This is a genomic window from Afifella sp. JA880, from assembly GCF_025379905.1.
GTDB classification, from domain to species: Bacteria; Pseudomonadota; Alphaproteobacteria; order Rhizobiales; family Afifellaceae; genus Afifella; species Afifella aestuarii.
In genome coordinates this window covers 280755-393160 of record NZ_JAOANH010000002.1, presented here as the reverse complement: position 1 = coordinate 393160, position 112406 = coordinate 280755, and the positions used below count along the sequence as shown (strand labels likewise).

Sequence of the window (112406 nt, the reverse complement as noted above, 5' to 3'; positions counted from 1 at the left end):
AGACGAGCGGCATCGCCTGGCGCAGCTCGCGGATGAGGCCTGCATCGGATTCGTAGCCGAGCGGCGCGACGACGGCGCCCGAGAGCTTCAGAGATTGCAGCATCTGGATGGCCTTGGCCTCCAGATCCGGCTCGCCGTGCGAGCTCAACACGATCGCCCAATAGCCCTGGCGAAGGCTCGAAATCTCGATCTGCCTGACGATCTCTGCATAGAACGGGTCGGAGATGTGGGGGACGATGACGCCGATGTTGCGCGGATTGCGGCGGTTGAGGTTCACCGCGAAAATGTTCGGCTGATAATTGTGGCGCGCCAGCGCCTCCTCGATGCGCTGCCGGGTGGAGGCGCGCACGGAACTCGGGTCCTGAAAGTACTTGGAGATGGTCGGACGGGAGATGCCGGCGGCGGCCGCGAAATCCTCCATGTTCCTGATTTTCTTGCCGCTCATCGGGAGGTTCCGCAGCTGTCTCTGTCGAGGTTGGCGTTGCTTTGGGCCGGCCAGGAGATTCGGACGGCGAAGGAATTCGGCATGATTGAACCGATTTCCGGCTCAATCCAAAACGAAGACAATCGGCCAGGCTCCTTTTTGCCGTGACGAGAGGAGGGCGGTCACGGACAAGTTATCTGGCACGCGACATTTCAATTCTTTACGCGCGACAAATTTAAATTGACATTTTGTCCCATGAAGTGTCATCTGGCGTCAATAACAATTTGATGAAAGGAGGCGCGGCCCGTGCCCGCGCATGTGCCGGTTCAGATTTCTCGTGGTCCCGTTTTCGCCTCTCTCAGGCACGGCTTTCGCCGCTGCCGGTGACGCGCGCTGAGATGACCCGAAGATCGGAAGCTGGCGCCTCGGCGCGACGAGAAAAGCCGTTCGCGACAAAGCCAGTGATCGGGCGCCGTTCATGCTCGCCATCAGGAAAGGCGGAGCGCACCGCCCGATAATCAGGAGGAAGCCTATGTTCAAAAGTTTCGTTTCGAAGTCCCTGCTCGCCGCCGGGATCGCGCTCGCCGGGTTCACCGGCCCGGCATCTGCCGAGGGGATCGGGGCTTCGCTCCTGACCCAGCAGCATCCGTTCTATATCGCGCTCGCCGATGCCATGCGCGCCGAGGCGCAGGCCGAAGGCGTGCCGCTCGAGATCAAGATCGCCAACCAGGATCTCAACAAGCAGTTCGCCGACGTCGAGGATTTCATCACCAAGGGCGTCGACGTCCTCGTCATCTCGCCGGTCGATTCCACCGGCGTGCGCACCGTCATCGGGCGGGCCCAGAAGGCCGGCATCAAGGTCATCACCGTCGACGTGCCGGCGAAGAACGTTGATGTCACCTCCTATGTCGGCACCGACAATTATGCCGGCGGCGTGAAGGCCGGCGAGCTCATGGCGAAGATGATCGGCGACAAGGGCAAGGTCGCCATCATCGACTATCCGATGGTCGCCTCGGTCGTCGCCCGCACCGATGGCTTCAGGAAGGCGATGGAGTCGCATCCCGACATCGAGATCGTGGCCCAGCAGGCCGGCATCACGCGTTCTGAAGCGCTGACGACGGCGCAGAATATTCTGCAGGCGCATCCCGATCTCGACGGCATTTTCGGCTTTGGCGATGACGCGGCTCTGGCTGCGGCTTCGGCTGTCGCTTCGGCCGGGCTTGAGGACCAGGTGAAGGTCGTCGGCTTCGATGGCATGAAGGAAGCCCGCGACGCGGTCGCCAGCAATCCCGTCATGGTCGGCGTCATCGCGCAGTATCCCGAGGAAATGGGCAAGGTCGCGGTCGAGACGGCCGTCAAGGTCATGAACGGCGAAGAGGTTGCGGCCGAGCAGCCGATCGAGCCGGGCGTCGTCACCAAGGACGGCGAGACCAAGTAGCGAGAAGAGGTCAGGAGAGAGCCGCCCCCCACTCTCTCCTCCTGTGCCCCGCGCCCACCCCCTCATCTGGTGGGCGCGGGCACTTCCTCGCCACCTGACAGCCTTCCTGCCAGTCTTCCTGCCAGCTTCGGCGGAGCTTTCGCCATGACCGCCCCCCAAGACGAGACGGTTCTCGACATCCGCAACGTGACCAAGACATTCGGGCCGGTCACGGCGCTCAAAGACATGACGCTCTCGGTGAAGAAGGGACGCGTCCACACGCTCATCGGCGAAAACGGTGCCGGCAAGAGCACCTTGATGAAGATCCTCGCCGGGGTGCATCCGCAGACCTCGGGCGAGATTACCTTCAAGGGTGAGCCTTATCGACCGAAGAGCCCGCGCGAGGCGCGGCTTTCGGGCCTGACGATCGTCTTCCAGGAGCTGAGCCTGTGCCGCCACATGACCGTGGCAGAGAACATTTTCGCGACGCACGAGCCGAACCGCTTCGGCTTCATCGATGACGCGGAACTGGTGCGCAAGGCCGAAGAGCTGATCGAAGAGCTCGGCCTGCCGATCAAGGCTCGCGCCAAGGTCAGCCAGCTTTCGATCGCCCGCCGGCAGCTCGTCGAGATCGCCAAGGGGCTGAGCTACCCGGCCGATCTCGTCATCCTCGACGAGCCGACCTCGTCGCTGTCGGAAAGCGAAGCGGAAATCCTGTTCTCGCTGATCGGGCGCCTCAAGGAGAAGGGCGTCACGGTCATCTATATCTCGCACCGCATGGAAGAGATCATGCGGCTCTCCGACGACATCACCGTCATCCGCGACGGCGAGCTCGTCGGCACGATGGCGCGCGAAGAGACGAGCATCGACAAGCTGATCGCCATGATGGTGGGACGCGAGATGCACGACATCTACCCGCCGCGCGTGGCGCCGAAGCCGGGACCAGAGGTCGAGCCGGTCCTGCGCGTCGATGGGCTGAACGGCGGGCATCTCTTCCACGACGTGACGTTCGATGCCCGCCCCGGCGAGGTGCTCGGCTTCTTCGGGCTGGTCGGATCGGGTCGCTCCGACGTCATGAATGCGCTTTTCGGCGTGAAGCGGCCGGAAGGCGGCGAGATCTTTCTCGATGGCAGGAAGGTCGCGCCGCGGTCGCCCGACGATGCCATTCGACATGGCATCGCCTTCCTCACCGAAAACCGCAAGGAAGAGGGGCTCGTTCTCGCCCATACGGTTGAGCGCAACATCAACATGGTGTCGCTCGGCGATATCTCGAACGCCTTCGGGTTTGCGAGGCGCTCCGCCGAGCGCCGTGCAGCCGAAGACGAGGTCACGCGGCTGACGATCAAGACCGATACGATCGACACGCCGGCCGCGAACCTTTCCGGCGGCAACCAGCAAAAAATCGTGCTCGCCAAATGGCTGCGCATCAAGCCGCGCATCCTGATCCTCGACGAGCCGACGCGCGGCGTCGATGTCGGAGCGAAATACGAGATTTACCGCATCATCCGGCAATTGGCCGCCGACGGAGCCGCCATCCTGATGGTGTCATCCGATCTGCCGGAAGTGCTCGGCCTCTCCGACCGGCTCGTCATCATGCACGACAAGAAGGTCGCCAACATCCTCGACGGGGAGGGGCTCACGCCTGAGACCGTCATGACCTACGCCGCAGGAATGCAATCATGAAGAGCTTCGTCTCGAAATTCACCTCGGCGCCGGCCGTTCGCGAATATGGCGGCATCGTCGCTTCGCTGATCGTGCTCTGTGTCGTCTTTTCGGTGCTGAGCCCGCGCTTTCTCGTCTTCTACAATCTGCTCAACATCGTGCAGCAGGTCTCGGTGGTGGCGGTGCTCGCCTTCGGCATGACCTATGTCATCCTGCTCGGCGAGATCGATTTGTCCGTCGGCTCGATCCTGGCGGTCGCCGGCATGGTGGCGGCACAGTGTTTTGCGATCGGTTTGGGCTTCTGGCCGACGCTTGGACTGACGCTTTTGTCCGGCGCGATCATGGGTGCCTTCAACGGCGTGCTCGCGGCCTATCTGTTGCTGCCGTCCTTCATCGTGACGGTGGCGACGATGGGGATTTTTCGGGGGCTCGTGTCGCTGCCGACGGGCGGCCTGCCGGCGCCGATCAACAACGATGCCTGGCTTGCGATCGGGGCTGAGAACTGGCTCGGCCTGCCGATCATCATCTGGATCGTGCTCGCGCTCTTCGCCTTCAATTTCGTGCTTCTCGCCAAGACGGTGTTCGGCCGGCGCGCCTATCTCGCGGGTGGCAACAAGGAAGCGGCGGTCTATTCCGGCATCCGCGTGAAGCGCATCAAGGTGATCATCTTCACCATTTCCGGCGTGATGGCGGCCGTCGGCGGCATCCTTCTGTCGTCGCGTCTCGGCTCGGCGCAGACCAACGCCGGTCTCGGTTACGAGCTCGATGCGATCGCGGCTGCCGTGCTCGGCGGGACCAGCCTTGCCGGCGGCGTCGGCACCATGGTCGGCACGCTTCTCGGCGCGCTCATCATCGGCATCATCAACAATGGCATGAGCCTTCTGTCGGTGCCGTATTTCTACCAGCTCATCGTCAAGGGCCTCGTCATTCTGCTGGCGGTGTGGATCGACGTGCGCTCCAAAACCAACCGCGGCTGAAGTCCGCTCGTCTCATGAAAAAGATCATTACCATCGGCGAGGTGCTCGTCGAGATCATGGCCGAGGAGCGCGGCAACGGCTTTCTCGAGCCGATCACGCTCGTTGGTCCGTTTCCCTCCGGCGCGCCCGCCATCTTCATCGATCAGGTCGCAAAACTCGGCCAGCCTTGCGGCCTCATCAGCGCGGTCGGTCCGGACGATTTCGGCACCGTCAATCTGGAGCGGCTGAAGGCCGACGGGGTCGATGTCTCCGCCATCGCCGTCATCCCCGATGCCGTCACCGGCTCCGCCTTCGTGCGCTACCGTGAGGACGGCAACCGCAATTTCATCTTCAATATCCGGCACTCGGCCTGCGGGCAGGTGAGCCTCGATCACGGCGCCGAGAAGATGCTGGGCGAGGCGGACCATCTGCATGTGATGGGCTCGTCGCTCTTCTCTGACGAGATCATTTCCTTGATCCGCACCGCGGTCGAGCGGGTGAAGGCGAAAGGCGGCAGCGTCTCCTTCGATCCCAATATCCGCAAGGAGATGCTGGATTTTCCGGGCATGCGGGAGGCGCTCGTCCATATCTTCGAGAATGCCGACATCTTTCTTCCGAGCGGCGACGAGCTCTTCCTCTTTACCGAGGCGAAGGAGGAGGAAGCGGCGATCGCCGAAATCCTGACCCGCGGCACCAAGGCCGTCGTCATCAAACGCGGCGCCGAGGGGGCGAGCTATTTCGATGCCTCCGGCGAGACGCGGGTGCCGGCCTTTGCCGTCGAGGAGATCGATCCGACGGGTGCCGGCGACAGCTTTGGCGCCACCTTCGTGACTTTCTGGCTGCGCGGCGTCTCGCCCGAAGACGCGCTGTTGATGGCGAATGCCAGTGGGGCGCGTGCCGTCGGCGTCAAAGGGCCGATGTCGGGCACGTCGACGGGCGCCGAGCTTGAAGACTTCATCGAACGACACAAAGGCACAAGGGCATGAGCACGGCCTATCTGGCGGGCCTGCCAAGGCGGCATCAGGCACATGAGAATGTCGGCATTTCCTCCATCTGCTCGGCGCATCCGATGGTCATCGAGGCGACGCTTCGCCATGGCCTCAAGGCCGGCGGGCCGGTTCTCATCGAGGCGACCTGCAACCAGGTCAATCACGAGGGCGGCTATACCGGCATGACGCCGGCGGATTTCCGCCGCTTCGTCGAAGAGATCGCCGCAAAGGTCGGCTTCGACACGAGCCGGCTGATCCTTGGCGGCGATCATCTCGGTCCCAATCCCTGGAAGAGCCTTCCGGCCGAAGAGGCGCTGGGCAAGGCTGAGGCCATGGTGGAGGCCTTCGTGAAGGCCGGCTTCACCAAGATCCATCTCGACACGTCGATGGGATGTGCCGGCGAAAGCGTGGCGCTCGCCGATGAGGTGACGGCGGAACGGGCGGCGCGGCTTGCTGCCGTCTCGGAAAGGGCGGCGAAGGAAACCGGCTTCGATCTTCCCGTCTATGTCATCGGCACGGAAGTGCCGATCCCGGGCGGGGCGATGGAAGAGATCGAAGAGCTGGCCGTCACCGATCCGGAAGCGGCACTCGCCACCGTCGAGGTGCATCGTGCGGCTTTTGCCAGCCGAGGGCTCGAAGATGCGTTCGCGCGCGCCATCGGCGTCGTCGTGCAGCCGGGCGTCGAATACGGCAACGAGAACATCGTTTTCTACGACCGGGCGAAGGCGGCCTCGTTGAGTGCGGTCCTGTCGAAGATGCCGCAATTCGTCTTCGAGGCGCATTCGACCGATTATCAGCCGGTGGAGCTCCTGGCGGGCCTGGTCGACGATGGCTTTCCGATCCTGAAGGTCGGGCCGGCGCTCACCTTCGCCTATCGCGAGGCGCTTTACGGGCTCGATCAGATTGCGGTCGAGCTCGACGGGCTTTCGCCTGAAGAGACGCTGAAGCACGCGATGGAAGAGGTGCTCGTCGGCGATCCGCGCGAATGGGCGAAATATTACCACGGCAGCGACGCGGAGAAGCGCATCAACCGGCATTTCAGCTATTCCGACCGCATCCGCTATTACTGGCCGCAGCCGAAGGCCGTTGCCGCGGTGACGACGCTTCTGACGCGTCTCAAGGGCCGGCAATTGCCGCTGCCGCTCATCAGCCAGTATCTCGGCGCGCTCTACCCGGCGGCGGCGGACGGACGGCTTGCGGCGACGCCCGAGGCCTTGATCCTCGCCAATATCGACCGCGTCGTGTCCACCTATGCCGCGGCGGCGCGTACGCCCGCCGTGTGATTTTTTCAGGCGTTGCGGTCTCGGCCGTCACGTCTTTCCCTGATGATTGAGCCCCCGCCGCGGCGGGGGCTTTTTTCGTAATGGCGTGTGTTCGTCGGCTCAGGCGACTTTGACGATCAGCTTGCCGAAATTCTTGCCTTCCAGAAGGCCGATGAAGGCGTCGGGCGCCTTGTCCAGACCTTCGACGATATCTTCCTTGTAACGGATGCGTCCGTCCGCGACCCAGCTGCCCATCTCCTTGACGAAGTCCGGCATCTGATCCTTGAATTCCGTCTGGATGAAGCCGCGGATGGTGAGGCTCTTCGTCAGGATATCGCGCATCAAGCCCGGCAGCTTGTCCGGGCCCTCGAACGGGCCGGTGGCGTTGTATTGCGAGACGAGGCCGCAGACGGGCATGCGCGCATAAAAGTTGAGAAGCGGGCGCACAGCCTCGAAGACGGGGCCGCCGACATTTTCGAAATAGACGTCGATGCCGTCCGGGCAGGCGGCCTTCAGATCCTCCGCGAATGTTTCGGAGCGATGGTCGATCGCCGCATCGAAGCCGAAGTCTTCCGTGAGCGCCCGGCATTTTTCCGGTCCGCCGGCGATGCCGACGGCGCGCGCACCTTTGATCTTGGCGATCTGGCCGACGGCGGAGCCGACGGGCCCGGTCGCCGCGGCAACGACGACCGTCTCGCCTTCTTTCGGCTTTCCGAGCGTCAGAAGCCCCGCATAGGCGGTGAAGCCCGGCATGCCGAGCACGCCGACGGCGGTCGTGACGGGCACTTTTTCGGGATCGAGTTTGCGCAGATGAGCGGCCTTTGCGACCGCATGCGTCTGCCAGCCGGAATAGGAGAGGACCATATCGCCGGAGGCAAAGTTAGGGTCGCGGCTTTCCACGACCTCCGCCACGGTGCCGCCTTCCATCACGGCGCCGACCTCGACCGGGGCGGCGTAGGATTTCGCCGCGCTCATGCGCCCGCGCATATAGGGATCGAGCGAGAGGTAGCGGATCTTGAGGAGGACTTCGCCCTCCTTCGGCGCCGGCACCGACGCGGTCTCCGTGCGGAAATTCTCTGGCGTCGGCCGCCCCTCGGGGCGTGACGCGAGGAGGATCTGCGTGCTTTCTGTCATGGAATGAACCTGATTGAGATGTGAGTGGATGTGTTGGTGCATCTATGCCGCATGCGTGCCTTGGCGAGGCCTCACCGGGTCTCAGACGGCATTCGACGGTGGGATGGAGCCATGCCATTTCGGAGAGGCAGAAGATGACGGCGGTGAGGAAAATCGATTTCGACGTGTCGGATGTGCGGCGCTATCTGGAGCCTGGGCCGGTCGTGCTCGTCTCATCCGCGCATCAAGGCGAGCACGACATCATGACGATGGGCTGGCACACGATCATGGAATTCTCGCCCTCGCTCGTCGGCTGCATGATCTCCGCCGGCAACCATTCCTTCGAGCTCATCCGTGCAAGCGGCGAATGCGTCATCAATCTGCCGACGACGGCGCTCACCGATACCGTCGTCAAGATCGGCAATACCTCCGGAGAACGGATCGACAAGTTTGAGGAGTTCGGTCTGACGGCCGAGGCGGCCGAGATGGTGGGCGCGCCGATGATCGGCGAATGCCACGCCAATTTCGAATGCCGGCTGTTCGAGGATGCGCTCGTCGGGCGCTACAATTTCTTCGTCTTCGAGGTGGTGAAAGCGCATGTGGCGCCGGAGCCGGAACATCCTGAAACGCTGCATTACAAGGGCGGCGGCATCTTCATGGTCTCCGGCGAAATCATCGACAAGAGCGCGCTCTTCCGTCCGGGCATGCTGTGAGGGGATGATGAGGCAGGAGGACCTTTCCGGCGCCCTCGATTTTCTGCGTGCTGCCGAGCGGCTCAAGGACACGTTCCGCTCCGGCTTTACGGCGGAGGGGCGGCCGGAGAGCACTGCCGCGCATACCTGGCGGCTCGCCCTGATGGCGATCGTTTTCGAAAAGGATTTTGGGACGATCGACTTTTCGCGTCTTCTCAAGATCCTGATCGTGCACGATCTCGGCGAAACCCTGTCGGGCGACGTGCCGGCGGTTGTGCAGATGCCAGGCGAAGAGAAGGCGGCGCAGGAGCGCGCCGATCTTCTGCAACTGACCGCACCGCTCGACCCAGCGCGGCGGCAGGCGATCCTCGATCTCTGGGAGGAGTACGAGGTGGGGGCGACGGCGGAGGCGCGGCTCGCCAAGGGGCTCGATAAGCTCGAGACGATCCTGCAGCACAATCAGGGGCTTAACCCGCCCGACTTCGATTATCGATTCAATCTCGATTATGGGAGGCGCGCGACCGACGCTCATCCTTTGCTTCAAGAGATCCGCGCGGTGCTGGATGCGGAGACGGAGGCGCGGGCCGAAAATTCCCGAGTCGATTGAAGCGGATGGGCTGAACTTCGGAGGTTGTGATTCAGACCGGCTGATTCAGACCGGGCGCCAATTAAGCCTGTTGCGAACAAAAGTAGAACATGGCATCATCCCGGCATGGATGAGAAGCTCGCAACCAAGCTCGGCATTCTGGCGGACGCGGCCAAATATGACGTGTCCTGCGCCTCGTCGGGCGCGCCGAAGCGCAAGGCTGGCAAGAACGGGCTCGGCGCGACGGCGCCGTCCGGCATCTGCCACGCCTTCACGCCGGACGGGCGCTGCGTCTCGCTTCTGAAAATCCTTCTGACGAATTACTGCCTGTTCGACTGCGCCTATTGCATCAACCGGCGCTCCTCGAACGTGCCGCGGGCGCGTTTCTCGGTCGAGGAGGTGGTGCGGCTCACGCTCGAATTCTACAAACGCAACTATATCGAAGGCCTGTTTTTATCCTCCGGCATCGCGCGCTCGCCCGACCGGACGATGGAGGAGATGATGCGGGTGGCGAAGACGCTCCGGCGCGTCCACGGCTTTCAGGGCTATATCCATCTCAAGGCGATCCCTGAGGCGAGCCCGTGGCTGATCGAGGAGGCGGGGCGGTACGCTGACCGGTTGTCGATCAATCTGGAGCTTGCGAGCGGGGCGAGCCTGAAAGCGCTCGCGCCGGAAAAGAACGACCGGACGATCACGCACGCGATGGGACAGATGCATGAGCGCATCCTGGAGGCGCGCGACGAGCGACGGCGTTTCTCGCCCGCCGGGCAGAGCACGCAGGTGATCGTCGGGGCAGACGATGTGAAGGATGCCGCGATCATTCGCGCGAGCGCCAGGCTTTATGACGATTACGCGTTGAAGCGGGTGTATTATTCCGCCTTCAGCCCGATCCCCGAGGCGAGCGTGCTTCTGCCGGCGAAGGCGCCGCCGCTTCGCCGGGAAAACCGGCTTTATCAGGCGGACTGGCTGATGCGGTTTTATGGGTTTTCGGCCGACGAGGTCGCGGAAAGCGGCGAGGACGGCATGCTGGCGCTCGATGTCGATCCGAAGCTTGCCTGGGCGCTGAAGCATCGCGAGCGCTTTCCCGTCGACGTCAATCGGGCGGAGCGGGAGATGCTTTTGCGGGTGCCGGGGCTCGGGCAGAGGGCCGTGGAGCGTATTCTCACCTCGCGCCGGCACCAGAAGCTGCGACTTCCAGATCTCGCGCGGCTGACGGCGGGCCTGAAACGGGCGCTGCCGTTTCTCGTCACGCCGGACCACCGGCCCGTCTCCCTCATCGACCGGCTCGATCTGCGGCAAAGGCTCGCCGAGCCGGCCCAGCAAATGAGCCTGTTCTGATGACCCGCGTGCGCATCGATATGAAGGCGGGGGCGGATCTCGACGGTTTTCGCCGGGCGCTGCGCATCCTCGTGCGCGACCGGGTCGCGCCGGACGATGTCGTCTTCGCGGCGGAGCGTGCGCAGGATCTCTTTGGCGCGCCGCTTGCCGGAGAGGCGCCGCCGGTCGTCTTGCCGCGCGCCGTGACAGGGCTCATCGCCGACGTCGTCTGTCACCGGGAGAATGAGCGCTATGGGCGTCTCTACCGGCTCGTGTGGAGAATTCTGAAGGGCGAGCGCGGGCTCCTCGAGGTGGCGAGCGATCCTCTCGTCTACCGTCTTGCGCGCATGCAGCAGGAGGTGCGGCGCGACATCCACCACATGCATGGCTTTCTGCGCTTTCGCCGTGTGGTGACGGAGGGGGGTGTCGCGGCGGGCGAGACTGAGAGCTCTGGCATCGAGGAAAAAGAACGCTTCGTCGCCTATTTCGAGCCGGCGCATTTCACCTTGGCTGCGGCCGCGCCTTTTTTCGCCGAGCGCTTCGCCAATATGGCCTGGTCGATCCTGACGCCCGACGGCTCGCTCCACTGGGACGGCAAAAAGCTCGTCGAAGGGCCGCCGGCGCGCCGCGACCCGGCCGCTGCCGGCGACGGTTTCGAAGAGGGGTGGCGGACCTATTATGCGGCGACGTTCAACCCGGCGCGGGCCAATCCCAAATTGATGGCGCAGCATATGCCGCGGCGCTACTGGGCCGACATGCCGGAGGTGGCGGCGATCCCGGAACTCGTCAGCTTCGCGCCGGCGCGGGTGCGCGAGATGATCGCGCGCGAGGCGGCCGCGTCGCCCAAGCGCGCGCCGGAGAAGGCGCTCCAGAAAATGCGTGAGGGTCGTCCGAAGAGCCTGCAAGACCTCAACGCGCTGATCGCTGCCTCGGAACCGCTGGTGTCAGGGGCGGTGCCGGGAGCGACGCGTGCGGTGCTCGGCGAGGGCCCTCTAGATGCCGACATCGTCTTTGTCGGCGAGCAGCCGGGCGATCAGGAGGATCGTCAGGGAAGGCCATTTGTCGGGCCGGCCGGCCAGCTTCTTGATCGGGCGATGGCGGAGGCCGGCATCGAGCGCGGCTCGGTTTATCTCACCAATGCCGTGAAGCATTTCAAGTTCGAGATGCGCGGCAAGCGGCGCATCCACCAGAAGCCCACCGTGTCGGAGGTGAAGCATTATCGCTGGTGGCTGATGGCGGAGCTCGAATTTCTGTCGCCGCGCCTCGTCGTGGCGCTCGGAGGGACGGCGGCGCTGGCGCTTTCGGGACGACAGGTTTCCGTGACGAAGATGCGCGGCCGGCAGGAGTTTCCGCCTTTTGCCGGCTTCCTCACCGTGCATCCGTCCTATCTTCTGCGACTGCCGGATGCGGAGGCCAAGGCGAGTGCTTACCGTGCCTTCGTCGATGACCTTCGGCAGGTGCGCGAGATCGTGGACGAAAGACGGGAGGCAGCTTGAGGTGGCTGAACTGAGGAGCCGGCCTGGGGCGGCTGTCTGCTGCGGCTGCCCGTGGAAGGGGCTCAGAGATAGGGCAGGCCGTGGGCGATCAGCGGTGCGACGAGGACGTTCAAAAGGCCGACGAGCACCATGACGAGGCCGGCAACCGAGCCTTCCTCGTGGCCGATTTCGTGGGCCTTGGCGGTGCCGCTCGCATGGGCTGCGACGCCGAAGAGGGCTCCGCGGGCAAGTGCCGATTTGACCGGCAGGATCGTCAGCATCAACTCGCCGAGGATGGCGCCGAAGACTCCGGTCAGGACGACGAAGACGGCGGTGAGGTCGGGGGCGCCGCCGATGTCGGAGGAGACGACCATGGCGAAGGGCGTGGAAACGGAGCGCGGCAGAAGGCTGAGGCGCAGGGCGTCGTCGAGACCGACGAGGCTCGCAAAGGTCCAGCCGGAGAGAATGGCCGTGGTCGTGCCTGCCAGCATGCCGACGACGAGGACCGGCCAGTGGCGCGCGATCAGGGCACGCTGCTCGTAGATCGGCACGGCGAAGGCGACCATGGCCGGGCCGAGCAGGCTGACGAGCCAGCCGGTGGAGCGGATATAATCGCGGTAGGTCTCGTCGGCGGTGACGACGATCAGGATGAGAAGCGCCGGGGTGATCGCGAGCGGCATCAAAAAAGGCTGCCGCCAGCGCAGATAGATGCGCTTCGCCAGAAAATAGGTGCCGATCGTCAGAGCCGACCAGAAAAGGCCGTGGAGGAGGATTTCACTCGAAGAGAGCATTGCGGTCCTCCGCGGCAAGGCGACGACGATAATAGAGGTCCGCCGTCAGCGCCGTGACCGCCATGACGGAGGCGGTTCCGGCCAGGATGACGAACAGGATCTTGAGGCCGAGCAGGCCGACGAACTCGCGGTGATCGACGACGGCGAGGACGGCCGGCACGAAGAACAGGATCATCTCCGCCAGAAACCATTGGGCGCCGCGGCGCATGCTGAAAAGGCTGAGACGGCCGGATATCAAAAGGGCGAGGACGAGCGCCATGCCGATGATGCCGCCGGGCACCGGAAGCCCCGAAAGGCGCACGATCGTCTCCCCGATGCCCCAGAACACGAAGATCGCCGCGATCTGGGCGAGGCGGCTGTTGTGAAGGCTGCGGCGGAAGCGAAGCGCGAGGCTGCGGGGGGTCATCGATCTCTCCTGGAAGGAGCGGCATATAGTTGCACCTGATCAATCGACAAAATGAATTGACTGAATAGGCTTCATTCCGTATCGGAATAATATGGAATTTCGCAATCTGCGGGCTTTCGTCGAAGTGGTCCGCCGAGGCGGTTTCACGCCCGCCGCGAAGGCGCTTTTCGCCACGCAATCGACGATCTCAAAGGCCGTGCGGCAGCTCGAAGACGAGATCGGCCTGCCGCTTCTCGACCGCATCGGCCATCGCAGCCACCTGACCGCGCCGGGCGAGGTGGTCTATCGAAGAGCCGTGAAGCTTCTGGCGGAACGTGCAGATCTCGCGCGCGAGCTCGACGAGATCCGCGGCCTGAAGCAGGGGTCTTTGTCTCTCGGCCTGCCGCCGGTGGCGAGCAGCGCGTTGTTTGCGCCGCTGTTTGCGATCTATCGCCAGCGCTTCCCGGGCATCGATGTGCGCCTCGTCGAGCATGGCAGCGACCGGCTGGAGGAGATGCTGCGGACGGGCGAAATCGAAATGGCCGCCTCGCTTCTTCCTTTCGGGGAGGATTTCGAATGGCAGGGCGTGCGGCGCGAGCCGCTGATGGCGGTCATGCCCCGAGCCCATGCGCTTGCCGCGCGCCAGACGATAAAGATCGAGGATGTGCGCGAGGAGCCGTTCATCCTTTTCGAGGCCGGTTTCGGCTTGAACCGGATCATCGGGGACGCCTGCCGCCGGCATGGGTTTTCGCCCGCGGTCGCCGCACGAAGCAGCCAGATCGAGTTCATCGTCGGCCTTGCGGCGGCGGGCCTCGGCATCGCCTTCCTGCCGCAGATCATTGCACCGCGCTCGGAGGCGGGCCATGCTGCCTCGGTGCTTCTCGACGAGCCGGAGACTGCCTGGCATATCGCCATGATCTGGCGGCGCGGCGCCTATCTGTCCCATGCGGCGCGGGCCTGGCTTGCCCTCGTCGAGGAAATGCACCCCGATGAGGGGTGCGCCGAGCCGCTGCAGAGCTGACTGGAACGACCGTGCCGATGCCTCCCGCAAGCTTGCCGCAACCGCTTCAATATACTACCCAATTAATAGGAAATGGCCCAGCCAAGAGGTGCCCGCTCGGATGATTTCCCAGAAGGCCAAATACGCCCTGCGGGCGCTGCTTGCGCTCGCAGAGATGGAGAGCGATTCCATTTCCGCCGGCGAGCTTGCCAAGGGGGAACGCATCCCGCGCAAGTTCCTGGAGCAGATTCTGATGGAATTGAAGCGCGAGGGCCTGATCCAGAGCCGGCGCGGGGTGAACGGCGGCTATTTCCTGCAGCAGCCGGCCGATACGATCACCTTTGGGCAGGTTCTGCGCCTTTTCGACGGGCCGATTGCGCCGCTTCCGTGCCTCAGTCGGGTGGCCTACCGCCGTTGCGCCGATTGCAAAGACGAAGGCGCATGCCGTGTGCGCCGGGTTTTCGCTCATGTCGCCAATTCCGCGCGCGCCGTGCTCGACCAGACCACGCTCGCCGATGCGATCGCCGATCCGGACAGTGTGGATCGGATTTCCGGGGTTTCGCTCGGCGCTTCCTGAGCCTTTCTGCGGTGCCCTTGTCGCGGCCGTTTCGTCTCCGTTGACATAGCCTACCAAACAGGTAGGCTATTAATCTCTACCAGATCGGTAGGTGATGGAGGTTGGCATGCGAAGGATGCAACGATCTCTTGCGGCGGGTCTTGCCGCGCTCTTGGCGATGGCGGCACCGGCCGTCGCCGACACCACGCTTCTCAACGTTTCCTATGATCCGACGCGCGAGCTCTACGAGGCGTTCAACGCCGCCTTTGCCGCGAATTTCAAAGCCGAAACCGGTGAAACCGTCTCCGTGCGGATGTCGCATGGCGGCTCCGGCAAGCAGGCGCGGGCGGTGATCGACGGGCTCAAAGCCGATGTCGTCACGCTGGCGCTCGAAGCCGATATCGACGCGATCGCCAAGACGACCGGAAAGATCCCCGCGAACTGGCGCGATCGGCTTCCCAATCACAGCGCGCCCTACACCTCGACCATCGTTTTCCTCGTCCGCAAGGGCAATCCGAAGGGGATCCACGACTGGCCGGACCTCGTGAAGGAGGGCGTGGAGGTCATCACGCCCAATCCGAAAACTTCTGGCGGCGCACGCTGGAGCTATCTCGCGGCCTGGGCCTACGCCAATGAGGCCTTCCATGGCGACGAGAAGGCGATGCGCGGCTTCATGGGCGAGCTTTTCCGGCATGTGCCGGTGCTTGACACGGGCGCGCGCGGCGCCACCACCACCTTCGTGCAGCGGGGCATCGGCGACGTCCTGATCACCTGGGAGAACGAGGCCTTTCTGGCGCTCAAGGAGCTCGGTCCCGACAAATTCGAGATCGTGGCGCCGTCGATTTCCATCAAGGCCGAGCCGCCGGTCGCGCTGGTCGACGGCAATGTCGACAAGGACGGAACACGTCAGGCGGCTGAAGCCTATCTCGCCTATCTCTATTCGCCGGAGGGGCAGAGATTGGTGGCGAAGAATTTCTATCGCCCGGCGGAGCCGGCCTTCGCCGATACTGCGGATATGGCGCGGTTTCCCGATCTCAAGCTCGTCACCATCGATGATCCGCTCTTCGGCGGATGGGAGAAGGCGCAGCCGGCACACTTCGGCAATGGCGGCGTCTTCGACCAGATCTATCAGCCCGCGCGATAGGGACGGCGGCAGATGCGCGGGCGCGCTCGGACCTGGCGGAAGCGAAGCGTTCTGCCGGCTTTCGGTCTCTCACTCGGCTTCACGATCGCCTATCTGGGGCTCGTCGTTCTGGTGCCGCTTGCGGCGCTCGTTATCAAAAGCGCGGGTCTGGGCGCGGCCGAATTCTGGCGTCTCGCCACCGATCCACGCACGCTCGCGGCGTTGCGCTTGAGTTTTGGCGCAGCGCTTGTCGCCGCTTCAATTAATGCCGTCTTCGGCGCCCTCATTGCCTGGGTCCTGGTGCGCTATCGCTTTTTCGGACGCCGGTTTCTCGATGCCGTCATCGACCTGCCTTTTGCCCTGCCGACGGCGGTGGCGGGCATCGCGCTCACCTCGCTTTATGCGCCGAACGGTTGGGTCGGGCAGTTTCTACAACCGCTCGGATTGAAGGTCGCCTATGCGCCGGCGGGCATCGTCGTCGCACTCACCTTCGTCAGCCTGCCCTTCGTCGTACGCACCGTCGAACCGGTGCTCGCAGAGATCGACCGCGAGCTCGAAGAGGCGGCGGCGACGCTCGGCGCGACGCGGGCGCAGACGATTTTCAAGGTGATCGTTCCGGCCCTGGTGCCGGCGCTCCTGACCGGGTTCGCGCTGGCGCTCGCCCGGGCCGTCGGCGAATACGGCTCCGTCATCTTCATCGCCGGAAATATTCCCTATGTCTCGGAAATCGCGCCGCTTCTGATCGTCATCCGGTTGGAGGAATTCGATTACGCCGGGGCGACGGCGGTCGCCGCGGTGATGCTTGCGATCGCGTTTGTCATGCTCTTCGTCATCAATCTGCTTCAGGCGTGGAGCCGCAGGAGGTTCGGCTATGGCAGCTGAATTGTCGGGCGCGTCGTTGAGGGTCTCGAGGCCGGTGCAGCGGGGCCGACCGGCCACGACGGAGGCGCCCGCCGTGCGCGCGGCACTGGTCGGCCTCGTCTTCGTCTTTCTCGGCTTCTTTCTCGTGATGCCGCTTGTCGCCGTCTTCGTGGAAGCGCTGCGCGGGGGGATCTCCACCTATCTTGCGGCGATCGTCGAGCCGGATGCGCTCGCGGCCATCCGGCTGACGCTGATCGTGGCGGCGATCGCGGTGCCCGCCAACATGGTCTTCGGGGTGGCGGCCGCCTGGGCCGTCGCCAAGTTCGACTTCAAGGGCAAGAGCCTGCTCGTCACGCTGATCGATCTGCCGTTTTCCGTCTCGCCGGTGATTTCCGGCCTTGTCTACGTGCTTCTCTTCGGGGCGCAGGGGCTTTTGGGTCCCTTTCTCGACGCGCATGGCGTGGAGATCATCTTCGCGGTGCCGGGGATCGTTCTCGCGACGATCTTCGTCACCTTTCCCTTCGTGGCGCGCGAGCTCATCCCGCTCATGCAGGAGCAGGGGAGCGGCGACGAAGAAGCCGCGCTGTCCCTCGGCGCTTCAGGCTTTACGACCTTTCTGCTCGTCACGCTGCCGAACGTGAAATGGGCGCTTCTCTACGGCGTGCTCCTCTGCAACGCCCGCGCCATGGGCGAGTTCGGGGCCGTTTCCGTCGTCTCCGGGCATATCCGCGGCCTCACCAATACGATGCCGCTGCATGTGGAGATCCTCTACAACGAGTACAGTTTCGCGGCCGCATTCGCCGTCGCCTCGCTGCTCGCTCTCCTGGCGCTTTTCACCCTTGCCCTGAAGACCTTCCTGGAATGGCGTTTCGCCGGTGCGATCGCCGCAGAACGCGCGCATTGAGGCCCAGATGGACATCGTTCTTCAAAACATCTCCAAGGCGTTCGACGATTATCCGGCGGTGCACGATATTTCGCTCGCCATTCGGTCGGGCGAGCTCATCGCGTTGCTTGGGCCTTCGGGCTCCGGCAAGACGACGCTTCTGCGCCTCATCGCCGGGCTCGAATTTCTCGATCGCGGCCGCATCCTCTTCGGCGACGAAGATGCCTCGGCCAAGAGCGTGCAGGAGCGCAATGTTGGCTTCGTCTTTCAGCATTACGCGCTCTTCAAACAGATGAATGTCGCCGACAATGTCGGCTTCGGGCTTCGGGTGCGCCCGCGTGGAAGCCGGCCCGGCCGGACCGAAATCCGGCGTCGCGCTTTGGAGCTTCTCGATCTCGTGCAGCTGTCGGGGCTCGAAAAGCGCTTTCCGATGCAGCTGTCCGGCGGGCAGCGGCAGAGAGTGGCGCTGGCGCGGGCGCTTGCGATCGAGCCGGCCGTTCTCCTGCTGGATGAACCTTTCGGCGCGCTCGATGCCAAGGTGCGCAAGGAGCTGCGCCGCTGGCTGCGCGATCTGCATGAGCAGACCGGCCATACCACGGTCTTCGTCACGCATGATCAGGAAGAGGCGCTGGAGCTTGCCGACCGCGTCGTGGTGATGAATGCCGGTCATGTCGAGCAGGTCGGCACGGCCGACGAAATCTACGACGCGCCGGCTTCGCCCTTCGTGCACGGCTTCATCGGCGAATCCTCAAGCCTCCCGGTGACTCTGTCGGGCGGGGCCATCCTCGTTGCAGGTCGCCCGAGCGGGCTTGTCGGCGCAGGGGCGGGCGCGGCACGGCTCTTCTTCCGGCCTGGCCATGTGGAGATGCTCCGGCCGGGCGAGCGCGGCATTGCGGGCGCGGTGACGGGAAGCCGACGCCTCACCGATCGCAGGCGGCTCGAGATTGCGGTCGGCGGCAACCATCCCGTCGAGATCGACGTGCCTTCGCTCGCGGAGACGAGCCATGGCGTGGAGACGGGAAGCGAGGTGATCTTCCGCCCGCGCGAATTCCGGCTTTACGGGGAAAGCGAGACCGCCTCTCGGCGCGCGGCCTGACGAAACCCGTTTGCGGTTGCTTTTTGGGCGAGGCGCATAGGACCAAAAATGAGATCGGCCGGCCCATGGCGAGCCGGCCGATCCAGGCCTCGACGCGAAGGGAGGTCCGCTCCAGGTCGAGGCCGGGCACGCTGAGGGCTGCGGCGGGCCTTCAGCGTACCGAGCTCAATTGGTTTCCAGGCGCGCTCCTCCGGCTCTGGATTCCGTGCGGCCGAGCCTGACCGGCTTTTTGGCGGAGGCTTTCTCCGAGGTTGGTCGATTTCCTTCGTCGGCGATTTCGGGTGCGCTCTTGGCCGCGGTGTCGACCGTCGCCACCACCGACATTCCGGGCGCAAGGCGTTCGGACAGAGGCTGGTCCGGGTCGATGGCAATGCGCACGGGCAGGCGCTGCGCCACCTTGGTGAAGTTTCCGGAGGCGTTGTCGGATTTGATGACGCTGAATTCCGACCCCGTGGCCGGCGAAAAGCGCTCGATATGGCCTGAAAGACTGGCGCCTTCGAGCGCGTCGACGGTGAAGGTCACCGGCTGGCCGACGCGCATTTTGGCGACCTGGGTCTCTTTGAAGTTCGCCACGACCCAGATGCTCTCCGGCACGAGGGCGACGAGCTGGGTGCCGGTGGAGACATATTGGCCGATGCGCGTGCCGACCTGGCCGAGACGACCACTTGCCGGGGCGGTGATGTGGGTGTTGTCGAGGTCGATCTCTGCAAGATGCACGGCGGCTTCCGCGCCTTCGACGGCGGCCTTCAGAGAGGCGCGGTTGACGATGGTCGATTGCAGTTCCTGTCTCGCCACTTCGATCTCGGCCGTGACCTGATCGTAGGCGGCCTGCGCCTGATCGCGCTTCGAGCGGGTTTCATCGCCCGTCGCCTTCTTGACGACGCCGCGATCAACGAGGGGTCCGACCCGCTGCCAATCCGCCTTCGCCTGTTCGAGAGCCGCCTTCTTGCCGGCGAGCTGCGCCTGTGTGGAGCGGAGCTTCGCTTCCGCCGAATGCCGGCTCTGCTCGGAATTGGCGAGCGCCGCCGTCTGCGCATCGAGCTCCGCGCGCGCCTGCTCGAGCTTCTGCCGGTAGATGCGATCGTCGAGTTGGACGAGGAGATCGCCTTTTTCGACGGTCTCGAAATCCTGCACCGGGACCTCGGTGACGTAGCCGGCCACTTGCGGGGCGATCATCGTCACCGGTCCCCGCACATAGGCGTTCTCGGTCACCTCCACGGCGCTGGTGAAGGGCGGCAGCCGCCAGGCATAGAGCACGACGCAGATGCCGAGGAGGCCGATCGTGACGGCGAGGATTGTCGAAAAGGAGCGCAGAAAATTGAACATCGGGATTACGCAGGCTGGGTTTGAGGCGCCGAGGCGGGCTGTCGCTGTTTCATCAGCCAGACCACGGCGACGTGGATCGTGAGTGCGAGAAGAGCCGTCGCGGCGAGCGCGGACACGGCCAAAAAGGTGTCGTTGTAGGCGAGGATGTAGGCCTCGCGGGACGTCGCTCTGGAGAGAAGGGCGGCGCCTTCCGCCTTGAGAAGTGCGTGATCGCCGAGCACGCCGGCATAGCTTCCGGCAAGCTGCGAGATGCGTTCGGCAACGATCGGATCGGTCGATTTCAGCCCTTCGATCAGCGCTTCGGAGTGAAACTTCTCGCGGATCTGCACGAAGGTTCCGAAGAGCGCGGATCCGAAGAGGCTTCCGAGGCTCTGCGTCGACAGGAAAACGACGACGAAGCTCAAGATATAGTTCGGGCCCTTCTTGAAGGCGGCGACAAAGCCGCGGGCCATGGCCGCCGGCAGGAAAAGGGCGCCGCCGAAGGCGACGAGACCCTGACTGACCATCAATTGCTCGGGCCGGGTGAGATTGGTCGATTGACCGTCGAGATAGGCGCCGGCAGCAAGCGCTGCGAGGGCGACGGCGTGAATGGCGGGCTCGCGCCCCGGTTTCAGGACCATGGCCGAAAGCGCGCCGCCGGCGAGCACGCAGGCGAAGACCACCCAGTAAAGCGGCATGGCCTGCGCGTTGGTGACGTCGAGCTGGCTGAAAAGGCCGCGAATGCCGGCCGATTGTTCGGCGAGCACGGTGCGGAAAATGATGAGTGCGCCGGCGAAATGCAGGATCGGCGGGCTGCAGATCCAGCGGATATCGACGAGCGGATATTTCCGGTTGAGCTCGATGACGGCGGCGAGCGTGAGCGAGGCGATCGAGATGACCAGGAGCCATCCGAGCCAGTCGCGCTCGAACCACCAATAGACGCGACCGAGCGTCAGGAAGACAGCCATGCAGCCGGAGCCGACGGCGATGAGCGGATAGCTGACGAAATCGAGCGGATCGACGACCTTCGCCTGGGGCGGCGAGGTGAGAGGCAGCATGTAGACGCCGCAAAAGCAGATCATAGACAGGCCGAGCTCGAACGTCGTCAGGCCGTGCCATTGGTCGATGTCGAAGAGCGTCGGCGAAATGAGCCGGGCGATCGGCATCGCCAGCGTGAGGTTCGTCATCGCGAAGGAGACACCGATCGTCAGCTTCTTTTCGCGCGGCAGGACCTCCATCATGTAGAGGATGCTCAAGGCGGAGAGGGGCGCGGCCGAGATGCCGGCGATGAAACGCAGGATGACGGCGCTCTGAAGGTCGCGCGCAAAAGAATTGAGAAGCGCCACGACGACGAAGACGAAGATGGAAAGCTCGGCGAAGCGGCGCAGGCCGAACTGGCGGCGCAGCTTCACGAGCGCGAGGGCCAGCGAGGCGTAAGGCGCCATATAGGCGGCCATCAGCCACATCGTCTCCGATTGGGTCGCGCCGATCGAGCCCTGGATCTGGAAAAGATTGGCCCCGACCATTTGCGTGCCGAGGCCCTGGGTGATGCCGAGAAGTGCGGAGGTCGCGATATAAGCGGCCGCCCGTGCCGGATGTTTCGGCACATAGGGCATGGGCTGTATGACGGGCGGACGCTCGGGCTCTGCCGGCGGGGGCGGCGCGGCCGTGGTCTTGGTCTTGGTGGGTGCCGCGGCGTCTGCTTCATCGATTGCTGCGGCCTTCGGCGCTTCGTCGGCATCTGCCTGAGGCGGTGTCGCCTGCGGCTCACTGCGCGCACCATCCGCCACGCTACCTTTACCGAGAAGCCGCCGGCGGTCGAGCTTTGCGGCCCGAGGTGCCGGCGTGCGGGCCGCGCCTCTTACGAGGGGGTCCGGGCCTTGGTCGCTCGTACGTCTTTCAGGCATGGAGCTCACGACTGCGCCGCGATATTGGCGGCGACCTTTTGCAGCGTGAGCGTCGCCTGCCGCAGCTCTTCGGCCTCGATGCCTTCCAGCACCGTGGCTTTCAATTCTCTCGCGAAGGAGAGGATTTCACCGGCTTTTTCGCGGCCGGCATCCGTCAGATAGATGTGCTTGGAGCGACGATCCTCTTCGGCCGCCTGTCGTTCGATGAGGCCGCATTTTTCCAGACCGTCGACGAGGCGGACCATGCTCGGCTGTTCGACTTCAAGAAGGTCGGCAAGCTCAGCCTGGCTCGCCCCTTCGTGACGGGAGAGAAGCACGAAGAGCCGCGCGCGAGAAAAGGTGAGGCCGCGGCTCTTGGCCATGGCGTCGAAGCGGGTGCGCAGCTTGCGCGTGACGTTGGTGACGGCCTCAATGAACGCGTCATGTGTGGGAGAGTTCTGGGACGGCGGCATAATACATAGCAAGCTAATTGTGTTACCGCTATCTAATGCGTCACCAATGCGGCGACAAGACGCCTTGTCCGAAAGTTGATATGCTGAATGAGGCGGTCAGGGTTGCGCGATAGGCTCGCGACTTTGCCCCTGGCGGAGGTGAGCCAGATCAGGCTTTTGGCGCGTCGTTTTCGTCGAGCGCTGCGTTGAGCTGTCTCAGAGCCGCGCGCAGCGACATCATGGTCTCGCGCGGAAGGCCGACGCGGCAGACGATTTCTTTCGGCACTTTCGAGGCCGGCACGCGCAGAGCCCGTCCGGCTTCGGTAAGGTCGACGATGACGCGGCGTTCGTCTTCCGGATCGCGGCGGCGGTCGACGAGCCCCTGCGCTTCCAGCCGCTTCAGGAGGGGGCTCAGGGTGCCGAAATCGAGACCGAGCGTCTCCTTGAGGCTGCCTACGGAGCGGGGCGCCTTTTCCCACAATGCGAGCATGGCGATGTATTGCGGGTAGGTGAGGCCGAGAGGCTCCAGGAGCGGCCGGTATAGCTTCGTCATCCGGCTCGACGCGGAATAGAGCGCAAAGCATATCTGCGCATCGAGGGTCGTCGCCCGAAGCGCGTCGGGCGACAATCCGTTCTCAGAGGTCTCGTCTTTGCCGCTCACTTCGCCTCGACGGTGATCGCCACGTTCACATTGCCTTTGATGGCTCGCGAATAAGGGCATCCCTCATGCGCCGACGCGACGAGATCCTCGGCCGCTTTTCGGTCGAGGCCTTCCGTCTCGGCGATGAGATCGACATCGAGCCCGAAAGCGGTCTCTGACACCGCACCCAGGCGCACTTTGACGGTGACCGATGCGCCTTTCAAGGGAAGCTTCTTTTTGCCTGCGAGGAAGCGCATGGCGCTTTCGAAACAGGCGGCATAACCGGCAGCAAAAAGCTGCTCCGGATTCGTCGCCCCGCCTTGTCCGCCCATCTCTTTCGGTGTTGCGAGATCGACGCTGAGGAGGCCATCCGGCGTCTCCGCGTGGCCCTGGCGGCCGCCAACGGCACGGGCTTCGGTTTCGTACATGACTTTCATGGTATTGCTCGTGTTAGATTAAATCGTGCACGATGTATATAGGCCATGAACCCTATGATGCAAGTGGCGCGAGAGGGGCAATCGCATATTGACAGCATGCTGCTATAATGTATGTATGCTGTCATGATTGAAAAAGCTCCTTATCCCTTCGAACATCCGCTCAATGCCCTGGTGCTCGAAGTCTTCCGGCTGAACGGGGCGCTGATCGCCTCAGGCGATGCGCTCGTCCGGCCGCTTGGGCTGACGAGTGCCCGCTGGCAGGTGATGGGCTCAGTCGCTCAGGGGAGGGGCGGGTTTTCCGTGGCGCAGCTTGCCCGAAACATGGGTCTCACACGTCAATCGGTGCAGCGCATCGTCGATGAGCTGGTCGGCGACGGCGTCTTCGAGCTTGCCGACAACCCGCATCACAAACGGGCGAAGCTCGTGCGGCTGACCGAAAAGGGGGAAGCGCTCTTTGCTGACGCGACGGCCCGCTGGCTGCCGCATGCCGACGATCTCGCCGCCGTTCTCGCCCCCGGCGAACTCGCGCGGCTGACGGAACTCCTGGCGCAACTCAGGGCCCGCCTGGAACAGGGACCTATTTCTGGAGGTGGAAGATGATCCGCAAACTGCACCCGATGGCGGGAGGGGCCGCCTTTCTCATCATTTTGACGTTCTGGACGTCGACGGTCATCGCCGAGCTCTTCGGCAGCGAGGCTGCGATCCTCGCCGTCAAGACGGCCATCCTTTGGGGCATGCTTGCGCTGATCCCGGCGATGGCCGCGGTCGGTATGTCGGGTTTTCGGCTCGGAGCAAGGTCGCGCCATCCAAGGATCGCGGCCAAACGCCGGCGCATGCCGGTGATCGCCGCGAACGGTCTTTTCGTGCTCGTGCCGTGCGCCTTCTTTCTGCAGGCAAAGGCGGCGGCCGGCGACTTTTCAGGCTCGTTCTTCGCTGTCCAGGGGATCGAGCTTTTGGCGGGCGGGCTCAACCTCGCTCTGATCGGGCTCAGCCTTCGTGACGGTCTTCTCGTTGCGCGCGAACGCCTGCCGCGTCCGGCATGAAATCTGCGCTGCGATCAGAAGCGACCATGAAACGATTCATGCCGGCACGGCTTGTCCCTTCAAATAAGGGAGATTGACATGCTGAACCGCAAGATCCTCATGGCCGGACTTTTTGTGGCGCCGCTGTTCATAGCCGGTGCCGCTGGCGCGCAGACGAGCGGCAAGACGCCGGCGTCTGAGGGCTCCGCCACCGGCAACACAACACAGAATGCCGCTGCAGGCCTCGACATTTATGTGGAGGTCGATGACGACAACGCCACCGTGCCGCGCCTCAACGTGCGCGTCGGCGAGCTTGAGGACATGAAGATCTATGGGGCCGACGGCAATGTGATCGGCGAGATCGACGATGCGCTCGGCACGCCGGATGGTGCGGTCAAGGCCGTGTCTGTGGAAGTTGGCGGCTTTCTCGGTATCGGCGACAAGGAAGCGATCGTGCCGCTCGACGAGCTTCAGCTCGACGGCCTTCGTCTGACCCTGCCGTTGAGCAAGAACCAGATCGAAGATCTGCCCGAATGGAACGAGGGGTAAGGTCGCGCCTACGGTGAAACGCGAAAGCCGCCTCCTGAAGAGGCGGCTTTTGATTCTTTATCGGCTTGCGGAGGTCAGGCCGCGATCGACTGCGAGACTTCCTTGACCTGGCGGGTGGCCTGGTCGATCTGTGCGGCGCTCGATGCGATCTGCGACATGGACTGCGTGATCTCTGAGACGCCCTGAGCTGCGGTGTGCATGTTGGAGGAGATCTCGCGCGTCACGGAGGCCTGCTGTTCGACGGCGGCCGAGATGCCGGACGAGATTTCCTTCACCTGATTGATGATCTGGGAGATCGCTTCGATGGCGCTGACGGCGCTCGAGGTCGATCCCTGCACTTCGCTGATCTGCGTGCTGATCTCGCCCGTCGCCTTGGCCGTTTGACCGGCGAGATCCTTCACCTCGGCGGCGACAACAGCAAAGCCCTTGCCGGCTTCGCCGGCACGTGCCGCTTCGATCGTGGCGTTGAGGGCGAGAAGGTTTGTCTGGCCAGCAATGTTGTTGATGAGGTCGACGATGTGGTCGATCTTCTGCGCGGAGGTGGCAAGTCCGGACACGATCCGGTTGGTCTCGTCCGCCTGCTTGACCGCTTCGATCGAAATGGCGAGCGCGTCGGTGACACGGCGGCTGATCTCAGCGACAGAGGCGGCCATCTCTTCGGCGCCGGAGGCAACGGCCTGAACGGTCGTCGAGGTTTCTTCCGAGGCGGACGCCGCCGTCGACGCCTGACGATTGGCGTGCTCGACCGCCTTCAGGATTTCACTGAGGTCGACGTCGATGACTTCCTGCGCCTTGGCTCGGCGCATGCGGTCTTTGACCTGTACCGTGCGGTCGGTGGCAAATTTCACCACTTTGATGACACGGCATTCGCTGTCGAAAATCGGATTGTACGAAGCCTGGATCCAGACTTCCTTTCCGCCCTTGCCGATGCGCTTGAATTCGCCGGCCTGGAACTCGCCGCGGCGCAGCGCTTCCCAGAAGGCCTGGTAGCTCGGAGAGGCGAGCGCGGAGGCCTCCATGAAAATCTTGTGGTGCTTTCCCTCGATCTCCGAGAGCTCGTAGCCGAGAGCTTTGAGAAAATTCTGATTGGCTGTGATGATGGTGCCATCGGTTTCGAACTCGATGACCGCCTGAGCTTTGTGAATGGCGGCGAGCTGGCCTTCGTGGTCGAAGCTCTTGAGCTTCGATTCGGTAATATCGCTCGCAAGCTTCATCACGCGGTAGGGCTTCCCATCGCGTCCCAGGATCGGATTGTAGGAGGCCTGGATCCAAACGTCTTTGCCGCTTTTGGTTATGCGCTTGAACTCAGCGGAGAAGAATTCTCCGCTCCGCAGACGATCCCAGAATTCCCGATAGGCTTTGCTGTCGCGCTCTTTTTCCTCGACGAAGATCGCGTGCTTGCGGCCCTTAATTTCCTCCAGGGTATAACCCATCGTCTTCAAGAAATTTTCGTTGGCCGTAACGATCGTGCCATCGAGCTCGAACTCGATGATCGCCTGCGAGCGGCTGAGGGCGGCGAACTGGTCGTTCAAAGCGTTCATGTTGCGAAGGAAAGCCATGGGGTGCCAATCGGTTGATCTACCCGTCCCCTTTGCCTGCGAAAGCTGGTGCGGGGCTTGACGCTGCGGCAAGGGTCCGCGGGAATGTCTTGAACGACGCCCGAAGTTCTATTCACCGGCAAGAACCGCAACGGCCATCTTCTTGCCCTCACCATCGGCTGCGATGACCAGTCCAATCCCCGTCAAATCACCATTGAGAAGCATGGCTCGGTAGTCGTCGTTCTTGAGCCATTGCTCGAGGAAGAAGCGGACATCGGCGTCGGTCGCCTCTGTCCCGCACCCGCTGCAGCTCCCGGCCACCACGCGGAAACGCCGAAAGCTCGTCTCTTCCGGCAAGGCGGTCTGGAGGTTGCGAAGATCGTCGAGCGATGCGCCCTTCAGTGTCTCGGGCATCATCTCGGAGGCGGTCGCCACCAGAGATTTGTCGGCGGAGACGCTCTTGCCGCCTGAACGGGCCTCGTTGACGAGCTTCGCGGCCAGCTCCGTTTGAGCCTCTGGCGTGAGCGGCTCGGTTGTTCCTGCGTTAGCATCTGATGCAATCGTCTGCGGTGTGCCGGGACCGGCGAAATCCTGCACCGCGTAGCGGCGGCCATCGGCGTTTTCCGCCAGGCCGAAGCCGTATTCCGTGAGGCCTTTGCGCAGAATGTTGGCCCGGTGTTCGGGGCTTTGCATCCAGCCTTCATGGAGCTTCTCAACCGCGGCCCGGCCAGCAGGAACTGCGCAGCCGCGACAGCGCGCGATGTTTTCGGCAACGAGCCGGCCGGGATTGCCGCCGGCCGCCTGATAGCGATCCATGACGGTGCGCCCCTCGGGTGTGTCGTGGCTGTAGTAATTGCGCTCCAGCATGTCGCGGGCATGCGCCTGTGCCGCCTGGTTCAGCGTCTCGCTCAGCGTGAGCGGAGGAAGCTCGGCCTCGCTGCGGGCCTCGTTCACGAGACGCAGGCTCTCCTGCCGCAGAGCATCCATCTGGTTCGGTCTCGCGGCCGGTGTCCTGACCGCTGTCTGGGCCGGTGTCTGGGCCGCAGCGGTATCGAAGACGCCGGCGAAGGCGAGGAGAAGCGCGAGCGAAACGGCGCGTGCGGTTAAGAGGGCGGAATGAAACATGGGATGCCTTGGACGCAGTGTTGACCCGGGGTCAACACTTCAGATGGCGCCATGCTCCGCGGGGAGGGCGATGAAATGTCCGTCGAGACTTGGATCCTGCCGCGTGGGCGGCAGGATCGGCGTCAGATGGAGCAGTTTCGACGCTCAGAAATTGCGTGATGCCGCAAACTCTGCCGGCGTCACGCGGCCGTCTTTGTTGTAGTCCGCGGCGGCAAAACGGCTATTGCCCGAGGCCATGAACTCGTCCCGCGACAGGCGACCATCCTTGTTGGTGTCGGCCTGGGTGAAGCGCGCTTCCTTGCGCTGCGTCATCTGGGCCGCACGCGGGCCCTGGCCGCCGCCCGGACCGAAGGCGAAGCGGACGGACATGTATTCGTCTTTCGTCAGCTGGCCATCGCCGTTGCTGTCCATCGTATCGAAGACGGACTGGTGCCAGGCGGTCGCTTCGTCCAGCGAAATCACGCCGTCGCCATTGGTATCCATGGCGTCGACGCGGGCGGCCATGCCCTGGCCCATCCCTTGACCCATGCCGCGGCCCATACCTTGACCCATACCCTGGCCCATGCCGCGACCCTGGCCCATCCCTTGGCCCATGCCTTGTCCCTGGCCCATGCCTGCGCCGGGACCCTGCTGCGCCCATGCGGGCGACAATGCCATTGCAGCAGCCAGCACAGCGGGTGCTGCAATCTGCACAAATGCCCGTCTCGGTGTGGTGCGATCGTTTCTCATTTTCGCTCTCCTTCCGACACGTGCCCCCTCAGGCCTACATATACCTTCTGCGTGGCATTGCCTTGACGGAAGGCAAAGCGTTCTGCGTCTTATTCACGCGTTCGAATGGAATAATATCAAAAAAGAAAGCCGGATGACGGTCGGTCATCCGGCTCAAGTTGGTCCAATGAAAAGGGATATCGGAAAGAGGGGCGCCCTCAGCGGCCGGGCGCCACCATGCGCAAAAGAGATGGGCGCGTGACCCAGAGCTTCAGGGCCCCCAGGACATGCACCAGGAAGAGAACGAGGATCACCTTGCTCGTGACGACGTGCACCGTCTCGAACACCTCGTGCAGGGAGTGGTTTTCGGTAAGCGGGCTCGAGATTGCGAACAGGCCGAAGACCGGCAGCGGCCGGCCCGCGGTCCAGATGGTCATCGGGCCGGAGATGATGAGGATGGTCAGGCAGAGGAGAAGGCCGACCTGAACGGCGCGTGAGAAAATGCGCAAGGCGGGCGGTCCGTCCGGACTGTCGGGCAGGGTGCTGAAGAGCCGCCAGAGAACCCGCGCCGCCAGAATGACGAAGAGGACGACGCCGACCGACACGTGCAGATCGAGCGCCGCGGTCCTTGCCGGTCCGCGGGCCAGATCTTCCATCTGATTTCCAAGGAGCCAGAGGGCGATGATGCCCGCGGCTGCAAGCCAATGGATGGCGAGCGAGAGCGCGCCATAACCGCTTCGAGTATCTTCAACCTGCATACGCGTGCTTCCCCTAAGGAATGGCGATGCGGCTGTCATATATCCGAACGCGAATGTAAGCCAATGAAGCTTTGGTAAGGAAGAAAGCTGCGGCATAAGCAGCGATCGCGGAACATGCCGCAAATCGGGCCGTTTTTCCTGGGACCCACCGCTTTTTGCGACATCCTGCCCCGGAGAACAGAATGCCCACTCAAGCCGAGCCGCTTTATTCCGCCCATCCCTCGATGTTCAAGTCGAGCCCGCTTCTCTTCATCATTTGCGTCGTCACGATTCCGGTTCTCGTCGGCCTGATCGTGATCATCGGCTGGTACATCAAGACACGCTCGGAGCTGTTCACGATCACCGCCGACGAAGTGCAATACGAGGTCGGACTGTTCTCCAAGCAGATCAAGGAGATGAAGCGCAGCTCCGTGCGCTCGGTGAACGTCGACCAGTCATTCATCGACCGGATCGTCGGCGCCGCCAAGGTGACGATCTATTCCGCCGGCGATGAGCCGGAGATTGTCGTCAGCGGCCTGCCGGAGCCGGGACGTCTGCGCGAGCTTCTCTAGATTAGGATTGCGGCGCGGAACCGCGAGGCCGGCGGCGCGACCCGCGCCTGCTGGCCAAACTCTTCTCGAACGAGGTCGAGAGAGGTTATGGCTGGACCATTCAAAGCCAGTCATTCGCCCGGCTGATCCGGGCGTCCAGCTTACCCTGCTTTGTGCCGCAGTGGCCCAGGAGCAGGAGCGTTGGGCCGGAAAGGCTCAGAGGCCCGGCTTGCCGCTCGTCAGGCCTTGCGCAGCCTTCGCGGATCCGACCGGGGCCCGACCTTTTGCCCGTGACACGACCGGCGGGATGCTAGCTGCCAGCTGCCGGTCGGCGTTGTTGCCGTCAAAACGGGTGGATCGCTCCGTAAGAAATGTCTGCGTCGTCTTCATGCTGTTCCCTTTCCAACACTGATCGTGAGGCTTCTTGCGAGGAAAATTTTTCCTCGTTTCAGCCTTCTCCTGCCATGCCCGGAAAGAGCGGTTCCTCCTGACCCGTCTGTCCGTTGATCTGGTCGAGCCAGGCGCGGACATGTTCTTGGGTGTAGGCCTCACGGCTGAGCTCGTTCTCGTCGATGCGTTCCGTGATGTCGTCGAAGAGAAGCTCGTGCGTCGTGCCGGAAAAGGCCGCCGCATCGACGCCGTCGGTCGTGCCGATCTGATAATTCGGATCGAGCCCGTGTTCGGTCTTCACCAGGCGAAGCTGCAACGTGTCCGTCGCCGCACCGAGCGCCTGAGAGGCGAAGTCGAAATTGCGCAAGATGCCGGTGACGAAGGCTTCCGGGTGGTGCAGACGACCGACTTGCGGAATTTGAAAATCACTCATGATGGTCCTGTGGTTGCAGGGTTTCATGGGCAATGGCGGCGGGCCCGCTCCGGTTCCAGAGGAGACCCGCGCCTCGTCGCAGGTTTTGCGGACTTGGCGCCGAGCCCCGTTCATGCCACAGCGGGCTTGCGCCGAACTGAAGCACGCCGAACTGAAGGACAAAGTCGATGAGCCGCCTGGAAAGCACCATCAACCGCCTGATCGCGCAAAAGGTACTGCTCGATCATGTCGCCACGTTGATCGGTACGCGTGAAGGACCGGTCTTCGAACTCGGTCTCGGCAATGGCCGCACCTTCGATCATCTGCGCCAGATTTTTCCGGGGCGGGATATTTTTGCCTTCGATCGCGCGATCCGCGCCCATGCGGGCTGCATCCCCGATGCGGAGCATATGGTGGTGGGCGATATGCGCGACACGTTGCGGCTCGTGCATCCGCGCGTGCCGGCCAAGCCCGTGCTCATCCATGCGGATATGGGGGCGGGGGATCCGACGGCCGATCTTGCGACCCGGGAGTGGCTGTCCCCGCTGGTCGCCGCCTGGGCGGCGGATGGCGGCTATGTGCTGAGCGACAGGCCTCTCGAATTGCCAGGCTTCGCCGAACTCGAGCGTCCGGCCGAAGCGCCCGTCTCGCCGCATTTTCTTTATCAGAAGGCCGCCTAAGGCTCAGACGGCAGATCCGAAAGGCAGACAAGGCAGACGCAGAAAGCCCCGGCTGAGCCGGGGCTTTGCAGGGTCCGACAGATGCCGGACGAAGGCTCGGCAGATTACGCCGCCTTCTTGTTGAGTTCGCTCTCGCCAACCTTGCTGAGTTTGGCGTCGGCGCTCTTTTCTTCCGCAAGGGTTTCGCCGAGACGCTTCGCGGCTTCCTTGTGGCCGAGACGATTGGCCCAGGCCTCCAGAGTGCCATAGCGCGCGATCTCGTAATGCTCGACGGCCTGCGCCGCCGCAGCCATCGCCGCGTCACGCGTTTCACCGTCTGAGATTTCGCTCATCAGCTCTTCGGCCTCGGTGATGATGCCCTGGATCGCCTGACAGGTCTCGCCTTCCGGCTTGACGCTGACGAGGCCGAAGACAGCCTCGAGGCGATCAACGTGACCCTTGGTTTCTTCGAGATGCGTCTCGAAGAGATTCTTCAAGTCCTCGTTCGTCGCCTTTTCCGCCATTTTCGGCAGCGCCTCGAGAATTTGCTTCTCGGCGAAATAGATGTCTTTCAGCGTGTGAACGAAGAGTTCTTGCAGATTCTGCATAGCCATTGGTGTCTCCCTGTTTTCGTTTTGGAGAAGTCAACAGGAAAACCTTGTGGCACGGCCGCTCGTTCCGGCCGCAGAGGCGTTTTTCGTTTAGCCGTCGTGAGAGGCCGGAATTCCGCCAGGGAATGTGTCAAATGATTGGCATGGCGGGATTTTTGGGCTCCGCCGCGGGATCGGGAAAGACGATTTCGAGAGCGACAGATGTGGGAACGGACGCGTCGACGGGGTTCGCTTCGGCAAGTAGTCTTGGGCCACGCGAGCCTTTTCTCGTGCGCGGGTGGGCGCATGCGTGAGGGAGACACCCCGCCTCATTGTTTGCCGCGGCCAAAGAAGCTAGCCCTTTCTTGAACCGTTCCATGCGGGCCCCCTCTCTGCGCGTCATGCCGGCGGTCCGTTTCCTTGGGCGTTGGGGAGCCTCGTCACATGTTTGTCCTTATCCTGGGCCTCATCCTCTTTCTCGGCGCCCATTCGGTGCGCCTTTGGGGCGAGGATTTTCGTGATCGTTTGATCGCCGAGCGCGGCGAGGGGATGTGGAAGGGCGTCTACTCTCTCGCCTCTATCGTCGGGCTCGTGCTCATCGTCTGGGGATACGGCCTGACGCGTCTCAACCCGATCGATGTCTGGTCTCCGCCGATCTGGACGCGGCACCTCGCCATTCTGCTCAACGCGGTCGCCTTTGCCCTGGTGGCGCTCAACGGCTCCAAGGGACCGATCCGCGCGGCGGTCGGGCATCCAATGGTGGTCGGCGTCAAGGTCTGGGCTTTCGCTCATCTCATCGCCAACGGGCGTCTCGGCGACATCCTTTTGTTTGGCGCCTTCATGGTCTGGGCGATCGTCGATTATGCCGGTTCGCGTCGTCGCGATAAGCGCGAAGGCGTCGTGCGCATGGCTGGTCCGTGGAAGCCGGAGCTCATTCGTATGGCGATCGGGCTTGCGCTTTGGCTTGTGTTCCTGCTCTTCCTGCATCAATGGCTGATCGGCGTCTCTCCGCTCGGATGAGCACGGGCTATGCCGGTGATCCCATAGGGCGCCGGAAGAGACAGTGACGGATTGAGGAGGCAGCTTGTCCACACATACGGTTTCGCGCCGTCTGACGGCGGTCGACATCGCGCGCCGCAAAGGCGGTGAAAAGGTCGTCTCGCTTACGGCCTATCACGCTCATACGGCCGGGATCGTCGATCCTTTGGTCGATTTCATCCTCGTCGGTGATTCGCTCGGCAACGTCATGCACGGGCTGGAGACGACGGTTCCCGTCACTCTCGATATGATGATCTTGCAGGGGCTCGCCGTGATGCGCGGCTCGAAGCGGGCGCTGGTCGTCGTCGACATGCCTTTCGGCTCTTATGAGGAAAGCCCGCAGCAGGCGTTTCACAACGCCGCGCGCATCCTGAAAGAAACCGGCGCCGGGGCCGTGAAGCTCGAAGGCGGCGTCCATATGGCCGAAACGGTCGCCTTCATGACCAAGCGCGGCGTGCCGGTGATGGGCCATGTCGGGCTGACGCCGCAATCGGTCAACACGATGGGTGGCTTCCGCGTGCAGGGGCGTTCCGAAGAGGGCCAGAAGGCGCTCGAGGACGACGCGATGGCGATCTCCGATGCCGGTGCTTTCGCCATCGTCATGGAAGGCATCGTGGAGCCGGTGGCGCGCCGCATCACCGAAAAGGTGCCGGCGGTGACGATCGGCATCGGCGCTTCGCCCGCCTGCGACGGGCAGGTGCTCGTGCTCGAAGACATGCTGGGCCTTAACGAATGGGTGCCGAAATTCGTGCAGAAATTCGGCTCGCTCAGGACGCATATCGAGGAAGCGGTGACGGCCTATGCCGAGGCCGTGCGTGAAGAGCGCTTCCCGGGGCCGGAGCACGTCTACCAAGAGACCAAGAAAGAGGCCTGAGGGCGATCCGGGACGGGCGTTGCGCGGTGTGCGCAAAGTGGCTAGGTTCCGGCGCGCTTCGCAAGGCTCAACGTCAATCCACTGAACAATAATCGGCAGGCCGGGACGATTCCCCGAAGAGGTAGATGACCCACGACGACCGTACATCTGACCACTTCATCCGTGAAGTGGACGAGGAGCTGCGCCGCGAGCAGCTGAAGACGCTTTGGGAGCGTTTTGGCTTCGTCATCATTGGCGTCTGCATTCTGATCGTCGCCATCACCGCGGGCTATCGCGGCTATGTGTGGTGGCAGTCGAAGAAGGCGGCCGAGGAAGGCGACCGGTATCTGACGGCGCTCGAAGCCATCGACGCCGGCAATGAGGCGGAAGGGCGCGAGACGCTTGCGGCCCTGGCCAAGGACGGCGGCGGCTACGGCATGCTCGCCCGTCTGCGCAACGCCGAGATTGTGGCCAAGACGGATGAGACGGCCGCGATCGCAGCCTATGACGAGGTGGCGAACGACGGCGGCGTCGCGCCGGTGATGCGCGATCTGGCGCGGGTGCGGGCCGGGCTCCTCGCCCTCGATGCAGGCGACCTCGACGGTGCGGAAAGCCGCGTCTCGTCTCTCGACGAAGCCGGCAATGCCTGGCGCCACACGGCGCGGGAAATCCTCGGCATGGTCGCCTATCAGCGGGACGCGCTCGAAAAGGCCCGCGATTATTTCGTGGCGATCGACCAGGATGTGCAGGCTCCGCAGGGCGTGCGCAATCGCGCCGGCCTGATGATCAGCGTGATCGACGGGCAGCTTGCGCCTTCTCCTTCGGCGGACGGAGCGTCCGGCGACGACGCGCCCGAGGCGGAGGCTCCTGTCTCCGGAGACGCAACCGGTGAGGCAACGGGTAACGCAAGCGCGCCCGCATCGGCGGAAGAGGGCGCGCAAAACACCGAAAATGGGTCTGCCGACGCGAACAGCGGCGCATCCGACACACAATCGACGCAATAGAGCCGTTTTGAGCGAGCGAGAAAGCGGGCGGGAATCATGACCACGCAGACGAAATTCGCGGTCCGACTTGCGGGCATCGCTTTGACGGCGGCTCTGCTTGCAGGCTGCAGCAGCTTCACGAACCCCTTCAGCAGCAAGGAAGAGATTCTGCCGGGCGAACGCCGCGCAATCGCCGGCGTCGACGACGCAGACCGAGCCGCCGGCTCGCCAGCGGTCGGCGGGGCGAGCGCGATGCAGGACTGGACGCAGCCCGGCGGCAACGCCGCCAATGCGCCCGGCAATGTCGCTCTTTCAGGCAACGCCTCACAGACGGTCTTCCGTGCGCGGGTCTTCGGCAGCGGCAAGCGCGCGGCGCGCGCCTCGGCCGCTCCGCTCATCGTCGGCGGAAACATCTACGTCTACGACGCGGCGGGCACCGTGACGGCCCTTTCGACCGGCGGCGGCAAAGCCTGGTCCGTCTCGCTTGCGCCTGAGAAGGAAAAGAGCCGTTCGCCGGGCGGCGGTATCGCCTATTCCAATGGCATGGTGATTGCTGCGACCGGCTATGGCGAAATGGTCGCTCTCGATCCGGCAACCGGCGGGCGCGCCTGGTCTTATGACCTCAAGGCGCCGGCACGCTCGGCCCCGACCGCGGCGGGCGGCAAGGCCTATGTGGTCACCTCCACCAACGTTCTTCACGCCGTCAATCTGGCCGACGGTTCCGAAGCCTGGACCTATCCGGGCATTCCGGAAAACGCCGGCGTGCTTTCGGGGGCGAGCCCGGCCGTGGTCGGCAACACGGTTATCGTGCCTTATTCTTCGGGCGAGGTGATCGCGTTCGATGCCAATAAGGGCGACCTCAAATGGGCCGATGCGGTCATTCGCTCGACGCGCACGCTCGCCGTCTCCGGCCTGACGGATGTCGCCGCGAGCCCTGTCGTTTCCGACGGTGTCGTCTACGCCACCGGCGTGTCCGGGCGAACGATCGCCGTCAAGCTCTCCAACGGCGAACGGCTCTGGGAACAGAATCTCGGCGGTTCGTCGACGCCTGTCGTCTCCGGCAACGCGCTCTTCCTGATCGATCTGCAGGATCACATGGTGGCGCTCGACCGGCGCACCGGCAAATTGTTCTGGGAGACCGAGCTGCCGGTGGTGCGCAAGAAGCGCTTCTTCTCCACCTGGGTCGGGCCGATGCTCGCGGGCGGGACGCTGTGGGCGGTTTCAAACGACGAGAAGCTGATCGCGGTCGATCCGGCGAGCGGCAAGATCGTCGGCGAGCGCTCCATCCCGGCAAAGGGTCTCCAGCGCCCGATCGCGGCCGGTGGCAGGCTCTATATCGTGACCAGCGACGGATCCCTGTCGGCGCTGCAATAAGAGAGACGGGGCGGCTTCTGCGATGTCTTTGACCGTCGCCCTCGTCGGGCGCCCGAACGTCGGCAAATCGACGCTCTTCAACCGCCTCGTCGGGCAGAAGATCGCGCTTGTCGACGATCGGCCCGGCGTCACGCGCGATCGCCGCGAGGCTCCGGCCAAGCTCGGCGATCTCGACTTCATCCTGATCGATACGGCCGGCCTCGAAGACGCCGCCGACGAGACGCTCCAGGGGCGCATGCGTGCGCAGACGGAGCGGGCGATCATCGATGCCGATATCTCCGTTTTCATGATCGATGCGCGCGTCGGCATCACGCCCGACGACGAGCATTTCGCCCGGCTGATCCGCCAGGGCGGCAAACCCGTCGTCCTCGTCGCCAACAAGGCTGAGGGGCGCGCAGCGGAATCCGGGCTCCTCGAAGCCTATTCGCTCGGCTTCGGCGAGGCTGTCGCGGTCTCTGCCGAGCATGGCGTCGGGCTTCCGGACCTCTACGAGGCCGTCGTTGCGACGCTCGGTGAGAAGGCCGCCCTTTATCTTCCCAAGGAAGAGACGGACGAGGACGGAGAGGACGAGGTAGCCGAGGGCGCGGGCGAGGAAACCCGCACGCTCAAACCCATCCGCGTTGCGATCGTCGGACAGCCGAATGCCGGCAAGTCGACCCTGATCAACCGGATGATCGGCGAAGAGAGACTTCTGACCGGACCGGAAGCCGGGATCACGCGCGATTCGATCGCCGTCGACTGGACCTGGCGCGGGCGGCCGTTCCGGCTCATCGATACGGCCGGTATGCGGCGCAAGGCGAAGGTCATCGACAAGCTCGAAAGGCTCTCTGTCGGGGACGCGCTGCGCGCGATCCGCTTTGCCGAGGTCGTCATCATCGTCATCGACGCGACGATGCCGTTCGAAAAGCAGGATCTGCAGATTGCCGATCTCGTGGCGCGTGAGGGGCGGGCCCTGGTTCTCGCGCTCAACAAATGGGACGAGGTGCGCGATCCCGACGCGTTGCGCCGCGAATTGCAGGCCGATCTCGCCGAGACGCTCGTCCAGGTGCGCGGCGTGCCGCTCATCCCGATCTCGGCGCTCACCGGTTCCGGCATCGATCAGCTTCTGGAAGGTGTCAGCCGGATCTACGAGACGTGGAACCGGCGTGTGGCGACGGCCGCGCTCAATCGCTGGCTCGATCATCTGATCGCGCGCCATCCGCCTCCTGCCGTGGCCGGCCGCCGTCTAAAGATCAAATATCTGACGCAGTCGAAGACCCGGCCGCCGACGTTCTTTCTTGCCTGTTCGCGGCCCGAGGCTCTGCCCGAGGCGTATAAGCGCTACGTCGTGAACGGCCTCAGAGAGGATTTCGACCTCAAGGGCGTGCCGATCCGGCTGATGACGCGCGGTGCCAAAAATCCGTATGAGGGAAGGGGCCGGAAAGGCTGAACGCCTCCGGCCGTTTTTCAAGCTCCGGTGTCGATCTCAGGCGCGCGCCTCAGGCCGGGGCGTGGAAGTCCTGAAACGCTTTGGAGCGGAAGTCGAAGAGGACATCGGTCCGCTCGAAATCGGGCGCTGCGAGCTTCACGAGATGCGGTGCGATCTCGGAGGGATGCGGCAGCGTCTCGGGATCTTCACCCGGCATCGCCTGTGCCCGCATCGCCGTGCGCATGGCGCCCGGATCGACCATCACCACCTTGATCGGGGAATTCTGCGTCTCGTGCGCATAGGTGCGCGCCAGGGCTTCGAGCGCTGCCTTGGAGACCGCGTAGGGGCCCCAGAACGGCTTCAGGCTATGGGCGACGCCCGACGAGATGAAGATCGCCCGTCCGGCCTCCGAGCGCTTCAGAAGCGGATCGAGCGAGCGGATGAGGCGCCAATTGGCGGTGACGTTGATCGCCATCACCTTGTCCCAGTCCTTCGCCTGCACGTGACCGAGCGGCGACAGGGTGCCGAGGATACCGGCATTGGCGAGGAGAATGTCGAGGCGTCCCCAGCGCTCGTTGATGGCGCCGCCGAGACGGTCGATGCCCGGCCCGTCGGTCAGGTCGAGCGGCACGAGCGTAGCAGCGCCACCGGCGGAGCGAATCTCGTCGTCGAGCTCTTCAAGCGCGCCTTGCGTGCGGGCGACGGCGACGACATGGGCGCCGGCCTCGGCCATGGCTTTGGCGGCGAAATAGCCGATGCCACGCGTCGCGCCGGTGACGACGGCGATGCGGCCGGCGAGCGGTTTTTGGTCAGTCATGATTATCCGGCTTCAGACAACAGGTTGAGCTGGCGGACGGTGCCGACCGATTCGCGGTCGGTGAGGCGCGTCGGGTATTCGCCCGTGAAGCAGGCGTCGCAATATTGCGGCTGCGCCGCGTTGCGGGCCTCTTCGCCGACGGCCCGGTAAAGCCCGTCGATGGTCAGGAAGGCGAGGCTGTCGACGCGGATGAAATCGGCCATTTCCTCGATCGACATGCGCGAGGCGAGGAGCTTCGCCTTTTCCGGCGTATCGACACCGTAGAAGCAGGGATTGGTCGTGGGCGGGCTCGCGATGCGCATATGCACTTCGGCGGCGCCGGCATCGCGTACCATTTCCACGATCTTGAGCGAGGTCGTGCCGCGGACGATGGAATCGTCGACGAGCACCACGCGCTTGCCCTTGAGGATCGCCGAATTGGCGTTGTGCTTCAGCTTCACGCCCATATGCCGGATCGAATCGGAGGGCTCGATGAAGGTCCGGCCGACGTAATGGTTGCGGATGATGCCGAGCTCGAAGGGGATGCCGCTCTCTTTTGCAAAGCCGATGGCGGCCGGATTGCCGGAATCCGGGACCGGAACGATGAGGTCGGCCTCGGCCGGCGCTTCGCGGGCAAGCTCCATGCCGATCTTCTTGCGCGATTCGTAAATCGACGCCCCAGCGATGACGGAATCGGGCCTGGCGAAATAGACGTGCTCGAAAATGCAGAAGCGCGGGCGCTCCCGCTTAAAGGGCCGCAGCGAATCGATCGAATGGTCGGTGATGACGATCATCTCGCCCGGCTCGATCTCGCGCACGAACCGCGCACCGATGATGTCGAGCGCGCAGGTCTCCGAAGCGAGCACATGGGCGCCGTCGAGATCTCCGAGAACCAGCGGGCGCACGCCGAGCGGATCGCGGCAACCGATCATCTTCTTTTCCGACAGGGCGACCAGCGAATAGGCGCCCTCGATCTGGGTGAGCGCATCGATGAGGCGGTCGATCAGCGGTGCCTTCTGGCTCGTGGCGATCAGATGGATGATCGTCTCGGTGTCGGAGGTCGACTGGAAAATCGAGCCGCGGTTTTGCAGGTCGCGCTGCAAGGTGCGGGCATTGGTGATGTTGCCGTTGTGGGCGACCGCGAAACCGCCGCCGGCGAATTCGGCAAACATCGGCTGGACGTTGCGCAGAACCGGGGCACCGGTCGTGGAATAGCGGTTGTGGCCGATCGCCTTGTCGCCCTGCAGGCGTGCGATCACCTCCGGCGCGGTGAAGTTGTCGCCGACATGGCCGATGTGGCGCTCCACATGGAACTGGCGCCCGTCATAGGAGATGATGCCCGCCGCCTCCTGGCCGCGATGCTGGAGCGCATGCAGGCCGAGCGCCGTCAGCGCTGCAGCCTCGGGATGACCGAAAATGCCGAAGACGCCGCATTCCTCGTGGAACTTGTCGTCGCCGGTGGCCTGGAAGGGATGTGCGGGAAGGATCTGCATGGCCTATTGCGAGAGCTGGCGGTTGAGGGCGTTCTGATCGTCGGCATCATAGGAGCCGGCGGAGCCGGTGGCGTCGCTGGCGTTGCCTGCCGGTTGGGCACGGCGCTCGGCGTCTTCCTGACGGAAGCGTTCGATGATCTCCGCTTCCGGATCTTCCGGCAGCGCGTTCATCAGATCCTGACCCATGGAATCGAGCCAGGGTTTGGAGCGCGCATCGGCGATCCAGGTCGGCTGATGCTCGGGCGAGATGAAGAAGTTGAGAAAAAGCACCGCGATCACGACGAGAAGGAGGCCGCGCGCCGCTCCGAAAACGAAGCCGAAGGTGCGGTCGAGAGGACCAGCCTTGGAATCGAGAATGAAGTCGGAGATGCGCATCGTCACCAGCGAGACGACGATCAAGGTGATGAAGAAGATGCCGGCCACCGTCAGGCCGAGCGCCACCGTGCGGTCATCCACATATTGCTGAGTGTAGGGCAGCAGATCCTGCCAGAACATATAGGTGACGATCGCTGCCACCACCCAAGAGGCGATGGAGAAGACCTCACGGGTGAAGCCGCGGATCATGGCAAGAACCGCAGAAATGAACATGATCAGCAGGAGAACGCCGTCGAGTAGCGTTATCGGCATTGCAGGTGGTTCCCTCGTCCGCGATAGATGACGGCGCGTCGTGGCATCGCCGAGCTCACTGATGGTTGCGGTCCCGGCCGCTTTGTTCCTGGGCGCGTGCCGCAAAGGCGGCCACCATATCGGCCAAGGTCGCGATCTTGTCCAGAGCCAGCCCGGTCACTGTGTCCTCGCTGCCCGCTTCGGGCAGAAATGCTGTGCGAAAGCCAAGTTTTTCCGCTTCCTTCAGCCGCTGTTGGCTTTGTGCGACGGCACGGATGGTGCCTGAAAGGCTGACCTCGCCGAAATAGATACTGTCGGGCGGCGTCGCAACCCCGGTGCGCGAGGAGATGAGCGCCGCCGCAATCGCCAGATCGGCGGCCGGCTCGGCTATGCGAAGCCCGCCGGCGACGTTGAGATAGACGTCGAACTGGCCGAAACGAAGGCCGCAGCGCGCTTCGAGCACAGCCAGAAGCATGGCAAGGCGGTTGGGGTCCCAGCCGACGACGGCGCGCCGCGGCGTGGCGAGGCTCGATTGCGAGACGAGCGCCTGTACCTCGACGAGAAGCGGCCGCGTGCCTTCCATGCCGGCGAAGATCGCCGTGCCCGGGCTTCTCGCATCGCGCTCGCCGATGAAGAGATCGGACGGGTTGGCGACCTCGCGCAAACCGTCGCCGGCCATCTCGAAGACGCCGATTTCCGAGGCCGGGCCGAAGCGATTCTTGACGGCCCGCAAAAGACGAAAGCGGTGTCCGGCATCGCCCTCGAAATAAAGCACCGCGTCGACCATGTGCTCGACGACGCGCGGTCCCGCGATCTGGCCATCCTTGGTGACGTGTCCGACGAGAATGACGACAGCGCCCGTCGATTTGGCGAGGCGGATGAGATTTTGCGAGGCAAGCCGCACCTGCGTGACGGTGCCGGGCGCGCTTTCGGCGAGATCCGTCCACATCGTCTGGATGGAATCGACGATGACGACATCGACCTTCGGCCCGGTCTTCAGCGTCGCCAGAATATCTTCGATATGGGTTTCGGCGGCGAGCTGCACGGGCGCATCGACGACGCCGAGACGTTCGGCACGCAGACGCACCTGGTCGATCGCCTCCTCGCCGGAGATATAGACGACATGCCTTCCGTCGCGGGCGAGCGAGGCCGCCGCCTGGAGGAGGAGGGTCGACTTGCCGATGCCCGGATCGCCGCCGACGAGAAGGGCCGAGGCCGGCACGAAGCCGCCGCCGGTGACGCGGTCGAGTTCGGCGATGCCGCTCGTGAGGCGCGGCGGGCTCTCCGTCTTGCCCGAGAGCGGACGCAGCGCGACGACATTGCCGCGCCCTGCGGCCGTCGAGGCGGGGGCGGCCGGGCCTTCCTCCTGCAGCGTGTTCCATTCTCCGCAGGCGTCGCAACGCCCCTGCCAGCGCGGCCAGACGGCCCCGCAATTCACGCAGACATATTGCGTCTTCGGGCGCGCCATCAGGAGGGGCCGCCGCTTTCGACGCCGCCGATGTAGCGGCGATGGGCGCGGCGGGAGAGATTGGTCAAAAGCTCGTAGGAAATCGTGCCGGCATGGCGCGCGACGGCATCGATATCGACGTTCGGGCCAAAAAGCTCGGCCGTCTTGCCGGGAAGCGCGAGGCCTTCCGGAATGTCGGTGACGTCGACCGAAATGAGATCCATGGAGATGCGCCCGAGCAAGGGCGCAAGATGCCCAGCGATGGAAACGAGGGCACCCGATGCCATGTCCGAGGAGCCGGCGGCGCGCAGATAGCCGTCGGCGTAACCGGCGGAGAGGATGGCGATGCGCGTCGTCCGCCGCAGGGTTTCGAGGGCGCCGTAGCCCACCGTCTCGCCGGGATGGCCGGTGCGCACCTGAAGGATGCGCGCTTCTGCCGTGACCACCGGGTCGGAGATCGCCTCCGGATGCGAGGCACCGCCGTAAAGGGCGATGCCCGGCCGGCAGAGCTCGTGGTGATAGGCGCGCCCCATATGGATGCCGGCCGAATTGGCGAGCGAGGCGCGCGGCAGCCCGAGCAGCGCCTTGGCATGTGCGAAGCGCTCGCGCTGCCTCTCGTTCAAGGGCTTTTCCGGCTCGTCGGCACAGGCGAGATGGCTGATCATCAGATCGATTCCGGGTCCCGGGCCGCCAGCCTCGGCCAGGGCTTCGGTGTCCGCAAGCGACAGGCCGAGGCGGTTCATGCCGGTATCGACGTGAAGCGCGGCCTTGTCGCGGCCCGGCCATTTGCGCCAGCTCTGAAGCTCGCCGAAATGGCCGAGGACCGGAGAAAGGCGGGCCTCGCGGTAGAGCTCCGCCGCTTCCGCGAAGAAGCCGGCGAGCACATAGATCGCGGCAGTTTCGGAGGGATCGTGGGCTGTCAAAGCGGCACGCAGGGCAGCCCCTTCTTCCGGGACAGCGACGAAAAACGTCCGGCAGCCCGCGGCAAACAGGGCCGGCCCGGTCATCGCGATGCCCGTTCCATAAGCGTCCGCCTTGACGACGCCTGCGCATTCGGCCGGCGCGACGAGATCTCTCAGCCGGCGCCAATTGCCGACGAGGGCGTTCAAATCAATGGTCAGGCAAAGACCGGCGGCCGCCTCTTGGCTCACGTCTCCAACCTCGCGCACACGGGAATCATCAAGGCTCAATCGTAACGTACCGGAAGCCGCTCTTCGTGGGCCAGGGACGAGAAGCGCGTCACGTCGGCCTCGAAGGCGAGATCGATCGTGCCGGTCGGGCCGTGGCGCTGCTTGCCGACGATGACTTCGGCGCGGCCGGCGACCCCCTCCATCTCCGCCTGCCATTTGAAGAACTCCTCGGTGCCTTCCTTCGGCTTCTTGTTCTTCAGGTAATATTCCTCGCGGAAGACGAAGATGACGACGTCGGCGTCCTGCTCGATCGAACCCGATTCGCGCAGATCCGAGAGCTGCGGGCGCTTGTCGTCGCGCGCCTCGACCTGACGCGAGAGCTGGGAGAGGGCGAGCACCGGAACGTTCAGCTCCTTGGCGAGAGCCTTCAGGTTGGTGGTGATCTCGGTGATTTCCTGCACGCGGCTGTCGGAGGAGCGTTTCGAGGACCCCTGGATGAGCTGCAGATAGTCGATGACGAGAAAATCGAGGCCGCGCTGGCGTTTGAGACGCCGCGCGCGGGCCATGAGCTGGCCGATGGAGATGCCGCCGGTCTGGTCGATGTAGAGCGGCATTTTCTGCATTTCCTGCGCCGCGACGACGATCTTGTCGAACTCTTCCTCGTGGATGTCGCCGCGCCGGATCTTCGATGAGGGGACGGCGGCCTGCTCGGCGATGATACGGGTGGCGAGCTGTTCCGACGACATTTCCAGCGAGAAGAAGCCGACGATGCCGCCATCGATGGTCTTCATCGTGCCGTCGCCCTGCTGCTCGCCGCGCCAGGCGCGCGCAACATTGTAGGCGATGTTGGTGGCGAGCGCCGTCTTGCCCATGCCCGGGCGACCGGCGAGAATGATCAAGTCCGACGATTGCAGACCGCCCATGAGGCGGTCCATGTCGTCGAGGCCTGTTGCGATGCCCGACAGGTGACCGTTTCGCTCGTAGGCGGCGGCCGCCATGTCGATCGCGGTCTTCAGCGCGTCGCCGAAACCCTGAAAGCCGGTTGCGCCGCGGCCCTTCTCGGCCAGTTCGAAGAGCGATCTTTCGGCTTCCTCGATCTGGTGGCGGGGCGTCATGTCGACTGGCGCGTCATAAGCGACGTTCACCATGTCCTCGCCGATGGTGATGAGCGAGCGGCGGAGCGCCAGATCGTAGATGGTGCGGCCGTAATCCTGGGCGTTGATGATCGTCGCCGCCTCATAGGCGAGGCGGGCGAGATATTCCGCAATGGTGATCTCGCCGACGCGCTGCTCCTCGTTGAGGAAGCTCTTGAGGGTTCGCGGATCTGCGATCTTGCCGACACGGATCAGCTGGCGCGCGACCTCGTAGATCCGCTGGTGCAGGGGATCGTAGAAATGGGCGGGTTCGAGGAAATCGGAAACCCTGTCGAGCGCGTCGTTGTTGATCAGGATGGCGCCGAGAAGCGCCTGCTCGACTTCGATATTATGAGGCACCTGGCGAGGCGAAATGGGCTCGGCTTCGCGTAAACGGGCTGCGGCTGTCATGGGACCGTCGTTGGTTAATCGCCCCTTACTAGCAAGCCTGCCGGGCGCCGGGGCGAGACGGTGCAGGGTATGAGTCTTTTCCTAGTTGTTCCTGATGAGGAACGACAAAAAAGCATTCCGAGCTTGACCGCGATCTCGTTGTCGCACGCCGACTCATACCGAACAAAAGAGCAACAAAAAAGGGGCGCCCGCAAGCGCCCCTTTCGATAATCCTCAGGAGAAGGCGATTACTCGCGCTCCTCGTCCTCCGCGTCGACCTCGGTCGGCTCGAGCTGCAGATCCTCGGGATTCTCGAAGACCTCTTCGAGAGCCGCGGCCTCTGCATCCTCGGGCTCTTCGTCATCGAAGCGATCGCGGCCGGAGAGGTTCTCGCCACGTTCCTGACGCTCGGCCTCATCGGCGTTGCGCGCGACGTTGAGCGTGATCGGGGCCTCGACCTCAGGATGCAGCGAAATCAGAATCGGATGCAGACCGAGCGTCTTGATCGGACGATCGAGCCAGACCTGGCTGCGCACGACCGTGAAGCCTTCCTCGCCCAGAATCTCGGCGATGTCGCGGGTCGAGACGGAGCCGTAAAGCTGGCCCGTTTCGCCGGCGGAGCGGATCACGCTGAAGGTCTTGCCGGCGAGCTTTTCGGCCACCGCATCGGCTTCCTTCTTGGCTTCCAGGTTGCGCGCTTCGAGCTGCGTCTTCTCACGCTCGAAACGGGCCTTGTTGGCCTCGGTGGCGCGCAGAGCCTTGCCTTTGGGCAGGAGGAAGTTGCGGGCGTAACCGTCACGCACGCGCACTTCGTCGCCCATCTGGCCGAGCTTGGCGACGCGCTCCAGAAGAATGACTTGCATTTCTATCTCCTTGCTGTCCCGCCTGGCCGTGGCCGGCGGTTAGAGGCGTCAGACAGGCCGACGCCCCAACGGGTTGGATCTTACTTCAGGACGTAAGGCAGCAGGCCCAGGAAGCGGGCGCGCTTGATGGCCTTGGCGAGCTCGCGCTGCTTCTTGGCGGAAACCGCCGTGATGCGCGAGGGAACGATCTTGCCACGCTCGGAGACATAGCGCTCCAGAAGCTTGACGTCCTTGTAGTCGATCCGCGGCGCATCCTCTCCGGAGAACGGGCAGGACTTGCGACGACGGTGAAAGGGCCGACGGGTCGGCAGCTGTGCGATATCGACCATGTGCTTATTCTCCATCCTCGCGGCGGCGTTCGCGTTCGCGACGGCGACGCTCATCGCGCTCACGCTTCTGCATCTGCACGGAGGGCTCTTCCTCGTGCTCGTCGACGCGGATCGTCATGAAGCGGATGATGTCTTCATTGTAGCGCATCTGACGCTCCATCTCCGCCACCACCGGGGAGGGGGCATCGATGTTCATCAGTGCGAAATACGCCTTGCGGTTCTTTTCGATACGGTAGGTGAGGGACTTCATGCCCCAGTTCTCGGTCTTACCGACAGAGCCACCACCCTGCTCGACGACACCCTTATAGTGTTCGACGAGCTCATCGACCCGCTGGCCCGACACATCCTGTCGGACCAGGAATACGTGCTCATAAAGTGACATAACTGGCCTTTCCATTCAGCAACCTGCCTGGCGCGGAGCCTCACCGAAGCCTCAGCCGGATCTTTCGAAAACCGGAGAAAGGCTCAAGAGTGCGTCTTCAGGAGCGGAGACACCGGGAACCGACCGGTCTTGCCGGTCTCGGCCACCTTTTGGGCAGCCGTCCCCATTCAGCCCCCGGCCGAAGCTGGTCGCATCGCTGCGTTATAGGGATTTTTCGTTTCCGTGCAAGCCTGTGGGGACGGGCCGCCGAGGAATGGCGGAAAAAGCGCACGATCTCTTGCGTCCATGCTCTTGCCCTTGCGTCGGGTTGCCTCATTCTAGTCCCATCCAACGCCCATGAGGCGGCGTTCCGCCACCCGCTGATGCTCTTTCCGACCGGACACCGATGCTTTTGACCGATCTTTTTCCTGCGCGTCTTTTGCGCCTTTCCGCCGTTCTGCTGGTGCTGTTCACGCTTGCGGGTCTGGCGCCGAGCGGTGCCGGCGCGCAATCCCTGCCGATGCCGACCGTGCCCGGCACCTCTGACACGTCCGGCTCTTCGGATACGGCGAATGAAGGGGAGGGCGAGACGAGCGGCGACAGCGCGCTCCGGGCCAAGCTGCTCGCCGACATCTTGAAGGACGAGAGAGCGCGTCAGGCGCTCATCGACCAGCTCGAGCAGCTTGCGAACCCGCAATCGCCGGCGGCAGAGGCCGCGGCGCCGCAGGAAGAGGAAGACCAGTCGCTTGCCCGGCAGCTTGCCGATGCCACCAAGGGCGCGGCCGAGGCAAGCTATGGCGTGGTCGAGCGTCTCTTCCGCGACCTGAAAGGTCTTGGCGCGCTCGCCAAGCAGGCGGGCGATCTCGATTGGGGCGCGTTGCAGGTCGCCATTTTGCGGCTCTTCGGAACGATCGCGGTCACCGGAGTGGGCCTCGTCGTCTTCAGTTACCTTCTACAAAAGCTCACGCATCTCGTGACGCGGCGCATATCGGGGCCGCATGCGGTCGTGAGGAGCATTGCCTTCGTCGTCGAAACGCTCGCCGACATCCTGGCCCTGGCGATCGCCTATGCCGTCGGCAGCGGGCTTGCCGTCGGCGTCTTCGGCGATGGCGGGCAGATGCAGATCGAGCAGTCGCTTTATCTCAACGCCTTCCTCATCGTCGGTGGCGTGCGCGTCTTCCTGCGGGCGATCGTCGCGTCGACGACGGAGACGACCTCTCTCATTCCCTACCGGGAAGGCATCACCGATTATGCCTATGCCCGGCTGATGGTGGTGGCGGCGCTCTTGATCACCGGCATCGCCTTCCTGGTGCCTGTCGTCAACACCAGCCTCTCCTTCGTGGCCGGGCGCGGGCTGCGCGTCACCGTCATGCTGGTGGCGGCCTTTGTGGCTCTCACCTCGATGCGGACGCTCGCCGCGCGCATCAAGGAGCGGCGTGACCCGGATACGCAGGGCATGGGCGGCCAGGTCGTGACCATGTTCGTGCAGCTCTGGCCCTGGATCGGCACGCTCTACGTGCTCGCCGTCCTCTCCATCGGCATCACGCGGCCTTACCTGCTCGTCTCGTTCGTGGTCGGCGCCTCCGTGCGCACGGCGGTGGCGATCGGGATCGGCGTGGCGCTCGTGGCGCTGGTGAAGCTCGCGCTGCAGCGCGGCGTGCGTCTGCCGCAATGGATGGCGCGCGAAGTGCCGGTTCTGGAACGGCGGATGAACACGCTCATCCCGGCAATTCTGAAGATCGTGCGCACGCTCGTGATCGTTGCCGTGATCCTCGCCATCATCGACGCCTGGCAGGTGCTCGACATTTCCGGGTGGATTTCGACCGAGCGGGGAGCCGATCTCGTCGCGCGGGTGATCAGCGCCCTCATCATCGTCGTCGTCACCTATCTTCTGTGGATCGGCATCTCGTCGTGGATCGAGCACAGGCTCAACTACGGCAAGCAGGGGGCGATGCCGAGCGCGCGTGCGCGCACGATCCTCTCCCTCATGCGCAACGGTCTTTCCATCACGCTCTTCGTGATCGCCGGCATGCTCGCTTTGTCGCAACTGGGTGTGAATATCGGGCCACTTCTCGCTGGTGCCGGTGTCCTTGGTCTTGCCGTCGGTTTCGGATCCCAGAAGCTCGTCCAGGACGTCATCACGGGCGCTTTCATCCAGTTCGAGAATGCCATCAACGAGGGCGATGTCGTCACGGTCGCCGGTATCTCCGGCGTGGTGGAGAAGCTGACGGTGCGCTCCGTCGGCATTCGCGATCTGGCGGGCGTCTATCACATCGTGCCGTTCTCGTCGGTCGATGCCGTCTCCAACTCGATGCGCAAATTCGCCTATCATCTGGCCGAGGTCGGCGTCGCCTACCGCGAGAATATCCGCGAGGTGAAGGAGGCGATGCGCGAGGCCTTCGATCGTCTCAAGGCGAGCGAATACGGCACCGACATCATCGACGATTTCGAGATGCACGGGGTGACTGCATTGGCCGATTCGGCGGTCATGGTGCGCGGGCGCATCAAGACGCTGCCGGGCAGCCAATGGGCGGTCGGCCGTGCCTATACGGAGATCATGAAAGAGGTCTTCGACGAGCGCGATATCGAGATCCCGTTCCCGCATCGCACGCTCTATCTCGGCGTCCACAAGGATGGGCATATCGACACCTTGCCAATCGCGATCGAAGAGCAGGCCCGTCGCAAAGCGCTGGAAGAGGCGGCCAAACCTCAGATCGAAGAAAAGGTGGTCTCTGCGGGCGGCGAGAAAAAGGACGGCGGGAAGAAGGACGAAAAATCCGAACCGGCTCAAGGCTCGAGCGCTTCGGAGCCTTACACGGCACCGACCCAGGACCTGCCCGCGGAAGAGGGGCAGGCGAAGGCCGCAGCGCTCAAGGCCGCCGCGCTCTCCGGCGGAAAGGTCACGGAAGGTGAGCCGTTTGCGGACCAGTTCACCGAGGATCAGCTGCCCGATACGGAGGATTCGCGCAAAGCCGCCGCTTCCGTCGATCAGCCGGCCGAGGATGAGGCGGCCAAGAACAAGCCGTCTGGGGAGAAGCCGGCCGGGGCGGGAGGCAACGCGAAGGCGTCCGACAAGACCCCGGCGAGCCGTCGCACGAGCGGGCAGGGCGCGAAGGGGTCGCGTTCGCAAAATCGCAGCCGCAGACCGCGTCGCCGGCGCAAGGACGAACCGAAGCTGCCGGAACCGACACAGGATTCTGACGACGAATAGAGGCGCGCAGGATGTTCTTGTGGGGTGCCGCGACGGGCGTCATGGCGCCTTGACAGTCCACGCGCAGCGTGATCACACCCGCTCAACTGACGTCGCGGCCCTTTGGGCCACAAGATCAAACGCGGCAAGAACAAAAAGGAGAAGCCATGGCCACCGTGTTCGCTTTCCCGGGGCAGGGCAGCCAGGCCGTCGGCATGGGAGCTGCGCTCGCAGACGCTTTTCCGGAAGCGCGCGCGGTTTTTCAGGAAGTGGACGACGCGCTCGGCGAGGCTCTTTCGAAGACGATTTTCGAGGGGCCGGATGATGCGCTCACTTTGACGCGCAACGCCCAGCCGGCCCTGATGGCGGTTTCCATGGCGGCTCTGAAGGCGCTCGAAGCGCAGGGGATTTCGGTTTCGGCACATGCCGATTTCGTCGCCGGGCATTCGCTTGGCGAATATTCCGCGCTGGCGGCGGCCGGAAGCCTTTCGATCGCCGATGCGGCGAGGCTCCTGCGCATTCGCGGCGATGCCATGCAGGCGGCGGTGCCGGTCGGCGAGGGCGCCATGGCGGCGATCCTCGGTCTCGATATCGAGGCGGTGCGCGAGATCGCCAACGAGGCCGCGCAGGGCGATGTCTGCGAGGCGGCGAACGACAATGCGCCGGGACAGGTGGTCGTCTCCGGAAGCAAGGCGGCCGTCGAACGGGCGGCGGAGATCGCCAAGGCCAAGGGCGCCAAGCGCGCCATGCTTCTGCCGGTGTCCGCACCCTTCCATTGCGCCTTGATGCAGCCGGCGGCCGAACGCATGGCCGATGCGCTCGCGCAGACCGAGATTGCGCCGCCGTCGGTGCCGGTCGTGGCGAATGTCACGGCGCGGCCGTTGACGGAGGTTTCGGAAATTCGTCAACGGCTCGTCGAGCAGGTGACGGGGGCCGTCCGCTGGCGCGAATCAGTCGCCTGGATGGGTGAGAACGGTGTGACGCTCCTGGCCGAGATTGGCGCCGGGCGTGTCCTCTCCGGTCTCGTCCGTCGTATTGCGCCTGGAATGAGCGCGCTGACCGTCGGCAAGCCCGAGGAGATAGAGGCTGCCGTGGCGGCGCTGAAAGCGGCGAAAGAATAGTCAGAAAGAAGAGGGGAGAGGGCATGTTCAGCCTCGAGGGAAAACGCGCGCTCGTCACCGGTGCGAGCGGGGGAATCGGCGGTGCGATCGCGCGGGGGCTTCATGCCCAGGGCGCGACGGTTGCGCTGTCGGGCACCCGTGAAGAGCCTCTGAACGCGCTTGCCGCCGAACTTGGCGACCGCGCGCATGTGCTTCTTGCCAATCTCTCCGATACGGCGGCCGTCGACGGGCTCATCGGTGAGGCCGAGAAGGCGATGGGCGGGCTCGACATTCTCGTCAACAATGCCGGCCTGACGCGCGACGGCCTCGCCATGCGCATGAAGGACGCCGATTGGGAGATCGTTCTCAAGGTCAATCTGGAGGCGGCCTTCCGCCTGTCGCGTGCCGCGCTCAAAGGCATGATGCGCCAGAGGGCCGGGCGGATCATCAACATCACCTCGGTCGTCGGGGTGACCGGCAATGCCGGTCAGGCGAATTACGCGGCCTCGAAAGCCGGTCTCATCGGCATGTCGAAGGCGCTGGCCCAGGAGGTGGCGAGCCGCGGCATTACCGTGAACTGCATCGCCCCCGGATTCATCTCCAGCGCCATGACCGACCAGCTCAACGAGAAGCAACGCGAAGGAATCATGTCGAGCATTCCGGCCGGCCGGCTTGGAAGCGGCGAAGACATTGCTGCGGCTGCGGTTTTCCTGGCGAGCCAGGAAGCCGGCTACGTCACGGGGCAGACGCTGCACGTCAATGGCGGCATGGCGATGATCTGACGCCAAAGAACCGCACGACCAGCGTCTTCCGACTGCTGGTCAAGGCCATAGAAACATGATAACGGACCGCGCGACCATCCCCGTTCGACCCCTCGACCGCGCGGCAATCCGGGTTTTTCAGGGGATAAGGACTGTTTTTCACGGTCATACCAGACCAGGCAATCGAGGAAGCTGAGGCTATGAGTGAGAGCAATATCGAGGAGCGCGTCAAAAAGATCGTCGTGGAGCACCTTGGCGTTGAAGAAGAAAAGGTCACCAAGGAAGCCAGCTTCATTGATGACCTCGGCGCCGACAGCCTGGACACGGTCGAGCTTGTGATGGCGTTCGAAGAAGAGTTCGGCGTGGAAATTCCGGACGATGCCGCTGAGACCATCCTGACGGTGGGCGATGCTGTGTCGTTCCTCGAGAAGAACGCCGGCTGACCTTCTCTCGTGATTTGCGGTACAGTGGAATGAGACGCGTCGTCGTCACGGGTCTCGGCATGGTTTCGCCCCTCGGTTGCGGGGTGGAGGAAACCTGGTCGAGACTGCTTGCTGGTGAGAGTGGTGCAGCACGCATCGAGGCCTTCAAGGTCGACGATCTTGCGTGTCAGATCGCTTGCCAGATCCCGCGTGGCGACGGCTCCAACGGCACCTACAATCCGAATGATTGGATGGAGGTGAAGGAGCAGCGCAAGGTCGATGAATTCATCACCTTTTCCATGGCCGCTGCTGCCCAGGCGCTGAAAGATGCCGAGTGGGAGCCCGACGAATACGAAGACCAGATCCGCACGGGCGTGCTGATCGGGTCCGGTATCGGCGGGATCCGCGGCATCGTCGAAGGCGGGCTTTTGTTGGAGGAGAAGGGGCCGCGTCGCGTGTCTCCCTTCTTCATCCCAGGCCGGCTCATCAACCTTGCGGCAGGGTATGTCTCCATCCAGCACAATCTGAAGGGCCCGAATCATGCCGTCGTGACGGCGTGCTCCACGGGCGCTCATGCCATCGGCGACGCGTCGCGCCTCATCGCGCTGGGCGATGCCGAAGTGATGGTGGCGGGCGGTACCGAATCACCCCTCAATCGCGTCTCGGTGGCGGGCTTTGCCGCCTGCCGGGCGCTATCAACGAATTTCAACGGTTCTCCGACGAAGGCGTCGAGACCCTATGACCGCGACCGTGACGGCTTCGTCATGGGCGAGGGAGCGGGTGTCGTCGTTCTGGAAGAGCTCGAACACGCCAAGGCGCGTGGCGCGCGCATCTATGGCGAGATCGTCGGCTACGGCATGTCGGGCGACGCCTATCACATTACGGCTCCGGCCGAGGATGGCGATGGCGCCTATCGATGCATGACCGCCGCTTTGAAGCGGGCGGGCGTCAGCCCCGAGGAGATCGACTATATCAACGCGCATGGCACCTCGACGCCGCTCGGCGACGAGATCGAGCTGCGCGCCGTGGAACGCCTGACCGGTCAGCATGCCTCCGAGATGACGATGTCGTCGACGAAGTCGGCGGTCGGTCATCTTCTGGGAGCCGCCGGCGCGGTCGAAGCGATCTTCTCGATCCTCGCCATTCGTGACAATGTCGCGCCGCCGACGATCAATCTCGACAATCCGTCGGTCAACACGCCGATCGATCTCGTGCCGCATCAGCCGAAGGAAAAGCCGATCAATGTCGCGCTTTCCAACTCCTTCGGATTCGGCGGTACGAACGCCTCGCTCGTCTTCCGGCGTTTCAATTAGCTGATCGGCCGGCAGCGGCCCTCTTTCGCCATATTCGAGCTTAGTTGTCGGATCGACGGCGACGTGGGAAAAGCGGGCAATGAACGAAAAAGTGCCGAGCGAGCAAACAGGGATTCCTGAGGCTGACGCTGCCAACGGCGAAGCGCGGCCTGCGGAGCACAACGGTGCGCGCTCCGGCCGCCGAATCAATCCGAAGAGCCCGCGCCAGGCGATCCAGCCTGAGCCGGCGCCGCCACCTCCGCCGCGCTCCAAGCAGGCGAAGCACCCGGTCGTGGTGACCCTCAATTTCTTTCTGATGACGGCGGTGCTCGCTGTCCTCTTTGCGGGCGGTGCCCTTTATTTCGGCAAGCAGCGCTTCATCGCGGACGGGCCTCTGGAAGAGCCGCGGACGGTGTTGGTCACCCGCGGCTCGGGCGTCGATGCGATCGCCGCGCAGCTGAAGCGCAACAACGTCATCGACAGCCCGCTCATCTTCAACGTCGGGGTGCGCCTCAACGAGGCCGCGAGTCGCCTGCAATACGGCGAATATCTCTTCCAGCCGCATGTCTCGATGCGTGAGGTGATGGAGATCCTCACCTCGGGCAAATCGATCCTGCATGCCGTGACGATTCCGGAAGGGCTCACCAGCCAGCAGATCGTCGACAAGCTTCGGGCCGACGATGTGCTCGTTGGCGAGATCGAGACGGTGCCGCCCGAGGGTTCGCTGCTGCCGGAAACCTACAAGTTCACGCGCGGGGCGACGCGCCAGCAGATCCTTGAGCAAATGGAGCGGGCGCAGGACCGGCTTCTGGACGAGGTCTGGGGACGCCGCTCGCCGGATCTGCCCATCGAAACGCCGGGAGAGCTCGTGACGCTGGCCTCGATCGTCGAGAAGGAGACCGGCAAGGCTGACGAACGGCCGCGCGTTGCCGCGGTCTTCATCAACCGCCTGAAGCGCGGCATGCGCCTGCAGTCCGACCCGACGATCATCTACGGGCTCTTCGGCGGTGCGGGAAAACCGTCCGACCGGCCGATCCTTGCCTCCGATCTGGAGAAGGAAACCGAGTACAACACCTACCAGATCAGCGGTCTGCCGCCCGGGCCGATCGCCAATCCGGGGCGCGCGGCACTCGAAGCCGTCGCCAATCCGTCGCGTACGGACGATCTCTATTTCGTCGCCGACGGAACAGGCGGCCATGTCTTCTCCACGACGCTTGCGGATCATAATCGCAACGTGGCGCGCTGGCGGCGTATCGAGCGCACGCAGCGGGCGGCCGAGGAGGCGGAGGCCGAGGCTGAGGTTCTTCAAGAGGAGCCGATGCCGGGGGCGGAAAACCTCATCCCGCGTCCGCGACCAGAGCCGGAATGAGGGGCAAGGCTTGTCCGGGCGGCGCGCCCGCGCTACGCCCCTTCCACACTTACAGCTGATTACGGCACATGCGCATTCAAAGCATGACGGGCTTTGCCCGTCAGGTCTTCACCGTCGGCTCGTCGAGCTATGTCTGGGAACTGAAGAGCGTCAACGGGCGCGGTCTGGAGCTGCGCTTCCGTCTGCCGCCCGGCTTTGACGGTCTCGAACCGTCCGCGCGCGAAGCCGTGCGCAGCCATCTTTCCCGCGGCTCATGCTATCTGAACCTGCAGGAAGACGGCGGCGGCGCCGAAGCCGGGGTCACGATCAACGAGGCGGCTTTGCGTCTCGTGCTGGAGCGGGCAAAGCGCCTGGCGGAGGAAGACGAAGTGCAACCGGCGCGCGCCGACGGACTTCTGTCGCTGCGCGGCGTGATCGTCCAGGGCAGCAACAGCGAGGGCGCTGCCGAGGGCCCGGTCGCCGAGGCGGCGGTTGCGGCTTTGCACGAGGCGCTCGACGCGCTTGTGACGACGCGGCTTGAAGAAGGCGAACGACTGCGGGCGCATCTCACGGAGATCATCGACCGCATCGAAGGCCTGGTGGAAGCCGCGGAGGCCCGCCTCGGCGGGATGGTGGAGCGTCTGCGTGCCCGCATTCGCGAGCAGGTGGAGTTCATTTCCTCCGAGACGCAGCTCGACGAAGGGCGCCTCTATCAGGAAGCGCTGATGGTCGCGACGAAAGCCGATATCCGCGAGGAGATCGACCGTCTCAAGGCGCATATCGCGGAGGCGCGCACGCGGCTTTCCGAAGGCGGCGTCATCGGGCGCAGGCTCGATTTCCTGTCGCAGGAGTTCAACCGCGAAGCCAATACGTTGTGCTCCAAATCGAGCGACCACGAAACGACGGCGATCGGCCTCGATCTCAAATCCGCGATCGATCAGTTCCGCGAGCAGGTGCAAAATCTCGAATGACTGCCGACCCGATCAAGCTTGTCCGTCGCGGCCTCATGTTCGTTCTGTCCTCGCCCTCGGGGGCAGGCAAGTCGACGCTCGCGCGGCAGCTCCTGGAAGCCGACAGCGGCCTGGAATTGTCGGTTTCGGTGACCACACGCCCCCGCCGGCGCAGCGAGCGCGAAGGCGTCCACTACCATTTCATCGACGACGTGCATTTCAACCGCATGGTGGAGCGCGGCGATCTTCTAGAATGGGCGACGGTCCACGGCAACCATTACGGCACGCCGATCGAGCCCGTCGAGGATGCCTTGTCTGCGGGTCGGGACGTGCTTTTCGACATCGACTGGCAGGGGACCGCACAGATCGCCGAGAAGCTTCCTGACGACCTCGTGCGCGTCTTCGTGCTGCCGCCGTCCATGCGCGAATTGAAGGCACGGCTGGAGCGGCGAGCCGAGGATTCCCACGAAACGATCGGCCGTCGGCTGGTCGGATCGCTGGAGGAAATCGAGCAGTGGAGCCGCTACGACTACGTCATCGTCAATGACGACCTGCAGCGAGCTTTCGAGGCGGTGAAGGGGATTCTGACGGCCGAAAGGTTGAAGCGGGACCGCGTCCTGGGTCTGCGTTCCTTCGTCAGTCAGCTTCTGTCTGAGGGGCGCGACCTCGTCGATCACCTTCAGGCTCAGGACGAAGAGCGCCCGAGCTCCTCATAAATCCGGGCAAGATCGAGAAAGCCCGCGACCGGGATTTCTTCGGCACGCCGCGTCGGTGCGATGCCGCATGCTTCCAGAACCGCTTCCGGCTGTTGAAAGGCCTGTTTCAGGCTTTGGCGCAGCATCTTGCGTCGCTGGCCGAAGGCCGAGGCGGTGACGGCCTCAACGGCCTTGGGCGCGACGTCGACGGCATCGGGCCGCGGTTCCAGCCGGACGACCGCAGAGGTGACCTTCGGGGGCGGCAGAAAGGCCCGCGGCGGCACTTCGAAGAGAATATGGGCGTGGCAGCGCCACTGAGCGAGCACGGCGAGGCGTCCGTAGGCCTTGGAGCCTGGTTCCGCGACGATCCTCTCCGCCACCTCCTTCTGGAACATGAGCGTCAGGCTGCGCCACCAGGCGGGCCAGGTGGGCGGCGTCAGCCAGCCGGTGAGAAGCGGCGTCGCCACATTGTATGGAAGGTTGGCGACGATGCGGCCGCCATCCGGCCCGACGAGGTCCGGATAATCGGTTGCAAGCGCATCGCCCTCGATCACCTCGAGGTAACCCTGCGCAGCGATCGCGATTTCCTCAAGTGCCGGTAGCGCCCTGTGGTCGCGTTCAATGGCGATCACGCGGGTGGCGCCTTCGAGAAACAGTGCCCTCGTGAGGCCGCCGGGTCCCGGGCCGACCTCGACGATCGTCTCGCCCCTGGCGCTGCCTTCGCGGGCGATGCGGCGCGTCAGATTGAGATCGAGCAGAAAATTCTGGCCGAGAGACTTCTGCGCCCAGAGCTCGTGTCTTGCGAGAACGTCGCGCAGCGGCGGCAGGGCCGCGACGCGTTCGATGACGTCGCTCACGCCTGGACGGTGGAACGGCTCATCTCGGCGGCCATATGCAGCGCCGCCATCAGGCTCGAGGGACGCGCACGGCCTGTGCCGGCGATCTCCATCGCCGTGCCGTGATCCGGCGACGTGCGCACGAAAGGCAGACCGAGCGTCACGTTGACCGCATGATCGAAGGCGAGGGCCTTGACCGGGATGAGCGCCTGGTCGTGATACATGCACAGCGCCAGGTCGTAGCGGCGGCGGGCCGCGGGATGGAACATGGTGTCGGCGGGCAGCGGCCCCTCCGCCTCGATGCCGGCCTGACAGAGCTGGTCGACGGCCGGACGGATGATTTCGATGTCTTCCTTGCCGATGACGCCCTTCTCACCGGCATGCGGGTTCAGGCCCGACACGGCGATGCGGGGGGAGGGAATAGCAAAGCGACGCTTCAGCTCCTCCGCGGCGATCTTGCCGGTTTCCACGATGAGTTCGGTGGTCAGAAGACGCGGCACCTCGCAAAGAGGCACGTGAATGGTGACGGGAACGGCGCGGAGATCGGGTCCGGCCAGCATCATGACCGGCCGGCGCTTCTCTCCGAAGAGCTGCTCGCCGAGGTCGGCGAGGTATTCGGTGTGACCCGGATAGGCGAAGCCCGCTTCGTTGAGTGCGTGCTTGGCGATCGGATTGGTCACCATCGAGGTGCAGCGACCGTCGGCTACGAACTCCGCGGCCTGACGGATCGACTGGATCGTCAGCGCGGCGTCTTCGCGCGCGATGAGCCCTGGCTCCGCCTTCGCCTCCGGGAAACCCGGCAGGCATGGCAGAGCCATCGGGAAGACGAGAGCTGCCTCTTCGGGCTCCACTTCGCGCGTCGGGCAGTCGATGCCGAGGAGAATGGCTCGCTCGGCAATGTTCGCGGCTGAGCCGAGGAAAATAAACGGCGGCAGGCGTTCGCGCTCGCGCCGCGCCCAGGCTGCAATGGTGATGTCGAGGGCGACGCCGGCCGCCTCTCCGAGGGTCAGTGCAATTGGAAGCATCGGTTCCTAACGGTACTCGATTATCGCGTCGGATTTCAGATCGCGCAGATAGCGTCGGGCAAGAAGCTGACCCCGTTCATTGGTCAGTTCATCACGGACTTCGTCGGCCGCCTGTGATTTGCCGGCGACAGCCTTCTTGTTGCAGATGCCGAGCACCTGGAACCCCTCATCTACCTGCGTCGGAGGAAGAGCCGTACCAACCCTGGCTTTGCCGAGGCTGTCACGCAGGGAATCGGGAAAATCGCTGCTCTCCCGGCGCACCGTCGGCTTTACGACGACGCCCGACATGCCGCGGGTCTGTTCCAGTGTCGCTTCGCAGTTCCGGAAGCGGCTGCGGAAGGCTTCGGCTTCCCGCTTGCGCTGGCCAGCGATGCCGGCCTTGCCCTTCTTGGGGACGATGAAAAGAACCGGCTGAACGTCGTATTCGGTCACGGTTCCGGACGCTTCGGCGTCGTCATCACGGCCGAGCATGGCCTGGGCGACGTCCGACTCGGTGATGCGCACCGTGGCGCGGAAGCGGGCACGCACCACGTCCCGCCAGGCGAGCTCGGCACGAATGCGGTCCTTGAGGGTGTCGGGATTGACGCCGTTCTGCCGCAATGCCGCTTCGAGCTTCGACGGGGGCAGCTTGGCGCGGCTCGCAATGCTGGCGAAGGCGCGCTCGACTTCGTTTTGCGAAACGCTGACATTGCGGCGCTTGGCTTCCTGCATTTTCAGCGCTTCTTCGATCAACTCGTCCGTTGCCTGTTTCGCACCCGCCTGACCGCGGGAGGTCAGGCGAAGGAATTTGGCGCGGTTGTTGATGTCGTAGGTCGTGATCGGCTGGTCGTTGACCAGAATTTTGATGGAGCTCTGAGCCTGTGCGCTGTCGGCGACGGGCAATGTGGCCATGGCCATCAAGGCGCTTGCCGCAACAAGCCAAGCGGTTTGCGTGAGGGTTTTAAACATCGATGTTCGCATCGTTCCGTTGCAGCTTTTCATGGCGGCTCTTAAGCGCGAATTATGGCGCTAATTTTTAAAAGAGCCCAGAGTAGAGGTCGTCGTCGTCATCGTCGTCGTAATCGTCGCCCGATGCCGCGAAGCTCACCTCGCTGTCGCCCAGGGTGCGCAGATTGAAGCGTACAAACACCTCGCGGCCGGAGACGATGTCCGTGTAGCGGTCGCGTGTCTCGCTGTAGACCACCGATAGATTGAAGCATTCGTCGTCATAGGCAAGGCCCACCGCGTGCTTGACGCGGCTCATCTGGTCGATGTCGAAGGTGATGCCACCCTTCACCGACCAGAAATCGCTGACGGCGACCTGGCCTGTCGTCGAGATCTCCGATTGCTCATCGTCGATGCCAAGCTCGGGAACCTCGCGACGATAGAAGTAGGTGAGGGCCGCGCTGTTGCGCCGGCCCTTTGAGACGCGCGCCGTCGCTTCTGCGCGGTTGACGTCGAAAGTGTCGTTGTCGAAGCGGCCGCGGGCCGTCAGCGTCAATCCTTCGCCGGAATCCAGGGTGACGCGTCCGACATAGTCGGAATCGTCGGTCGATAGCCCCGAGCCGATGCCCGTGAGGGTGACGTTGCTCTTGGAGAAGGAGTTCGCTCCGGCGAGCTGGAAGGATTGGCCGAAGAGGGCGTCGATGCTCGCCTTGCCCAGCATCGCATGATAGGTGAAGCCCACATTGGCTCTGGTGCCCCCCTCCTGGCGGTCATAGCCGGAGAATTTATCCCATTCGAACAGGTTCGTGTCGTCGAAGACGAGGCTTTGCGCGTCTTCGTTCGGCAGGTCGTTGATGTGCTGTTCGTCGGGACGAACGATGATCTGGGCGACCGGGCTGAACGTCTGTGAGATCGGCCCCATCTGCGCCAGGAACGGATAGCGGTAGTCCAAGCCGACGGCGGGCATGGCGCGCAGATAGGTTTCGTCTCCGGCGAGACCCGTCTCGGTGTCGTCGGCCTGGACGTTGTAGACGTCGCCCTTGAGATACGCGAAGGGCGTGAAGACCTGACCGAGCGGGCCGACGATCCTGCTCTTCCAGGTTACGTCGGTGCTCGCCCGGGTGAAGGTGCCCGCGACGCCGGCGTAATATTCTTTCTGCGTCCGATTGCCCGCCTCGTCATACTGGAAGTAGGCGCGCTCATCCGTGTCGCCGCGGGTGAGGCTCGTCAGATTCGAGGTCAGGCTGAGTTCGCCGCCCAATATCGGCTGGTCGAAGATGTAATTGTGGTCGAGCACGGGGTGCACGACAGCCTGCTCGTCCTGATAATTGCGGGTGGAATTCACCGGGTCGTTGCGTTGGATGCGGAAGGCATAGCCGCGCAGGTCGAAGAAGTTGCGATCGCTGAGGCCGGTCAGGAAGATGGTGTTGACCACTTCCGTGTCGGTCAGGCCGCGGATGTCGTAATCGCGCCCGAAGGTACGATCCGTGGTCGTGGCGAGATCCCAGCCCCAGTTCCAGCGCGAATTGATATTGAAGCGTCCCTTCGTGGCGACGCTGCCGCGGAAGTCCCTGACGCCCGAGGAGACAAAATTGCCGAGCTGGAACTCGTCCTTGTTCTGCTGCAAAATCCCGGCGACGCGGATGCTGTAGGAGCCGTTCATCAGCCGGTGGCGCCATTCCGTCTCCGCAAGCACACCCTGCTTGGAATAGACGGTCGGGGCGAAGGTGATGTCGTAGTTGGGAGCAAGGTTCCAGAAATATGGCGTCCCAACACCGTAGCCGAGGGCCGAGCTTTGATGGAAGTGCGGCGGCAGGAAGCCGCTCTTGCGCTTCACCGTCGGGTCCGGATGGTAGAAATAGGGAATGTAGACCATCGGAATGCCAAAGAATTCCAGGCGGGCATTGCGATAGTAGACGGTCTTTTCTTCCTTGTTGTGGACAATGCGCGAGGCTTTGATCTGCCACAGCGGCGGCCGGTCCGGATTTTCTCGGCACTGCTCGCAGGCGGTGTAGACGCCCTGGCGGAAGATCAACAGGTTGTTGCCCCGCCGCTCGGCGCTGTTGGCGGCGAAACGCGCGCGGTCCACCGTGAGGACGTTCAGGCTCTCGATGAAGCCGTCGCTGAACGTGTCGGTGATGTCCATTTCGCGGGCGGTGATGACGTTGCCGCCCGGCTCCGTCATGCTGACGCCGCCCGAGGCGATGAGCCGGCTGTCGCTTTCACGATAGGTCACCTGCGGCGCACGCAGCGTATAGCCTTCGTAATAGATCTCGACGCCGCCGCGGGCGGTCACGATGTGCCGGTCGAAATCGTAGACGAGCTCGTCCGCCTCCAAGAGCATCTTGGCGTTCGGATTTTGCGTGACCTGCTCTTCGAAATTCAAATCCTGAGCAAGGGCGGCGGGTGTCCACGGATTTGCCGCAAACGCGACCAAAGCCAAAGCGGAGACGGCCGCCAGCCGCCGCGCAAGCCCCCAGCCTGCGCGCCCGCGCGTCACTCTTTCTCGTGTGTGGACGGGAATCATCCGTCCTCCTGATAAAGCAGCGCCGTGGCTCCGAACAACAGGGCGAGAACCGCAGGACTCCAGGCCGCGAGGACAGGATCCAGGATCCCGTTGCTGCCCATATCGCTGACGATCTCGGTCGCGACATAAAGCAGAAAGCCGATGATGATGCCAGTCAGGGCGAGCTTTCCTGCGCCACCGTAGCGCGAAAGCCTCAGGCTGACGGTGGCGGCGACGGTGACCATGGCCATCAGGAAGAGAGGCCGGGCGAGAAGGCTATGGAATGCCAGGGTGAAGCGTGCGGTGTTCAATCCGGTCTGTGCGGCCGTGTCGATGAAGCGGCGCAAAGTCCAAACGGAGAGCCGGTCGGGTCGCAGAAGCGTCAAATTGACCTGATCGGGCGTCAGCGACGTCGGCAGGATGTAGCGGTCGAATCGATCCGAGGCGCCTTCGCCGGAAATGTAGCGGGTCTTGGCAAAGATCCAGCGGCCTGGCCGATAGCTGGCGGAGAGGCTGACGAGCTTCGCCTGGAAGCTGCCGTCGGGATTGAACAGGAAGGCGGTAACGCCACGCAATTCCTTTGCGGAGCTGTCGTAGTTCGCCGCACGGATGATCGACGGCCCGTCCAGACCCTCCTGGCGAAACCAGATGGCGTCGGCGGAACTCGCCGCCATGCCGTCGGAGAGCGAGGCCTCGATTCGGTCCGAGCGCTCCTTGAGCTCCGTGGCGAGCGGGTTGAAGAGAAATGTCGATGCCAGACCGGTCACCAGAGCAAGAAAGAACGGCGCACGCAGGAAGCCCCAGACGGAGACCCCGGCGCCGCGCGCCACCACGAGCTCCAGCTTTCTAGACAAATTGAGGAAACAGATCGTTGCCGAAAAAAGGAAAAGAAAAGGCAGGATATCTTCCAGCAAGGCCGGCGCACGCATCAGGGCGAGCTTGAGCCCGAGCAGGGAGGTGAAGGCCTCCGCATCGGAGAAACGGCGCAAGAGCTCGACGTAGTCGACCAGAAAGACGAGGGTGAGAAGCGCGATCAGGATCGTGGCCAGGGAGACGAGGAAACGGCGCCCGATATAGGTTGCAAGGATCATGCGTGGCCGGTGCTCTTGCGTTGAAACAAGGCAAGGGGGGAAAGCTTCATGAGCTTGTGGCCCAGCCGGGCGAGAGTGTCGAGAAAGCGCGCGATGAAGACCGGGGTGCGCCAGCGATAGCCGCGCTTGAGCGCGAGTGCCGACACGACGATACCGGCGATGGGCACCGCGTAGAGAAGCGGAATGAGGGCCGCATCGTTGGTTGCTGCGGCGAGGACCCCGAAGCCGAGGCCGCGAAGCGTGAAGCCCGAAACCACCGCAAGCGCCGTCGCATAGCCGCGATCCTGTCTGTTGGTGCGCGCGCGCCCGCAAAACAGAAGCGCGATGAACGCAAAGGCGATGGTGTAGAGCGGCGCGGTGATGCGGTCATGCAGCTCCGCCTTCCATCGCGCCGGAAACTCTTCCCGATAGGGATTGTCCGGCGCCGGGTTAAGGAGTTCCCGTGTCGTCAGTTCGCGCGGCTTGCGCGCGGCGTTGACCTCGCCCGCCTTGAACTGGCTGAGGTCGAAACCGTAAGTGTCGAACTCGACGACGCTCGTCTCGCCCTTCATGCGGTTGTCGCGGACGAGTTCGCCATCCTTCATGATGAGATAGGCGTTGCCGCCGCTTTCCACGAGCACGCCGGTTTTGGCGATGTACTGGGTGGAATCGCTCGGGATACGATCGTCGCTGACGAAGATGTTTTTGAAGCTCCCGTCCGGTGCCTTGGAGCGGATGTGGAGGGTGAGGCCGTTGTCGACCGTGCGGAAGCCGCCGTCCTTGACCAGAGTGGCGAGAAGATCGGCGCGCACATGCGCCACGATTTCGCGCAAGGCGCCGAGACTTGCCGGCGCGACGACGTGATAGAGGAGGGTGACGGCGACGAAAATGACGGCGCCCAAAGCGATGATCGGCCGGGCGACGACCCGGCTCGATGCGCCCGCCGCCGCCATCACCGGCAATTCGCTGTCGGCATTGAGATTGTTTAAGGTGACGGTCGCTGAGATGAGGTAGGCGATCGGGGCGATAACCTGAATGAGGGCGGGCAAAGCCAGGAGCGTCATGAAGACGAACATCCAGATCGCCTGGCCTTTGGCCGTCACTACGTCGAGCTCGCGCAGCACCTGGGTCATCCACATGGTGGCGACCAGCGCCCCCAGAACGAGTAGGAGCAGCATCAATGCGCGACGAAAAACGTAGCGTTCCAGAAGGGGCAGCCTGAAGATTTGCATCCGGTCCTTGTTCGGCAAGATCGGGCTTGCGAGCTCAAGCCTTACGCAGGCATGGATAAAATTCACCCAACAAGCATGGTTAACGGCAATTGGCCTTGACGGCCAAGCTCTCACGGCTAATCCAGTCGCACCCCTACTTTCCATGACAAAAGCCGAGGATCGAGGCAACAGCATGGTCGCCAACACCACCATCACTTTTGAGAAACCCGCCGTTCCCAAAAAGGGAACCGCCGTCCTTTTGACCGGCAAAGAGCTCGCTCTGGGGCCGATCGCGACCTCGCTCGACGAGGCCGCCGGCTCGCGATTCGCGGTGGCGGCGAAAATCAAAGGCTACAAAGGCGCCCTGCGCAAAACGCTCGAACTCGTTGCGCCGTCCGGCGTCGACGTGGAGCGAATCATTTTTGTGGGCCTCGGCGACGTCGATTCCGATATCGACTGGCTGCGCCTCGGCGGCGCGACGGCCAAGGCCTTGCCTGACGAGGGCGAGGTGACCGTCGTTCTGCAGGCTCCGGAAGGCCGCGGCCCGAACGGCGAAGACGCGGCCGCCTTTGCTCTCGGCCTCGTCATGCGCCGCTATCGCTTCGATCGCTACAAGAGCCGGAAGAGCGATGAAGATGCGCCGCGCGGGCCGATGACCGTCACGATCGGCGTCGACAATCCGGAGGCTGCCGAGGCGGCCTGGAAAGAGGCTGCGGCCGTCGCCGAGGGCGTTGAACTTGCGCGCAATCTCGTCAACGAACCGGCCAACATTCTGGGCCCGGTCGAATTCGCCGAGCGGCTCGGCGAGCTCAAGGCGAAAGGGCTCGACGTCGACGTGCTCGACGAGAAGGCGCTGACGGATTTGAAGCTCAACGCGCTGTTGGGGGTGGCGCAGGGCTCGGTGCGTCCGCCGCGGGTCGTCATCATGCGCTGGAACGGTGCCGGTGACGAGGCGCCGATCGCCTTCGTCGGCAAGGGCGTCGTCTTCGATACGGGTGGTATCTCCATCAAGCCGGCAGCCGGCATGGAAGATATGAAGGGCGATATGGGCGGTGCGGCCGCCGTTTCCGGCGTCATGGCGGCGCTCGCCGGCCGCAAGGCCAAGGTGAATGCCGTCGGCATCGTCGGAATCGTGGAGAACATGCCCGACGGGAACGCGCAGCGGCCGGGCGATATCGTGACGTCGCTCTCCGGCCAGACGATCGAGGTGATCAACACCGACGCCGAAGGCCGGCTGGTGCTCGCCGATATCCTGACGCATGTGCAGAATGTCGCCAAGCCGAAGGCGATGATCGATCTGGCGACCTTGACCGGCGCCATCATCGTGGCGCTCGGCCACCATTATGCCGGGCTCTTCTCCAACGACGATGCGCTTGCCTCGGCTCTTCTCGATGCCGGGCAGACGACCGGCGAAAAGGTCTGGCGCATGCCGCTCGGCGAGGAATACGACAAGCTCATCGATTCCAAGAACGCCGATATGAAGAATGTCGGCGGGCGCTGGGGCGGTTCGATCACGGCCGCGCAATTCCTCAAGCGCTTCGTGGAGAACGACACGCCCTGGGCGCATCTCGATGTAGCCGGAACGGCGATGGGATCGCCTTCGAGCGACACCAATGATTCGTGGAGTTCGGGCTTCGGCGTCCGGCTTCTCGATCAGCTGGTGAAGTCGAGCTACGAAAAGGCCTGAGGCCCTGGGTGATGATGTGAGGGAGCGCCTTGCCTGAGATCCTCTTCTACCATCTGGAGACGAGGCCGCTCGACAAGGCGCTTCCGGATCTTTTGCAGCGCTCGCTCGATCGCGGCTGGCGGGCGGTCGTGCAGGCCGGGAGCGAGGAGCGGCTGGCTTCGCTCGATACCGCGCTCTGGACCTTCGACGACGCGTCGTTTCTGCCCCACGGGATGGCGGAGGACGGCCTCCCCGAAGATCAGCCGGTGTTTCTCACCACGAAGCCGGAGAACCCGAACGGGGCTGCGATCCGCTTTCTCCTCGATTGTGCGGAGGAGGGCGATTTTTCGGCCTATCAGCGCGTCGTCTATCTTTTCGAGGCGGCGAACGAAGCGACCATGCAATGGGCGCGGCAGGCCTGGAAACGCCTGAAGGCCGAAGGCGCCGAGATGACCTACTGGAAACAGGATTCCGACGGCCGCTGGAAAAAACAGGGCTGATCTGAGAAGTGGCCGGCGGTTTCGTCCGTCAGCTGCTCTCGGCGCGTTCATCCTGGGCGGCCGATGTCGCCAGATGTTCGCGCGGCTTCTGCGCTTCCTCTTCTGCCGCCTCCCAGTAGGAGGTCATGCGTGCCGAAAGAGCGTCGGGGGATTCCGCACAGAGCTTTGCCCCGATGTCGAGTGCGGCGGACCGCAGCTCGCTTTGCCGGCGGTCGAGGAGTGCAAGCAGAAGCTCCTGAACCTTCTTTTTCCCGAAGAGTTTCGGCTCTTCGATGAGCGTGCCCCGATAGACGGCGAGATCGTGCTCGTCTCCAAGAATATCGGCGAGCGCCTTGGCTTCGGCGCGGCGCGCCTTCATCGGCTCCGGCCAGATTTTGCGCAGGAGTTTGAGATGTACCCAGTGATATTTGGCGCGCTTGCGCCAATCGTGGAACACCGCTGAATCTTCTGCGGTCTTGGCCTTGTGGTAGCCTTTGTCGAGACGCTTGTAGGTCTTGGCGAACCCCTCTGCGACCGTCTCGAAATCATCGGGGAAGGAAAGCTCGTCGAGCCGCTTCTCACCGGCATCGAGCGCCTTCATCGTGGCGTCTATGCGCTCGTCGAGATCGGTGACCTTGTCCGTCATCTCCGCCCGGCGCTCGTCGAGCCGCTGGCGGGTGCTGTAGAGAATGCCGTCCTCGATGCGATCCCCGAAATGGCTGGTGAGGGCGTCATGCGTCTCAAGGAGCGCCGTCGCGTCGCGGATGACGGAGAGCTCGCGTGCGATATCGCGCCAGCGGGCGTTTTCGATCGCGTAATCCTCGCCGAGGCCGGGCCGGGCGAGGCGCAAGAGGCCACGGATCTTTTTGAAGCGTTTGCGCGCCAGATGCACCGCTTCGTGGCGATCCTCGGCCTCGTCGGAAAGTTCGGCACGCGCCCGCTCGATCTGTTCGGCGGCGGTCCGCTTCAGTTCTTCGGCAATGGACGCGGACGGGTCGAGAGAAAAGCTCATGACATCCATATGGGTGCGCACCCAGTGCGCCTCAAGTTAAGTCCAGTCGTGATAGGGGTGCTGCGACAGAGAGGCATTGGTGTAGCGGCCGTCGCCGGAAACCTCTTCGCCCAGCCATTCCGGATGCTCGAATTCCTGATCCGGATGGTCGAGCTCGATTTCGGCGACGACGAGGCCGGCATTGCGATCTTCGAACACATCGATTTCCCAGGCGAGATGGCCGTGGCGGATGATGTGGCGGGTCTTTTCGATCAGGCGGCCGGCGCATTTGGCGATCAGTTCTTCGCCGTCTTCGAGAGGGATCGCGTATTCGTATTCGTCGCGGCTGATCGCCGCCTTGCCGCTCTTGATGGTGAGATACGCCTTTTCGTCGTCGACGATGCGCACGCGCAGGCTCGCCCGCTCGTCGTTGCACAGATACCCCTGGCGAATGTGCCGGGTTTCGTTGACGGACTTCCGCCAGTCATCGCTGGCCAGAAGGAATTTGCGTTCGATTTCGAGTGCCATGATGCGGAAAGTAGCGAAGGCGTGCGAAGTTCCCGCGACATCGTCGTCGCAAGGACGAACGGTCAAAACTGCGGACCGCGAGGGCCGGGTCTTCCCGGCTGAACGAGATGCCGGCCCGCGGCCGAGCGAACTGCTGCACTCACGTCTTCGATCGCCGTTTCCAGGGCGCGCGTCGTCTGCCAGTAAAGCGGGATATCGAGAGCAGTCTTCGGGACGAGTTCAACGAGGGCACCTGAGTGCAGATGGGTTGCCACCAGTGAAAGCGGGTTGAGCCCCCAGCCGAGGTCTGCCAGGGCCGCCTCGATGAAAGCATGGGTCGCGGGCAGCCAGTGACAGGGCATGTCGAGGGAGTGGCCGAGGAGGCGGGTGACCCACTGTCGCTGCAGGGCGTCTTTGGTGTTGAACTGCAGGCACGGCGCCTTTGCAAGCGCTGCCTCGTCGACGCCTTTGGAAAACCAGCGTGCGGCGAAGGAGGGGGAAGCGGTGGCGACATAGCGCAGCGCGCCGAGCGGACGGCTGCTGCAGCCCTGAATCGCGCCGCCTTGCGCGGATACCGCCGCGCTCACTTCGCCACGGCGCAGCCAGTCGGCGCTGTGATCCTGATCGTCGAGGACAAGGTCGAAGAGGAGATCTTCCACCTGCGCCATCGCGTCGACGAACCAGGTCGCGAGGCTGTCGGCGTTGACGGCAATGCGCAACGTCGCACTGTGCTGGCCCGCCAGTGCGGCGCCCAGCTCGGCTTCGAGCGTCCGTTCCAACAGCGCGACTTCTTCGGCGTGGCGGCAAAGACGGGCACCTGCGGCGGTTGCGGTGCAGGGCTGACCTCGGATGACGAGGACCGCGCCGAGCCTCTCCTCGAGCAATTTGAGGCGCTGAGAGACCGCGGAGGGGGTGACGTGCAGCCGTTCCGCAGCACGCTCGAAACTGCCGGTGCGCACCACCGAAGCTAGCGCGGCCAACTGGTCATAAGGAAGCACGGATTAGTATTCCTAATTCTCATTTAGAAAATTGAGCTTCGCTAATTTCCATCGGCGGCCTAGTCAATGCCGCGGAACGAGACCGGGGTTTGTGGCATGTCACCTTTTGAGAGCGCTGTTGCCGGCTTCTCTCTGGGGCTCGGCCTCATCGTGGCGATCGGTGCGCAAAATGCCTTTGTCTTGCGGCAGGGGCTGGTCGCCCGCCACGTCTTCGCCGTCTGCCTCGTCTGCGCGCTCTCCGATGCGGTTCTGATCTCGGCTGGGGTTGCCGGCGCATCAGGCCTGATGAAGGCGTTGCCGTGGATCGAGACGGTGATGTGTTATGGCGGCGCCGTGTTTCTCCTTGCCTATGCAGGGAAGAGTTTTCACGCTGCGCTCAAGCCGGGGCCCGGCTTGCAGCCGCTCGATGCCGATGGAGGGAGCCTCGGCGCGGCGATCGCCACCTGTCTCGCCTTCACCTGGCTCAATCCGCATGTCTATCTCGATACGCTCGTGCTTCTCGGCTCGGTGTCCTCGCAATATGAGGGGGAGAGACCGGCCTTCGCCTTGGGCGCGGTGACGGCGTCGTTCTCGTTCTTCTTCGCGCTCGGTTATGGCGCGCGGCTCCTGCGGCCGGTCTTTGCCGATCCGCGCGCCTGGCGGGTGCTCGATCTCCTGATCGGCATCATCATTGGCGTGATCGCGGTGAGCCTCCTGCGGGGATGAGCGGCGAGGGGGCTGACGGCGAAACGCGGACGGCGGACATGAAAATGCGGGACGTAAAGTCCCGCATGGATTGAATGGTGAGGCGAGGAGCCCTGAAGAGGTTTTCTCGCCCGTTCCGAGTTCGGCCCGCGCTACTTCTTGGCATAGAGGCGGCACCAGCCCTTCGGTGAAATCGGCCCCTGCACGACCTTACACGCGTCCGGCGCCTGGAAGTGCCGGCAATTGTCGCATTCCTGCCGACCCTTCGGCGTCGGCTGATAGCCGGCGATGCTCTGCTTGGCCTTGTTGGCGATTTGCGCATTCGCCGACCCCGTCCCGACCAGAGCCAAAGAGCCGGCTGCGATCGCACAGGCCCCGAGAAGCTCGCGCCGGGACATGCCAGTGTTCGATGTTTTTGAGTTGTCGCTCATTTTGGGTTCCCTCCTTGGTTTTTCTTTGAATGTGCCCCGGATGCGTCGCGTCGACGGCACAGGGGTCTTTCCTCACCAGCGGTAGACCAGCGAGGCCATGACGGCGTGGACGTTGTAGTTGGTGTCCCAGAAGCCCATCGCGTAGCTCGTGGTCACGCCGTCCTCGATCAAATGCTGATAGGGCGTGTCGAGCTCGTCCTGCCAGTTGTCGACGAAATTGCGTTCCCAGGAATATTTGAGAGTCAAAGTCAAATCGCCGTCGAGGCCAAGAATACCGCCCGCTTCCGGGTGGTAGTTCAGGGCTGCGTCGAAGCGATTGTAATTGGTCACCATGTCCGGGAAGGGCAGGCAGTTGGTGTCTCCCGGGCAAAGAGGCGTGGCGATCGGCGTGCGCGAGCTTGCGGTCGCGGTCCATTTGGAGACGCCGCGGGCGAAGCTGTCATAGAATTCGAGATCGAGAACGCCCGGGATAATCTCGATATTGGCGCCGGCGACAAGCGTGTGCACCTGTTCGGTCATCTTGCTGTCCCAGCCGCCGGTGACGAGGGCTGCGCCGCCGCCGGTGATGCTGGCGCCGACCATGTCACGGTCGAAGTCCTCGTAGACATAGGCGGCCATCAGGTTGATGCCGGGGGTAGGCGAGAATGCCACCTCGATGCCACCGTCCCAGCTGTTGTCCTTCAAGAGCCCGTATTCCGGGATGGCGGGATCGGTCAGGTAATCGTCGAAGCGCAGGCCGAAGGACGGCGTGATGACGAGATTTTCAAGCGCTTCGTATTCCAGCGAGACCTTCGCCTTGTGACGGTCCCGATCGGCCATGTCGTATTTGCGCACGCCAGGATCGACATTGGTGCCGAGCGGGTCGCTCACCATGGCATCGAGCACCGGCCCGAGATCGTAGCTGTCGTAGCGGCGTTGCGAATACTGGTAGCTGGAGCGCAGCTGCGCACGATCGGTGATGCGGGCGTCGAGCGTGATCTTGCCCAGATATTCGTCCGTCACGTTGACGGAGCGCCTGTCGCGGTCCCACCGCTCCCAGCCGAACTCGCTGCCGAGCGTGATGCGGCTGGTTGCGAGCCAGCTCACTTCGGCTGAGGCGTTTTGCTTGGTGTACTGATAGGCGAGGGCTCTCAGGCCGCCAGTGGCCGGCGTGGCCGTCGTCGAATCGCCCATGATGTACTGGTCGATCAGCCATTCGGGCGTGCGATTGTCGAGGTCGTAATAGCGGTAGCGCAGCGTCGTGGAGACATCCTCGGCGATCTGCGTGCTGATCTTGTTGTTGATGAGGAGCGTGTTGATCTTCGCCCTGGCATCCGTGGTCGGCAGCGACAGCGCCGGGGCGTTCGGATTGATCGTATACGGGATGAGCGTGTCGCTCTGCTCCATCGTCGTATAGGAGACCGTGCCCATGTAGCGGCTCTTCCAGGGCAGATCGATGCCGGTCGTGACGCTAAGCGAATAGGCCTCGTTGTCCGGCGCAAGGCTGACACGGCCGAATTGCGGGAAGGTGGTGCCGGGCACCTGATAGTACGGATTCTGGAATGTGTAGGAATCGTACTTGTTCTCGTAAGTCGAAGCGTGACCCGTCACAGAGACGTTGAAGCGGCCCCAAGGTGTCTTGGAGAAATACTCGCCGCTTGCCGTGAGGTTTTGCGTCACGTCGTCGACCGGACGGGGAACGTCGACGCGGTGCACTTCGCCGGCGCCAAAGCCGTTCATGAGGATGCCGGCGGGCTGCGTTCCTTCGCGGTGGTCGTTGAGGTAGCTCGCCTCGAACTCCCAGCTCGGGCTCGGCGTGTAGGTCTGGTCGTACTGGATGCGGCGGCGGTCAATGCCGATGTCGATCGGATGCACGGCGCCTGAGATCGCCGCATCATATTCTGCGGGACTTGGCGGGCTTTCCGGAAACGACACGTCGGTCGACAGGAAGTCGGTGCCGACGCCCTGCCAGATGCTCTGTGCGGTCGTCGAGTAGAGATGCGGGATCTCGTCCCACATGAAGGTGCCGTCGAGGAGCCCGGTCCGCGACCAGTCGAAGATGTAGCGGCCGTTGTTCTGGCCGATGTTTTCGGCGCGAACCTCGCCGGAATAGAGGCCGTCACCCGACTGCCAGCCGAACATTAGTTTTTCGAGAAGCAGGCCCGAAGGCACATCGCCATATTCCTCGAACTTGGCGGAGCTGTATTTCTGCGGCGACAGGATGCTCGGCGTGTCCCAGACGGAAGCGTGATCGGGCGGCTCGTCGATGAAGACGCGGGCGCCCACTTCGATCTCGCCCCAGGTGACCGCCTCGGTGTCTTTGTCGTCCTGTGCCTTGGCTGCCTGCGGCAGCGCCGCGCCACCGGCGAGGAGCGCCATCGCGGCCAGCGTCAATCGGCGTTGAACCTTCATCGTTTCCTCCCCCCAGAGAAATGTCTTCAGGCCTTGGCGTGTGAGCTAAGCTCCTTGCGTGTCGTTGCTTTTTGGGTGGCTGCGGGGCGGTGCTTGCGAAACCTGCACGCGCCCCGTGCCTCCCCCCTATGGCTAGCGGTGCCAGCGCCTCCCTGACGGGCTGTTGGAGCCGTGGATGTTCGTGTGGCAGTTCTGGCAGGCGCTGTTGACCATGTAGCGGTTGGAGCTGATGCCGAGCGCAGGGTTGCCGAGATGGCGACCCGGTGTGTGGCAGCGCTGGCACAGCCGCGGCCGCATCACCGTCAGAAGGTTGCGGTTCATGGAGCCGTGCGGTTCGTGGCAGTTGAGGCAGTTCTCGCGCACCGGCGGATGCTCGAAGAGGAACGGCCCGCGTTTGTCGGCATGGCAGGTGTAGCAGACGTCGTTGACGGTCGCTTCCTTCAGCATCTTGTCGTGCGGGCCGCCGTGCGGGTTGTGGCAGCTGGCGCAATCCATCTTGCCTTCGCGCATCGGCATATGGGCGGTGCGCACCGAGTGGGCGCGGCGATCCTTGTGGCACTGGAAACAGGTGTCCATGACGTTGCCCTTGGCCATCTGCATCCGTGGCGAGGTCCGGCGCATCACCGTGTGGCAGCTGGTGCAGGCGACGCCGCGGGTTTGATGCACGGAGCCGCGCCAGTAGGTCCGGTCGCCCTTTTCGTGGCAGGTCAGGCAGATGCCGTTGATGTCGGCCGCCGAGGAACGCGGGTCGTTCGCACGGAAGGAACGAATGACGCCGGTGCCGATGTCGTTGCGACCGCCGCCGGCGTTGACGTGCGAGGAGCCGGGTCCGTGGCAACTCTCGCATTCCATCTTGCCGCCGACGGTGTGATGTCCGGTCTCCAGGAGACGGCCCATCACCGTCAGCTTGAACTCGTCGAAGGAGCCCGCATGACACACGCGGCATGGCTCGGAGCCGACATAATGGGCGCCGACGGCGGCACCGCTTGCCGTGACCTGCAGCACGTCCTGGCGCGGCAGATCCTTCAGCGTATCTTCCCGCGACAGAAGATCCATGGCCATCTGGGCGGTGTCCGCCGTCTGCGTCTTGGCAGAATCGGGGACGAAGACCGTGGCAGCCAGCAAGACGATTGGAATCAGGAAAATAGCAATCGTCGGTCGCCGACCTGCCGATAAGGCAATAGAGATCGCGCGGCCTACACCGCTGGCTAGTATCATCGATTTCCCCCCTCATCTAGCGCTTGAGCGCTAGGGCAATTCTGTCCAGATTTATTCGATCCGCGGAAAACTATGCGAAAAGCACAGTCCGTCCGCGGCCGTTACAGGATACGATTGCCGTTTAATTGCAGGTTAAGGGGCGAAATTTGGAAGTGTCAATTATTAAATTAGAGAATTTTGTATTTTCGCAAGTGCAAAATGAATTTTTACATGAGGTGCGCTAGTATATTAGAATTATTACAAGGATTATATATGGAAGATTTTGTTGTATTTTATGCCGGGGCATGATGTGTTGATTTTGCAAAGGCTTGGCGGTCTGTGAGAGCGGCCGCGCTCATGTGGCGAAGCATGTGTTGCGAGCTCTGTCGTCCCGGGGGAGGCCGGGATTATGATGCTTCGAGCTGCGAAACAGCGCGCGCTGGCTGCCGCGCAGGGCATGAAAAATCACATTCGTTTTGCGGCGCGGAATCGGGCTGAACTCGCCCGACTTCAACGTCTTCTTCTCTCGCGGCTGCAACTGCTTCCTTGCCCAAGCGCGCGGAGGTCTTCGTCAACATATGCAGATGCTTTCGCGTCTTTCGCGGGTGCTTCAGCCCGCGCGACGCCAGGGAGCCTTGCCGCAATCGAAAGCGCTGCGACGGAGATCCGGATGCGGCGTAAAAGGCCGCTCAGGCCGCGTCAGGTTCGCGGCCGAGCTCCTCCAGCATGGCCCCAAGCTCGATCCAGCGCTCTTCCAGCCGTTCCAGCATGGCCGCTTTCTCGCCGCGCTTCTTGGCAAGTGCAGCGGCCTTTTCGGGCATGGCGCGATGCAGCGCGGGTGATGCGAGTTCCTCGTCCAGGGCTTCGATCTCACTGGTGAAGACGTCGATCAGTCGTTCGCATTCCTTGAGCTTCTGGCGCAGGGGGGCCGAGGCACGGCGTTTGTCTGCCTGCTTCTGGCGGCCGGCTGCCGGCGCTGCGGGGGCCTTCTCCGCTGCCGGCTTTTTCGCCGGGCCTTCGAGCACTTCGCGGCGATAGTCTTCGATGTCGCCGTCATAGGGGGCGACGGTGCCTTTCGATGTCAGCCAGAGCCTGTCGACGGAAGCTTCGATCAGATGGCGGTCATGGCTGATCAGGATGACGGCGCCCGAATAATCGTTGAGGGCGTGGATGAGCGCCTCGCGGCTGTCGACGTCGAGATGGTTGGTCGGCTCATCGAGGATGAGGAGATGCGGCTTGCCCAGCGTGGCGAGGCCCATCAAAAGGCGTGCCTTTTCTCCACCGGAGAGGTCCTTCGCCTTGGTGTCCATCTTCTGCGTGGCGAGCCCCATCTGCGCGACACGGGCGCGAAGCTGCGGCTCTGAAAGGTCGGGGAGGCGCGCGCGGATGTGCTCCACAGCCGACTGGCCCGGAATGAGCTCGTCGAGCTGGTGCTGCGCGAAAAAGCCGATCTTGAGCTTGTTGGAGCGCTTGAAGGTTCCGGTCTCGGCCTCGAGCTGGCCGGAAATCAACTTGGCAAAGGTCGATTTGCCGTTGCCGTTGGCACCGAGGAGCGCGATGCGGTCATCGTCGTCGATCCTGAGATTGAGGTCCGTCAGGATCGGATGGCCGGGCTCGTAGCCGACCGAAACGCCTTCGAGCTGCAGGATCGGCGGGGCGGCGCGCTTTTCCGGATCCGGGAAGCGGAAGGGCAGGACCGTCTCGTCGGCGATGGTGGAGACCGGCTGCAGCTTGGCGAGCGCCTTCAGGCGCGACTGCGCCTGACGCGCTTTCGACGCCTTGGCGCGGAAGCGGTCGACGAAGGCCTCCATGTGCTTGCGCTGCGCTTCCTGCTTGTCCTTGAGCTTGGCCTGCAGGGCCTGACGCTCGGCGCGCTGGCGCTCAAAGCTGTCATAGCCGCCGGAATAGGTCGTGAGCTTGTGCTCCGACAGATGCACGATCGTGCGCACGGCGTTGTTCAAGAGATCGCGGTCGTGCGAAATCAGGATCGCCGAATGCCGGTAGCGGGCGATGTAGCGCTCCAGCCACAACGAACCTTCGAGATCGAGATAGTTCGTCGGCTCGTCGAGGAGGAGAAGGTCGGGCTCGGTGAAGAGAACCGCGGCGAGGGCGACGCGCATGCGCCAGCCGCCGGAGAATTCCGAGCAGGGACGGTTCTGCGCCTCTTCGTCGAAGCCGAGGCCTTTCAGAATGCGGGCGGCGCGCGCTTCCGCCTCATGGGCGCCGATTTCGGCAAGGCGGGTGTGGATCTCGCCGATGCGGCCGCCTTCCTTGGCCGTCTCCGTCTCGGCCAGAAGCCGGCTGCGCTCTTCGTCGGCGGCAAGCACGGTTTCGATCAGCGTTTCCGGACCGCCTGGGGCTTCCTGCAGCACGCGGCCGATGCGGGCGCGCTTGGGCAGGATGATCTCGCCCTCGTCGGGGGCGATGTCGCCCGCGATGGCGCGAAACAGCGTGGTCTTGCCGGCGCCGTTCTTGCCGACGAAGCCCACCTTCGAGCCCGAGGGAAGGTTGAGGCTCGCCTTGTCGATGAGGGTGCGCCCGGCGATGCGGAGCGTGATGTTTGAAAGCTGCAGCATGGCGAGGGCATAGAGGCTCCGCCGGGCGAAAGGCAAGCGGTTCGCGTCACGCGCGCTCTTGGCGCTTGCAATGCGCATGAGGCGCGGCTACCGCCGTTGCATGTCACACGATCCTTTCCCTGCTTACCGTTTCTCTCGCGCGCTTCTGCGCGAGCCGGCGGCAAGCGTCGTTTGCGGTCTGCGTGCGGTCGACCGCGGCGATCCGAGCCTTGAACTTTTCCATCTCGAGCATGCCGCCTATCGGGCCATCCTCGAGAATGCGGGACTTGAGACGCATCTCCTGCCGGCGCTTTCCGACTGGCCGGATTCCGTCTTCATCGAGGATCCGGCGATGGTGCTGCCGGAAGGCGCCATTCTCTTCCGGATGGCGGCGCCGAGCCGTGCCGGCGAGCCGGAAACGGTGCGCGAGGCGCTCGAGACGTTCGTGCCGGTGACGCCGCTCGAAAACGGTCATGTCGACGGTGGCGACATCCTCGTCACGGGCCCCAAGATTTTTGCGGGCCTGTCCAAGCGCACGGACAAGGACGGTCTCGATGCGATGGGGGCGATCGTGGCCGGCTGGGGCTATGAGCTCGTCGGCGTCGACATGCCGGAGGGGCTCTTGCACCTGAAGACCGGCTGCGCACTTCTCGACGAAGAGACGATCCTGGCGGTGGAGCCGCTCAAGGAGACGTTTTCAGATTTTCGTGTTCTGACGCTGCCGGAAGGCGAGGAGGCGGCGGCCAATGCCGTCCGCGTCAACGACATCGTGCTTCTCGCCGCCGGTTATCCGCGCACCGAGGAACTGCTCGATCGCTGGGGCTACAATGTGCGCACCACGAAGGTGAGCCAGGCGCAGCTTCTCGACGGCGGGCTGTCCTGTCTGTCGATCCGGTTTTGACGGCCCGGGCGCTCAGCGCCCGGCACGCTTCAATGCCAGCAGGCCGAGATAATGCTGGGCCACCGTGGAGGCGGCGATCGCTGTGATGTCGGCGTGGTCGTAGGGCGGTGAGACCTCCACGACGTCGCCGCCGACAAAATTTACGGTTTTGAGGCCGGCAAGCGTCATCAGCGCCTGGGCGGAGCTCGGTCCGCCCGAGACCGGGGTGCCGGTGCCGGGCGCAAAGGCCGGGTCGAGGCAGTCGATGTCGAAGGTGAGATAGGCCGGCTGGTCGCCGACACGCTCGGCGATGCGATCCGCCGTCTCGTCGGCATGCATGCGCTGCCAGTCATAGGCGGAGATGATCTCGATGCCGCAGGTCTCCGGCGCGTGCGTGCGGATGCCGATCTGGATCGATCGTTCGGGGTCGATGATGCCTTCGCGCACGGCGCGCAGCACGAATGAGCCATGCGAGAGCTTCGAGCCGTCGTCGTCCCAGGTGTCCTGGTGGGCGTCGAACTGGATGAGGGCGAGCGGCCCGTGGCGTTTCGCATGCGCCTTCAGGAGCGGCCAGGTGGAATAATGGTCGCCGCCGAGGGTGAAGAGATGCACGCCGGCCGACAGGATCGTCTCGATTTCCGCCTCGATCGCGGCCGTCAGCTTCTCCGGATGATGCAGCGGCAGATCGACGTCGCCGTAATCGACGACGGCGAGATTCTCGAAAATATCGATGCCCCACGGATATTGCGGATCGCCGTCGAAGATCGCCGAGGCGCGGCGGATCGCCTGCGGGCCGAAACGGGCCCCCGGGCGGTTCGTCACCGTGACGTCGAGCGGAATGCCGAGGATGGCGACATCGACGTTGGTGAGGTCGCGGGAATACTTCCGCCGCATGAAGGAGAGGGCGCCGGCATAAGTCGGGTCGGCAGCGCCGCCTTTGAGCTCTTTGGCGCGGAAGGCGTGGTCGATTGCAGGCTTTTCAGACATGGCTCGCCTCTAGCAGGTGTGGGCGCCGGAAACCAGCGGCGGCGCCGCCAAGAGCGAGGAAACCGGAAACGGAAGCTTTGTTTCGGGCCAACGCGGGATGTCCGTCCGACTATTCGGCGGGGCCGTGGCGATGGCGCAGCTCTGCCTCGCGCCGGTCGAGCCGGCGGCCCCAGACCCAGAAAACGAACAGGCCAACAAACCCAAAAATGACGGCCGCAATCGGCGGCCAGAGCGGGAGATCAGACACTTCCTTCCTCCGCACGCATCAGCCGGATCACGCTCTGCGCGACCATGTGTAATGTAATGCTTAGGGCGATCCAGGACCAGCGAATGGTAGGACTTGGGTCGTTCGCTATTAAAGGCTGGATCAGCCCGCCGCCGAAGATGACAAGACCGATTGCGTTCACCGTCGACGAGAACAGTTTTACGTGCTCGTTGAAGCGCTTCGCCTGAAGCTTCATCTGGGTTTCTGCGCTTACCGGTTCGCCCCCTGAACCTGCTCCATCGGTGAATAACAGGCGAGGGGAAGTCTTCACAACAAAAAGGGCGGGTCCGAAGACCCGCCCTTTGAGAACCCAAAAGAGAAACGCTGATTAGCGCTTGGAGAACTGGAACGAACGACGCGCCTTGGCACGGCCGTACTTCTTGCGCTCGACCACGCGGGAATCGCGGGTGAGGAAGCCGACCTTCTTCAGGATGCCGCGCAGCTCCGGCTCATAATGCGTGAGCGCCTTGGAGATGCCGTGACGCAGCGCGCCCGCCTGGCCCGACAGGCCGCCGCCGGAGACGGTCGCCATGATGTCGTACTGGCCGTTGCGGTCGGCGACGAGGATCGGCTGCTCGATGATCATCTGCAGCACCGGACGACCGAAGTAATCCGTGTAGTCCTTGTCGTTGACGGTGATGCGGCCGGAACCCGGCTTCACCCAGACGCGGGCGACGGCGTCCTTGCGCTTGCCCGTGGCATAGGCGCGGCCGTACTCGTCCAGCTTCTGAACATGGACGGGAGCCTCCGGCTGGGCCGCAGCCTCGGTACCGCCGAGCTCCGAGAGGTCTTGAAGCGTTTCAGCCATTTAGAAAACCCTCACATTCTTCTTGGAGAGGGCGGCGACGTCGAGCGTCTCCGGCTGCTGGGCGGCATGGGGATGCTCCGGCCCTGCATAGACCCTCAGATTCTTCAGCTGCTGGCGCCCGAGCGGGCCGCTCGGAAGCATGCGCTCCACGGCCTTCTCCACGACGCGCTCCGGGAAACGGCCTTCGATCAGCTTGCGCGCGGTGCGCTCCTTGATGCCGCCCGGATAACCCGTGTGCCAATAATACTTCTTCTGGTCGAGCTTCTTGCCGGTGAAAACGACCTTGTCGGCGTTGATCACCACGACATTGTCGCCGTCATCCATATGCGGCGTGTAGCTCGGCTTGTGCTTGCCGCGGAGATGCATCGCGACGAGGGTCGCCAGACGACCGACGACCAGGCCGTCGCCGTCAATGACGATCCACTTCTTCTCGATGTCCGCCGCTTTTGCGGAATAGGTTTTCATCTTCGTCCTCTTTCGGGGAACCTCAGCAATGAGGTAAGGGCGACCTCAGCCGGCCGATGAGCCGATGGCTGGCGCCCGATCGCGCGGCAGATAGGCGGAGAGGCCCGTCATTGTCAAGCGCTGCTGGAGAAAAAGCCCAAAAATCAGAAGCTTGCGGAGGTGGTATTATTATACCTCAAGCGCGGTCGGGAGGAATCGAATAGGTGGCGGTGGCGTGTGCGACAAGAGCCTCGTCATCGGGTGGGGCGATGGCGATCTCGGTCACGGCAAGTCGTTTGCCGAGCTTCAGAATCCGGCAAGTGCCAAGGAGCGCGCCGGGCGTTGGCATGCGCAGGAAATTGATCGAGAGGTTGGTGGTGACGGCAAGCGCGACCGGGCCGATATGGGCGAGAATTGCGGCATAGGCGGCGAGATCTGCGAGCGAAAAAAGTGTCGGACCGGACACTGTGCCGCCCGGTCGGAGGTGAGCTTCCGATGCATCGAGACGCATCACCGCTTCGCCCGGCGCGACTTTGACGACCGTGAAGGCGCGGCCATGCAGATGGATCTGCGGGAATTCCTTTTCCAGGAAGGCTTCAACCTCCGCTTCATTCATCACCAGCGCAAAATTCATTCTTCCTCCCCTTCGGCTTTTTCTATGCGGACACAGAGTAGGTCACGGCAGCGGGGATGCGCCAGCGTGTCGGCGATCCTGGTGGAAGGCGCGATCGAATCGCGACGCGGCGCGCCATGTCCCACAGGCAAAGTCACATTGGGGGCGAGGTCGGGCTTGCCGTGGCGTCCGGACGGAACAGATTAAGGCGCATGAGCCAGCTTTCCTATTCCGACGATTTCATCCGCTCCATCCTCACGGACACGAAGACGATCGCCGTCGTCGGCGCGTCGCCGAAGGCGGTGCGGCCGAGTTACGGCGTCAGTCAATTCCTGATCCGTCAGGGCTATGAGGTCTATCCGATCAATCCCGGCGAGCCGGACGAGACGATCGAAGGGCGCGAGTTTCTGCCCTCGCTCGCCGATGTGCCGGTCGCGATCGACATGGTCGATGTCTTCCGCCGGTCAGAGGCCGTTGGTGGTGTCGTCGACGAAATCCTGAAACTTCAGCCCTTGCCGAAGGTGATCTGGATGCAGCTCGGGGTGCGCGACGACGCGGCGGCCGCGCGCGCGGAAGATGCCGGCATCAAGGTCGTGATGGATCGGTGCCCGAAGATCGAATGGCCGCGTCTTCTCGGCTAAGCGCTATCTCTGTGGAGCGTGATCAGCCGCGGTCTTCGGCAAGGTCGAGAAGGGCTGCGCCTTCCGAGCGATAATAGACCTTCGCGATCGGCGTCAGGCCGACGCGCGCATAGAAGCGTTGTGCCGCCTCGTTCTCACCCGCTGTCGTCAGGTCGAGCCGGGCCCCGCCTTCCGCCAGAGCGACGCGGGCGGCTTCTCGCAGCAAAGCCTCGCCGATGCGCCGTCCGCGTGCTGACGCCGCGACGTAGAGTTCCTTCAACAGCCAGGCCGGGTGCATGTCCGGGCCGGGAAAGAGCTCGTAGAGGCAGGCAAGGCCGAGCGCCTCGTCTTCGAAGGCGCCGAGAATGGCACGGCCGGGCAGGGGCTTCAGCGCGGCACGAAGGCGTGGCCGTGCCGTTTCGGCGTCGATGGCGGCTGCCCCTTCGTAATGGTGCTGCATTTCGATGAAGAGCGGGAGAAGCGTCTCGGTGTCGGTTTCCTCGGCACGGCGGATCGTGACGGTCATCTTTTGCTCCCAAGCCCCCAATTTCGGCAGACTTAGCAACATTTCCTCTTCGCGGCAGCCTCTCACAGAAAATCCGTCCTTTGCTCCGCACCGCGCTTGCCGCTAAATCGGCCGACCGCAATCAACGAGAACGAAACGGGGAAGATCATGTCCGAAGACCGCACGCCCGGCTTTCACACACTCTCCATTCACGCCGGAGCGCAGCCGGATCCCACCACGCATGCGCGTACGACGCCGATCTACCAGACGACCTCCTATGTCTTCGATGACGCCGAGGAGGCCGCCAACCTCTTCGGGTTGAAGGCTTTCGGTAACATCTACACCCGCATCACGAATCCGACGACGGCGGTGCTGGAGGAGCGCGTCGCCGCGCTCGAGGGCGGCACGGCCGCGCTTGCCGTCGCCTCCGGCCATGCCGCGCAGATGCTCGTCATGCACACACTGATGCAGCCGGGTGACGAGATCGTCGCGGCCAAGAAGCTCTACGGCGGCTCCATCAACCAGTTCGGATTCTCCTTCCAGAATTTCGGCTGGAAGGTGAAATGGGCCGACACCGACAATCTGCAGAGTTTTGAAGAGGCGATCACGCCGCGCACGAAGGCGATCTTCATCGAATCGATCGCCAATCCGGGCGGCGTCGTCACCGACATCGCGGCGATCTCGGCGATCGCCAAGCGGGCCGGCGTGCCACTCGTCGTCGATAACACGCTGGCGAGCCCGTATCTCTGCCGGCCGATCGAGCATGGCGCCGACATCGTCGTGCATTCGCTGACGAAGTTCATGGGCGGCCACGGCAATTCCATGGGCGGCGTGATCGTCGATGCCGGCTCCTTCAACTGGTCGCGCGAAGGCCGCTATCCGATGCTGTCGGAACCGCGGCCGGAATACCATGGCCTCGTGCTGCACGAGACGTTCGGCAATTTCGCCTTCGCCATCGCCTGCCGCGTGCTCGGCCTGCGCGATCTCGGGCCGGCGCTGTCGCCCTTCAACGCTTTCATGATTTTGACGGGCATCGAGACGCTGCCGCTCAGGATGCAGCGCCATTGCGACAACGCGCTCAAGGTGGCGGAATGGCTTTCGGGTCGGCCGGAGGTGTCCTGGGTCTCCTATGCCGGCCTGCCGGGCGACCGCTATCACAATCTGCAGAAGACATACGCGCCGAAAGGGGCGGGCGCCGTCCTCACCTTTGGGCTCGAAGGTGGCTACGATGCAGGCGTGAAGCTCGTCGAAAGCGTAAAGCTCTTCTCGCATCTCGCCAATATCGGCGACACGCGCTCGCTCATTATCCATCCGGCCTCGACCACGCACAGCCAGCTCACCGAAGAGCAGCTTCGCGCGGCGGGCGCCGGCTCCGATACGGTGCGGATTTCCGTCGGCATCGAGGATGTCGAGGACATCATTGCCGATCTGGAGCAGGCGCTCGCGAAGGGCGCTTAGGCTCCCGGCTGAGGCCGATTTCCGGGGCCGCTATGCCTGTTCGCGGTGGCTTGCCGAGCCTCTCTCAACGGGCAGGGTGACTGTATCTGATGGGTAATCCTGTCGGCAGGCTCCATTCCTCTCCCCGCTGGGGAGAGGTCGCCGCGAAGCGGCGGGTGAGGGGTGAGAGAGCCCAAGACCCGTACGCTTGATGGACAGACCACCCCTCATCCGGCGCCTTCGGCGCCACCTTCTCCCCAACGGGGAGAAGAGGGGGAGCGCCCTCGCGCGCTCTGGCCGCAAACAAAAAGGGCGAGGCCGCGGCCTCGCCCTTTGCATTTATTGAGAGGCGTGCGGCGTTAGCCGACGATCTCGTTGCCGGCAAAGAACTGGGCGATCTCGACGGCGGCCGTCTCCGGTGCGTCGGAGCCGTGCACCGAATTCTCGCCGACGGATTTCGCATGCGCCTTTCGGATCGTGCCTTCGGCGGCGTTCTCCGGATTGGTGGCGCCCATGACTTCGCGATATTTGGCGATCGCGCCTTCGCCTTCCAGAACCTGGACGACGACCGGGCCGGAGATCATGAAATCGACGAGCTCGCCGAAGAATGGGCGTTCCTTGTGCACGGCGTAGAAGGTCTCGGCCTGCTCGCGGGTCATCTTTACGCGCTTTTGAGCGACGATCCTGAGGCCGGCGGCCTCGATCATGGCGTTGATCGCGCCGGTGAGGTTGCGGGCGGTGGCATCGGGTTTGATGATCGAAAAGGTGCGTTCTAGCGCCATCGGTGCATGTCCTTGCGGGGTTCGAAAAAGGAGAAAGGAAGCGGCTCTATAGCCTTGCCGCGCGTTCCGCTCAACCGGTGGCCGAAACGAGGCTTTCACTCAAGCCGGCATGCCATCCGGCGATCTGTGCCGCAAGCTCGCGAAACTGTGCCGCGCCTGGATGGCTCGCCCGCCAGGCCAATCCGATCTGGCGCTTCGGTGCCGGCTCGGCGAAGGGAAGCAGGCGAACGCGGCGGCTTTCGAGCCCGTTCGACGAGGTGAAGAGGGCCGGCAACAGCGACACGCCGCCGCCGGTTTCGACGAGCTCGATGATGGTCGCGAGATTGGTGACGCTGAGCTGCTCCGTGTCCGGCGGAATGCGGCAGAAGGAGAGGATCTGATCGCGCAGGCAATGCCCTTCCTCGAGCAGGATCATCTCCACATCTTCGAGCGCGGCCATATCGGCGGCCTGCTTTCTCCCGAGAGGGCTGTCGGCGGCGACGGCGAGATAGAAGGGATCGTCGAAGAGGGGCGCTGCTTCGAGCCGCGGCTCGCCGGTCGGCAGGCTGATGATGATGCAGTCGAGCCGGTCGTCGAGAAGCTCGCGCATCAAGGTTTCGGTGATCGTCTCGCGCAGGCGGAGTTTCAGCTCCGGCAGGTTCTTTTTCATGAAGGGGAGAAGGCGCGGCAGAAGATACGGACCGACCGAAGGGATAATGCCGAGGCGCATCTCGCCCGAGAGCGGACCGCGATAGCGCTCAGACAGGCTCTCGATGGCGCGCACCTCTGCGAGGACGGAAGCGGCACGCTCCACCACTTCCTTCCCGAAGCCCGTCAGACGCGCGCCGGACGACAGTCTTTCGACGAGGTCGAGGCCGAGCTGTTCTTCGAGCTCGCGGATCTGCGCCGACAGCGCGGGCTGCGTGACGCCGACGCGTCCGGCCGCCCGGCCGAAGTGCTCCGTCTCCGAAAGTGCTTGCAGATAGCGCAGTTGGCGAAGGGTGATCATCGATAGGGAAATCTAATCGGCGTTATTTGGATTAAGCATTGGACATTATGACGATCTTCGTTCATAAGAACAGTTAAAATCTGCAAGCTCCAGGAAGGCGAGCCAGGCTAAGACCCGAATGCCTGATCGATCGATGGAGCAGGCCTAAAATTTCAGCCCAATAAGGCTCTTCACGCCCCCCGAAGAGCCCTTGGCCGCGGAGAGCAATCTCCGCGGCCTTCCTTTTTTAGGCTGCCGGCGGTGCCGTCTTTCCCCTTTTGTCGATACGCTCGGCGATCAGCCGCGCCAGACTCGGACCGACCAGCAGAACGGCAATGAAGCGGGCGATCTGCATGGCCATGACGAAGGGCATGTCGACGTCGGTCGAGGCGGCGATGATGGCAACGGAATCGGCGCCCCCGGGGCTGGTGGCGAGATAGGCCGTCAGGGGATCGATGCCGGTTGCCAAGGACAGCACAAGAGCGAAGAGCCCGCACAGCGTGATGAGTGCCACGATGGCCGCGATCAGCCAGGGAAGGGCGCGCAGCGCATAGAGCAGGAGAGGCCGCGTAAAGCGCAGGCCGATCCCCCAGCCGACGAGAAAATAGCTGATGGCAAGAAGCCAGGGCGGCAGCTCGATCTGGAGAAGGCCGAAATCCTGCAGGAGGACGCCGAAGAGCATCGACAGGATGAGGCCTCCCGCCGGAATGTTGAAGGCGAGCGCGAGGCCCGCGCTGACGACAGCCAGGGCGAGGGTTTCGCCAAAAGCCAGCCAGTGGATTGCCGGGAACCAGACTTTTCCGGCAAGCGCAGCTCCAGCCGCCTGCGGCACCCAAATTTCCGCCACCAGAGACGCCACGACCACGACGCAGACGACCCGCAGATATTGCATGAAGGCGACGAGGCGGGAATCGGCGCCATAGGCATCGGCCATCAGCACCATGGCTGTCGCGGCTCCTGGAAACGCGCCCCAGATTGCCGTGGTGCCGGGAAGGATCCTGAACCATGTCAGCGCCGCCCCGAGCGCGACGCTCGCACCAACGACCGCCATGAGCGTGAGGAGAAAGACCGGCCAGTTGAAGAGCATTTCACGCAGAAGCGGGGGCGTGATGCTGGTGGCGATCAGGCATCCGATGGCGCCTTGCGCGAGGTAGAAGGCCGTGCGCGGCACGGCGAGATCGGCCCCGGCGGCGGCGAGGAGAATGGCGCCGGCCATCGCCCCCATCAAAACACCGGCGGCAAGATCAAGGCTCTCCAGGCCGGCCGCAAGAAGAAGGGAGATGGCGAGGAGCGTCAGCCATTGTGCCGAGGGCGGCCACCCCGCCAGGCGGGGAAATCTGAACGGGCGGGGGCGCTGCGGCATGACGGGTCCGGCCTTGGCCGCGCCTTGAGGAGAGGGCGCGAAAGGGAATCGGCGGGGCGATAAGTCTCCGAGTAGAGTGGGGCATTGCGGGCTATTTCAAGACCCGCGCGTATCCGTGAGGCGGATCACGCCCGCGAGGAGCCTTGCCGGCTCAGGCGCTCAGTCGTTCAGGCCGCGGATGAGGTCGGCCATCAGGTCGGAGACCGGGAGCGCCCTGGCAAGCGGCGCGCCCTGGCCGGCCCAATGTGCGCCGAAGCCCGTCTCTCCGGCTTTCTTGGCGGCGGCGTTGAGCGCCTTTCCGGCGTCGTAGGCGATCGGATAATCGGGGATCTCGTCGCACGCGACGCTCTCGCCAAGCGTCGTGAAGCCGTTCGCCATGGAGCGCGCGGGGCGGCCCGAAATGGCGCGTGTCATGACAGTGCGATGGGCCTTGTCGCTCAGAAGCGCTGCGCGATAGGCGGCGTCGGCGGATGATTCCGGGCAGGCGATGAAGGCCGTGCCGAGCTGAGCCGCCGCGGCGCCCAGCTCCAGGACCGCGCGGATGCCCGCCCCATCCATGATGCCGCCCGCCGCCACGACCGGAACATCAATCGTGTCGGCAAGCTGGCGCGTGAGGACGGCGGTCGGCAGGCATTCGTCTGCGCCGTCCGCATCGAAGATGCCGCGATGGCCGCCCGCCTCGTAGCCCTGGGCCACGATCACGTCGATGCCGGCGTCCACGGTGGATTGCGCCTCCGACAGAGAGGTGGCGGAGGCAAAGAGCACGATGCCGGCGTCTTTCAATGCGGCGATGAATTCCGCCGGGGGCAGGCCGAAATGAAAACTGACGACCGCGGGGCGCTCCTCCACAAGCATGGCGAGAAGGTCGGGATTTGCGGCAAAGCTCCGATAGACTTCGCGCAGCGCCTGCGGTGGTTCGGCGCCGAAGCGGCTGAATTCCGGTCTCAGACGGTCGAGCCAGGCGCTTTCGCGGACCGGATCGGCTTGTGCAGGCCGGTGGCAGAAGACGTTGACGTTGAAGGGCGCGCGGGTGGCGGAGCGGGTTTCGGCGATCATCTTCCGTGCCGTATCCGTGTCGGTCGCGCCGATGCCGAGCGAGCCGAGGCCTCCAGCATTCGAGACGGCGGCTGCTATCGCGGGCGTGGAGACGCCGGCCATCGGTGCCTGAATGATCGGCCGTTTGAGACCGAGGCGATCTCTCAGGCGATGGTCGGTGACATGCATGGAGGCGGATTCGCTTATCTTTTCGAGGCGCCTGGGGGCTCAGGCCTCGATCAGTTCCTCGTCGATCGCGATCTCGCGCATGATGGAAAAGAGCCGCTCGCCCTGCATACGCGCTTCCTCAAACCCCGTCTTATCCCCGAGATGTGCAAAGAGGTTCTGACCTCTGCGAGACCGGCCGATAAAAGCCATCGACCAGTTTGGAAAAGCGCGTTCGGGCACGGGAAAGAAGAAGAGCACGTGCACGTCGCTATGGCGGGGATCGCGCTGGATGCGTTCGAAACCCTGTTCCAGGACGTCTCTTCGCCCTTCCAGCACCTGCGCAAAGATGCCGGAGTTGAAGATCAGGGCTCCCGTAATCTCGTCTGCGGTGTTGTTGAGTTGCGAGATCTCCAGAATCGCCGCGATTTCTCGGCTCACGACATCGTCTGGGCCTTCAATGCGATTGCGGCTGTAATAGACGAGACGATAAAGGTCTCGATTGTCTGGGGTCATTCGCATTCAGCTCAACCGGCGTTTCCTTCAGGTCGATCGGCCCGCATGTTGAAGTTTCGCTTGGCTTCCTCTGCCAGGAAATCTCCGATGCTCTCGGGAGGCAGCGGATAGCTGACGAGAAAACCCTGCGCCGCCGTGCAACCGGAGGCCATGATCCGCCGCCATTGTTCCTGCGATTCCACACCTTCTGCAAGAGTCATCATGCCGAGGCTTCGCCCGAGCGCTGCAATTGCGCTGACGATTGCGGTGCAGTTCGAGTCCTGCGGGTCGGCGCGGACGAAAGACTGGTCGATCTTGATCTTGTCGAAGGGAAAACTGCGCAGATAGGACAGTGACGAATAACCCGTGCCGAAATCATCCATGGAAACGCGCACGCCCATCTCGCGGGCGAGATGCAGCGTTTCCAGAGCCGCCGGATGGTCGGCGATGAGGGCGCTTTCGGTGATTTCCAGCTCCAGGCGGTTGGCGGGAAGCCCTGAGGAATGAATGGCTTGTTTGAGGGTATCGGCAAAATTGGGCATGCCGATCTGGATCGCTGAGACATTGACGGCAACGATGAGCGGCTCCTGCCAGCGGGCGGCCTCGTTGCAGGCCGTGCGCAGAACCCATTCCCCGATCGGGACGATCAGCCGCAATTCTTCGGCAATCGGGATGAACTCCGCCGGTGAGACCGAGCCACGCGTCGGGTGGTTCCAGCGCAGGAGAGCTTCGAACCCGCTGGTGCGGCCCGAGGCGAGATCGCGCTGCGGCTGATAAACGAGCGAGAACTGGCGCAGGCCGAGTGCCCGGCGCAGATCGGTCTCCAGCTCGCGGCGGGCCTGCATCTGTCGATCCATCTCCGGTTCGAAGAAGCAATAGCTCCGGCTTCCCATGCTGCGGCTGCGGCGCAGGGCGAGGTGTGCGTTCTTCAGAACGTCGTTGGCGGAGCTTCCGTCGGTTGGCAGAAGCGCGATGCCGATGCTGACGTCGATGTCGATCAGATGTCCGTTGATGAGATAGGAGCGGCCGAGGAGATCGACGAGACGCTTGGCCAGTCGGTGGGCCGACGCCGGTTGCGCCACCTTTCGCTGCAGCACCACGAACTCGTCGCCTCCGAGCCGGGTGGCAAGGTCATCCTCGCCGAGGGCCGAGCGAAGGCGCTCCGCCAGCAGGCTGAGAAGTGCATCACCGAATGAATGGCCCAGGGATTCGTTGACTGCCTTGAAGCGCTCCAGGTCGATGGCGATGACGGCTGCCGTATCCGAAGCCTGCTCGCCCGAGGCAGGCGTGCTCGATGAAAGTTCGGCTGTCAGAGCCTCGCGCATGGCAAGGCGGTTTCCGAGGCCCGTGATCGGGTCGGTCCGCGCGACTTTGGCCGCCCTGGCGATCTCCGCCATGCGTTCCGACGTGTCCTGGGCAATGACGAGCCAGCCATCGGGGAGCGGCTTGCGCTCCAAGACATAGGTGCGGCCATCCTCGGCTTCGAATGAGCGGCTTTCGCCTGAGGCCAGGAGTGCAGCGGCTTCGAGGCGGACCCTTTCACAATTGTGCGGAAAGCTTCTGTCGAAGGCGTGGTTGGTCATCGTCAGTCGACCGCCACGGTCGAAGACCGCGAGCGCGCAGGGAATGTTGTCGAGGACGCTCATAGCCAGTTCGGCGTCGTCGCGGTCGCTGCGCTCGGCATAATCGTCTGATCGTGAAAGGGCGGGCATGAAGGGCACGATCCGGAAGGATGGAGTTTTGCAGGCAACGTGTTCTTGCGGGAACGTTGCCTGAAGCTGGAGTGATCAAAACTCGTGCGCTTCACGGTAAACGAAGTCTGAAGACCCGCCCGCCGCTCTATGACCGGAGATCGCTCGCCCTCGTCTCGCCGGCATCTTTGGTGCTGTCGGCGCTTCGTGCTTGCAGGTGGCGAACCGCGCTTTCCGGTGTGCGACCGAAGCGTGTCTGCGGCGGGCGAACGCCATGAGCGAAAAGTGTGCGCCGGATTGCCGTGGAGGTGCCCGTGATGAAGAGTTCGACGCCTGCCTGATGAGCCTTGCGCGCTGCGCCGGCGATGGTGTTGGCAGCTGTCGAATCGAGAACCGGCACGGCCGAAAAATCGAGGATGAGCGCTTTTCGCTGATCGGCGATGCGGTCGAGGACGGCGCCGACGGTCGATGCCGCGCCGAAGAAGAAGGCGCCCGAGATACGGTAGACGACGATGTCGGGATCGGTGACGAGGCTCGGATCGTAGGGAACGCGTTCGCGAGAGCTGTCTGCCACATCCGGATCGATGAGCGGTGTCTGGTATTCCACCGTGATCGTCTTGGCTATGCGGTTGATGAACAGCATGGCGCCGAGCGCGAAGCCGACCACGATGCCTTCGGTGAGATCGCGGAAGACGGTGAGAAGAAACGTCGCCAGGAGAACGAGGGCGTCGCCGCGGGAGGATCTGATTAAGGCCGCGAAAGCGTGCTTCTCGATCATGTTCCAAGCGACGACGACGAGCACACCGGCAAGGGCCGGCAGCGGAATATAGGCCGCGAGCGGGGCGGCCAGCAGCATGAAGAGAAGCAAAAAGACCGAATGCGCCATGCCGGCGATCGGACCGCGCGCGCCGGCGCGAACATTGGTGGCCGTGCGGGCAATCGTGCCGGTTGCCGGCACGCCGCCGAAAAGTGAAGCGAAGATATTCGCCGTGCCCTGGGCGGCCAGTTCGCAATTGGAGCGGTGGCGGCGCCCGGTCATGCCGTCGGCGACGACCGCAGAAAGAAGGGATTCGATCGCTCCGAGAAGCGCGAAGGCAAGCGCACTCGGCAGCACGTCCTGGATATTCTCGATAGACAGAGACGGCAGGGACGGCATCGGAAGCGTGCGCGGAATGCCGCCGAAGCGGCTGCCGATCGTCTCGACGGGAAGGCCGATGGCGAGTGCCAGAAGCGATGCGATGACCACAGCCATGAGCATTCCGGGCCAGCCGGGCCGCCAGCGCTTCGCCAGCACGATGATGGCCACCGTCACAACCGCGAGAAGGAGGGCTGCGGGGCTTGCCGTCGGCACCGCGGCGGCGAGCACTTCGAGCTTGTCGAGGATCGGTCCGGGCTCAGGACCGGAGAGAGTGAGGCCCAGGAAATCCTTCAACTGGCTCGTGAAGATGATGATGCCGATGCCGGCCGTGAACCCGACCGTGACCGGATAGGGAATGAATTTGATGTAGGTGCCAAGGCGCAGAAAACCGGCGATGACGAGAAAGATGCCGGAAATGAGCGTGGCGAGGAGGAGCCCGTCGATGCCGTGCTGCTGCACGGTCGTTGCGATGAGAACGATGAAGGCTCCGGCCGGGCCGCCGATCTGAAAGCGGCTGCCGCCGAGCATCGAAATGAGGAAGCCGCCGACGATCGCCGTATAGAGCCCGCGGTCGGGGGTGACGCCGCAGGCGATCGCAATCGCCATCGAGAGCGGCAGGGCGACGATCGCAACCGTGAGGCCGGCGACGAGGTCGCTCTTCAATGCCGTCAGCCCGTAACCTTCACGCAGAACGGTGATGAGCTTCGGCGTGAACAATTCGGCGAAACTCGGCTCGGCGAAATCGACGGGAATGCGCTTGTCGGCGGGAGTGGTCATGGAACGCGGCTGGTGAAAGGGACCTGCATACGCCCTTGGGCGGCCTCCGCAATCCAATTTTCGTCGGAGGCGGGTCTTCGTACGGGCTGATTTCGCAAGCGGTGTCGGACGTTGCGGCGGGAACGAAAGGGATGACCTGCAACAGGGCGGACCACGCGGAACCTCTCAATCGGGATGCCTATCCCATGGCAGTTGAGGTAGCCTTGATGTGCGGTGGCTGCCGCGGTCTGCAGGGCCGCTCTGCACACCCTTGCCATTGACCCGCTCAATGCCGCGCAATAGAGCGACGAAAAGGATCGGCGGAGTACCTATGTTGAAGCTCGCAGCCACCTCCCACGACGCGCTCGATGCCTCGATCAAGAAGACGATCGAGATCGCTGCCGCAGGTCTCGGCGAGGTGCAGAACCAGATTTCCGAGGGGCCGCTCGGCGACCAGATCGAAAGCGCCGTGCGTTTGATCTTGTCTCTCAAAGGCCGTGTCATGGTGGCCGGCATCGGCAAGAGCGGCCATATCGGTCGCAAGATCGCGGCGACGCTCGCCTCGACCGGAACGCCGGCCTATTTCGTGCATCCGACCGAGGCAAGCCACGGCGATCTCGGCATGATCACGCGCGAAGATGCGATCCTGGGCCTCTCCTGGTCGGGAGAGACCACGGAATTCGCCAGCCTTCTCGCCTATTCCGAACGCTTCTCGGTGCCTTTGATCGCGCTCACCTCGGGCGGACATTCGACGCTTGCGAAGGCGGCCACGATCCCGATCGTTCTGCCGAAGGTGACGGAGGCCTGTCCGCACGGGCTCGCGCCGACGACGTCGACGCTCATTCAGCTTGCCGTGGGCGATGCGATCGCCATGGCGCTCCTGGAGGCGCGCTCTTTCGGAGCGCAGGACTTCAAGGTCTTTCATCCGGGCGGGCAGATCGGGGCGCAATTGCGCCAGGTCGCGGAGATCATGCATGGCGAGGCGAGCCTGCCCTTGTGCCGCCTCGGCTCCGGCATGGGCGATGCGATCCTGACCATCACCGAAAAGGGGTTCGGCACGGTCGGTGTCGTCGATGAGGCAGGCAAGCTCGTCGGTATCATCACCGACGGCGATATCCGCCGGCACATGGCCGACCGTCTCATAGACAAGAAGGTCGAGGACGTGATGACGCGCACGCCGAAGACGGTCGCGGCGGGTGCGCTTCTCGCCGCCGCCATGCGCGAGATGGAAGGCAAGAAGATCAACGTGCTCTTCGTCGTCGAGGAGGGGCGCCCGATCGGCATCGTGCATTTGCTCGATCTTCTACGGGCGGGGGTCGCCTGAGACCCCTCCCGAGCCGTCACGTGCTTTCAGGCCCGCTGGTCAGCCTTCGAGAGGCCAGATCAGCGGAATGGTGAAGATGCTCGCCAGGCCGACGATGATGTTCATCGGCAGGCCGATCTTGACGAAATCCGTGAAGCGATAGCCGCCGGCGACATAGACGAGCGTGTTGGTCTGGTAGCCGATCGGCGTGGCGAAACTCGCGCTCGCGCCGAACATGACGGCCACCGCGAACGGGCGAGGATCGAGCCCGAGCTGCGCCGCGAGCCCGATGGCAATGGGCGTGATGACAACCGCCACCGCGTTGTTCGTCACCATCTCGGTCAGGACCGAGGTCAGCGCATAGACCGCCGCCAACAGGACGATCGGCGGCAGCACCTGAAGATAGGGCATGGCTGTGTCGATGATCAGTTTGATGGCGCCCGACCTGTCGATGCCTTCGCCGACCGCAAGCATGCCGAAAATGAGGATGAGGATGCGCCCGTCGATGGCGCCGAACGCCTCGTCGGGATCGATGCAGCGGCTGAGGAGGACGGCCGCGACGCCGAGGATGGCGAGCCCCGCGATCGGCATCAGATTGAAGGCTGCAGCCGCGACCACGGCGGCAAGGACGAGGCCGGCCACCGGTGCCTTGGTGCGCCGATAGGGGCGAGCCTCCGGCTGATCGATGTTGAAGATCCCGCCCTCTCTGACAAGTTCCGCAAGACCCTTGGTATTGCCTTCGAGAAGCAGCGCATCGCCGGGCTGCAGGGCGACCGCATTGAGGTTGTGGCCGAGCCAGCGGCGGTGTCGACTGACGGCGAGAGCCGACACACCATAGCGGCTGCGCAGAGCGAGATCTGGAATACGCAGGCCGGCATATTGGGAATCCGGCGAAATCAGCGCTTCGACGAGTTCCGGCGGCTTGCCTTCTTCGTCCGGCTTGGGCGGTTCGCTCGTTCCCATGCGAATGCCTGAGGTCTGGCGAATGCCGAGGAGCTCGCTGAGAGAGGCGCTGACGGCGACGCGGTCTCCCTCCTGCAGCGGCTCTTTCTGCAGATTGCGACGAAGGACCCGGCCGCCGCGCCGGATCGCGAGGAGCGATACGCCGGGCTCGTTGAGGCTCGTGATTTCTCCGAGCGTCCGACCGATCAGGGGCGAGCCTTCCGGAACGCGGAAGTCGCTGATGAAGGCGGCACCCTCCTGCGCGCCCATCACATCGCCGAAGGTCGGACGTTCCGGCAGAAACCGTTGCATTACGAAGAGATAGAAGCTGCCGACGGCGGCGACGACGAGCCCGACCGGAGCAAGCGAAAAGATGGTGAAGGGTTCAAGCCCCAGATCGCGCGCCACACCGTCGACCAGAATGTTGGTGGAGGTGCCGATGAGCGTGCAGGTGCCGCCGAGAATGGCGGCATAGGAGAGGGGGATGAGAAGCTTGGAGGGAACCGAACCGACCGAGCGGGCGAGCCCCATCACGACCGGGATGAGCACCATCACCACCGGCGTGTTGTTCAAAAACGCGGAGGCGGCGACCGTCGCGCCCAGAACGCCGACGATCGCGTAAACGGGTCGCCGCGTCGCCCGGCTCAGAATGAAGCGGGACATGGCGTCGAGCGCGCCGGTGCGAACGAGCGCACCGGACAGGACGAACATCGCGCCGATGGTGATCGGAGCCGGATTGGCGAAAACGCTCAACACCGTGTTCGTGTCGAGAATGCCGAGCGCGAGAAACGCAGCGGCACCGAGCGTGGCGACGACTTCCGGCGAGAAGCGCTCCCACATGAAGAAGACGAACATCAGCGCCAGGATCGCCAGAGCGACGACGGCCTGATTGGCGTGCACAAACTCCATCACGATCGCGCGTGAGATCTGCAATCGCGGAGATCGGCAGGGCCGGTGTGGCCCGGCACGGGAGGCGCCTTCATGGCATAGTCCGGTATGAGAATGGGGTCAGGCTGCTGCTTCTTCGCGGGAGCGGCTTGCCGCCGCGAGCTTTGCCAGCCGCTCCATCTCTGACGGATGCGCGGCGACGGCGAGACGCTCTTGCGGGTCGAGCCAGGCAAGCGCTTCGGACAGATTTGTGGCATCCGAGATCTTCTTGGCAGCGCTCAGGAGGAAGCGGTCGACCTGACCGCGGTCCTTGGGGGCCGGGGGCGTCAGCCATGCGAAATAGGCCTGACGCAGATCGGACGATTGCGCGACTGCCGCCAGCGGATCGTCACCAAGCTCGGGCCGTTCGGCGAGAATTTCATCGCGCGCGCACGCGATCGCGGGCCGCTCGACCTCTTCCGGAATGAGGAGAAGCTTCATGCCGCGCAGGGTGTTGCCGATCTCCTCGCTGGCGCTCCAGCGCGACAGAAGCGGCGAGAAGACGAGACCGATAACGATCGGCGACAGCCAGGCAAGGATGGCGGGCGAGACGAAGATGGCGACGGCGGTGAGGAAAATGCCGAAGAGGACATGGCTACGGTGTGTCCCCCAGAGCGCCGACCAGGCCTCGGCGCTGCCGCCTTTTCGGCTTTGCGGCGCCCAGCCGGAATCCTTGCGCCGCAAGATGTCCCAGACATGCCGGCTCTGCAGGAGCATCATGATCGGGGCGTAAAGGGTGGAGGCGACGATTTCGAGGAGCATGCTGAGCGTGACGGCCGCCGCGCCGCCATGGGCGCGCCGCAGGCGCCTGGAGAAAATCACGCGCAGCGTGCCGAAGATCTTCGGAATGAACAAAATCACGAGCGTGAAGACGAAGAGCGTCAACATGCGCTCTGAATCGAAGACGGGCCAGTTCGGGAAGAGCTGATGATCGTCGCCGAAATAGACCGGCGTGACGAGCTTCGCCTGCACGGCGAGAACCAGACCGACAAGGATCAGGAGCAGCCACAAGGGCGAGGAGAGGTAGCTCATGATGCCGATGAAGAAGTGCAGACGCGAGGGACCGGCAAGGCCCTTGGCGCCGATCACCTTGGAGTGCTGCAGATTGCCCTGCGCCCAGCGCCGGTCGCGCACGGCCGTCGCCAAGAGAGACGGCGGGCTTTCCTCCCACGAATCCACGAGGTCGGTGGCCATCTCCACCTTGTAGCCGGCACGGCGCAAAAGCGCCGCCTCGACGAAATCGTGGCTCAGGATATGGCCGCCGAAGGGCGGGGCGCCCGGCAGCGGCGGGAGGCCGCAAGCCTTGGCGAAAGCGCGCGTGCGGATGATCGCATTGTGGCCCCAGTAATTGCCGTCGGAGCCCTGCCAGGCTGCCATGCCGCCGGCGACGACCGGCCCATAGACTGCACCGGCAAACTGCTGCATCCGTGCGAAGAACGAGTTTCCGTCGAAAAGCCGCGGCACGCTCTGGAAAAGGGCGAGATTGGGATCCTCCTCCATGCGCGCCACCATGCGCAGGACGGTGTCCGCCCGCATCAGGCTGTCGGCATCGAGGACGAGCATGAAGTCGTAACGTCCGCCCCAATTGGCGACGAACTGCTCGATGTTGCCGGCCTTCTTGGCCGAATTGATCGCCCGTCTGCGATACCAGACCGGCAGGGTTCCGGCGAGCGCATCGGTGAGGCGATGCATGGCCAGCGTTTCACGAACCAGGGATTCGGCGCGATTGGAATCCGACAAGACGACGATCTCGAAGGCGTGGGCCTGACCGGCGCGTGCGATGTCTTCCGCCATCGCCTGAAGGCTGGCGGCGACCATGTCGGCATCTTCGTTATAGACCGGCATGACGATCGCGGTGCGGCTCTTAAGGGGGTGCTTTGGAACCGGCGGCGTCGGCAGAGGGCGGGGGGCGAGAAGGCCCGCAACGGCAAAGCTCGTCGACATCGCGATCCAGGAATAGGTGATCGCGAAGAGGATCGTCATGATCCCTTCGAGAATCGTGATGCCGCCCGCCGAAACGACGGCGATCATCTCGTGCACGCCGTAATAGATGAGGCCGCCCGCCGTCAGGATCGCGATCAGCCGCGCATAACGCGCCGCGGCCGGATTGCTGCGCGGCAGAGCATCGACCGGCTCCTTCGAAAAGTCTTGATGGGGCATCGCCAGCGGATGCTGCGGCGGCATCGGCCCGAAGGGCCTCAAGACACGTTCGTCAGGATGGTCGTGCTTCTGCTCGCTCATTCGGGAACCCAACGGTAGAGCCAGGTTTCGCTGGCGGGCTCGCCATCGGCGACGAGACGCACGCGAAACTCCGTCAACTGATCCTCCGGCTCAAAGAGGAACGTCGCTCTGACACCGCCAACAAGCGGGTTCGGCTGCAAGACCTGCCCCTTGATGGCGCCGTGATTGGCGGAGACCTCCAATGACAGGCCGTCAAAGGCCGGAAGAGTGCCTTCTTCGGGAATGAAATCGATGACGTAAAGGTTGCTCGTGTCGTGAAAGTTCCGCCCGGCGCGGCTGTCGGCGGCGTAAAGCGAACCGGCAGGGGCTTTCGGCCGGTCGGTCCAGCGCATGCGGTAGGCGAAGGAATAGGGCGCGCCGGGGGTCACATCGTAGGATGGTCGCCAGAAGGTGACGATGTTGTCGTGGATTTCCTTGTCGGTCGGGATCTCCAGAAGCTCCACCTGGCCGTTGGCCCAGGTCCCGATCGGTTCGATCCAGACGCTCGGGCGGCGCTCGTAGCGCGCTTCCAGATCCTGAAAATCCTGAAAATCGCGGGCGCGCTGAACGAGACCGAAGCCGCGCGGGGCGGGATCCATGAAGGACGAGGATTGCAGCGTCGGATAATTCGCGAGCGGCCGCCAGATCCACTCATTGTTGCCGGTCAGCATCTGCAGGCCGTCGCTGTCGTGGACCTGCGGGCGGTAATCGTTGAAGCCCGTGCGGTTGAGCGGACCGAAGAGGAACATCGAGGTGAGCGGCGCAAGGCCGATATGGTGCAGAGGCTGGCGCGGAAAGAGCTCGCCCGTGACCTCGATCACCGTGTCGCGGCCCGGACGCACGACAAAGCGATAGGCCCCCGTCGTCGACACGCTGTCGAGGAGGGCATAGATGTTCAAAACCTCTTCGCCAGGTTCCGGCTTCTCGATCCAGAAGGTGGTGAAACGGGGAAATTCCTCGCCGTCCGGATCGCCGGTCTTGAGCGCGAGGCCGCGTGCGGACAGCCCGTAATACTGGCCCTGGCCGACGGCGCGGAAGTAGGTCGCGCCCTGAAAGACGAGGAATTCGTCCCACACATTCGGGCTGTTGATCGGGTTGTGGACGCGAAAGCCGGAGAAGCCGATATCGACACCTTCGGGCGGCTGCGGTGCCTGGCGGAAGTTGTACATCGCCGGGTTGTAGGCCACCTGATGGGCCTCGCCGTTCTCGACGATGAAGATGTTGACCCGCTCTTTGAACAGCGCGCCGCGATGGAGAAAGTCCAACTGGAAGGCGAGGCCTTCGTCGCGCCAAAGACGGGCTTCGCGCCGGTATTCGATCTCGCGGAACTGCGCATAATTGAGATCGGCGAATTGGGCCGGCAGATCGTCGTCAGCCTCTTTGAACGGGCGCTCGGCAAGCGCGCGCGCCTGAGATTTCAGGCTGTCCCACGTAAACGCGTTGTTGCTTGGGGGAGGCGCGGCAATGTCTGGCGCCGGATTTTCAGGTGTGTCTGGGGAAGCGCCTCTCTGGGCGAATGCGTTGCCGCTTGCGCTTGATGCCGCGGCTGCCAGAGAAGCAACGAGGAAGGCCCGCCTGTCCATACTCAACTCATGTTGTCGGAGAAGACGCGGGCCGAGCGCCCGCGTTCCTAACGCGCCTCATAGCACTCGGTTGCCACGGAAACATGCTTTTTTTGGCGTTGCAGCATGGTTATGCGCGCGGTGAAAGGCTTCGAAGCAAGGTCTGTGGCGGGTCGATAGGAAGAAGATGTGGCAGAGATGGGGCGCAGGCGCTGACCGCGACGCCATTGCTCCCGGCGGCCGCCTCGCTTATGTGGGCTGAAATTCCCTCGCATCCCGAAGACAACGGAGATCGGCGACCATGGCGCGCCAGTTCATTTATCATATGTCCGGCCTGTCCAAGGCCTATTCCGGCGGCAAGAAGGTTTTGGACAACATCCATCTGTCCTTCTACCCGGATGCCAAGATCGGTGTCCTCGGCCCGAACGGCTCGGGTAAATCGAGCCTCCTGCGCATCATGGCCGGGCTCGACAAGGAGTTCACCGGCGAAGCCTGGGCGGCCGACGGCGCACGCGTCGGCTATCTGCCGCAGGAGCCGCAGCTCAACCCGGCCAAAGACGTCAAGGGCAACGTGATGGAAGGGGTCGCCGCCAAGCAGGCGATTCTCGACCGCTACAACGAGCTCATGATGAACTATTCCGACGAGACGGCGGAAGAGGCGGCAAAGCTTCAGGATCAGATCGATAGCGCCAATCTCTGGGATCTCGATTCAAAGGTCGACATGGCTATGGAGGCGCTGCGCTGCCCGCCGGGCGACGCGGACGTGAACGTCCTGTCCGGCGGTGAACGCCGCCGTGTGGCGCTGTGCAAGCTGCTTCTGGAAGAGCCCGATCTTCTCCTCCTCGACGAGCCGACGAACCATCTCGACGCGGAGACGGTGGCGTGGCTCGAAAAGCATCTGGAGCAGTATCCGGGCGCTGTCCTGATCGTCACCCACGACCGCTACTTCCTCGACAATGTCACGGGCTGGATCCTCGAGCTCGATCGCGGCCGCGGCATCCCCTACGAGGGCAATTACACGGCCTATCTCGATTCCAAGTCGAAGCGCATGCAGCAGGAATCGCGCGAGGACGAGGCACGCCAGAAGGTCATCGCGCGCGAGCGCGAATGGATGGGCCGCTCGCCGCAGGCGCGGCAGGCGAAGTCCAAGGCCCGCATCAAGGCCTATGACGAGCTTCTGAAAGCGAATCAGGAACGCATGGCAAGCCGCGATGCGCAGATCGTTATTCCGCCGGGCCCGCGGCTTGGCGACGTGGCCATCGAGGCGGAGGGGCTGACGAAGGGCTTCGGCGATCAGCTTCTGATGGAAGACCTCTCCTTCAAGCTGCCGCCGGGTGGCATCGTCGGCGTTATCGGCCCGAACGGCGCCGGTAAGACGACACTTTTCCGCATGCTGACGGGGCAGGAGACGCCGGATGCGGGCGAGATCCGTCTCGGCGATACGGCCATCCTCGGCTATGTCGATCAGAGCCGCGACGACATGGATCCGAACGCGAGCGTCTGGCAGGAGATTTCCGGCGGGGCGGAGGTGATCCAGCTCGGCAAGCGCGAGATGAATTCGCGCGCCTATGTCGGCGCCTTCAACTTCAAGGGCGGCGACCAGCAGAAGCCGGTCGGCAAGCTCTCCGGCGGTGAGCGCAACCGTGTGCATCTCGCGAAGATGCTGAAATCGGGCGCCAACATTCTGCTGCTCGACGAACCGACCAACGATCTCGATACGGAGACGCTCGCGGCGCTTGAAGAGGCGCTCGAAGATTTCGCCGGCTGCGCCGTCGTCATCAGCCACGATCGCATGTTCCTGGACCGGCTCGCGACGCACATCCTCTCCTTCGAGGGCGACAGCCATGTCGAATGGTTCGAAGGCAACTTCGAGGCTTACGAAGAGGACAAGAAGCGGCGCCTAGGCACCGACGCCGTCGAGAACCCGCGGCGGATCAAATACAAGCCGCTGACGCGGTGAGGTTCAGATACGGTCTTGGTTTGGGGCGCTTCGGCGCCCCTTGCTTTTTGAGGCTTTCGGTCAGGCTTTTGTCTCGCCCTGCGAGCCGGTGTGCCGGCGTGGGCCGCGGCGCCAGATGAGGGCCGTTTCCACGAGTATGGCTGTCCCGTAAGCCCCGGCGAGCCAGGCGAGGCTCACCTTGTCCTCCTGCCAGGTGTGCCACATCAAGACGGCGAAGCTTGCCGCGGCGAGCACGCTGCCTGTGAGCGGCAGGAGCGGGGACATTTTGATCCGCCATGCGAGCCGGAAGGCGGCGAGGTTCACCGCCGTGAAGATCACCAGGAAGGTGGCACTCGCAAAGGTGGAGATGACCTGCAGCGGTGCGGCGAGGGTGAAGGCGATCGCAAGTACCGTCAGGACGATCAGGGAAACGAAGGGCACCGGGCGGGTGCGCTCGCGCATCGAGAAGATTTTCGGCAGGGCATGTTCGCGTGCCATCACCATGGCGAGGCGCGCCGCACCGAAGAGCGTGGCGTTGATGGCCGAGGCGGTGGAGAGGAGGGCGGCGATGCCGATCAGCGTGAAGCCCGCCGCACCGAGTGTCGGGCGGGCGGCGACGGCGAGCACGTATTCCTGATCCTTCTGGATCTCCTGAGGCGTCAGATTGCCGAGAGCCGCGATCGCGACGACGACATAGATCGCGGTGGTGACGAGGATCGCGATGACGATCGCCCGCGGCAGGTTTCGCTCCGGGTTCGCCATTTCATCGACGGCGTTCGGAATGAGTTCGAAGCCTTCATAGGCAACGAAAATGAGCGCGATCGCGGCGATCGGCGCTGTGATGCCGAGATTGAAGACCGGCACGAAATGGTCGGCCTTGATGCCGCCCATGGCGACGGCTGCAAACAGCGCAAGAATGGCGAGCTTGATCGCGACGACGCCGAGCTCGACGCCGCCGGAGATTTTCGCGCCGACGAGATTGATGGCGAGGAAGAGCCCGAGGACGAAGGCGCCCAAGGCACCCGGCGCCCAGGCCGGATCGATGGTCTTGGGCAGAAGGCTTGCGCCATATTCGCCGAAGGCGCTCGCATAAAGGGCGAGCGTGCCGACATAGCCAGCCACCAGCAGCCAGCCCGCGACGCCGGCGATCGCAGGCGCGGCGAACGCCTTCTCGATATAGGTGAAGCTGCCGCCATCATCGCGAAAGGTGAGGCCGAGACGGGCGTAGGAGAGGCCCGTCAGAAGTGCGATCGCGCCGCCACCTGCGAGGGTTAGCGCAACCGCGTGGCCGGCCGTCGCCATCGCCAGGCCGAGAACGGCGAAGATGCCGCCACCGATCATGCCGCCGATGCCGAGAGCGGTCACCTCGACGAGACTGAGTTTTTCCGATTTTTGCGCCATCTTGTCCGTTTGCCAGCAATTGCAGCTGTTGCGCCCCTCGGCAAGTGGTCGCGCCGGAGGAGGGGAGAGGCAAGGGCTGAGACGGTTTTGACGGCGGCGGTGTCAGTGGCCCGGCAGAACCAGAACTTTCGGGTCGAGCGGCAGGGTGGCGACCGAGACCGTGGTTTCTGCGCTTGGGTTGATCTCGACGGCAAAATCCTCGCCGAGGCGCGAGAGGAAGCGCTGCAGCGTGCCCATGCCGAAATAATGCATGGGCAGGATGAGGCGCGACTTCAGCACTTTGAGCGTTTCCACGACCGCGTCCTGGCTCATCGTGTAGGAGCCGTCGACCGCCACCATGACGACGTCGAGCTGGCCGATGATACCGAGATCTTCGGGCGCCAGCACGTGGTGGAGGTGGCCGAGATGGCCGATGCAAAGGCCTGCCGTCTCGAAGATGAAGATGGAATTGCCCGCCGTCTCGCGCCCGCCGAAGCTGCGAATGTCGGTCGGCACGTTGCGGATGAGGACATCGCCGACGGTGAGGTTGTGGTGGGCTTCGCCGCCTTGTGGGTTCCAGCCGCGCAGGACATGGGCGATCGCCGGATCGGGCTGGTCGGTGTAATGCGAGGAATGGGCGTGGTTCATGGTGACGACGTCCGGTGTCACGCCGCCGGCCCAGCCGTCGTAATCGGTGGCGATCGTCACGCCCTCGGGGCTTTCGATGAGAAAGGTGGCGTGACCGACGAAGCGGATCGTCACCTCGCCCTGCTCGGGCGGTCTTAAGGCGAAGGGCTTCCCCTGGACGAGGTGCCGTGCGGGCGCGTCGAGGCGGCGATAGCTCGCATAGAGCGTGGGTGGGGCGGCTTCTGCGATCGCGAGGCAGCGGCTCGGTGTCTGACGTTCCGTCCGCTCCTGAACGGGCAAGGGCGCGGCGTTTGCCGCTGTGCCAAAGGGGCCGATCGAAGCTGCAAGGGCAATGATGGCGGCACCGATTGTGTGGGCAATCGAGCGGGCGACTGGGCGGCTGATGGCAGGGGAGTCGCGTCCCCTCATCCGCAGCCGGCGGAGTGGCGAAGGCGGCGGCATGGCCCTCTCTCCCATCAAGCCTTCATCTGAATGAGTTTAGCGGGAGTTGCATGTGCCGCAACGCCGGTTGCGCCACTACACGGCAACTTGACCGAACCGAAACCTTGCGGCCTTTGTTGATGCCGGCCTGGCGAGTAGGCGATTTTGCGCGGCCGTCATGACTGGCGAGATTTTGCACCGCACCTAGTTAGATGCGCAACGACACCCGCCCGCCGCTTTGAGAAGGGAAATTTATGTCTGAGACATTGTCGAAGCTCTTTCAGCCGATCGATCTCGGCCCCGTACCGCTTGCCAATCGCATCGTCATGGCGCCGTTGACGCGCAGCCGCGCCGACGAGAACGACGCCCCGCGGGATTGGCATGTGGAATATTACCGCCAGCGTGCCTCGGCCGGCCTGATCATCGCGGAAGCGACGCAGATCACGCAGCAGGGCAAAGGTTATGCCTGGACGCCCGGCATCCATTCCGACCTGCAGGTGGAGCGCTGGCGTGCGGTCACCGACGCCGTGCACGACGCGGGCGGCAAGATCGTCCTGCAATTGTGGCATGTCGGGCGCATCTCGCATCCCGATCTGCAGCCGAACGGTCAGCTGCCGGTCGCACCGTCTCCGGTGAAGCCGAACGTCAAGGCTTTCACGGAGGAGGGTTTCAAGGACGCCGTGGAGCCGCGGGCGCTCAGCGCCGACGAGCTGCCGGGCATCGTCGAGGATTACCGCAAGGCGGCCGCGAACGCTCAGCGTGCCGGTTTCGACGGCGTGGAGATCCATTCCGCCAACGGCTATCTGCTCGACCAGTTTTTGCGCGACAAGACCAACAAGCGCCATGACACCTATGGCGGTTCACTCGACAACCGCATGCGTTTTCCGCTGCAGGTGGTCGATGCCGTCGTCGATGTGTGGGGTCCGGAGCGGGTCGGCATCCGGATTTCGCCGGTCAGTCCCGCGAACGACATCGCCGATTCCGATCCGGAGATGCTCTTCCGCGCCTACGTGCGTGAACTCTCCGAAAGGCGGCTCGTCTATCTGCACGTCATCGAAGGCGAGACGCGCGGTGCCCGCCAGCCGGACGGACAGTTCGACGTCACCACGTTGAAGCGGGATTTTGCCGGCCTCTACATCGGCAACAACGGCTATACGCGCGAACTCGCGATCTCAGCGGTCGACGAGGGGAAGGCCGACCTCGTGGCCTTCGGCCGGCCATTCATCTCCAATCCCGACCTCGTGGAGCGGCTCAAGCGGAATGCCCCGCTCGCAGAGCCGGACCAGGCGACGTTCTATGGCGGCGACGAGCACGGATATACGGACTATCCGACCCTCTCCGCCGAGACGGAATCGGCCTGAGCGAAAGTTTTGACCGATCCGCGCTCCGCTTCTTGAAAAGGCCCACTTCTTGAATCGTTTGGGGGCCGCGCCAGAATGCGGGGCGCGGGAATCACTAGGAGATCTCATGCGCGCGAAATGTGTATGGACGGCGGCCGTTTTCGGTCTCGTCCTTGCGACGCCGGCTGCCGCTCAGCAATGCGGCGGCGATTTTTCGACCTGGCTCAACGGAGTGAAGCAGGAGGCGGCCGCAGCCGGCGTCTCCGATCGGGGCCTCTCCGCCCTTTCCGGTGTGCAATTCGATCGGCGGGTCATTTCGCGCGATCGCGCGCAGGGCGTGTTCACACAGACGTTTGCCGAGTTCGCGGGCCGTATGGTCAACGATTACCGGCTGAAGAACGGCCGCTCGCTTCTCAACAAATATGCCTCGACCTTCTCGCGCATCGAGCAGAAATATGGCGTTCCGGGGCCGGTGATCTCGGCGTTCTGGGCACTGGAGACGGATTTCGGCGCCAATCAGGGCGATTTCGATACGCTCAACGCGCTTGCGACCCTTGCGCATGATTGCCGGCGGCCGGAGCTTTTCAGGCCGCAGCTCATCGCTGCCTTGAAGCTCCTCGATCGCGGCGATCTCGCACGCTCGGAGATGAAGGGTGCCTGGGCGGGCGAGCTCGGCCAGACGCAGATCCTTCCTTCCGATTATCTCGCCTCCGGCGTCGACTTCGACGGCGACGGGCATGTAAACCTGAAGAAGAGCGTCCCCGATGTGCTCGCGACGGCGGGCAATTTCCTGAACCGACTCGGCTGGCGTGCGAACGAGCCATGGCTGCAGGAGGTCGTGATTCCGGCCGATCTGCCCTGGGCGGAGGCCGGGCTTTACAACAAAATCCCGGTGAGCAAGTGGGAATCCTGGGGCGTGAAGGCGCGTTCGGGCAATCTTCCGGGCGGTTCTTTGCCCGCCTCTCTGGTCCTGCCTATGGGACGCAACGGGCCGGCCTTCCTCGCCTATCCGAATTTCCATGTCTTCCTGGAATGGAACCAGTCGCTCGTCTACGCCACGACGGCGGCCTATCTCGCCACGCGCCTGGATGGAGCTCCGCGTGCCGATATGGGCAATGCCTCCTCCGGTCTGTCGTCTGCGCAAATGAAGCAGTTGCAGCAGGCACTTCTCGACAAGGGGTATCAGGTCGGCAAGGTCGATGGCATTCTGGGCGCGATGACGCGTGACGCCGTGCGCGCCGAACAGCTGCGTCTCGGCCTGCCGGCCGACGCCTGGCCGACGGAAGAGCTGCTCGCCAAGATTCGCTAGGCTCCTGACAAATGAAATGTGAGGGCTCGAACACCAGCTTCGAGCCCCACCGGGCTTAGTGCCGACAGCGTCAAGCAGTGTTCGAGGACCTACGAGGTGCAAGCGCCTTTGCCACCTCGTCCGCCAGATCCTCGCTCGGACGCTCGCCGGAAAGACGGAGAACGGGGGCGAACTGGGTGCTCAACCAGCGCTCGTGCTGCGCGATGTTGCGCCCCGTGAAGGTGGGGTCGTCATAGCGTGAAGCCCAATCTCTGAATGCCAGATGCGCTTCGTGCATATCTCCGCCCGGCAGAATGCGCGCGCCATGCCGCTCCGCTTCGCGCCGATCGAGACGTTGAAGCCGAACGCTGGTGGGCGTCTTCAGAAACACGATGAGATCGACTTTGTGGATCAGGGCGTCGCCCCATCCAATGAAAGACCCGGTCAAGATCCACCCCCGAGACGCGGCCTGTCTCTCCTGGATCAGACGGACGCGGTCTTCGGCCGGGCGTTTCGTGCTGAAGGGAGGATCGGTCGGCATCCAGTAGAAGTCGTCGACATCAAGATGCGGAACCCCGAACCGCTCGGCCAGGAGAGTACCAAGCGTTGAAACGCCAGAGCATGATGCCCCGGTCACATACACCCGCGGTCGATCCATGTGACTGTCGTCCTGAACGAATGGGCGGCTTCTATCGTGGCGGGCGTCTGCGCTCAATGACAGACGCGTCCGCATAATCCACGATCGGACGAACAACCGCAGGCTTTGGTCTCGGAAGGCGTTGATCGCAGCTTCTGCCGTGCTATTGCGTAAAATCTTGAAAATCGAACTCTTTGGCAGGACGTTCGATGTGCCCGCCTTGGGGGGCGGCGGCTTATCTGCCGGCATCGGATCTGCCACGGGGCCATGAGGCAGATTTCCGTTCTCTCAATCTCGAAAGGCGTACATATGCAGACCCTCAAAGCTTTTGCTTTGGCCGCGCTCGCACTCGGCATTGCCAGCGCCGCGACCTTCGAGGAATCCAAGGCGCAGGACACGAAGACCGTCGCCATCACCTATATCGTCGAGCATCCGGCGCTCGACGCCGTCCGCAATGGGATGATCGAAGGTCTCGCGGAACGCGGCTACAAGGAAGGTGAAAACCTCAAAATCGTTTCGCGCTCGGCTCAGGGCAATATGGCGACGCAGGCACAGATCGCCTCTGAGTTCGCCGGGCTTGAACCCGATCTCGCCGTCGGCATTTCCACGCCTTCCGCACAGGCCGTCAAACACGCGCTCAAGAACACGCCGGTGGTCTTCGCCGCCGTCACCGATCCGGTCGGAGCTGGCCTTGTAGAAAGCCGCGAGAAGCCGGGCGGTCTCGTCACAGGCACGAGCGACCAGCAGCCCTATGAGCCGATGCTCGAGCTCATCAAAGAGCTGATGCCCGACGCCACGAAGCTCGGTGTCATCTACAATCCAGGCGAGGCCAATGCGGCCAAGCAGGTGGAAGATCTGAAGACCGCGGTGGAGCCTTTCGGCATGACGCTGGTCGAGGCGCCTGCCGCGCAGTCGACGCTCGTCGCCGATGCGGCGCGCAGCCTCGTCGGACGGGCGGACGCCGTGCTTCTTCCGGTCGACAACACCGTCGTCTCGGTGCTCGAAGGTGTCGTGACGGTCGGCGAGCGCGCCGGTCTGCCGGTGTTTGCCTCCGACGTCGATTCCGTCAATCGCGGCGCCATCGCGGCTATCGGCTTCGACTATTACAAGATGGGCGTCCTGTCCGGCGACATGGCGGCCGATATCCTCGACGGCAAATCGCCGGCCGATATCCCGGTTGCCGTTTCCGACAGTCAGGATCTTTATCTCAACGCCACCGCGGCCGAGAAAATGGGCGTCACCATTCCGGACGACGTTTTGGCCAAGGCGAAGAAGGTCGTTCGCTAATTATGAGCCTTTTCGCCTTTGCTGGCGCCCTTGAATCGGGACTTCTGTTTTCGCTCGTCGCGCTCGGGGTGTTTCTCTCCTTCCGCGTGCTCGACTTTCCCGATTTGACGGTCGACGGCAGTTTTCCGCTCGGAGCGGCGGTTGCGGCCGCCGCTCTCGCCTCCGGTGTCGATCCGTTTCTTGCAACCGGGTTTGCGATCGTCGCAGGCTGGGGGGCAGGGCTCGTCACAGCGCTTCTCAACGTGCGCTTCGGCATCATGAACCTTCTGTCCGGCATTCTGACGATGGTGGCGCTTTTCTCCATCAATCTCAGGATTATGGGCGGGCCGAACGTGCCCCTCTACAACGTCGATACGGTGTTCGACGTGGCGCAATCCTGGTTCGATTTCGGGCTTTGGACGAATACGGTCCTGATTGCGATCGTGGCCTTTGCGGCCAAGTTCCTCGTCGACTGGTTCTTGAAGACCGAGCTGGGGCTCGCCCTGCGCGCGTCCGGTGAGAATCCGGCCATGGCGGAGGCGCAGGGCATTGCGGTCGGGCGCATGGCGCTCGTCGGCATGGCGATCAGCAACGGCCTTGTCGCGCTCGCCGGCGCCTTGTTCGCGCAGCTTCAGGGCGTGGCGGATGTCTCAATGGGTATCGGCACGATCGTGACCGGCCTTGCCGCCCTCATCATCGGCGAAGCGATCCTCGGCCGGCGCATGGTTTTCGTCGCCACGCTCGGCTGCATCGTCGGTGCGCTCGTCTATCGTCTCTTCATCGCCCTGTCGCTCAGTGCCGGCTTCATCGGCATTCAGCCGCAGGACCTCAACCTCGTGACGGCGATCGTCGTTGCGATCGCGGTCGTCCTGTCCAAGGGGCGCGCGCAAAGAAACCGTCGCAGGGCCGGCATGACGCCGCGCCGTGCGCCCGCCGCCAAGAGGGCCGGCTGATGCTGTCGTTGAATAACATCCACGTCACCTTCAACGCCGGCACGCCGACCGAGGTGAGGGCGCTCAGCGACATCAACCTCAAGATCGCGGATGGCGAGTTCGTCACCGTCATCGGCTCGAACGGCGCCGGCAAATCGACGCTTCTGTCGGTCGTCGTCGGCACGGTGAAGCCCGAACGCGGCAGCGTGCATCTCGATGGCGAGGATGTGACGGCCTGGTCTCCGCACCGGCGGGCGATGCATGTCGGCCGGGTCTTTCAGGAGCCGCGGCTCGGCACCTGCTCGTCCCTGTCGATCGAAGAAAACCTCGCTCTTGCGGCGGCTCGCGGCAAGAGCCGGGGCCTCAAGGGTGCGCTCGGCACGCGGCAGAACCGCAAATGGCTCGCCGACCAGGTGGCGAAGCTCGAGATCGGGCTGGAAGACCGCATGACGCAGCCGGTCGGCACTTTGTCGGGTGGGCAACGCCAGGCGATCAGCCTGTTGATGGCGACGCTTCTGCCGATGAAGATCCTCGTTCTCGACGAGCATACGGCCGCGCTCGATCCGGGTGCTGCCGCGAAAGTCCTGGCGCTTTCCACAGAGATCGCCGAGACGCGCAAGCTCACGACGTTGATGGTGACGCATTCGATGCGCGATGCGCTGGCCGTCGGCCACCGCACCATCATGATGGATTCCGGCCGCATCGTCCTCGACTTCACCGAAGAGGAGCGGGCGAAACTCACCGTCCAGGATCTCTCGAGCCTGTTCGGACGTGCAATCGGCAAACAGCTCGACGACGACAAGATGATGCTGGCTTAAGAGCTTTCCACAGGCTGTGAAGAGCGGCCTGTGGAAAGTAGTGGATAAGGCAGGGACAGGCGTGGAAAGCCTGTGCGCCGCTTGTGGACACGTTGTGGATCAGTCCGCGACTGAGCGTGAAGCTCAGTCGGCCATGGTCTCGATCGCGGCAAAGCCTTCCGGCTTGTCGCCTTCGTCGAAGGGGGTTTCCACCTCGACGACCGTGTCGGGATAAAAGCCGTTGAAGCGGCTTCGAAGCGACAGGGAATAGGCGCCGATATGGCCGATTTCGATCCAGTCGCCGGTATCGACCGTCTCCGGCAGCCAGAACGGGCGCGAGAGAATGTCGACGCTGTCGCAAGTGGCGCCGCAAACCTTGAACGGCACGATTTCGTGCGGATTGCCGGAGCGGCGCTTGCGGGCCGGATCGGGAATGAAGCGGGCGGGAAGGGTGATCTTGCCCGTCCAGGAATCTGAGAGCGACGCCCAGATGCCATCGTTGATGTAGATGCGTTTGCCCTTTTTCAGGAGCACGCGGACGATCAGCGAAATGGAGCGGGCGACGATGACGCGACCCGGCTCGGCAATGAGGGGCAGGTCGGCAAAACCCCATTCCGTCAGATCTTTTCGAAGCCGCGCCATGATCTCGTCTCGGTCCGGCATGATGCGCTTCTTGCGGCGCGGATCGTAGCCATAGGGCGCCGGAAATCCGCCGCCGACATCGAGGGCCGTCAGCTCGACACCGGAGCGGGCGCGCACCCAATCGGCGGAGCCGAGGGCGCGCTCGTAGATTTCCGGGTCTTCGATCTGGCTGCCGACATGGAAGCAAAGGGCCGGCTTGAAGCCGATGCCGGCGATGCGCTGCAAAAGCTCCACCGCATGGGCGGGGGTGGCGCCGAACTTTTTCGACAATTCGTAGGTGGCCGAACCCTTGGTCTGCAGGCGCACGAACAAGGTCAGATCTGCCGGATCGAAATCGAGCGCCCGCACGATCCGCAGGATTTTGGCCACCTCGTCCTCGTGGTCGAGAGAAAGGGTGCGGATGCCGTAGCTTTCGAGCGCCAGGCGGATATCCGACTGCGCCTTCACCGGGTGCATGTAGAGGAGTTCGGCGTTCGGCGAGGCTTCGCGCGCAGCCGCAAATTCGGCCGGGCTGGCGACGTCGAAGGTTTTCACGCCGGCATCGGCGATCGCCTTGAGAACGAAGGGCTCGCCATTGGTTTTGACGGCATAGGCCGTCTTGCCAGGGAACGCCTGCGCAAAATGCGCAACGTCCTCGGCGAGGACCTGTGGATGGAAACAATAGACCGGAACATCCGGCCGCATCTCCAGCGCAGCCTCGCGTGCGTCGGTGAAGGTTTTGATCGTTTTGGCCCCGTCGTCTTCAGGAATCGCCGTTGGCGGTGTTTAGCAGGACAGGGCGGCCGGGCGAAGACCCGGCGGCATATTATCCGCTTTGTGTTTCCCGTATCGGCGCAGGTTTTTCGATCAGCCCCGGTGCAGCTCGTCCATATCGTGGATGCGGGGTCTGCGCCGTGCGCCCGCGACGGCCACCGCTGGACGCGGGGCCGGGCGCGGAGACAGAGACGGGAGCGCCATCAGGCGCAGCCGCCGGCGCCGTTTCGGGCCGATGGGCGGCTCGTCGCCTTCCTCGGCCGACAGAAGGACCCCGCTTGCGGTCACCGCGCCGCCGAAGGTGAGGGCAAAGAAAGCCGCGAGAAGGGCGAGCGGCAGAAGGGGCGTGGATGAGTGAGAGATCAGCGTCCACAAACCGCCGGTGTCGAAGCCCAGCAGAATCGCCAGGAACAACCAGCCGACGAGAGCGCCAAGCGCCACGTGCACGAACAGGAAGCGAAACAGATGGGGCAAGGTCGCGTCCTCCGCAAAAACGGTATTCTATAATACTTCTAAGTTCATATCCAGATGCGAAAACAGTGTCGGAGAGCGGCTCTTCAGGCCCTTGGAGGAGCGCGGAAACAAAAAAAATCTATGCCGGCTTAGCGGGAATGTCGCGACGCAGCATGCCTAAACCGCTGGTATTTCGGAGAGAATCTGGCTGCGGCGACCTGCCGCATGAAGAGAGCAATGCGTCGCAATGACGAAAAACATTCCTGTCAGCAATGTTTGGGGTTAGACTTTAGACGTAAAAGATGCGGGAGGATGCCATGAACCTGGCGAAATCAATCAACATGATCGCCTTGATATCTGCCTTTGTCTTTATCTGCGCGATCGTGCTGGGCGCGGTGTGATATCGGCGACGTTCAACTCTTCTTCGGCTGCGCGGCGCGCTCGTGCCGCGCAGCATGTCCTTTCCCCTTCGAAAATTCTTGCCGCTTTCAAGACCGCCGAGACGAGGCGGTGCTGGTTCATCGTGTAGATATGAAAGCCGGAGACGCCGCGTTGCGCGAGGTCGTCGATCTGGCGCGCGGCGAGGTCGACCGCGGCTTCGAAATGCGCCTCGCCTGAAAGCTCCGATAGCGGCAGAAGATGCGGCGGGATGCGCGCGCCGCAGCGGCCGGCAAAGGAATGCACGGCGGCGAAGCGGTGCACAGGCAGGATGCCCGGCACGATTGGGATCGTGATGCCGGCGGCCGCAACCTTCTCCACATACCGTTCAAAATCGTCATTGTCGTAGAAGAACTGCGTCAGGGCACGGGTCGCGCCGGCCTCGACCTTGCGCTTCAGGATATCGATCTCGGTGTCCCAGTCAGGGCTTTCCGGATGGCGCTCCGGATAGGCGCTGACGGAGATCTCGAAATCGTCGATGCGGCGAAGGCCGCGGATCAAGTCGGCCGTATCGGTGTAGCCCTCAGGATGCGGTGCATAGGGCGTGCCGGGCCCCTCCGGCGGGTCGCCGCGCAACGCCACGAAATGCCTGACGCCGAAGGTCTGAAAGGTTGCGATCGCATCGTTCGTGGCGGAGCAGGCGGCGGAGACGCAGGTGAGATGCGCGGCCGTCGGCAGGCCGACCTCCTGCGTCAGTATCTCCACCGCCGCGAAAGAGCGGTCCTTCGACGTACCGCCGGCGCCATAGGTGACGGAAACGAAATCCGGCGCAAAGGCTTTGAGCCGTTCTGCCGTGTCTTTGAAGGCGGCGAATTGCTCGGGCTTCTTGGGCGGAAAGAACTCGAATGAGAGCTCGAGCCTCTTCGGTCCGGCGGCGTGGTGGGCTGCAGGCGTCATGCGAGCGCTCCTTCCTGGAGGGGTTCCGCGTCTTCGTCGGCTTCGGCCTTGAAGGCTGTCGCGATGGTGACCGTCAAATGCTCGTCTTCCCTGGCCGGAGACTTGGGGGCGAGGTGCTGGATGGAGAATTGTTCGAGGGCGGTGGCCGACAGCCATTGCGTGAGCTGCTCGTCGGAGAAGCCGAGCCTCAGATGCGCGTGGTTCTGGCGCAGGAATTCCAGATGATGGGGCGCGAAGTCGACGACGAGCAGCATCCCGCCCGGAGCCAGAACCCGAGCCGCCTCCGAAAGTGCCGCCCGCGGATCTTCCAGAAAATGCAGAACCTGATGGATGACGACGACGTCAAAGGACGCGCGCGGCAAGGGAAGGTTGAGCGCATCGCCGCTGCGCAGCCGCACATGCGAGAGGCCCGCGCGTTCCAGGCTCGTCCGTGCAAGCGCCAGCATCTGCGGCGAGCGATCGACGCCCGTTAGCCGCTCGGCGCAATCGGCAAGGAGTTCGAGCATGCGGCCGGTACCGGTGCCGATGTCGAGGAGAGAGCGGGGATGGTGGCCGCTCAGCACGGCGCGGATTGCTGCCTCGACCTCCTTTTCAGGCACGTGCAGGGAACGCAGACGGTCCCATTCCTCGGCATGGCGCGCAAAATAGAGTTCTGCCGTTTCCTGGTTGCGGCGGCGGATGAGCTCCAGCCTGTCGCGATCGCGGCGCAAATCCGTCTCGTTGCGCAAGGGATCCGTCTGCATGGCGGCAAGAGCTGCCCGCGCCAACGCCGCCGCTTCGCTGTCCGAGGCCAGCCGGTAATAGACATGCGCGCCTTCCGGCAGCCGGCGAATGATGTCGGCTTCCGTCAAAATCTTCAGATGCCGGGAGATGCGCGGCTGCGACTGGCCGAGGATTTCCACGAGCTCCTTGACGGGGCGCTCGCCCTCGGCAAGCAGCGCCACAAGGCGGAGCCGGGTTTCATCGGCAAGCGCCTGGGCGGCGCGCGCAAGTTTCGTCAGGCCCATCGAGACCTCTTTCAAAAAGATATAAATATAGCATTATATCTTTTTGGGGTGTGGTGCAACGGTCGGCGTTCGTCTGCCTGCCGGGGCCGATCGTCCCGCAGCCGCCGTCTCGTCGCCTCGTGCTTGCGACGCTCTCACGCTTGAACCGCGCGGCCACCTTCGCCTAACTCTTCCGGGAGGAGAGGCGCATGGCGGACGACAGGAACGATCCCGGGACGGTGGGCTGCAGCTCGCAACAGGAAAAATCGGATGCCAGGACCCGTTCGTGGGAGAATCCGAGGCGGGAGGGGGAGATCGCACTCGCCTTCGATCCGGGCGAACGAACGCCTGACGCGGGTCTCGTCTATATCGGTCATGCCGAGACGCCGTGGGTTGGACCCGGCGAATGCCCGCGCAACATCCGTCAGGCGCGCGAGCGCGCGGAGGCCGAAGCGGGTCTCGGCTTTTCGCTGCAGATCGACGAGCCCTACCGGCCAGGCCTTGGCGATTATCGGCCGGGCCAGGCGGTTTTCGTGCTCATGTGGATGGACGGGGCACGACGCGATCTCATCGTTCAGGCACCGAAGCACCGCGAGCATCCGGCCGGCGTCTTCTCATTGCGCTCTCCCGTGAGGCCCAATCCGATCGGGTTGTCGCTCGTCT

108 protein-coding genes (2 of these 108 cut by a window edge) are annotated in these 112406 nt (G+C 63.7%); 47 read left to right on the top strand and 61 right to left on the bottom strand.

Annotation, left to right across the window (positions count from 1 at the left end; all coding sequences use genetic code 11):
• On the bottom strand, positions 1–445 hold the beginning of the coding sequence (locus NYQ83_RS10080) for a LacI family DNA-binding transcriptional regulator (protein ID WP_128291415.1). The gene continues 593 nt to the left of window position 1, outside the view; only the first 445 of its 1038 coding nucleotides appear in the window; it begins with the start codon at positions 443–445; the stop codon falls past the left edge of the window.
• Positions 446–956: 511 nt separating this feature from the next.
• On the opposite strand from NYQ83_RS10080, the gene NYQ83_RS10075 reads away from it, so the two are divergent.
• The 5 genes from NYQ83_RS10075 to NYQ83_RS10055 all read left to right on the top strand — a co-directional run bounded on the left by NYQ83_RS10075 (position 957) and on the right by NYQ83_RS10055 (position 6731).
• Positions 957–1862 carry a substrate-binding domain-containing protein gene (locus tag NYQ83_RS10075; RefSeq protein ID WP_261214468.1) on the top strand — a complete coding sequence of 302 codons (906 nt, stop codon included), beginning with the start codon at positions 957–959 and terminating at the stop codon, positions 1860–1862.
• A 144-nt stretch (positions 1863–2006) separates the two neighbouring features.
• A complete protein-coding gene (locus NYQ83_RS10070) occupies positions 2007–3524 on the top strand; it encodes a sugar ABC transporter ATP-binding protein (RefSeq protein WP_261214466.1) in 1518 nt (505 codons plus the stop codon).
• Positions 3521–4480 (top strand): ABC transporter permease, encoded by a 960-nt coding sequence (locus NYQ83_RS10065; RefSeq protein ID WP_092810799.1) that lies wholly within the window; start codon positions 3521–3523, stop codon positions 4478–4480. The genes NYQ83_RS10070 and NYQ83_RS10065 overlap by 4 nt, the downstream gene beginning before the upstream one ends.
• 14 nt (positions 4481–4494) lie before the next feature.
• A complete protein-coding gene (locus NYQ83_RS10060; protein WP_261214464.1) occupies positions 4495–5445 on the top strand; it encodes a sugar kinase in 951 nt (316 codons plus the stop codon).
• On the top strand, positions 5442–6731 hold the full coding sequence (locus tag NYQ83_RS10055; protein WP_261214463.1) for a D-tagatose-bisphosphate aldolase, class II, non-catalytic subunit: 1290 nt from the start codon (positions 5442–5444) through the stop codon (positions 6729–6731). Before NYQ83_RS10060 ends, NYQ83_RS10055 begins: the two co-directional genes overlap by 4 nt.
• Positions 6732–6830: 99 nt before the next feature.
• On the opposite strand, the gene NYQ83_RS10050 is transcribed toward NYQ83_RS10055, so the two are convergent.
• Positions 6831–7844 (bottom strand): NADP-dependent oxidoreductase, encoded by a 1014-nt coding sequence (locus NYQ83_RS10050; protein ID WP_261214461.1) that lies wholly within the window; start codon positions 7842–7844, stop codon positions 6831–6833.
• A gap of 134 nt (positions 7845–7978) precedes the next feature.
• Here NYQ83_RS10050 and NYQ83_RS10045 point away from each other — a divergent pair, with 134 nt between their 5' ends.
• The 4 genes from NYQ83_RS10045 (at position 7979) to NYQ83_RS10030 (ending at position 11914) form a co-directional block, all read left to right on the top strand.
• Positions 7979–8536 carry a flavin reductase family protein gene (locus tag NYQ83_RS10045; RefSeq protein ID WP_261214459.1) on the top strand — a complete coding sequence of 186 codons (558 nt, stop codon included), beginning with the start codon at positions 7979–7981 and terminating at the stop codon, positions 8534–8536.
• Positions 8537–8543: 7 nt separating this feature from the next.
• Positions 8544–9122: an HD domain-containing protein gene (locus tag NYQ83_RS10040; protein ID WP_370642378.1), complete on the top strand. Its 579-nt coding sequence runs from the start codon at positions 8544–8546 to the stop codon at positions 9120–9122.
• A gap of 105 nt (positions 9123–9227) precedes the next feature.
• Positions 9228–10439, top strand: coding sequence for a putative DNA modification/repair radical SAM protein (locus NYQ83_RS10035; RefSeq protein ID WP_261214457.1), 1212 nt, complete (start codon positions 9228–9230; stop codon positions 10437–10439).
• Positions 10439–11914, top strand: a complete 1476-nt coding sequence (locus tag NYQ83_RS10030) for a UdgX family uracil-DNA binding protein (protein WP_261214456.1) — start codon at positions 10439–10441, stop codon at positions 11912–11914. Before NYQ83_RS10035 ends, NYQ83_RS10030 begins: the two co-directional genes overlap by 1 nt.
• Positions 11915–11976: 62 nt before the next feature.
• Here the strand turns inward: NYQ83_RS10030 and NYQ83_RS10025 are convergent, their stop codons facing one another.
• Together NYQ83_RS10025 and NYQ83_RS10020 are read right to left on the bottom strand one after the other, a co-directional pair.
• Complete coding sequence (locus NYQ83_RS10025) at positions 11977–12684, bottom strand: LrgB family protein (RefSeq protein WP_234628559.1); 708 nt, start codon at positions 12682–12684, stop codon at positions 11977–11979.
• Positions 12668–13090 (bottom strand): CidA/LrgA family protein, encoded by a 423-nt coding sequence (locus NYQ83_RS10020; protein WP_234628558.1) that lies wholly within the window; start codon positions 13088–13090, stop codon positions 12668–12670. Before NYQ83_RS10020 ends, NYQ83_RS10025 begins: the two co-directional genes overlap by 17 nt.
• 91 nt (positions 13091–13181) lie before the next feature.
• Between NYQ83_RS10020 and NYQ83_RS10015 the strand changes: the two genes are divergently transcribed.
• The 6 genes from NYQ83_RS10015 to NYQ83_RS09990 all read left to right on the top strand — a co-directional run bounded on the left by NYQ83_RS10015 (position 13182) and on the right by NYQ83_RS09990 (position 18588).
• Positions 13182–14090 carry a LysR family transcriptional regulator gene (locus NYQ83_RS10015; protein ID WP_261214453.1) on the top strand — a complete coding sequence of 303 codons (909 nt, stop codon included), beginning with the start codon at positions 13182–13184 and terminating at the stop codon, positions 14088–14090.
• A gap of 100 nt (positions 14091–14190) precedes the next feature.
• A complete protein-coding gene (locus tag NYQ83_RS10010; protein ID WP_261214452.1) occupies positions 14191–14646 on the top strand; it encodes an RrF2 family transcriptional regulator in 456 nt (151 codons plus the stop codon).
• A 115-nt stretch (positions 14647–14761) separates the two neighbouring features.
• Positions 14762–15769 (top strand): sulfate ABC transporter substrate-binding protein, encoded by a 1008-nt coding sequence (locus NYQ83_RS10005; RefSeq protein WP_261215166.1) that lies wholly within the window; start codon positions 14762–14764, stop codon positions 15767–15769.
• Positions 15770–15781: 12 nt separating this feature from the next.
• Positions 15782–16630, top strand: a complete 849-nt coding sequence (gene cysT, locus NYQ83_RS10000) for a sulfate ABC transporter permease subunit CysT (protein ID WP_261214449.1) — start codon at positions 15782–15784, stop codon at positions 16628–16630.
• The gene (gene cysW / locus NYQ83_RS09995) at positions 16620–17513 is read left to right on the top strand and encodes a sulfate ABC transporter permease subunit CysW (RefSeq protein ID WP_261214448.1); all 894 of its coding nucleotides are present in this window, start codon (positions 16620–16622) and stop codon (positions 17511–17513) included. Before cysT ends, cysW begins: the two co-directional genes overlap by 11 nt.
• Positions 17514–17520: 7 nt before the next feature.
• Positions 17521–18588 (top strand): sulfate/molybdate ABC transporter ATP-binding protein, encoded by a 1068-nt coding sequence (locus NYQ83_RS09990; RefSeq protein ID WP_261214447.1) that lies wholly within the window; start codon positions 17521–17523, stop codon positions 18586–18588.
• Between the two features lie 165 nt (positions 18589–18753).
• Here NYQ83_RS09990 and NYQ83_RS09985 read toward each other — a convergent pair whose 3' ends face one another.
• The 5 genes from NYQ83_RS09985 to NYQ83_RS09965 form a co-directional block, all read right to left on the bottom strand.
• Positions 18754–19914 carry an HlyD family secretion protein gene (locus NYQ83_RS09985; protein WP_261214445.1) on the bottom strand — a complete coding sequence of 387 codons (1161 nt, stop codon included), beginning with the start codon at positions 19912–19914 and terminating at the stop codon, positions 18754–18756.
• Positions 19915–19919: 5 nt separating this feature from the next.
• Complete coding sequence (locus tag NYQ83_RS09980; protein WP_409976998.1) at positions 19920–21509, bottom strand: MFS transporter; 1590 nt, start codon at positions 21507–21509, stop codon at positions 19920–19922.
• Between the two features lie 296 nt (positions 21510–21805).
• On the bottom strand, positions 21806–22252 hold the full coding sequence (locus tag NYQ83_RS09975; RefSeq protein WP_261214442.1) for a MarR family winged helix-turn-helix transcriptional regulator: 447 nt from the start codon (positions 22250–22252) through the stop codon (positions 21806–21808).
• Between the two features lie 148 nt (positions 22253–22400).
• Positions 22401–22859 carry a MarR family winged helix-turn-helix transcriptional regulator gene (locus tag NYQ83_RS09970; RefSeq protein ID WP_261215164.1) on the bottom strand — a complete coding sequence of 153 codons (459 nt, stop codon included), beginning with the start codon at positions 22857–22859 and terminating at the stop codon, positions 22401–22403.
• Between the two features lie 29 nt (positions 22860–22888).
• Positions 22889–23308, bottom strand: coding sequence for an organic hydroperoxide resistance protein (locus NYQ83_RS09965; RefSeq protein WP_128291435.1), 420 nt, complete (start codon positions 23306–23308; stop codon positions 22889–22891).
• A 123-nt stretch (positions 23309–23431) separates the two neighbouring features.
• On the opposite strand from NYQ83_RS09965, the gene NYQ83_RS09960 reads away from it, so the two are divergent.
• The 3 genes from NYQ83_RS09960 (at position 23432) to NYQ83_RS09950 (ending at position 24879) form a co-directional block, all read left to right on the top strand.
• On the top strand, positions 23432–23908 hold the full coding sequence (locus NYQ83_RS09960; protein ID WP_128291436.1) for a MarR family winged helix-turn-helix transcriptional regulator: 477 nt from the start codon (positions 23432–23434) through the stop codon (positions 23906–23908).
• Positions 23905–24351 carry a hypothetical protein gene (locus NYQ83_RS09955; RefSeq protein ID WP_261214441.1) on the top strand — a complete coding sequence of 149 codons (447 nt, stop codon included), beginning with the start codon at positions 23905–23907 and terminating at the stop codon, positions 24349–24351. Before NYQ83_RS09960 ends, NYQ83_RS09955 begins: the two co-directional genes overlap by 4 nt.
• Before the next feature lie 78 nt (positions 24352–24429).
• The gene (locus NYQ83_RS09950; RefSeq protein ID WP_261214440.1) at positions 24430–24879 is read left to right on the top strand and encodes a PRC-barrel domain-containing protein; all 450 of its coding nucleotides are present in this window, start codon (positions 24430–24432) and stop codon (positions 24877–24879) included.
• Positions 24880–24953: 74 nt separating this feature from the next.
• On the opposite strand, the gene NYQ83_RS09945 is transcribed toward NYQ83_RS09950, so the two are convergent.
• From NYQ83_RS09945 to NYQ83_RS09930, 4 genes are all read right to left on the bottom strand, one after another.
• A complete protein-coding gene (locus NYQ83_RS09945; RefSeq protein ID WP_261214439.1) occupies positions 24954–26438 on the bottom strand; it encodes a PAS domain-containing methyl-accepting chemotaxis protein in 1485 nt (494 codons plus the stop codon).
• Between the two features lie 108 nt (positions 26439–26546).
• Positions 26547–27542, bottom strand: coding sequence for a CAP domain-containing protein (locus tag NYQ83_RS09940; RefSeq protein WP_261214438.1), 996 nt, complete (start codon positions 27540–27542; stop codon positions 26547–26549).
• Between the two features lie 144 nt (positions 27543–27686).
• Complete coding sequence (locus tag NYQ83_RS09935; RefSeq protein WP_261214437.1) at positions 27687–28271, bottom strand: EF-hand domain-containing protein; 585 nt, start codon at positions 28269–28271, stop codon at positions 27687–27689.
• A 197-nt stretch (positions 28272–28468) separates the two neighbouring features.
• Complete coding sequence (locus NYQ83_RS09930; protein WP_261214436.1) at positions 28469–29008, bottom strand: cytochrome b; 540 nt, start codon at positions 29006–29008, stop codon at positions 28469–28471.
• A 182-nt stretch (positions 29009–29190) separates the two neighbouring features.
• Here NYQ83_RS09930 and NYQ83_RS09925 point away from each other — a divergent pair, with 182 nt between their 5' ends.
• The gene (locus NYQ83_RS09925; RefSeq protein ID WP_261214435.1) at positions 29191–29559 is read left to right on the top strand and encodes a PH domain-containing protein; all 369 of its coding nucleotides are present in this window, start codon (positions 29191–29193) and stop codon (positions 29557–29559) included.
• Between the two features lie 427 nt (positions 29560–29986).
• Here NYQ83_RS09925 and NYQ83_RS09920 read toward each other — a convergent pair whose 3' ends face one another.
• Positions 29987–30361 carry a hypothetical protein gene (locus tag NYQ83_RS09920; RefSeq protein ID WP_128291443.1) on the bottom strand — a complete coding sequence of 125 codons (375 nt, stop codon included), beginning with the start codon at positions 30359–30361 and terminating at the stop codon, positions 29987–29989.
• 167 nt (positions 30362–30528) lie between these two features.
• Here NYQ83_RS09920 and NYQ83_RS09915 point away from each other — a divergent pair, with 167 nt between their 5' ends.
• The gene (locus tag NYQ83_RS09915; RefSeq protein ID WP_261214434.1) at positions 30529–31020 is read left to right on the top strand and encodes a class I SAM-dependent methyltransferase; all 492 of its coding nucleotides are present in this window, start codon (positions 30529–30531) and stop codon (positions 31018–31020) included.
• A 104-nt stretch (positions 31021–31124) separates the two neighbouring features.
• On the opposite strand, the gene NYQ83_RS09910 is transcribed toward NYQ83_RS09915, so the two are convergent.
• Positions 31125–31613, bottom strand: a complete 489-nt coding sequence (locus NYQ83_RS09910) for a ferritin-like domain-containing protein (protein WP_128291445.1) — start codon at positions 31611–31613, stop codon at positions 31125–31127.
• Positions 31614–32033: 420 nt separating this feature from the next.
• On the opposite strand from NYQ83_RS09910, the gene NYQ83_RS09905 reads away from it, so the two are divergent.
• From NYQ83_RS09905 to der, 5 genes are all read left to right on the top strand, one after another.
• Positions 32034–32609 carry an NnrU family protein gene (locus NYQ83_RS09905; protein WP_261214430.1) on the top strand — a complete coding sequence of 192 codons (576 nt, stop codon included), beginning with the start codon at positions 32034–32036 and terminating at the stop codon, positions 32607–32609.
• Between the two features lie 64 nt (positions 32610–32673).
• Positions 32674–33501 (top strand): 3-methyl-2-oxobutanoate hydroxymethyltransferase, encoded by an 828-nt coding sequence (panB, locus tag NYQ83_RS09900; RefSeq protein ID WP_128291447.1) that lies wholly within the window; start codon positions 32674–32676, stop codon positions 33499–33501.
• A 125-nt stretch (positions 33502–33626) separates the two neighbouring features.
• Positions 33627–34484, top strand: a complete 858-nt coding sequence (locus NYQ83_RS09895) for a tetratricopeptide repeat protein (RefSeq protein ID WP_261214427.1) — start codon at positions 33627–33629, stop codon at positions 34482–34484.
• A gap of 36 nt (positions 34485–34520) precedes the next feature.
• Positions 34521–35837, top strand: coding sequence for a PQQ-binding-like beta-propeller repeat protein (locus tag NYQ83_RS09890; RefSeq protein WP_128291449.1), 1317 nt, complete (start codon positions 34521–34523; stop codon positions 35835–35837).
• A gap of 22 nt (positions 35838–35859) precedes the next feature.
• Positions 35860–37266: a ribosome biogenesis GTPase Der gene (der, locus tag NYQ83_RS09885; protein ID WP_261214425.1), complete on the top strand. Its 1407-nt coding sequence runs from the start codon at positions 35860–35862 to the stop codon at positions 37264–37266.
• 49 nt (positions 37267–37315) lie between these two features.
• Here der and NYQ83_RS09880 read toward each other — a convergent pair whose 3' ends face one another.
• The 9 genes from NYQ83_RS09880 to rpsF form a co-directional block, all read right to left on the bottom strand.
• On the bottom strand, positions 37316–38062 hold the full coding sequence (locus tag NYQ83_RS09880) for an SDR family NAD(P)-dependent oxidoreductase (RefSeq protein ID WP_128291451.1): 747 nt from the start codon (positions 38060–38062) through the stop codon (positions 37316–37318).
• Positions 38063–38064: 2 nt separating this feature from the next.
• Complete coding sequence (purF, locus tag NYQ83_RS09875) at positions 38065–39534, bottom strand: amidophosphoribosyltransferase (protein ID WP_261214422.1); 1470 nt, start codon at positions 39532–39534, stop codon at positions 38065–38067.
• Between the two features lie 3 nt (positions 39535–39537).
• Entirely contained in the window at positions 39538–40161 is a 624-nt protein-coding gene (locus NYQ83_RS09870; protein ID WP_128291453.1) for a CvpA family protein, read from the bottom strand.
• 55 nt (positions 40162–40216) lie between these two features.
• A complete protein-coding gene (gene radA / locus NYQ83_RS09865; RefSeq protein ID WP_128291454.1) occupies positions 40217–41608 on the bottom strand; it encodes a DNA repair protein RadA in 1392 nt (463 codons plus the stop codon).
• On the bottom strand, positions 41608–42738 hold the full coding sequence (gene alr / locus NYQ83_RS09860) for an alanine racemase (protein WP_261214417.1): 1131 nt from the start codon (positions 42736–42738) through the stop codon (positions 41608–41610). Before alr ends, radA begins: the two co-directional genes overlap by 1 nt.
• A gap of 35 nt (positions 42739–42773) precedes the next feature.
• Positions 42774–44261 (bottom strand): replicative DNA helicase, encoded by a 1488-nt coding sequence (locus tag NYQ83_RS09855; RefSeq protein WP_261214416.1) that lies wholly within the window; start codon positions 44259–44261, stop codon positions 42774–42776.
• Positions 44262–44488: 227 nt separating this feature from the next.
• Positions 44489–45103 carry a 50S ribosomal protein L9 gene (rplI, locus tag NYQ83_RS09850; RefSeq protein ID WP_261214415.1) on the bottom strand — a complete coding sequence of 205 codons (615 nt, stop codon included), beginning with the start codon at positions 45101–45103 and terminating at the stop codon, positions 44489–44491.
• 80 nt (positions 45104–45183) lie between these two features.
• Positions 45184–45432: a 30S ribosomal protein S18 gene (gene rpsR, locus NYQ83_RS09845; RefSeq protein ID WP_026379016.1), complete on the bottom strand. Its 249-nt coding sequence runs from the start codon at positions 45430–45432 to the stop codon at positions 45184–45186.
• 4 nt (positions 45433–45436) lie between these two features.
• Positions 45437–45814 carry a 30S ribosomal protein S6 gene (gene rpsF / locus NYQ83_RS09840; RefSeq protein WP_092810875.1) on the bottom strand — a complete coding sequence of 126 codons (378 nt, stop codon included), beginning with the start codon at positions 45812–45814 and terminating at the stop codon, positions 45437–45439.
• 391 nt (positions 45815–46205) lie between these two features.
• Between rpsF and NYQ83_RS09835 the strand changes: the two genes are divergently transcribed.
• The 8 genes from NYQ83_RS09835 (at position 46206) to gmk (ending at position 55572) form a co-directional block, all read left to right on the top strand.
• Positions 46206–49004: a mechanosensitive ion channel domain-containing protein gene (locus NYQ83_RS09835; RefSeq protein ID WP_261214414.1), complete on the top strand. Its 2799-nt coding sequence runs from the start codon at positions 46206–46208 to the stop codon at positions 49002–49004.
• Between the two features lie 146 nt (positions 49005–49150).
• Entirely contained in the window at positions 49151–50104 is a 954-nt protein-coding gene (gene fabD / locus NYQ83_RS09830) for an ACP S-malonyltransferase (RefSeq protein WP_261214413.1), read from the top strand.
• A gap of 23 nt (positions 50105–50127) precedes the next feature.
• Positions 50128–50865 carry a 3-oxoacyl-[acyl-carrier-protein] reductase gene (fabG, locus tag NYQ83_RS09825; protein WP_128291460.1) on the top strand — a complete coding sequence of 246 codons (738 nt, stop codon included), beginning with the start codon at positions 50128–50130 and terminating at the stop codon, positions 50863–50865.
• A gap of 179 nt (positions 50866–51044) precedes the next feature.
• Entirely contained in the window at positions 51045–51287 is a 243-nt protein-coding gene (locus tag NYQ83_RS09820) for an acyl carrier protein (RefSeq protein WP_092810884.1), read from the top strand.
• Between the two features lie 29 nt (positions 51288–51316).
• Entirely contained in the window at positions 51317–52579 is a 1263-nt protein-coding gene (gene fabF, locus NYQ83_RS09815) for a beta-ketoacyl-ACP synthase II (RefSeq protein ID WP_261214410.1), read from the top strand.
• 79 nt (positions 52580–52658) lie between these two features.
• A complete protein-coding gene (mltG, locus tag NYQ83_RS09810) occupies positions 52659–53927 on the top strand; it encodes an endolytic transglycosylase MltG (protein WP_261214408.1) in 1269 nt (422 codons plus the stop codon).
• 68 nt (positions 53928–53995) lie between these two features.
• Complete coding sequence (locus NYQ83_RS09805) at positions 53996–54877, top strand: YicC/YloC family endoribonuclease (RefSeq protein ID WP_261214406.1); 882 nt, start codon at positions 53996–53998, stop codon at positions 54875–54877.
• Complete coding sequence (gmk, locus tag NYQ83_RS09800; RefSeq protein ID WP_128291464.1) at positions 54874–55572, top strand: guanylate kinase; 699 nt, start codon at positions 54874–54876, stop codon at positions 55570–55572. Before NYQ83_RS09805 ends, gmk begins: the two co-directional genes overlap by 4 nt.
• Here gmk and rsmA read toward each other — a convergent pair.
• The 6 genes from rsmA to lptF are packed head-to-tail and all read right to left on the bottom strand — an operon-like array spanning position 55542 to position 63144.
• Positions 55542–56396 (bottom strand): 16S rRNA (adenine(1518)-N(6)/adenine(1519)-N(6))-dimethyltransferase RsmA, encoded by an 855-nt coding sequence (rsmA, locus tag NYQ83_RS09795; RefSeq protein ID WP_409976997.1) that lies wholly within the window; start codon positions 56394–56396, stop codon positions 55542–55544. The two genes, gmk and rsmA, sit on opposite strands and share 31 nt — an antisense overlap.
• An 8-nt stretch (positions 56397–56404) precedes the next feature.
• Positions 56405–57412 (bottom strand): 4-hydroxythreonine-4-phosphate dehydrogenase PdxA, encoded by a 1008-nt coding sequence (gene pdxA, locus NYQ83_RS09790; RefSeq protein ID WP_261214404.1) that lies wholly within the window; start codon positions 57410–57412, stop codon positions 56405–56407.
• Positions 57413–57418: 6 nt separating this feature from the next.
• Positions 57419–58393, bottom strand: coding sequence for a SurA N-terminal domain-containing protein (locus NYQ83_RS09785; RefSeq protein WP_261214403.1), 975 nt, complete (start codon positions 58391–58393; stop codon positions 57419–57421).
• Between the two features lie 34 nt (positions 58394–58427).
• The gene (locus tag NYQ83_RS09780; RefSeq protein ID WP_261214402.1) at positions 58428–60836 is read right to left on the bottom strand and encodes an LPS-assembly protein LptD; all 2409 of its coding nucleotides are present in this window, start codon (positions 60834–60836) and stop codon (positions 58428–58430) included.
• A gap of 23 nt (positions 60837–60859) precedes the next feature.
• Complete coding sequence (gene lptG / locus NYQ83_RS09775) at positions 60860–61933, bottom strand: LPS export ABC transporter permease LptG (RefSeq protein ID WP_261214401.1); 1074 nt, start codon at positions 61931–61933, stop codon at positions 60860–60862.
• Positions 61930–63144 carry an LPS export ABC transporter permease LptF gene (gene lptF, locus NYQ83_RS09770; protein WP_261214400.1) on the bottom strand — a complete coding sequence of 405 codons (1215 nt, stop codon included), beginning with the start codon at positions 63142–63144 and terminating at the stop codon, positions 61930–61932. The genes lptG and lptF overlap by 4 nt, the downstream gene beginning before the upstream one ends.
• A gap of 172 nt (positions 63145–63316) precedes the next feature.
• Between lptF and NYQ83_RS09765 the strand changes: the two genes are divergently transcribed.
• A complete protein-coding gene (locus tag NYQ83_RS09765) occupies positions 63317–64810 on the top strand; it encodes a leucyl aminopeptidase (protein WP_261214399.1) in 1494 nt (497 codons plus the stop codon).
• Positions 64811–64839: 29 nt separating this feature from the next.
• Complete coding sequence (locus NYQ83_RS09760) at positions 64840–65289, top strand: DNA polymerase III subunit chi (RefSeq protein ID WP_261214397.1); 450 nt, start codon at positions 64840–64842, stop codon at positions 65287–65289.
• A gap of 28 nt (positions 65290–65317) precedes the next feature.
• Here NYQ83_RS09760 and NYQ83_RS09755 read toward each other — a convergent pair whose 3' ends face one another.
• From NYQ83_RS09755 to NYQ83_RS09745, 3 genes are all read right to left on the bottom strand, one after another.
• A complete protein-coding gene (locus NYQ83_RS09755; RefSeq protein ID WP_261214395.1) occupies positions 65318–66280 on the bottom strand; it encodes a CHAD domain-containing protein in 963 nt (320 codons plus the stop codon).
• 36 nt (positions 66281–66316) lie between these two features.
• The gene (locus NYQ83_RS09750; RefSeq protein WP_128291473.1) at positions 66317–66787 is read right to left on the bottom strand and encodes a CYTH domain-containing protein; all 471 of its coding nucleotides are present in this window, start codon (positions 66785–66787) and stop codon (positions 66317–66319) included.
• 62 nt (positions 66788–66849) lie between these two features.
• The gene (locus tag NYQ83_RS09745) at positions 66850–67764 is read right to left on the bottom strand and encodes a LysR family transcriptional regulator ArgP (RefSeq protein WP_261214393.1); all 915 of its coding nucleotides are present in this window, start codon (positions 67762–67764) and stop codon (positions 66850–66852) included.
• A 96-nt stretch (positions 67765–67860) separates the two neighbouring features.
• On the opposite strand from NYQ83_RS09745, the gene NYQ83_RS09740 reads away from it, so the two are divergent.
• Entirely contained in the window at positions 67861–68469 is a 609-nt protein-coding gene (locus NYQ83_RS09740; protein WP_261214392.1) for a LysE/ArgO family amino acid transporter, read from the top strand.
• Positions 68470–68600: 131 nt separating this feature from the next.
• Here the strand turns inward: NYQ83_RS09740 and NYQ83_RS09735 are convergent, their stop codons facing one another.
• The 4 genes from NYQ83_RS09735 to NYQ83_RS09720 all read right to left on the bottom strand — a co-directional run bounded on the left by NYQ83_RS09735 (position 68601) and on the right by NYQ83_RS09720 (position 75043).
• Positions 68601–68879 (bottom strand): twin-arginine translocation signal domain-containing protein, encoded by a 279-nt coding sequence (locus NYQ83_RS09735; protein ID WP_261214389.1) that lies wholly within the window; start codon positions 68877–68879, stop codon positions 68601–68603.
• A 72-nt stretch (positions 68880–68951) separates the two neighbouring features.
• Positions 68952–71270 carry an MtrB/PioB family decaheme-associated outer membrane protein gene (locus NYQ83_RS09730; RefSeq protein ID WP_261214387.1) on the bottom strand — a complete coding sequence of 773 codons (2319 nt, stop codon included), beginning with the start codon at positions 71268–71270 and terminating at the stop codon, positions 68952–68954.
• A gap of 132 nt (positions 71271–71402) precedes the next feature.
• Positions 71403–72395: a DmsE family decaheme c-type cytochrome gene (locus NYQ83_RS09725; RefSeq protein ID WP_261214385.1), complete on the bottom strand. Its 993-nt coding sequence runs from the start codon at positions 72393–72395 to the stop codon at positions 71403–71405.
• Between the two features lie 761 nt (positions 72396–73156).
• Positions 73157–75043, bottom strand: a complete 1887-nt coding sequence (locus NYQ83_RS09720) for an ABC-F family ATP-binding cassette domain-containing protein (RefSeq protein ID WP_261215163.1) — start codon at positions 75041–75043, stop codon at positions 73157–73159.
• Between the two features lie 100 nt (positions 75044–75143).
• Here NYQ83_RS09720 and NYQ83_RS09715 point away from each other — a divergent pair, with 100 nt between their 5' ends.
• Positions 75144–75923: a dimethylarginine dimethylaminohydrolase family protein gene (locus NYQ83_RS09715; protein ID WP_261214383.1), complete on the top strand. Its 780-nt coding sequence runs from the start codon at positions 75144–75146 to the stop codon at positions 75921–75923.
• 12 nt (positions 75924–75935) lie between these two features.
• On the opposite strand, the gene speB is transcribed toward NYQ83_RS09715, so the two are convergent.
• The 6 genes from speB to NYQ83_RS09685 form a co-directional block, all read right to left on the bottom strand.
• The gene (gene speB / locus NYQ83_RS09710) at positions 75936–76889 is read right to left on the bottom strand and encodes an agmatinase (protein ID WP_261214380.1); all 954 of its coding nucleotides are present in this window, start codon (positions 76887–76889) and stop codon (positions 75936–75938) included.
• Positions 76890–76998: 109 nt separating this feature from the next.
• The gene (locus tag NYQ83_RS09705; RefSeq protein WP_234628508.1) at positions 76999–77136 is read right to left on the bottom strand and encodes a hypothetical protein; all 138 of its coding nucleotides are present in this window, start codon (positions 77134–77136) and stop codon (positions 76999–77001) included.
• The gene (locus tag NYQ83_RS09700; RefSeq protein ID WP_261214378.1) at positions 77129–77350 is read right to left on the bottom strand and encodes a hypothetical protein; all 222 of its coding nucleotides are present in this window, start codon (positions 77348–77350) and stop codon (positions 77129–77131) included. The genes NYQ83_RS09705 and NYQ83_RS09700 overlap by 8 nt, the downstream gene beginning before the upstream one ends.
• A 132-nt stretch (positions 77351–77482) precedes the next feature.
• Positions 77483–77962, bottom strand: coding sequence for a 30S ribosomal protein S9 (gene rpsI, locus NYQ83_RS09695; protein WP_261214376.1), 480 nt, complete (start codon positions 77960–77962; stop codon positions 77483–77485).
• Positions 77963–78427, bottom strand: coding sequence for a 50S ribosomal protein L13 (rplM, locus tag NYQ83_RS09690; protein ID WP_234628506.1), 465 nt, complete (start codon positions 78425–78427; stop codon positions 77963–77965).
• A 175-nt stretch (positions 78428–78602) separates the two neighbouring features.
• Positions 78603–79040: a PaaI family thioesterase gene (locus tag NYQ83_RS09685; protein WP_261214373.1), complete on the bottom strand. Its 438-nt coding sequence runs from the start codon at positions 79038–79040 to the stop codon at positions 78603–78605.
• Between the two features lie 191 nt (positions 79041–79231).
• Here NYQ83_RS09685 and NYQ83_RS09680 point away from each other — a divergent pair, with 191 nt between their 5' ends.
• Positions 79232–79660 carry a CoA-binding protein gene (locus NYQ83_RS09680; protein WP_261214372.1) on the top strand — a complete coding sequence of 143 codons (429 nt, stop codon included), beginning with the start codon at positions 79232–79234 and terminating at the stop codon, positions 79658–79660.
• Between the two features lie 22 nt (positions 79661–79682).
• On the opposite strand, the gene NYQ83_RS09675 is transcribed toward NYQ83_RS09680, so the two are convergent.
• Positions 79683–80165, bottom strand: a complete 483-nt coding sequence (locus NYQ83_RS09675; protein ID WP_164879576.1) for a GNAT family N-acetyltransferase — start codon at positions 80163–80165, stop codon at positions 79683–79685.
• A 147-nt stretch (positions 80166–80312) separates the two neighbouring features.
• Between NYQ83_RS09675 and NYQ83_RS09670 the strand changes: the two genes are divergently transcribed.
• Positions 80313–81602 carry an O-acetylhomoserine aminocarboxypropyltransferase gene (locus tag NYQ83_RS09670; RefSeq protein ID WP_261214371.1) on the top strand — a complete coding sequence of 430 codons (1290 nt, stop codon included), beginning with the start codon at positions 80313–80315 and terminating at the stop codon, positions 81600–81602.
• A gap of 338 nt (positions 81603–81940) precedes the next feature.
• On the opposite strand, the gene ndk is transcribed toward NYQ83_RS09670, so the two are convergent.
• The 7 genes from ndk to NYQ83_RS09635 form a co-directional block, all read right to left on the bottom strand.
• Entirely contained in the window at positions 81941–82363 is a 423-nt protein-coding gene (gene ndk, locus NYQ83_RS09665; protein ID WP_128291487.1) for a nucleoside-diphosphate kinase, read from the bottom strand.
• 70 nt (positions 82364–82433) lie between these two features.
• Positions 82434–83351 carry a hydrogen peroxide-inducible genes activator gene (locus NYQ83_RS09660; RefSeq protein WP_261214370.1) on the bottom strand — a complete coding sequence of 306 codons (918 nt, stop codon included), beginning with the start codon at positions 83349–83351 and terminating at the stop codon, positions 82434–82436.
• 226 nt (positions 83352–83577) lie between these two features.
• A complete protein-coding gene (locus tag NYQ83_RS09655; protein ID WP_261214369.1) occupies positions 83578–84693 on the bottom strand; it encodes an AbrB family transcriptional regulator in 1116 nt (371 codons plus the stop codon).
• Between the two features lie 159 nt (positions 84694–84852).
• Positions 84853–85917 (bottom strand): NAD(P)H-dependent flavin oxidoreductase, encoded by a 1065-nt coding sequence (locus NYQ83_RS09650; RefSeq protein ID WP_261214368.1) that lies wholly within the window; start codon positions 85915–85917, stop codon positions 84853–84855.
• Positions 85918–85956: 39 nt separating this feature from the next.
• A complete protein-coding gene (locus NYQ83_RS09645) occupies positions 85957–86409 on the bottom strand; it encodes a BLUF domain-containing protein (protein ID WP_261214367.1) in 453 nt (150 codons plus the stop codon).
• An 11-nt stretch (positions 86410–86420) separates the two neighbouring features.
• Positions 86421–88100 carry a putative bifunctional diguanylate cyclase/phosphodiesterase gene (locus NYQ83_RS09640; RefSeq protein ID WP_261214366.1) on the bottom strand — a complete coding sequence of 560 codons (1680 nt, stop codon included), beginning with the start codon at positions 88098–88100 and terminating at the stop codon, positions 86421–86423.
• Positions 88101–88227: 127 nt separating this feature from the next.
• Positions 88228–89994 carry a SulP family inorganic anion transporter gene (locus NYQ83_RS09635; protein ID WP_261214365.1) on the bottom strand — a complete coding sequence of 589 codons (1767 nt, stop codon included), beginning with the start codon at positions 89992–89994 and terminating at the stop codon, positions 88228–88230.
• 310 nt (positions 89995–90304) lie between these two features.
• On the opposite strand from NYQ83_RS09635, the gene NYQ83_RS09630 reads away from it, so the two are divergent.
• Positions 90305–91297, top strand: a complete 993-nt coding sequence (locus NYQ83_RS09630) for an SIS domain-containing protein (protein ID WP_261214364.1) — start codon at positions 90305–90307, stop codon at positions 91295–91297.
• A gap of 39 nt (positions 91298–91336) precedes the next feature.
• On the opposite strand, the gene NYQ83_RS09625 is transcribed toward NYQ83_RS09630, so the two are convergent.
• The 3 genes from NYQ83_RS09625 to NYQ83_RS09615 all read right to left on the bottom strand — a co-directional run bounded on the left by NYQ83_RS09625 (position 91337) and on the right by NYQ83_RS09615 (position 96948).
• Complete coding sequence (locus NYQ83_RS09625) at positions 91337–93127, bottom strand: SLC13 family permease (protein WP_261214363.1); 1791 nt, start codon at positions 93125–93127, stop codon at positions 91337–91339.
• 99 nt (positions 93128–93226) lie between these two features.
• Positions 93227–95386 (bottom strand): glucans biosynthesis glucosyltransferase MdoH, encoded by a 2160-nt coding sequence (gene mdoH / locus NYQ83_RS09620; RefSeq protein ID WP_261214362.1) that lies wholly within the window; start codon positions 95384–95386, stop codon positions 93227–93229.
• Complete coding sequence (locus NYQ83_RS09615) at positions 95383–96948, bottom strand: glucan biosynthesis protein (RefSeq protein ID WP_261214361.1); 1566 nt, start codon at positions 96946–96948, stop codon at positions 95383–95385. Before NYQ83_RS09615 ends, mdoH begins: the two co-directional genes overlap by 4 nt.
• Positions 96949–97228: 280 nt before the next feature.
• On the opposite strand from NYQ83_RS09615, the gene ettA reads away from it, so the two are divergent.
• Positions 97229–98887 (top strand): energy-dependent translational throttle protein EttA, encoded by a 1659-nt coding sequence (gene ettA, locus NYQ83_RS09610; RefSeq protein ID WP_128291498.1) that lies wholly within the window; start codon positions 97229–97231, stop codon positions 98885–98887.
• Positions 98888–98947: 60 nt separating this feature from the next.
• On the opposite strand, the gene NYQ83_RS09605 is transcribed toward ettA, so the two are convergent.
• Together NYQ83_RS09605 and NYQ83_RS09600 are read right to left on the bottom strand one after the other, a co-directional pair.
• Positions 98948–100267: an APC family permease gene (locus NYQ83_RS09605; protein WP_261214359.1), complete on the bottom strand. Its 1320-nt coding sequence runs from the start codon at positions 100265–100267 to the stop codon at positions 98948–98950.
• 102 nt (positions 100268–100369) lie between these two features.
• The gene (locus tag NYQ83_RS09600) at positions 100370–101335 is read right to left on the bottom strand and encodes an MBL fold metallo-hydrolase (RefSeq protein ID WP_261214357.1); all 966 of its coding nucleotides are present in this window, start codon (positions 101333–101335) and stop codon (positions 100370–100372) included.
• A 233-nt stretch (positions 101336–101568) separates the two neighbouring features.
• Here NYQ83_RS09600 and NYQ83_RS09595 point away from each other — a divergent pair, with 233 nt between their 5' ends.
• Both NYQ83_RS09595 and NYQ83_RS09590 read left to right on the top strand, forming a co-directional pair.
• A complete protein-coding gene (locus NYQ83_RS09595; protein WP_261214356.1) occupies positions 101569–102675 on the top strand; it encodes an alkene reductase in 1107 nt (368 codons plus the stop codon).
• A gap of 106 nt (positions 102676–102781) precedes the next feature.
• On the top strand, positions 102782–103963 hold the full coding sequence (locus NYQ83_RS09590) for a lytic murein transglycosylase (protein ID WP_261214355.1): 1182 nt from the start codon (positions 102782–102784) through the stop codon (positions 103961–103963).
• A gap of 70 nt (positions 103964–104033) precedes the next feature.
• Here NYQ83_RS09590 and NYQ83_RS09585 read toward each other — a convergent pair whose 3' ends face one another.
• Positions 104034–104828 carry a hypothetical protein gene (locus tag NYQ83_RS09585; RefSeq protein ID WP_261214354.1) on the bottom strand — a complete coding sequence of 265 codons (795 nt, stop codon included), beginning with the start codon at positions 104826–104828 and terminating at the stop codon, positions 104034–104036.
• A gap of 84 nt (positions 104829–104912) precedes the next feature.
• On the opposite strand from NYQ83_RS09585, the gene NYQ83_RS09580 reads away from it, so the two are divergent.
• Genes NYQ83_RS09580 through NYQ83_RS09570 form a run of 3 tightly spaced genes read left to right on the top strand, consistent with a single transcriptional unit; the run spans position 104913 to position 107595 of the window.
• Entirely contained in the window at positions 104913–105866 is a 954-nt protein-coding gene (locus NYQ83_RS09580) for an ABC transporter substrate-binding protein (RefSeq protein ID WP_409976996.1), read from the top strand.
• A gap of 2 nt (positions 105867–105868) precedes the next feature.
• Positions 105869–106798 carry an ABC transporter permease gene (locus tag NYQ83_RS09575; protein WP_261214352.1) on the top strand — a complete coding sequence of 310 codons (930 nt, stop codon included), beginning with the start codon at positions 105869–105871 and terminating at the stop codon, positions 106796–106798.
• Complete coding sequence (locus tag NYQ83_RS09570; RefSeq protein ID WP_092810968.1) at positions 106798–107595, top strand: ABC transporter ATP-binding protein; 798 nt, start codon at positions 106798–106800, stop codon at positions 107593–107595. Before NYQ83_RS09575 ends, NYQ83_RS09570 begins: the two co-directional genes overlap by 1 nt.
• 123 nt (positions 107596–107718) lie before the next feature.
• Here the strand turns inward: NYQ83_RS09570 and NYQ83_RS09565 are convergent, their stop codons facing one another.
• The 4 genes from NYQ83_RS09565 to NYQ83_RS09550 all read right to left on the bottom strand — a co-directional run bounded on the left by NYQ83_RS09565 (position 107719) and on the right by NYQ83_RS09550 (position 111764).
• A complete protein-coding gene (locus NYQ83_RS09565) occupies positions 107719–108900 on the bottom strand; it encodes an alanine racemase (protein ID WP_207145344.1) in 1182 nt (393 codons plus the stop codon).
• A 162-nt stretch (positions 108901–109062) separates the two neighbouring features.
• Positions 109063–109443 carry a hypothetical protein gene (locus NYQ83_RS09560; protein WP_261214351.1) on the bottom strand — a complete coding sequence of 127 codons (381 nt, stop codon included), beginning with the start codon at positions 109441–109443 and terminating at the stop codon, positions 109063–109065.
• A gap of 348 nt (positions 109444–109791) precedes the next feature.
• Positions 109792–110757, bottom strand: a complete 966-nt coding sequence (locus tag NYQ83_RS09555) for a methylenetetrahydrofolate reductase (RefSeq protein ID WP_261214350.1) — start codon at positions 110755–110757, stop codon at positions 109792–109794.
• Positions 110754–111764, bottom strand: coding sequence for an ArsR/SmtB family transcription factor (locus NYQ83_RS09550; protein WP_261214348.1), 1011 nt, complete (start codon positions 111762–111764; stop codon positions 110754–110756). The genes NYQ83_RS09555 and NYQ83_RS09550 overlap by 4 nt, the downstream gene beginning before the upstream one ends.
• A 188-nt stretch (positions 111765–111952) precedes the next feature.
• On the opposite strand from NYQ83_RS09550, the gene NYQ83_RS09545 reads away from it, so the two are divergent.
• Positions 111953–112406 carry the 5' portion of a TrmO family methyltransferase gene (locus NYQ83_RS09545; protein WP_261214347.1) on the top strand. The gene runs 125 nt beyond the window's last position, so the window shows 454 of its 579 coding nt (coding positions 1–454); its start codon is at positions 111953–111955; its stop codon lies off the right edge, out of view.

Bases quoted from the DNA above. Each gene is read 5' to 3' on its own strand.
- NYQ83_RS09980 (WP_409976998.1), bottom strand. From the start codon at position 21,509: ATGCCCTATGTGCCGAAACATCCGGCACGGGCGGCCGCTTATATCGCG.
- NYQ83_RS09660 (WP_261214370.1), bottom strand. From the start codon at position 83,351: ATGATCACCCTTCGCCAACTGCGCTATCTGCAAGCACTTTCGGAGACG.
- NYQ83_RS10005 (WP_261215166.1), top strand. From the start codon at position 14,762: ATGCAACGATCTCTTGCGGCGGGTCTTGCCGCGCTCTTGGCGATGGCG.
- NYQ83_RS10045 (WP_261214459.1), top strand. From the start codon at position 7,979: ATGACGGCGGTGAGGAAAATCGATTTCGACGTGTCGGATGTGCGGCGC.
- radA (WP_128291454.1), bottom strand. From the start codon at position 41,608: ATGGCGCGCCCGAAGACGCAATATGTCTGCGTGAATTGCGGGGCCGTC.
- NYQ83_RS09750 (WP_128291473.1), bottom strand. From the start codon at position 66,787: ATGGCACTCGAAATCGAACGCAAATTCCTTCTGGCCAGCGATGACTGG.
- NYQ83_RS09945 (WP_261214439.1), bottom strand. From the start codon at position 26,438: ATGGCTTTCCTTCGCAACATGAACGCTTTGAACGACCAGTTCGCCGCC.
- NYQ83_RS09700 (WP_261214378.1), bottom strand. From the start codon at position 77,350: ATGAAGCTTCAGGCGAAGCGCTTCAACGAGCACGTAAAACTGTTCTCG.
- NYQ83_RS09680 (WP_261214372.1), top strand. From the start codon at position 79,232: ATGAGCCAGCTTTCCTATTCCGACGATTTCATCCGCTCCATCCTCACG.
- rpsR (WP_026379016.1), bottom strand. From the start codon at position 45,432: ATGGTCGATATCGCACAGCTGCCGACCCGTCGGCCCTTTCACCGTCGT.
- mdoH (WP_261214362.1), bottom strand. From the start codon at position 95,386: ATGAGCGAGCAGAAGCACGACCATCCTGACGAACGTGTCTTGAGGCCC.
- NYQ83_RS09730 (WP_261214387.1), bottom strand. From the start codon at position 71,270: ATGAAGGTTCAACGCCGATTGACGCTGGCCGCGATGGCGCTCCTCGCC.
- cysT (WP_261214449.1), top strand. From the start codon at position 15,782: ATGCGCGGGCGCGCTCGGACCTGGCGGAAGCGAAGCGTTCTGCCGGCT.
- NYQ83_RS10010 (WP_261214452.1), top strand. From the start codon at position 14,191: ATGATTTCCCAGAAGGCCAAATACGCCCTGCGGGCGCTGCTTGCGCTC.
- NYQ83_RS09820 (WP_092810884.1), top strand. From the start codon at position 51,045: ATGAGTGAGAGCAATATCGAGGAGCGCGTCAAAAAGATCGTCGTGGAG.
- NYQ83_RS09675 (WP_164879576.1), bottom strand. From the start codon at position 80,165: ATGACCGTCACGATCCGCCGTGCCGAGGAAACCGACACCGAGACGCTT.
- NYQ83_RS09670 (WP_261214371.1), top strand. From the start codon at position 80,313: ATGTCCGAAGACCGCACGCCCGGCTTTCACACACTCTCCATTCACGCC.
- speB (WP_261214380.1), bottom strand. From the start codon at position 76,889: ATGTCTGAAAAGCCTGCAATCGACCACGCCTTCCGCGCCAAAGAGCTC.
- NYQ83_RS10015 (WP_261214453.1), top strand. From the start codon at position 13,182: ATGGAATTTCGCAATCTGCGGGCTTTCGTCGAAGTGGTCCGCCGAGGC.
- NYQ83_RS10050 (WP_261214461.1), bottom strand. From the start codon at position 7,844: ATGACAGAAAGCACGCAGATCCTCCTCGCGTCACGCCCCGAGGGGCGG.
- NYQ83_RS09950 (WP_261214440.1), top strand. From the start codon at position 24,430: ATGCTGAACCGCAAGATCCTCATGGCCGGACTTTTTGTGGCGCCGCTG.
- NYQ83_RS09655 (WP_261214369.1), bottom strand. From the start codon at position 84,693: ATGCCGCAGCGCCCCCGCCCGTTCAGATTTCCCCGCCTGGCGGGGTGG.
- NYQ83_RS10055 (WP_261214463.1), top strand. From the start codon at position 5,442: ATGAGCACGGCCTATCTGGCGGGCCTGCCAAGGCGGCATCAGGCACAT.
- rpsI (WP_261214376.1), bottom strand. From the start codon at position 77,962: ATGGCTGAAACGCTTCAAGACCTCTCGGAGCTCGGCGGTACCGAGGCT.
- NYQ83_RS09940 (WP_261214438.1), bottom strand. From the start codon at position 27,542: ATGTTTCATTCCGCCCTCTTAACCGCACGCGCCGTTTCGCTCGCGCTT.
- NYQ83_RS09640 (WP_261214366.1), bottom strand. From the start codon at position 88,100: ATGCCCGCCCTTTCACGATCAGACGATTATGCCGAGCGCAGCGACCGC.
- der (WP_261214425.1), top strand. From the start codon at position 35,860: ATGTCTTTGACCGTCGCCCTCGTCGGGCGCCCGAACGTCGGCAAATCG.
- NYQ83_RS09645 (WP_261214367.1), bottom strand. From the start codon at position 86,409: ATGACCCCAGACAATCGAGACCTTTATCGTCTCGTCTATTACAGCCGC.
- NYQ83_RS09685 (WP_261214373.1), bottom strand. From the start codon at position 79,040: ATGAATTTTGCGCTGGTGATGAATGAAGCGGAGGTTGAAGCCTTCCTG.
- NYQ83_RS10065 (WP_092810799.1), top strand. From the start codon at position 3,521: ATGAAGAGCTTCGTCTCGAAATTCACCTCGGCGCCGGCCGTTCGCGAA.
- NYQ83_RS09630 (WP_261214364.1), top strand. From the start codon at position 90,305: ATGTTGAAGCTCGCAGCCACCTCCCACGACGCGCTCGATGCCTCGATC.
- NYQ83_RS09585 (WP_261214354.1), bottom strand. From the start codon at position 104,828: ATGCCGGCAGATAAGCCGCCGCCCCCCAAGGCGGGCACATCGAACGTC.
- NYQ83_RS09720 (WP_261215163.1), bottom strand. From the start codon at position 75,043: ATGCTGCAGCTTTCAAACATCACGCTCCGCATCGCCGGGCGCACCCTC.
- lptG (WP_261214401.1), bottom strand. From the start codon at position 61,933: ATGATCCTTGCAACCTATATCGGGCGCCGTTTCCTCGTCTCCCTGGCC.
- NYQ83_RS09805 (WP_261214406.1), top strand. From the start codon at position 53,996: ATGCGCATTCAAAGCATGACGGGCTTTGCCCGTCAGGTCTTCACCGTC.
- NYQ83_RS09570 (WP_092810968.1), top strand. From the start codon at position 106,798: ATGCTGTCGTTGAATAACATCCACGTCACCTTCAACGCCGGCACGCCG.
- NYQ83_RS09920 (WP_128291443.1), bottom strand. From the start codon at position 30,361: ATGAGTGATTTTCAAATTCCGCAAGTCGGTCGTCTGCACCACCCGGAA.
- purF (WP_261214422.1), bottom strand. From the start codon at position 39,534: ATGCAGATCCTTCCCGCACATCCCTTCCAGGCCACCGGCGACGACAAG.
- NYQ83_RS09990 (WP_261214447.1), top strand. From the start codon at position 17,521: ATGGACATCGTTCTTCAAAACATCTCCAAGGCGTTCGACGATTATCCG.
- NYQ83_RS09965 (WP_128291435.1), bottom strand. From the start codon at position 23,308: ATGAAAGTCATGTACGAAACCGAAGCCCGTGCCGTTGGCGGCCGCCAG.
- NYQ83_RS09905 (WP_261214430.1), top strand. From the start codon at position 32,034: ATGTTTGTCCTTATCCTGGGCCTCATCCTCTTTCTCGGCGCCCATTCG.
- NYQ83_RS10060 (WP_261214464.1), top strand. From the start codon at position 4,495: ATGAAAAAGATCATTACCATCGGCGAGGTGCTCGTCGAGATCATGGCC.
- NYQ83_RS09605 (WP_261214359.1), bottom strand. From the start codon at position 100,267: ATGGCGCAAAAATCGGAAAAACTCAGTCTCGTCGAGGTGACCGCTCTC.
- NYQ83_RS09565 (WP_207145344.1), bottom strand. From the start codon at position 108,900: ATGCGGCCGGATGTTCCGGTCTATTGTTTCCATCCACAGGTCCTCGCC.
- NYQ83_RS09715 (WP_261214383.1), top strand. From the start codon at position 75,144: ATGTCACACGATCCTTTCCCTGCTTACCGTTTCTCTCGCGCGCTTCTG.
- rpsF (WP_092810875.1), bottom strand. From the start codon at position 45,814: ATGTCACTTTATGAGCACGTATTCCTGGTCCGACAGGATGTGTCGGGC.
- NYQ83_RS09855 (WP_261214416.1), bottom strand. From the start codon at position 44,261: ATGACAGCCGCAGCCCGTTTACGCGAAGCCGAGCCCATTTCGCCTCGC.
- NYQ83_RS09650 (WP_261214368.1), bottom strand. From the start codon at position 85,917: ATGCATGTCACCGACCATCGCCTGAGAGATCGCCTCGGTCTCAAACGG.
- rplI (WP_261214415.1), bottom strand. From the start codon at position 45,103: ATGCAAGTCATTCTTCTGGAGCGCGTCGCCAAGCTCGGCCAGATGGGC.
- cysW (WP_261214448.1), top strand. From the start codon at position 16,620: ATGGCAGCTGAATTGTCGGGCGCGTCGTTGAGGGTCTCGAGGCCGGTG.
- NYQ83_RS09955 (WP_261214441.1), top strand. From the start codon at position 23,905: ATGATCCGCAAACTGCACCCGATGGCGGGAGGGGCCGCCTTTCTCATC.
- NYQ83_RS09575 (WP_261214352.1), top strand. From the start codon at position 105,869: ATGAGCCTTTTCGCCTTTGCTGGCGCCCTTGAATCGGGACTTCTGTTT.
- pdxA (WP_261214404.1), bottom strand. From the start codon at position 57,412: ATGCTTCCAATTGCACTGACCCTCGGAGAGGCGGCCGGCGTCGCCCTC.
- NYQ83_RS09755 (WP_261214395.1), bottom strand. From the start codon at position 66,280: ATGAGCTTTTCTCTCGACCCGTCCGCGTCCATTGCCGAAGAACTGAAG.
- NYQ83_RS09735 (WP_261214389.1), bottom strand. From the start codon at position 68,879: ATGAGCGACAACTCAAAAACATCGAACACTGGCATGTCCCGGCGCGAG.
- NYQ83_RS09915 (WP_261214434.1), top strand. From the start codon at position 30,529: ATGAGCCGCCTGGAAAGCACCATCAACCGCCTGATCGCGCAAAAGGTA.
- fabD (WP_261214413.1), top strand. From the start codon at position 49,151: ATGGCCACCGTGTTCGCTTTCCCGGGGCAGGGCAGCCAGGCCGTCGGC.
- NYQ83_RS09910 (WP_128291445.1), bottom strand. From the start codon at position 31,613: ATGGCTATGCAGAATCTGCAAGAACTCTTCGTTCACACGCTGAAAGAC.
- rplM (WP_234628506.1), bottom strand. From the start codon at position 78,427: ATGAAAACCTATTCCGCAAAAGCGGCGGACATCGAGAAGAAGTGGATC.
- NYQ83_RS09600 (WP_261214357.1), bottom strand. From the start codon at position 101,335: ATGCCGCCGCCTTCGCCACTCCGCCGGCTGCGGATGAGGGGACGCGAC.
- NYQ83_RS09615 (WP_261214361.1), bottom strand. From the start codon at position 96,948: ATGGACAGGCGGGCCTTCCTCGTTGCTTCTCTGGCAGCCGCGGCATCA.
- NYQ83_RS09985 (WP_261214445.1), bottom strand. From the start codon at position 19,914: ATGTTCAATTTTCTGCGCTCCTTTTCGACAATCCTCGCCGTCACGATC.
- NYQ83_RS10020 (WP_234628558.1), bottom strand. From the start codon at position 13,090: ATGACCCCCCGCAGCCTCGCGCTTCGCTTCCGCCGCAGCCTTCACAAC.
- NYQ83_RS09935 (WP_261214437.1), bottom strand. From the start codon at position 28,271: ATGAGAAACGATCGCACCACACCGAGACGGGCATTTGTGCAGATTGCA.
- fabF (WP_261214410.1), top strand. From the start codon at position 51,317: ATGAGACGCGTCGTCGTCACGGGTCTCGGCATGGTTTCGCCCCTCGGT.
- NYQ83_RS09555 (WP_261214350.1), bottom strand. From the start codon at position 110,757: ATGACGCCTGCAGCCCACCACGCCGCCGGACCGAAGAGGCTCGAGCTC.
- NYQ83_RS09930 (WP_261214436.1), bottom strand. From the start codon at position 29,008: ATGCAGGTTGAAGATACTCGAAGCGGTTATGGCGCGCTCTCGCTCGCC.
- lptF (WP_261214400.1), bottom strand. From the start codon at position 63,144: ATGCAAATCTTCAGGCTGCCCCTTCTGGAACGCTACGTTTTTCGTCGC.
- mltG (WP_261214408.1), top strand. From the start codon at position 52,659: ATGAACGAAAAAGTGCCGAGCGAGCAAACAGGGATTCCTGAGGCTGAC.
- NYQ83_RS09590 (WP_261214355.1), top strand. From the start codon at position 102,782: ATGCGCGCGAAATGTGTATGGACGGCGGCCGTTTTCGGTCTCGTCCTT.
- NYQ83_RS10030 (WP_261214456.1), top strand. From the start codon at position 10,439: ATGACCCGCGTGCGCATCGATATGAAGGCGGGGGCGGATCTCGACGGT.
- NYQ83_RS10075 (WP_261214468.1), top strand. From the start codon at position 957: ATGTTCAAAAGTTTCGTTTCGAAGTCCCTGCTCGCCGCCGGGATCGCG.
- NYQ83_RS09975 (WP_261214442.1), bottom strand. From the start codon at position 22,252: ATGCCGCCGTCCCAGAACTCTCCCACACATGACGCGTTCATTGAGGCC.
- ndk (WP_128291487.1), bottom strand. From the start codon at position 82,363: ATGGCGCTAGAACGCACCTTTTCGATCATCAAACCCGATGCCACCGCC.
- NYQ83_RS10070 (WP_261214466.1), top strand. From the start codon at position 2,007: ATGACCGCCCCCCAAGACGAGACGGTTCTCGACATCCGCAACGTGACC.
- fabG (WP_128291460.1), top strand. From the start codon at position 50,128: ATGTTCAGCCTCGAGGGAAAACGCGCGCTCGTCACCGGTGCGAGCGGG.
- NYQ83_RS09960 (WP_128291436.1), top strand. From the start codon at position 23,432: ATGATTGAAAAAGCTCCTTATCCCTTCGAACATCCGCTCAATGCCCTG.
- ettA (WP_128291498.1), top strand. From the start codon at position 97,229: ATGGCGCGCCAGTTCATTTATCATATGTCCGGCCTGTCCAAGGCCTAT.
- NYQ83_RS09925 (WP_261214435.1), top strand. From the start codon at position 29,191: ATGCCCACTCAAGCCGAGCCGCTTTATTCCGCCCATCCCTCGATGTTC.
- NYQ83_RS09595 (WP_261214356.1), top strand. From the start codon at position 101,569: ATGTCTGAGACATTGTCGAAGCTCTTTCAGCCGATCGATCTCGGCCCC.
- NYQ83_RS09740 (WP_261214392.1), top strand. From the start codon at position 67,861: ATGTCACCTTTTGAGAGCGCTGTTGCCGGCTTCTCTCTGGGGCTCGGC.
- NYQ83_RS10025 (WP_234628559.1), bottom strand. From the start codon at position 12,684: ATGCTCTCTTCGAGTGAAATCCTCCTCCACGGCCTTTTCTGGTCGGCT.
- NYQ83_RS10035 (WP_261214457.1), top strand. From the start codon at position 9,228: ATGGATGAGAAGCTCGCAACCAAGCTCGGCATTCTGGCGGACGCGGCC.
- NYQ83_RS10040 (WP_370642378.1), top strand. From the start codon at position 8,544: ATGAGGCAGGAGGACCTTTCCGGCGCCCTCGATTTTCTGCGTGCTGCC.
- NYQ83_RS09785 (WP_261214403.1), bottom strand. From the start codon at position 58,393: ATGAAAAGCTGCAACGGAACGATGCGAACATCGATGTTTAAAACCCTC.
- NYQ83_RS09895 (WP_261214427.1), top strand. From the start codon at position 33,627: ATGACCCACGACGACCGTACATCTGACCACTTCATCCGTGAAGTGGAC.
- NYQ83_RS09625 (WP_261214363.1), bottom strand. From the start codon at position 93,127: ATGGAGTTTGTGCACGCCAATCAGGCCGTCGTCGCTCTGGCGATCCTG.
- NYQ83_RS09765 (WP_261214399.1), top strand. From the start codon at position 63,317: ATGGTCGCCAACACCACCATCACTTTTGAGAAACCCGCCGTTCCCAAA.
- NYQ83_RS09550 (WP_261214348.1), bottom strand. From the start codon at position 111,764: ATGGGCCTGACGAAACTTGCGCGCGCCGCCCAGGCGCTTGCCGATGAA.
- gmk (WP_128291464.1), top strand. From the start codon at position 54,874: ATGACTGCCGACCCGATCAAGCTTGTCCGTCGCGGCCTCATGTTCGTT.
- NYQ83_RS09880 (WP_128291451.1), bottom strand. From the start codon at position 38,062: ATGACTGACCAAAAACCGCTCGCCGGCCGCATCGCCGTCGTCACCGGC.
- NYQ83_RS09890 (WP_128291449.1), top strand. From the start codon at position 34,521: ATGACCACGCAGACGAAATTCGCGGTCCGACTTGCGGGCATCGCTTTG.
- NYQ83_RS09870 (WP_128291453.1), bottom strand. From the start codon at position 40,161: ATGCCGATAACGCTACTCGACGGCGTTCTCCTGCTGATCATGTTCATT.
- NYQ83_RS09635 (WP_261214365.1), bottom strand. From the start codon at position 89,994: ATGACCACTCCCGCCGACAAGCGCATTCCCGTCGATTTCGCCGAGCCG.